The 115,343-nt window shown below is 56.1% G+C and carries 98 protein-coding genes, 1 tRNA gene, 3 pseudogenes and 1 other annotated feature (1 of these 103 running past the window's edge); of the genes and pseudogenes, 55 read left to right on the top strand and 47 right to left on the bottom strand.

Annotated elements, in window-relative coordinates; translation table 11 throughout:
- Positions 1-154 carry the 5' end (the start) of an ArsR/SmtB family transcription factor gene (locus tag IFT53_RS20840; RefSeq protein WP_192067242.1) on the bottom strand. Its footprint begins 200 nt before the window's first position, so only the first 154 of its 354 coding nucleotides appear in the window; its start codon is at positions 152-154; its stop codon lies off the left edge, out of view.
- A gap of 308 nt (positions 155-462) precedes the next feature.
- On the opposite strand from IFT53_RS20840, the gene IFT53_RS20835 reads away from it, so the two are divergent.
- Entirely contained in the window at positions 463-1,617 is a 1,155-nt protein-coding gene (locus IFT53_RS20835) for a PLP-dependent cysteine synthase family protein (protein WP_446737704.1), read from the top strand.
- 3 nt (positions 1,618-1,620) lie between these two features.
- Here the strand turns inward: IFT53_RS20835 and IFT53_RS20830 are convergent, their stop codons facing one another.
- The 6 genes from IFT53_RS20830 to IFT53_RS20805 all read right to left on the bottom strand — a co-directional run bounded on the left by IFT53_RS20830 (position 1,621) and on the right by IFT53_RS20805 (position 7,925).
- A complete protein-coding gene (locus IFT53_RS20830) occupies positions 1,621-2,697 on the bottom strand; it encodes an ABC transporter ATP-binding protein (protein WP_192067244.1) in 1,077 nt (358 codons plus the stop codon).
- A gap of 19 nt (positions 2,698-2,716) precedes the next feature.
- Positions 2,717-3,784 carry a Gfo/Idh/MocA family protein gene (locus IFT53_RS20825; protein ID WP_192067246.1) on the bottom strand — a complete coding sequence of 356 codons (1,068 nt, stop codon included), beginning with the start codon at positions 3,782-3,784 and terminating at the stop codon, positions 2,717-2,719.
- Positions 3,777-4,790 carry a Gfo/Idh/MocA family protein gene (locus tag IFT53_RS20820; RefSeq protein ID WP_192067248.1) on the bottom strand — a complete coding sequence of 338 codons (1,014 nt, stop codon included), beginning with the start codon at positions 4,788-4,790 and terminating at the stop codon, positions 3,777-3,779. The genes IFT53_RS20825 and IFT53_RS20820 overlap by 8 nt, the downstream gene beginning before the upstream one ends.
- Before the next feature lie 18 nt (positions 4,791-4,808).
- Positions 4,809-5,684 (bottom strand): carbohydrate ABC transporter permease, encoded by an 876-nt coding sequence (locus IFT53_RS20815; RefSeq protein ID WP_192067250.1) that lies wholly within the window; start codon positions 5,682-5,684, stop codon positions 4,809-4,811.
- A complete protein-coding gene (locus tag IFT53_RS20810; RefSeq protein ID WP_431768250.1) occupies positions 5,677-6,555 on the bottom strand; it encodes a carbohydrate ABC transporter permease in 879 nt (292 codons plus the stop codon). Before IFT53_RS20810 ends, IFT53_RS20815 begins: the two co-directional genes overlap by 8 nt.
- Before the next feature lie 80 nt (positions 6,556-6,635).
- Positions 6,636-7,925 carry an ABC transporter substrate-binding protein gene (locus IFT53_RS20805; protein ID WP_192067252.1) on the bottom strand — a complete coding sequence of 430 codons (1,290 nt, stop codon included), beginning with the start codon at positions 7,923-7,925 and terminating at the stop codon, positions 6,636-6,638.
- A gap of 121 nt (positions 7,926-8,046) precedes the next feature.
- Between IFT53_RS20805 and IFT53_RS20800 the strand changes: the two genes are divergently transcribed.
- The 5 genes from IFT53_RS20800 (at position 8,047) to IFT53_RS20780 (ending at position 13,571) form a co-directional block, all read left to right on the top strand.
- Positions 8,047-8,751, top strand: a complete 705-nt coding sequence (locus tag IFT53_RS20800; RefSeq protein WP_192067253.1) for a TetR/AcrR family transcriptional regulator — start codon at positions 8,047-8,049, stop codon at positions 8,749-8,751.
- Positions 8,752-8,998: 247 nt separating this feature from the next.
- Positions 8,999-10,141 carry a Gfo/Idh/MocA family protein gene (locus IFT53_RS20795; protein WP_192067255.1) on the top strand — a complete coding sequence of 381 codons (1,143 nt, stop codon included), beginning with the start codon at positions 8,999-9,001 and terminating at the stop codon, positions 10,139-10,141.
- A 10-nt stretch (positions 10,142-10,151) separates the two neighbouring features.
- A complete protein-coding gene (locus IFT53_RS20790; protein ID WP_192067257.1) occupies positions 10,152-11,315 on the top strand; it encodes a dihydrodipicolinate synthase family protein in 1,164 nt (387 codons plus the stop codon).
- Position 11,316: 1 nt separating this feature from the next.
- Positions 11,317-12,747, top strand: a complete 1,431-nt coding sequence (locus IFT53_RS20785; protein WP_244656404.1) for a mandelate racemase — start codon at positions 11,317-11,319, stop codon at positions 12,745-12,747.
- Positions 12,744-13,571, top strand: coding sequence for a sugar phosphate isomerase/epimerase family protein (locus IFT53_RS20780; protein WP_192067259.1), 828 nt, complete (start codon positions 12,744-12,746; stop codon positions 13,569-13,571). Before IFT53_RS20785 ends, IFT53_RS20780 begins: the two co-directional genes overlap by 4 nt.
- A 55-nt stretch (positions 13,572-13,626) precedes the next feature.
- Here the strand turns inward: IFT53_RS20780 and IFT53_RS20775 are convergent, their stop codons facing one another.
- The 3 genes from IFT53_RS20775 to IFT53_RS20765 form a co-directional block, all read right to left on the bottom strand.
- A complete protein-coding gene (locus tag IFT53_RS20775) occupies positions 13,627-15,225 on the bottom strand; it encodes an ABC transporter substrate-binding protein (protein WP_192067261.1) in 1,599 nt (532 codons plus the stop codon).
- A gap of 80 nt (positions 15,226-15,305) precedes the next feature.
- Positions 15,306-15,932: an SGNH/GDSL hydrolase family protein gene (locus tag IFT53_RS20770; RefSeq protein WP_192067263.1), complete on the bottom strand. Its 627-nt coding sequence runs from the start codon at positions 15,930-15,932 to the stop codon at positions 15,306-15,308.
- 8 nt (positions 15,933-15,940) lie between these two features.
- Entirely contained in the window at positions 15,941-17,089 is a 1,149-nt protein-coding gene (locus IFT53_RS20765; protein WP_042618733.1) for a mandelate racemase family protein, read from the bottom strand.
- A 228-nt stretch (positions 17,090-17,317) separates the two neighbouring features.
- Here IFT53_RS20765 and IFT53_RS20760 point away from each other — a divergent pair, with 228 nt between their 5' ends.
- Positions 17,318-18,202, top strand: a complete 885-nt coding sequence (locus IFT53_RS20760) for a DMT family transporter (protein WP_192067264.1) — start codon at positions 17,318-17,320, stop codon at positions 18,200-18,202.
- On the opposite strand, the gene IFT53_RS20755 is transcribed toward IFT53_RS20760, so the two are convergent.
- On the bottom strand, positions 18,197-19,258 hold the full coding sequence (locus tag IFT53_RS20755) for an ornithine cyclodeaminase (RefSeq protein ID WP_192067266.1): 1,062 nt from the start codon (positions 19,256-19,258) through the stop codon (positions 18,197-18,199). The two genes, IFT53_RS20760 and IFT53_RS20755, sit on opposite strands and share 6 nt — an antisense overlap.
- A gap of 13 nt (positions 19,259-19,271) precedes the next feature.
- Positions 19,272-20,192: an arginase gene (gene rocF / locus IFT53_RS20750; protein ID WP_192067268.1), complete on the bottom strand. Its 921-nt coding sequence runs from the start codon at positions 20,190-20,192 to the stop codon at positions 19,272-19,274.
- A gap of 126 nt (positions 20,193-20,318) precedes the next feature.
- Here rocF and IFT53_RS20745 point away from each other — a divergent pair, with 126 nt between their 5' ends.
- The 9 genes from IFT53_RS20745 to IFT53_RS20705 all read left to right on the top strand — a co-directional run bounded on the left by IFT53_RS20745 (position 20,319) and on the right by IFT53_RS20705 (position 29,788).
- The gene (locus tag IFT53_RS20745; protein ID WP_042618755.1) at positions 20,319-20,756 is read left to right on the top strand and encodes an Lrp/AsnC family transcriptional regulator; all 438 of its coding nucleotides are present in this window, start codon (positions 20,319-20,321) and stop codon (positions 20,754-20,756) included.
- Positions 20,757-21,187: 431 nt separating this feature from the next.
- The gene (locus IFT53_RS20740; protein WP_192067270.1) at positions 21,188-22,069 is read left to right on the top strand and encodes an AraC family transcriptional regulator; all 882 of its coding nucleotides are present in this window, start codon (positions 21,188-21,190) and stop codon (positions 22,067-22,069) included.
- 97 nt (positions 22,070-22,166) lie between these two features.
- A complete protein-coding gene (locus IFT53_RS20735) occupies positions 22,167-23,072 on the top strand; it encodes an ABC transporter substrate-binding protein (RefSeq protein ID WP_192067272.1) in 906 nt (301 codons plus the stop codon).
- A 68-nt stretch (positions 23,073-23,140) separates the two neighbouring features.
- Complete coding sequence (locus tag IFT53_RS20730) at positions 23,141-24,643, top strand: sugar ABC transporter ATP-binding protein (protein WP_192067274.1); 1,503 nt, start codon at positions 23,141-23,143, stop codon at positions 24,641-24,643.
- On the top strand, positions 24,633-25,610 hold the full coding sequence (locus IFT53_RS20725; protein ID WP_192067275.1) for an ABC transporter permease: 978 nt from the start codon (positions 24,633-24,635) through the stop codon (positions 25,608-25,610). The genes IFT53_RS20730 and IFT53_RS20725 overlap by 11 nt, the downstream gene beginning before the upstream one ends.
- A 36-nt stretch (positions 25,611-25,646) precedes the next feature.
- Positions 25,647-26,378 (top strand): SDR family oxidoreductase, encoded by a 732-nt coding sequence (locus IFT53_RS20720; protein WP_192067277.1) that lies wholly within the window; start codon positions 25,647-25,649, stop codon positions 26,376-26,378.
- Positions 26,379-26,406: 28 nt separating this feature from the next.
- On the top strand, positions 26,407-28,023 hold the full coding sequence (locus IFT53_RS20715) for an FGGY-family carbohydrate kinase (protein ID WP_192067279.1): 1,617 nt from the start codon (positions 26,407-26,409) through the stop codon (positions 28,021-28,023).
- A gap of 60 nt (positions 28,024-28,083) precedes the next feature.
- On the top strand, positions 28,084-28,809 hold the full coding sequence (locus tag IFT53_RS20710) for an SDR family oxidoreductase (RefSeq protein ID WP_192067281.1): 726 nt from the start codon (positions 28,084-28,086) through the stop codon (positions 28,807-28,809).
- Positions 28,810-28,924: 115 nt separating this feature from the next.
- A complete protein-coding gene (locus IFT53_RS20705; protein WP_192067282.1) occupies positions 28,925-29,788 on the top strand; it encodes an SDR family oxidoreductase in 864 nt (287 codons plus the stop codon).
- Positions 29,789-30,212: 424 nt separating this feature from the next.
- Here the strand turns inward: IFT53_RS20705 and IFT53_RS23840 are convergent, their stop codons facing one another.
- Positions 30,213-30,842 (bottom strand): hypothetical protein, encoded by a 630-nt coding sequence (locus IFT53_RS23840; RefSeq protein ID WP_192067285.1) that lies wholly within the window; start codon positions 30,840-30,842, stop codon positions 30,213-30,215.
- On the opposite strand from IFT53_RS23840, the pseudogene IFT53_RS24210 reads away from it, so the two are divergent.
- Both IFT53_RS24210 and IFT53_RS24205 read left to right on the top strand, forming a co-directional pair.
- Positions 30,751-31,922: pseudogene (locus IFT53_RS24210) on the top strand (Ig-like domain repeat protein); the annotation flags it as partial. The gene IFT53_RS23840 and the pseudogene IFT53_RS24210 overlap by 92 nt on opposite strands.
- A gap of 1 nt (position 31,923) precedes the next feature.
- On the top strand, positions 31,924-34,301 hold a 2,378-nt coding region (locus IFT53_RS24205), incomplete at its 5' end, for an Ig-like domain repeat protein (protein ID WP_446737702.1).
- A 60-nt stretch (positions 34,302-34,361) separates the two neighbouring features.
- Here the strand turns inward: IFT53_RS24205 and IFT53_RS20685 are convergent.
- From IFT53_RS20685 to IFT53_RS20655, 7 genes are all read right to left on the bottom strand, one after another.
- Positions 34,362-35,198: a phage tail protein gene (locus tag IFT53_RS20685; RefSeq protein WP_192067289.1), complete on the bottom strand. Its 837-nt coding sequence runs from the start codon at positions 35,196-35,198 to the stop codon at positions 34,362-34,364.
- A 187-nt stretch (positions 35,199-35,385) separates the two neighbouring features.
- Entirely contained in the window at positions 35,386-37,377 is a 1,992-nt protein-coding gene (locus IFT53_RS20680) for an alpha-glucosidase (protein WP_192067290.1), read from the bottom strand.
- Between the two features lie 43 nt (positions 37,378-37,420).
- The gene (locus IFT53_RS20675) at positions 37,421-38,275 is read right to left on the bottom strand and encodes a carbohydrate ABC transporter permease (RefSeq protein WP_192067292.1); all 855 of its coding nucleotides are present in this window, start codon (positions 38,273-38,275) and stop codon (positions 37,421-37,423) included.
- The gene (locus IFT53_RS20670; protein WP_192067294.1) at positions 38,272-39,216 is read right to left on the bottom strand and encodes a carbohydrate ABC transporter permease; all 945 of its coding nucleotides are present in this window, start codon (positions 39,214-39,216) and stop codon (positions 38,272-38,274) included. The genes IFT53_RS20675 and IFT53_RS20670 overlap by 4 nt, the downstream gene beginning before the upstream one ends.
- Positions 39,217-39,344: 128 nt before the next feature.
- Positions 39,345-40,580: an ABC transporter substrate-binding protein gene (locus IFT53_RS20665; RefSeq protein ID WP_192067295.1), complete on the bottom strand. Its 1,236-nt coding sequence runs from the start codon at positions 40,578-40,580 to the stop codon at positions 39,345-39,347.
- A 56-nt stretch (positions 40,581-40,636) separates the two neighbouring features.
- Entirely contained in the window at positions 40,637-41,710 is a 1,074-nt protein-coding gene (locus IFT53_RS20660) for an ABC transporter ATP-binding protein (RefSeq protein WP_192067297.1), read from the bottom strand.
- A gap of 202 nt (positions 41,711-41,912) precedes the next feature.
- The gene (locus tag IFT53_RS20655) at positions 41,913-42,617 is read right to left on the bottom strand and encodes a GntR family transcriptional regulator (RefSeq protein ID WP_192067299.1); all 705 of its coding nucleotides are present in this window, start codon (positions 42,615-42,617) and stop codon (positions 41,913-41,915) included.
- A 101-nt stretch (positions 42,618-42,718) separates the two neighbouring features.
- Here IFT53_RS20655 and IFT53_RS20650 point away from each other — a divergent pair, with 101 nt between their 5' ends.
- Genes IFT53_RS20650 through IFT53_RS20640 form a run of 3 tightly spaced genes read left to right on the top strand, consistent with a single transcriptional unit; the run spans position 42,719 to position 45,293 of the window.
- The gene (locus IFT53_RS20650) at positions 42,719-43,876 is read left to right on the top strand and encodes an LLM class flavin-dependent oxidoreductase (RefSeq protein ID WP_192067300.1); all 1,158 of its coding nucleotides are present in this window, start codon (positions 42,719-42,721) and stop codon (positions 43,874-43,876) included.
- On the top strand, positions 43,876-44,766 hold the full coding sequence (locus IFT53_RS20645) for an aldo/keto reductase (protein ID WP_192067302.1): 891 nt from the start codon (positions 43,876-43,878) through the stop codon (positions 44,764-44,766). The genes IFT53_RS20650 and IFT53_RS20645 overlap by 1 nt, the downstream gene beginning before the upstream one ends.
- Positions 44,766-45,293, top strand: a complete 528-nt coding sequence (locus IFT53_RS20640) for a flavin reductase family protein (protein WP_192067304.1) — start codon at positions 44,766-44,768, stop codon at positions 45,291-45,293. The genes IFT53_RS20645 and IFT53_RS20640 overlap by 1 nt, the downstream gene beginning before the upstream one ends.
- Positions 45,294-45,335: 42 nt before the next feature.
- Here the strand turns inward: IFT53_RS20640 and IFT53_RS20635 are convergent, their stop codons facing one another.
- Complete coding sequence (locus tag IFT53_RS20635) at positions 45,336-46,313, bottom strand: YeiH family protein (RefSeq protein WP_192067399.1); 978 nt, start codon at positions 46,311-46,313, stop codon at positions 45,336-45,338.
- Between the two features lie 146 nt (positions 46,314-46,459).
- Here IFT53_RS20635 and IFT53_RS20630 point away from each other — a divergent pair, with 146 nt between their 5' ends.
- Positions 46,460-47,344 (top strand): LysR family transcriptional regulator, encoded by an 885-nt coding sequence (locus IFT53_RS20630; RefSeq protein WP_192067305.1) that lies wholly within the window; start codon positions 46,460-46,462, stop codon positions 47,342-47,344.
- A 21-nt stretch (positions 47,345-47,365) separates the two neighbouring features.
- Here the strand turns inward: IFT53_RS20630 and IFT53_RS20625 are convergent, their stop codons facing one another.
- Positions 47,366-48,088, bottom strand: coding sequence for a response regulator transcription factor (locus tag IFT53_RS20625; RefSeq protein WP_042617044.1), 723 nt, complete (start codon positions 48,086-48,088; stop codon positions 47,366-47,368).
- A 1-nt stretch (position 48,089) separates the two neighbouring features.
- Positions 48,090-49,322, bottom strand: a complete 1,233-nt coding sequence (locus IFT53_RS20620; RefSeq protein WP_192067307.1) for a GAF domain-containing sensor histidine kinase — start codon at positions 49,320-49,322, stop codon at positions 48,090-48,092.
- Positions 49,323-49,611: 289 nt separating this feature from the next.
- On the opposite strand from IFT53_RS20620, the gene IFT53_RS20615 reads away from it, so the two are divergent.
- The 5 genes from IFT53_RS20615 to IFT53_RS20595 all read left to right on the top strand — a co-directional run bounded on the left by IFT53_RS20615 (position 49,612) and on the right by IFT53_RS20595 (position 55,029).
- Positions 49,612-50,628 (top strand): ABC transporter substrate-binding protein, encoded by a 1,017-nt coding sequence (locus IFT53_RS20615; protein ID WP_192067309.1) that lies wholly within the window; start codon positions 49,612-49,614, stop codon positions 50,626-50,628.
- A 105-nt stretch (positions 50,629-50,733) separates the two neighbouring features.
- Positions 50,734-52,197, top strand: a complete 1,464-nt coding sequence (locus IFT53_RS20610) for an ATP-binding cassette domain-containing protein (RefSeq protein ID WP_192067311.1) — start codon at positions 50,734-50,736, stop codon at positions 52,195-52,197.
- The gene (locus tag IFT53_RS20605) at positions 52,194-53,135 is read left to right on the top strand and encodes an ABC transporter permease (protein ID WP_192067312.1); all 942 of its coding nucleotides are present in this window, start codon (positions 52,194-52,196) and stop codon (positions 53,133-53,135) included. The genes IFT53_RS20610 and IFT53_RS20605 overlap by 4 nt, the downstream gene beginning before the upstream one ends.
- Complete coding sequence (locus tag IFT53_RS20600) at positions 53,132-54,079, top strand: ABC transporter permease (protein WP_192067314.1); 948 nt, start codon at positions 53,132-53,134, stop codon at positions 54,077-54,079. The genes IFT53_RS20605 and IFT53_RS20600 overlap by 4 nt, the downstream gene beginning before the upstream one ends.
- Positions 54,080-54,108: 29 nt before the next feature.
- Positions 54,109-55,029: an SMP-30/gluconolactonase/LRE family protein gene (locus IFT53_RS20595; protein WP_192067316.1), complete on the top strand. Its 921-nt coding sequence runs from the start codon at positions 54,109-54,111 to the stop codon at positions 55,027-55,029.
- A 24-nt stretch (positions 55,030-55,053) separates the two neighbouring features.
- On the opposite strand, the gene IFT53_RS20590 is transcribed toward IFT53_RS20595, so the two are convergent.
- Genes IFT53_RS20590 through IFT53_RS20570 form a run of 5 tightly spaced genes read right to left on the bottom strand, consistent with a single transcriptional unit; the run spans position 55,054 to position 62,035 of the window.
- On the bottom strand, positions 55,054-56,790 hold the full coding sequence (locus tag IFT53_RS20590) for a M14 family metallopeptidase (protein WP_192067317.1): 1,737 nt from the start codon (positions 56,788-56,790) through the stop codon (positions 55,054-55,056).
- Between the two features lie 6 nt (positions 56,791-56,796).
- Positions 56,797-57,645 (bottom strand): ABC transporter permease, encoded by an 849-nt coding sequence (locus tag IFT53_RS20585; protein ID WP_192067319.1) that lies wholly within the window; start codon positions 57,643-57,645, stop codon positions 56,797-56,799.
- Positions 57,646-57,650: 5 nt separating this feature from the next.
- Positions 57,651-58,574: an ABC transporter permease subunit gene (locus IFT53_RS20580; RefSeq protein ID WP_192067321.1), complete on the bottom strand. Its 924-nt coding sequence runs from the start codon at positions 58,572-58,574 to the stop codon at positions 57,651-57,653.
- 60 nt (positions 58,575-58,634) lie between these two features.
- A complete protein-coding gene (locus tag IFT53_RS20575; RefSeq protein ID WP_192067322.1) occupies positions 58,635-60,167 on the bottom strand; it encodes an ABC transporter substrate-binding protein in 1,533 nt (510 codons plus the stop codon).
- A 41-nt stretch (positions 60,168-60,208) separates the two neighbouring features.
- Positions 60,209-62,035, bottom strand: coding sequence for an ABC transporter ATP-binding protein (locus tag IFT53_RS20570; protein WP_192067324.1), 1,827 nt, complete (start codon positions 62,033-62,035; stop codon positions 60,209-60,211).
- 427 nt (positions 62,036-62,462) lie between these two features.
- Between IFT53_RS20570 and IFT53_RS20565 the strand changes: the two genes are divergently transcribed.
- Positions 62,463-62,972, top strand: coding sequence for a 2'-5' RNA ligase family protein (locus tag IFT53_RS20565; RefSeq protein WP_192067326.1), 510 nt, complete (start codon positions 62,463-62,465; stop codon positions 62,970-62,972).
- Positions 62,973-63,079: 107 nt separating this feature from the next.
- Positions 63,080-63,484, top strand: coding sequence for a host attachment family protein (locus tag IFT53_RS20560; RefSeq protein WP_192067327.1), 405 nt, complete (start codon positions 63,080-63,082; stop codon positions 63,482-63,484).
- Between the two features lie 63 nt (positions 63,485-63,547).
- Here IFT53_RS20560 and IFT53_RS20555 read toward each other — a convergent pair whose 3' ends face one another.
- From IFT53_RS20555 to IFT53_RS20540, 4 genes are all read right to left on the bottom strand, one after another.
- Entirely contained in the window at positions 63,548-64,621 is a 1,074-nt protein-coding gene (locus tag IFT53_RS20555) for an ABC transporter ATP-binding protein (RefSeq protein WP_192067329.1), read from the bottom strand.
- Positions 64,622-64,635: 14 nt separating this feature from the next.
- Positions 64,636-65,484: a carbohydrate ABC transporter permease gene (locus IFT53_RS20550; protein WP_192067331.1), complete on the bottom strand. Its 849-nt coding sequence runs from the start codon at positions 65,482-65,484 to the stop codon at positions 64,636-64,638.
- Positions 65,477-66,415, bottom strand: coding sequence for a carbohydrate ABC transporter permease (locus tag IFT53_RS20545; RefSeq protein ID WP_192067333.1), 939 nt, complete (start codon positions 66,413-66,415; stop codon positions 65,477-65,479). The genes IFT53_RS20550 and IFT53_RS20545 overlap by 8 nt, the downstream gene beginning before the upstream one ends.
- A 79-nt stretch (positions 66,416-66,494) precedes the next feature.
- A complete protein-coding gene (locus IFT53_RS20540; RefSeq protein WP_244656407.1) occupies positions 66,495-67,754 on the bottom strand; it encodes an ABC transporter substrate-binding protein in 1,260 nt (419 codons plus the stop codon).
- Between the two features lie 233 nt (positions 67,755-67,987).
- On the opposite strand from IFT53_RS20540, the gene IFT53_RS20535 reads away from it, so the two are divergent.
- The 5 genes from IFT53_RS20535 to IFT53_RS20515 all read left to right on the top strand — a co-directional run bounded on the left by IFT53_RS20535 (position 67,988) and on the right by IFT53_RS20515 (position 72,496).
- Positions 67,988-69,187 (top strand): ROK family transcriptional regulator, encoded by a 1,200-nt coding sequence (locus IFT53_RS20535; RefSeq protein WP_192067337.1) that lies wholly within the window; start codon positions 67,988-67,990, stop codon positions 69,185-69,187.
- A 37-nt stretch (positions 69,188-69,224) separates the two neighbouring features.
- Positions 69,225-70,325, top strand: a complete 1,101-nt coding sequence (locus IFT53_RS20530; protein ID WP_192067338.1) for a Gfo/Idh/MocA family protein — start codon at positions 69,225-69,227, stop codon at positions 70,323-70,325.
- Positions 70,326-70,342: 17 nt separating this feature from the next.
- On the top strand, positions 70,343-70,984 hold the full coding sequence (locus tag IFT53_RS20525) for a ThuA domain-containing protein (RefSeq protein WP_192067340.1): 642 nt from the start codon (positions 70,343-70,345) through the stop codon (positions 70,982-70,984).
- A gap of 47 nt (positions 70,985-71,031) precedes the next feature.
- Positions 71,032-72,060: a hydroxyacid dehydrogenase gene (locus tag IFT53_RS20520; RefSeq protein WP_192067342.1), complete on the top strand. Its 1,029-nt coding sequence runs from the start codon at positions 71,032-71,034 to the stop codon at positions 72,058-72,060.
- Positions 72,061-72,160: 100 nt separating this feature from the next.
- Complete coding sequence (locus IFT53_RS20515) at positions 72,161-72,496, top strand: hypothetical protein (protein WP_192067344.1); 336 nt, start codon at positions 72,161-72,163, stop codon at positions 72,494-72,496.
- A 127-nt stretch (positions 72,497-72,623) separates the two neighbouring features.
- On the opposite strand, the gene IFT53_RS20510 is transcribed toward IFT53_RS20515, so the two are convergent.
- Entirely contained in the window at positions 72,624-73,337 is a 714-nt protein-coding gene (locus IFT53_RS20510) for an outer membrane protein (RefSeq protein ID WP_192067346.1), read from the bottom strand.
- 225 nt (positions 73,338-73,562) lie between these two features.
- Here IFT53_RS20510 and IFT53_RS20505 point away from each other — a divergent pair, with 225 nt between their 5' ends.
- Entirely contained in the window at positions 73,563-74,027 is a 465-nt protein-coding gene (locus IFT53_RS20505) for a DUF3597 domain-containing protein (protein WP_192067347.1), read from the top strand.
- 57 nt (positions 74,028-74,084) lie between these two features.
- Here IFT53_RS20505 and IFT53_RS20500 read toward each other — a convergent pair whose 3' ends face one another.
- Complete coding sequence (locus tag IFT53_RS20500; RefSeq protein ID WP_192067348.1) at positions 74,085-76,169, bottom strand: carboxy terminal-processing peptidase; 2,085 nt, start codon at positions 76,167-76,169, stop codon at positions 74,085-74,087.
- Positions 76,170-76,257: 88 nt separating this feature from the next.
- Positions 76,258-78,099, bottom strand: coding sequence for a malto-oligosyltrehalose trehalohydrolase (gene treZ / locus IFT53_RS20495; protein ID WP_446737703.1), 1,842 nt, complete (start codon positions 78,097-78,099; stop codon positions 76,258-76,260).
- Between the two features lie 179 nt (positions 78,100-78,278).
- Between treZ and IFT53_RS20490 the strand changes: the two genes are divergently transcribed.
- A complete protein-coding gene (locus tag IFT53_RS20490; RefSeq protein ID WP_192067350.1) occupies positions 78,279-78,656 on the top strand; it encodes a PH domain-containing protein in 378 nt (125 codons plus the stop codon).
- 63 nt (positions 78,657-78,719) lie between these two features.
- Here IFT53_RS20490 and IFT53_RS20485 read toward each other — a convergent pair whose 3' ends face one another.
- The 6 genes from IFT53_RS20485 to paoA form a co-directional block, all read right to left on the bottom strand.
- On the bottom strand, positions 78,720-80,186 hold the full coding sequence (locus IFT53_RS20485) for a SulP family inorganic anion transporter (RefSeq protein ID WP_192067351.1): 1,467 nt from the start codon (positions 80,184-80,186) through the stop codon (positions 78,720-78,722).
- Between the two features lie 67 nt (positions 80,187-80,253).
- Positions 80,254-80,309, bottom strand: a sequence feature (sul1 is cis-regulatory element that is thought to sense ions involved in sulfur or methionine metabolism; They are found in Alphaproteobacteria).
- Positions 80,310-80,423: 114 nt separating this feature from the next.
- Positions 80,424-81,425, bottom strand: a complete 1,002-nt coding sequence (locus IFT53_RS24005) for a sensor domain-containing diguanylate cyclase (RefSeq protein WP_192067352.1) — start codon at positions 81,423-81,425, stop codon at positions 80,424-80,426.
- Positions 81,426-81,476: 51 nt separating this feature from the next.
- Positions 81,477-83,243, bottom strand: a complete 1,767-nt coding sequence (locus IFT53_RS20475) for a sensor domain-containing phosphodiesterase (RefSeq protein ID WP_192067353.1) — start codon at positions 83,241-83,243, stop codon at positions 81,477-81,479.
- Between the two features lie 328 nt (positions 83,244-83,571).
- Complete coding sequence (gene paoC, locus IFT53_RS20470; RefSeq protein WP_192067354.1) at positions 83,572-85,770, bottom strand: aldehyde oxidoreductase molybdenum-binding subunit PaoC; 2,199 nt, start codon at positions 85,768-85,770, stop codon at positions 83,572-83,574.
- A 3-nt stretch (positions 85,771-85,773) separates the two neighbouring features.
- Positions 85,774-86,724 carry an FAD binding domain-containing protein gene (locus IFT53_RS20465; protein WP_192067355.1) on the bottom strand — a complete coding sequence of 317 codons (951 nt, stop codon included), beginning with the start codon at positions 86,722-86,724 and terminating at the stop codon, positions 85,774-85,776.
- Positions 86,721-87,356, bottom strand: coding sequence for an aldehyde dehydrogenase iron-sulfur subunit PaoA (gene paoA / locus IFT53_RS20460; RefSeq protein WP_342365844.1), 636 nt, complete (start codon positions 87,354-87,356; stop codon positions 86,721-86,723). Before paoA ends, IFT53_RS20465 begins: the two co-directional genes overlap by 4 nt.
- 184 nt (positions 87,357-87,540) lie before the next feature.
- Here paoA and IFT53_RS20455 point away from each other — a divergent pair, with 184 nt between their 5' ends.
- Genes IFT53_RS20455 through IFT53_RS20445 form a run of 3 tightly spaced genes read left to right on the top strand, consistent with a single transcriptional unit; the run spans position 87,541 to position 89,211 of the window.
- A complete protein-coding gene (locus tag IFT53_RS20455; RefSeq protein WP_244656405.1) occupies positions 87,541-88,116 on the top strand; it encodes a DUF6030 family protein in 576 nt (191 codons plus the stop codon).
- A gap of 49 nt (positions 88,117-88,165) precedes the next feature.
- Positions 88,166-88,507, top strand: coding sequence for an XdhC family protein (locus tag IFT53_RS20450; protein ID WP_192067358.1), 342 nt, complete (start codon positions 88,166-88,168; stop codon positions 88,505-88,507).
- Positions 88,507-89,211: an XdhC family protein gene (locus IFT53_RS20445; protein ID WP_192067359.1), complete on the top strand. Its 705-nt coding sequence runs from the start codon at positions 88,507-88,509 to the stop codon at positions 89,209-89,211. Before IFT53_RS20450 ends, IFT53_RS20445 begins: the two co-directional genes overlap by 1 nt.
- Here IFT53_RS20445 and IFT53_RS20440 read toward each other — a convergent pair.
- A complete protein-coding gene (locus IFT53_RS20440; RefSeq protein WP_192067360.1) occupies positions 89,194-89,817 on the bottom strand; it encodes a nucleotidyltransferase family protein in 624 nt (207 codons plus the stop codon). The two genes, IFT53_RS20445 and IFT53_RS20440, sit on opposite strands and share 18 nt — an antisense overlap.
- Positions 89,818-90,034: 217 nt before the next feature.
- Here IFT53_RS20440 and scpA point away from each other — a divergent pair, with 217 nt between their 5' ends.
- Together scpA and IFT53_RS20430 are read left to right on the top strand one after the other, a co-directional pair.
- Positions 90,035-92,176 (top strand): methylmalonyl-CoA mutase, encoded by a 2,142-nt coding sequence (gene scpA / locus IFT53_RS20435; RefSeq protein ID WP_192067361.1) that lies wholly within the window; start codon positions 90,035-90,037, stop codon positions 92,174-92,176.
- A gap of 162 nt (positions 92,177-92,338) precedes the next feature.
- Positions 92,339-92,428 (top strand) — tRNA-Ser (locus IFT53_RS20430).
- A 111-nt stretch (positions 92,429-92,539) separates the two neighbouring features.
- Here IFT53_RS20430 and IFT53_RS20425 read toward each other — a convergent pair.
- The 4 genes from IFT53_RS20425 to IFT53_RS20410 all read right to left on the bottom strand — a co-directional run bounded on the left by IFT53_RS20425 (position 92,540) and on the right by IFT53_RS20410 (position 95,623).
- Positions 92,540-92,908, bottom strand: a complete 369-nt coding sequence (locus IFT53_RS20425; RefSeq protein ID WP_192067362.1) for a hypothetical protein — start codon at positions 92,906-92,908, stop codon at positions 92,540-92,542.
- Positions 92,898-93,392, bottom strand: a complete 495-nt coding sequence (locus tag IFT53_RS20420) for an ImmA/IrrE family metallo-endopeptidase (protein ID WP_113219888.1) — start codon at positions 93,390-93,392, stop codon at positions 92,898-92,900. Before IFT53_RS20420 ends, IFT53_RS20425 begins: the two co-directional genes overlap by 11 nt.
- A 266-nt stretch (positions 93,393-93,658) precedes the next feature.
- Positions 93,659-94,351 (bottom strand): DUF6998 domain-containing protein, encoded by a 693-nt coding sequence (locus IFT53_RS20415; protein WP_192067363.1) that lies wholly within the window; start codon positions 94,349-94,351, stop codon positions 93,659-93,661.
- Between the two features lie 48 nt (positions 94,352-94,399).
- The gene (locus tag IFT53_RS20410; protein WP_342365845.1) at positions 94,400-95,623 is read right to left on the bottom strand and encodes a PDDEXK-like family protein; all 1,224 of its coding nucleotides are present in this window, start codon (positions 95,621-95,623) and stop codon (positions 94,400-94,402) included.
- A gap of 171 nt (positions 95,624-95,794) precedes the next feature.
- Between IFT53_RS20410 and IFT53_RS20405 the strand changes: the two genes are divergently transcribed.
- From IFT53_RS20405 to brxC, 9 genes and pseudogenes are all read left to right on the top strand, one after another.
- On the top strand, positions 95,795-96,787 hold the full coding sequence (locus IFT53_RS20405; RefSeq protein ID WP_192067365.1) for a site-specific integrase: 993 nt from the start codon (positions 95,795-95,797) through the stop codon (positions 96,785-96,787).
- Between the two features lie 1,282 nt (positions 96,788-98,069).
- The gene (locus tag IFT53_RS20400) at positions 98,070-98,528 is read left to right on the top strand and encodes a hypothetical protein (RefSeq protein ID WP_192067366.1); all 459 of its coding nucleotides are present in this window, start codon (positions 98,070-98,072) and stop codon (positions 98,526-98,528) included.
- A 139-nt stretch (positions 98,529-98,667) separates the two neighbouring features.
- Positions 98,668-99,831, top strand: a complete 1,164-nt coding sequence (locus IFT53_RS20395) for a tyrosine-type recombinase/integrase (RefSeq protein WP_192067367.1) — start codon at positions 98,668-98,670, stop codon at positions 99,829-99,831.
- A gap of 164 nt (positions 99,832-99,995) precedes the next feature.
- Positions 99,996-100,226, top strand: coding sequence for a hypothetical protein (locus IFT53_RS20390; RefSeq protein WP_446737701.1), 231 nt, complete (start codon positions 99,996-99,998; stop codon positions 100,224-100,226).
- 3 nt (positions 100,227-100,229) lie between these two features.
- Positions 100,230-100,286, top strand: a pseudogene (locus tag IFT53_RS24200) (helix-turn-helix domain-containing protein); the annotation flags it as partial.
- A gap of 738 nt (positions 100,287-101,024) precedes the next feature.
- Complete coding sequence (locus IFT53_RS20385) at positions 101,025-101,534, top strand: BrxE family protein (protein WP_192067369.1); 510 nt, start codon at positions 101,025-101,027, stop codon at positions 101,532-101,534.
- Positions 101,443-102,321, top strand: coding sequence for a BrxA family protein (locus tag IFT53_RS20380; protein ID WP_342366656.1), 879 nt, complete (start codon positions 101,443-101,445; stop codon positions 102,319-102,321). Before IFT53_RS20385 ends, IFT53_RS20380 begins: the two co-directional genes overlap by 92 nt.
- Entirely contained in the window at positions 102,302-102,877 is a 576-nt protein-coding gene (locus tag IFT53_RS20375) for a BREX protein BrxB domain-containing protein (protein ID WP_192067372.1), read from the top strand. Before IFT53_RS20380 ends, IFT53_RS20375 begins: the two co-directional genes overlap by 20 nt.
- A gap of 24 nt (positions 102,878-102,901) precedes the next feature.
- Complete coding sequence (gene brxC, locus IFT53_RS20370) at positions 102,902-106,528, top strand: BREX system P-loop protein BrxC (protein WP_192067374.1); 3,627 nt, start codon at positions 102,902-102,904, stop codon at positions 106,526-106,528.
- A gap of 32 nt (positions 106,529-106,560) precedes the next feature.
- Here the strand turns inward: brxC and IFT53_RS23590 are convergent, their stop codons facing one another.
- Positions 106,561-106,737 (bottom strand): hypothetical protein, encoded by a 177-nt coding sequence (locus IFT53_RS23590; protein WP_197980324.1) that lies wholly within the window; start codon positions 106,735-106,737, stop codon positions 106,561-106,563.
- Between the two features lie 48 nt (positions 106,738-106,785).
- On the opposite strand from IFT53_RS23590, the gene IFT53_RS20365 reads away from it, so the two are divergent.
- The 5 genes and pseudogenes from IFT53_RS20365 to IFT53_RS20345 all read left to right on the top strand — a co-directional run.
- Positions 106,786-108,417, top strand: coding sequence for an Eco57I restriction-modification methylase domain-containing protein (locus tag IFT53_RS20365; RefSeq protein ID WP_197980323.1), 1,632 nt, complete (start codon positions 106,786-106,788; stop codon positions 108,415-108,417).
- Positions 108,417-110,330, top strand: a complete 1,914-nt coding sequence (locus IFT53_RS20360) for a type II restriction endonuclease subunit M (RefSeq protein WP_192067378.1) — start codon at positions 108,417-108,419, stop codon at positions 110,328-110,330. The genes IFT53_RS20365 and IFT53_RS20360 overlap by 1 nt, the downstream gene beginning before the upstream one ends.
- A gap of 87 nt (positions 110,331-110,417) precedes the next feature.
- Positions 110,418-112,946: a PglZ domain-containing protein gene (locus IFT53_RS20355; RefSeq protein ID WP_192067379.1), complete on the top strand. Its 2,529-nt coding sequence runs from the start codon at positions 110,418-110,420 to the stop codon at positions 112,944-112,946.
- Entirely contained in the window at positions 112,943-115,036 is a 2,094-nt protein-coding gene (gene brxL, locus IFT53_RS20350; RefSeq protein ID WP_192067381.1) for a BREX system Lon protease-like protein BrxL, read from the top strand. Before IFT53_RS20355 ends, brxL begins: the two co-directional genes overlap by 4 nt.
- A 62-nt stretch (positions 115,037-115,098) precedes the next feature.
- Positions 115,099-115,260 (top strand): annotated as a pseudogene (locus IFT53_RS20345) (IS3 family transposase); the annotation flags it as partial.
- Positions 115,261-115,343 lie beyond the last annotated feature (83 nt).

The following is a 115,343-nucleotide window of genomic DNA, read 5'->3' as shown; positions in this document are numbered from 1 at the left end:
GGGCAGACATGGTGTTCTGTGGAACGACGAGGGCACGGGCAATATCCCCGGCAGCCATGCCCTCCGGTTCATGGGCAACGAGAAGACGGAACGTCTCAAGCCGGGTGGGCTGAGCGAGTGCTGCAAGGGTGAGTATAGCGCATTCCTGATCCATATATCCAGATTATTGGAATTATGGATAGAGTCAACTGACCTTGGTGAGCGGGTCTCCAAATCACGGAAATGCAATACGAGGACGTTCCTCACGCCGATGCCACATCGTGCACCATCAGCAAGGCCAGCAAGACTCTCCTCTCGTTCTAATATTTTCAGCTTTATGCGCATCACGTTCTAAGCTAGTAGTAATCATTAGAAATCCATTCTGATTTTCAACTATTAAAGAGATGAAACAACGTGACAGGCATTCATCAGATCAGTGATCTTCATACAGCCCAGCACAAAGAGATTTTTCAACCGAACGATGTGCCGACGCCGCAATGCCTATCCGCGCCGCCACTCACGCCATTGCCAGCCTGCGAGAACCGCGACTGGGCACGTCGTGCCATTGGTATTCTTGAGGGAGATGGACGTCGCTCAGCAGATACACACCTCGTCAAGCCTGCCTTCAAGGGCCTGCGCGGCATCTCGATCTATCTGAAGGACGAGTCCACGCATCCGACCGGCAGCCTGAAGCACCGTCTGGCGCGCTCCCTGTTTCTTTACGGCATTTGCAACGGCAAGATTGCGCAGGGAACAACGCTGGTCGAGGCGTCCTCAGGCTCTACCGCTGTCAGCGAGGCGTATTTCGCGCATCTTCTGGATTTGCCATTCATCGCGGTCATGCCGCACTCGACAAGTCCGCAGAAGGTCGAGGCTATCCAGCGTTTTGGCGGAAAGTGCCACTTTGTCGACAAGCCGTCAGAAGTTTATACCGTGGCCGAAAGGCTGGCTGCCGAGACGGGCGGGCATTATCTCGATCAGTTTACCAATGCCGAAAGAGCGACCGACTGGCGCGGCAACAACAATATTGCCGATTCCATTTTCGAGCAGATGAAAAGCGAAGAGCACCCGGAGCCTGAATGGGTGGTGGTTAATGCGGGAACGGGCGGCACGTCTGCCACCATTGGCCGCTTCATTCGCTACCGCAATCTGCGCACGCGCCTGTGCGTTGTCGATGTCGAACATTCTGCCTTTTACGCGTCCTATATGTCCGGGAACCGGGACGTGACCTGCTCAACGCCATCGCGCATCGAAGGTGTTGGACGGCCCCGGGTAGAGCCATCCTTCATTCCCGGCGTCATTGACCACATGATCAAGATACCGGACGCCGCCTCCATCGCTGCCATGCATGTCCTGTCGGACCGGCTGTTTCGCCGCGTCGGAGGCTCGACCGGCACCAATTTCTTTGGCACCTGCTGGATTGCAGCGGCGATGATGAAAGAAGGCCGAGAAGGCTCACTGGTATCGCTGATCTGCGACAGTGGTGACCGCTACGCGGCCACCTATTACAATCCCGAATGGTTGGCGAAAAACGAGATTGACATCACGCCCTATCGCGACATTCTGGAAACCTTCATCGACAGCGGTGAGTTCAAAGGCTTCGAGGCTGGAATCATAGCGAATGCCACGAGGCCTTGAAGCCTAGACCCGGCGACCATCCGCACCGAAAACGTGAGCATTGGCGAGACTGAAGGAGAGCGGAACAGTTTGCCCCATGCGCAACTGTTTCTGCCCTTCAAGCAACACCGTCACCGGCTGGCCGTCTGCCGTGGTTGTGTAAAGAACCGTCGAACCACCCAGATGCTCCACCAGCTGGATGCTCCCCTGCCCGAGGCTCGCGGATTGCTCCTGCGCCTGAATATGTTCGGGGCGGATACCAAACGTCAGCGCTTCGCCATCCGCCGCCTCCAGCGGGCGATCAAGCGTAATCTGTTGTCCAGCGATCTCGACCGTGCGGCGTGAGGTATCCGATGCCACCATTTTCGCTGCCAGAAAATTCATCTTTGGCGAACCGATAAAGCCCGCAACAAACTGGTTTGCGGGATGGTTATAAAGATCAAGCGGCCGCCCGACCTGCATGATGCGGCCTTCCTTCAACACAACGATCTTGTCGGCCATGGTCATGGCCTCTACCTGATCATGGGTCACATAGATCATGGTGCTGCCAAGCGTCTGGTGAAGCTTGGCGATTTCGACGCGCATCTGAACCCGCAGTTCCGCATCGAGGTTGGACAAGGGTTCATCGAAGAGGAAGATCTTCGGCTCGCGCACGATGGCGCGGCCAATGGCAACGCGCTGGCGCTGCCCGCCCGATAGGGCCTTGGGCTTGCGCTGTAGCAACGGGTTGATTTGCAGAATGTCTGCTGCCTTTTTCACCCGGGCCTCGATCTCCGGCTTCTTGTAGCCTGCCGTTTCCAATCCGAAAGCGAGGTTCTTGTAAACGCTCATATGCGGGTAGAGCGCATAGGACTGAAACACCATGGCGATGCCGCGCTTGGAGGCAGCGGTCTCGTTGACCCGCTCTCCATCAATGCTGAGATCGCCTTCCGATATTTCTTCCAGCCCCGCAATCATGCGCAACAATGTCGATTTTCCGCAACCGGACGGGCCGACAAAAACCGTGAACTCGCCAGGCTCTATTTGAAGGTCGATGCCGTGCACGACGGGGAACGCACCAAAGCGTTTGACGATTTTTTCAAGAGTGATGCTGCTTGCCATATCATTTCTCCCGACAGACCTAAGGTCGCCAGCTGATGTATTTCGGGTGGCCCTTTGTGATTGGCAGGGCAACGTCAGAATTGATGTCGTTGGAGTGATAGATCGCTGCGATCAGCTCCAGCGAACCACGCGCATCATCAGTTGTTACCGGCGGCTTTTCGCCCTTTTCAAGACTGCGGTAAAAAGCGGCCATCTGCCCATCGAACCGGCGGCCAACCGGCGGCAGGTCGCGGAGCAGCTCCGCGATCTTGGCCCCGACCTCCTCATTGGCGGGAATAATCCGCCAGGGACCATCACCTGGTGAATAGGCTGAGTGGTTGCTCTCAAACGTCACATGTTCGAATGCCAGACGCAAACGGCTGATTTCTTCCTGGGAGCCGAGCGTCGTAGTCAGAGACACCAACGCACCATTCTTCATCAGCAGGCTGGCCGAGACGCAATCTTCGACCTCAATGGGGTTGACGCGGGTCGCAGCGCGGGCAAACACACGGTCAACCGGGCCCATGAGATAGGTCAACATATCGTGCAGATGTATGGCGTGCGTCATCAGCACACCGCCCAATTCCGTTGCCCAACGCCCGCGCCATGGGTTGTCGTAATAATCCGCGCCCCGGTTCCACAGCGTTTCTGCGGTTCCGACATAGGGCTTGCCCGCCAGACCGCTCTCAATGATGCGTCGCGCCTGTTGAACGCCATCCCCATATCGATACTGGTAGATCGGCATCAACATGCCCTTGGCGCTCTTCTCTGCCTCCACAACCTCGTCCAGTTCTGCGAGTGAGCCGGTCAACGGCTTTTCGCAAACGACGTGTTTGCCGCAGGCAAGCGCCTGAAGAACAAGCTTGGTATGGATCGCGGGCGGCGTGCATATATCGATGATGTCGATATCTGGCATGGCCATCAGTGCATCAGAGGACGTTGTGCGACCGACAACATTGAACTCATCCGCCACCGCATTCAGCCGGGCCTCATCCAGATCGCACAGGACGGCAACCTCATACTTATCCGGGTGCATGGCATAGCCCTCGGAAATATGGGAGCGGCCAATGCCGCAGCCGATGACACCGACTTTGTATCGCTTAGCCATGCTTGTGGCCCTCCGCAATTTGCTGCGCTTTCAGTGCAATTTCCATGGCCGCGAAGCAGCGGGCCTGCGGCATGGCGGTTTCGGTGCGGGCGCGAATATCCGCCAGAAGCTGCGGGCCATAGGGCAGCGGCACATCGGCGCAATCAATGTGCGTCACGCCCGCCTTGTCGGTGAGGAAGAGGTGATCGCCACCTGCCCGCCCGGCAATATCGACATTCTTTCGAATCTCGATTGCGCCTTCCGTGCCCGTGATGAAAAGACGCCCGTCTCCCCAACTCGGCAGACCATCCGGCGTGAACCAGTCCACGCGGATGAAACCGTCGGCATCATCGGTGCAAAGATGAATATCTCCGCTATCCTGCAATCCCGGCCATTGCGGGTTGGCGCGGTTTGAGACCTTTGCCGAGAGAATGTCCGCCGTCATGGAATTGGTGAAAAACAGAAACTGCTCGCACTGGTGCGAGGCAATATCCACCAGAATGCCGCCATAACGCGCCCGCTCGAAAAACCACGCCGGTCGTGTTGGCGCGCGTAGACGGTGCGGCCCGAAACCGGCGGTCGAGACCACCTTTCCGATAGCGCCTGCGGCGATCAACTCGCCCGCCTTCACTGTCGCCCTGTTTTCGAAATGTTCGGAATAGAGGACCGAAAAAATGCGGCCCGTTTCGGCCTGTACTTTTCTGACCTCGTCCAACTGGGCAAATGAGACCATGCCCGGCTTGTCCGTCATCACATCCTTGCCTGCGCGCATAGCTTCAATGGCAAGCGGCGCACGCTCATCGGGAATGGCGGCGGTGATGATGAGATCGATGGAGGGATCATCCAGCAAGCGGCGTTTGTCATCAACGCGCGGTACGCCTGCGAAAGCTTCCGAGTATTCCTTGGCCAGATCGTCTTCGATGGCGTGAAAGCCGACGTGTTCTGCGCCCGCAGCCAGCAGGCATTGCGTCTGGCCGAAAATGTGATTGTGATTGATACCGATAGTCGCAAATCGAACAGGTTTCATTATCCAAGCCTTGATGTTTCAGCGTTTCATGCCTGTTGTGGCGATGCCCTCAATCAGAAGGCGCTGGAAGAAGAGAAAAAATAGAAAAACGGGAACGAGCGAGAGGTTGGACATGGCAAACAGCGCCGTCCAATCCGAACTTCCGGTGCTGTCCACGAAGGAGCGAAGACCGAGCTGCACGGTGTAGGTGTTGATATCGTTGAGGTAGATCAGCGGCCCAAAGAAATCATCCCAGGTCCAGATGAAGGAGAAGATCGCGGCGGTCGCCAGCACAGGTGAAGAGAGGGGCAGCATGATCTTCCAATAGATGCGGAAGGGGCTACACCCATCCATAACCGCTGCCTCATCCAGCTCCCGCGGAATACCCCGGAAGAACTGCACCATCAGGAAAATGAAGAACGCATCTGTCGCCAGATACTTCGGCACGATCAGCGGCAGAGACGTGTTCACCCACCCCATTTCCAAAAACAGGATATATTGCGGAATAAGAACCACATGGTAGGGCAGCATCAAGGTGCCGAGCATCAGCGCGAACCAGAAATTCCGACCGCCGAAGCGAAGGCGCGCAAAGGCAAATGCTGCGAGCGAGCAGCCCGCCACGTTGCCGATGGTGGCGAGCACTGAAATGAAGAACGAGTTCCAGAAGAACTTTCCGAAGGAAACCTGAAGGCCGGTCCAGCCTCTGATATAACCGCCCAGATCCACTGCGGATGGAATGAGCGACGACGAACCGAAAAGCTCATCCTGCGGGCGGAAAGAGCCTGAGATCATCCACAGAATGGGATACATCATGGCAATGGATGCGGCGATCAGCACCATGTGCAGCAGTGCCGATTTCCATAGCGGACGGTTCACCCCTTGGCCGGGACGTAATGATGAGACGGCATCAGTCATCGTAATGCACCCAATATCGTGCGCTCAGAAACGAGAAGGCGGTAAAGAGCGAAATGATGATAACCAGTATCCACGCCAGTGCGGAGGCATAGCCCATGCGGAAGAAACCGAAGGCTTCCTGATAGAGGTAGAGCGTGTAAAACAGCGTCGAGTTGATGGGACCGCCGGAGCCATCGGATATGATGAAGGCTGGCGTGAAAGCCTTGAAGGCATCGATGGTCTGAATCACCGCATTGAAGAAGATGACCGGCGTCAACAACGGCAGGGTTATGCGGAAAAACTGACGCGCCTTACCAGCGCCGTCCATATCCGCTGCCTCATACATATCCTGCGGTATCTGACGAAGACCGGCAAGGAAGATGATCATCGGCGAGCCGAACTGCCAGACAGACAGAATGACCAGCGTGTAAATGGAGTAGTTCGGGTTTGAAATCCAGCTTGGCCCTTCAAAGCCGAAGAGTTGCCACAGCACCATGTTAACAAGACCATCGGACGCGAAAAGCTGGCGCCACAGAACGGCTATGGCCACGCTCGATCCCAGCAGCGATGGCAGATAGAACACCGCGCGATACATCGTCAGGCCTTTGATGCCGCGATTGAAGGCCATCGCAACCATCAGCGCGAAAATGAGCTTCAGCGGCACCGAAAGAATGACGTAAGTAAAGGTCACCGTCATTGCGGCGGCAAATTTCGGGTCCGCTGTGGCAATCCGCACATAGTTGGCCGCACCGACCCAGTCGGGCGATTGCAGCAGATCGTAATTCGTAAAAGACAGGTAGAGCGAAGCCAGCGCCGGACCGAGTGTCAGCCCGAAAAAGCCGATCAACCAGGGCAGCAGAAAGACATAGGCGTGAACATTCCGGTCGAACATCTTGCGCACACGGCCTTGCCTTGGGAGAGCCGCGGCGCGGCCCTCCCTCTGGATCGTATCAGATTGGAACGTCATGAGTGTTACTTCCGCTTGATAACGGTTTCCGCTTCCTTGACGAGCTTTTCGCCGCCCTGCTCCGGAGTGATCTTGCCGAATGCGACTTCTTCCGAGGTGCGCTTGAGAACAAAGGCAAACTCACCGGCGCCCGGAGGCGGTGCGGGCGGCAACGGCCCGACATTCGGGGTGACTTCGGCGATATATTCCACCATCGCCTTGCTGACATCGTTGAGCTTCGGGCTCAATTGGTCGCGCATGGAAGCGGAAGCTGGCACGCCACGCTCGACGCCCAGAATATCAACCCCTTCAGGCACGGCCACGAGAAAGTTGATGAAATCAACCGCCGCCGCGATGCCAGCGCTGCCATTGGCCACACTCATCAACATAGAAGGCTTGAGGTAGTGGCCTGACGGCGTATCCTTGGAAACCTTCGGGTATGATGTGATCGACAGTTTCGCTTTATTGACCGTTTGATATCCAACGAACTGGTTGGAATGCGCAAACGCGGTTGCCGCCTTGCCAGTCGTCAGCGGATTGCTTTCAATGTTCAACTGGTCGAGCGCCTGAATATCGGCAGGAACGCAGGCACCGGCCTCACGCATATCGGCCCACATCGCAAACCATTGCGTCGCATCCTTTGCATTATAGCCAATGCCGCCCTCTTCGCTGAAAAGAGATTTCTTGTTCTGTCTCAGCCAGTTTTCAAAACTTGGCTCAACGCCACTCGCATCAGCCGTGGCATAGTAGCCGGGCTTGGGCTTGTTTTTGCCGAACTCAACCGCATTCTTTGCAAACTCCTCCCAGGTTTGCCCCGCTGATGGCGGCTTGGCACCAGTTTTCTCCCAGCCTGCGGCATCGAAGAACACCGCGCTTGAATTCACACCGAGATTGATGCCGTAAAGCTTGCCATCGACTCGGCCAGAATCGATGTTCGGCGCACCGAAATCATCGATCTTCAAGCCTTTGCCGAGATACTCATCGAGTGGCGCCAAAGCACCGCGCCGCGCATATTCGAAAATATAGCGGTAATCCATCTGAATGAGGTCAGGCGCATTGCGACCGGCGACCTGCGTGGCAAGGCGGGGCCAGTAGTCCGACCAGCCCGCGAACTCACCGGCGATATCGAGATCTGGTTTGACCTGTTTGAAGGCGGCTATCGCCTTGTTCGTGCGGTCGGCACGCTCTTGTGATCCCCACCAGAGCAGGCGAATACGCGCCGCCTGCGCAAATGCAGATCCCCCACCCACTGTCGCGAGCGACAGTGCGGCCAGACCCGCGGTCAAAACCGCACGTCTTTGAATCATCATGGACATTGGCAACTCCTCCCTAATTGAATGCCAAATTAAATGATGCTGATAAACAGCGCTTGCCGTTTTATAACTATCTGGTTACATGGGATCACTGTTCAACAGCGTTGTCAAGCGGTCACTAAAAATGGATGAAGCCAAAAAAATTAGTTCAGAAAACGTGATCGACGAGGCGGAAAAGAAGAAGCGTGTGACCACACGAAAACCGGCCGTCCAATCACGAAATCCGGAACGCACCCGTGCGGCCATTCTCGAAGCCGCCCGCCGTGAGGTTGCAGCCAAGGGCTTGGCCGGGGCGCGGATTGACGTGGTGGCCAGACGTGCTGGCACCAACAAACGCATGATCTACCACTATTTCGGTGACAAGGACGCGCTCTATCTGGCGGTGCTGGAAGACGCCTATCAACACATTCGCAATGCCGAGCACCGGCTGGACCTTGCGCGCAAACAGCCGGTTGATGGCCTGCGCGAGCTTGCCCTCTTTACCTGGCATTATTTTCTCGACCACCCGGAATTTCTGAGCATTCTGGCAACGGAAAATCTCAATCAGGCCAGATACTTGCGCCAATCCACCAGCATTCCTGAAATGCATTCCAATTTCATTTCGGAGCTGAAGGACGTGCTGCTGCGTGGCGAAAAGACCGGCGATTTTCGCGCTGGTCTGGACCCGGTCGATGTCTATCTGACAATTGCCTCACTCGGCTTTTTCTACCTGTCCAACCGTTTCACGCTGTCCACGATCTTCCAGCGCGATCTGGCAGCGCCTGCGGAGCTGGAGCGCTGGGGACAGCATATCGTCAACACCGTCATTGCTGCACTGCGGCCATTTTGAACGGCCAGCCAAATTTTCCAAGCAAGAACAAACGCTCCGTACTTCGCAAGTGCGAAATAGGGATGAGGTAGAAGGTGCTGGCAGCCATCAGGCCAGCCGCTCGGATGATTTAAGCCGTGATTTTTCGCACGAAAATCTTCTTGACAGAAATACTGTTTCCCAATCACAAATAACCAACTGGTTACAAATTTTCGAAAACGGAAGATTGCGCCTTAACGGGAGTGAGGCGCCTTGGGAGGAAAATTTCATGCAGCGTATCGGCGTCATCATGCACGGCATTACCGGCCGTATGGGATATAATCAGCACCTCGTTCGCTCCGTTCTTGCTATTCGCGACCAGGGTGGCGTGACATTGAAGAGCGGCGAAAAGGTCATGCTGGACCCCATCCTTGTGGGTCGCAATGGCTCGAAAATCGAAGAGATTGCCCGCAAACACAATGTGGCGCGATGGACGACGGACATCGATGCCGCTCTCGCAAACCCCGATGACACACTGTTTTTCGACGCAGGCACGACGCAGATGCGCGGCAGCCTGCTGACCAAGGCCATCAAGGCTGGCAAGAATGTCTATTGCGAAAAGCCCATTTCCGACAATGTCGAGGAGGCCATGGCTGTTGCGAGACTAGCGGAAAGCGCTGGCATCAAGCACGGTGTGGTTCAGGATAAGCTGTTCCTGCCCGGGCTTCGCAAGCTTGCCATGCTGCGCGACAGTGGCTTCTTCGGTAAAATTCTGTCGGTGCGCGGCGAGTTTGGCTATTGGGTTTTTGAAGGTGACTGGCAGCCAGCACAGCGCCCATCCTGGAACTACCGCCAGAAAGATGGCGGCGGCATTATTCTCGATATGCTCTGCCACTGGCGTTATGTGCTCGACAATCTTTTTGGCGAGGTCAAAGCCGTCAACTGCCTTGGTGCTACCCACATTCCCCAACGCTTTGACGAGCAGGGCAACGCCTATGTGGCCGATGCGGATGACGCCGCTTACGCCACGTTCGAGCTGGAAGGCGGCGTGATTGCCCACATCAACTCGTCCTGGGCGGTGCGGGTTCGCCGAGATGATCTGGTCACATTCCAGGTGGATGGTACCCATGGCTCGGCAGTTGCTGGCCTTACAAAATGCTGGACGCAACATCGCACAAACACGCCAAAGCCGGTCTGGAACCCGGACCAGCCGCAAACCATCGATTTCTACAAGACCTGGCAGGAAGTGCCAGACAATGTGGTTTACGATAACGGCTTCAAGGCGCAGTGGGAAATGTTCGTGCGACATCTGGCCGAGGATGCGCCTTGGCCTTACGGGTTGATGGAGGGTGTCAAGGGCGTGCAGCTAGCCGAGCTTGGCCTGAAATCCTGGAAGGAGCGCCGCTGGCTCGACGTTCCCGCAATCGTTTGAGGAGGCTGACATGACCGAGCTCAAACTGCCGAAAGACGACCGCTCAATTGAAACCTACAGGCTCAGCGGCACACCGATTGCACTCGAAAAGCGCCAGCCATCCGACTTCAACCGCGTGGCCTATGCCGCCGCCCACGTCGTGGCCGACCCTTTCGCAGACAACGACCCGTGGCTCACACCGGTCATCGATTGGGAGGGAACCTTACGCTTTCGCCATCGTCTCTGGGATCTGGGCCTTGGCGTCGCGGAAGCCATGGATACCGCGCAGCGCGGCATGGGGCTTGGCTGGCCGCAGGCGCAGGAACTCATTTCCCGATCGCTGAAAGAAGCCGCGACCCGCAAGGATGCGCTGATTGCCTGCGGCGTTGGAACGGATCATCTGACTGGCACGCACTATAGTCTGAGCCAGATCGTTGATGCCTATCTGGAGCAACTGAATTTTGTTCAGGGTGAAGGCGGGCGTGTCATCTTGATGGCAAGCCGTGCACTTGCCGCCAACGCAACATCGCCGGATGATTATCTGGAAACATACTCGCGTGTTCTGGCCCATGCCAGTGACAAGGTCATCATTCATTGGCTCGGTGAAATGTTTGACCCGGCCCTTGAGGGCTACTGGGGCGCAAGCGACCATATGGCGGCCATGGATACCTGCCTTGATATGTTGGCCGCAAACGCCGACAAGATCGATGGCATCAAGATTTCGCTTCTGTCGAAAGAAAAAGAAATCGCCATGCGTCGCCGCTTGCCACCAGGTGTGCGCATGTACACAGGTGATGACTTCAACTACGCCGAACTGATAGCGGGTGATGAGCAGGGCCATTCCGATGCGCTGCTCGGCATTTTCGATGCGATTGCGCCTGCCGCATCCAAGGCTCTGGCGAGTTTAAAGCGGGGCGACACTGCCGATTTCTTCACGGTTCTCGAACCCACAGTCGCGCTGTCGCGCCACATTTTCAAAACCCCGACCCGCTTTTATAAAACAGGCGTCGTGTTTCTGGCCTATCTGAACGGCCTGCAGGACCATTTCACCATGATCGGCGGGCAGGAAAGCACGCGCTCCACGCAGCATCTCGCCGAGCTTTTCCGCCTGGCAGACAAGGCCAATGTTTTGGCAGACCCGGATGATGCGACGAGACGCATGAAAAATCTGCTGGCCGTCAGGGGCGTGCATTGAGATGGCCAGCGCACCCGTTTTGAAGGTAAAAGACGTCGCAATCTTCGAGCGGCGTCTCAGCATGCGCATGCCATTTCGCTTTGGCGCAGCAACGGTCACGGAGGCGGCGCAGATATTCCTTTCCGTCATCATAGAGGATGACAGCGGGAGGACGGCCGCAGGATATGCCGCCGAGCTGATGGTGCCGAAATGGTTCGACAAGAACGTCGACCTCAGCAACGCCGACAATGAGCAGCAATTGCGCCGCTCCGTGCATATGGCGGCACAGCTTGCGAAAGAGGCAGCACCCGCCACCGCCTTCAGCCTTCATGCCGCGCTTGAGCCACAGCAGCATGAGCAGGCATCAGCGGAAGGTCTGAACGGTTTGATTGCTTCCTTCGGCCTGGCGCTGGTAGACCGCGCTATACTGGATGGCCTCTGCCATCTGCACGATCTGACGATTGCGGATGCCATCTGCATCAATCTGCCCGGTATCAACACATCGACGACGCCTGATCTCGCGGGCTTCGATGTGTCGGGCTTCCTCAGCCGGTTGCAGCCGAAAAAGACGATCCATCTTCGCCACACGGTGGGCTATGTCGATGCGTTGACGCCGGCAGACATGAACTCCGCCCGCCGCAATGATGGTTTGCCGGAATGCCTGAGCGAAGAAATCGAGACCTATGGCGTCCGCTATTTCAAACTGAAACTATCTGGCAGGCCGCTGGAAGACACACAACGTCTGATCCAGATCGCAGCCGTTCTCGACTGCCTGCCGACCTACAAGGTCACATTGGACGGGAACGAGCAGTTTGCGGATGAGGCAGCCGTCATCGAACTGATGGACCGCATCGAAGCAGAACCGGGGCTTCAGCGATTGCGTCAATCGCTTCTGTTCATCGAGCAGCCGATCATTCGAACCGTTGCACTGTCAAAACCGGTCAAGACATTGGCCAAACGCGTTGCGCTTGAGATCGACGAGTCCGATGGCACCAAGGATGCGTTTCTTGAGGCCAAGGCACAAGGTTATCTCGGCGTATCCTCCAAATCCTGCAAGGGCTTCTACCGGTCCCTTCTCAACAGAATGCGTGTGGAACAATGGAATGCGGCAACGGCGGGTGGCTATTTCATATCGGCGGAAGACCTGACGACACAAGCGGGCATCGCGGTGCAGCAGGATCTGGCGCTGGCGGCATTGACCGGCCTTGGCCATATCGAGCGCAATGGACACCATTATGTCGATGGCATGCAGGGGGCCTCGGACACTGAAAATGCCGCATGGCTTTCCGCGCATGGTGATCTCTACGCAGATCATGCAGGGCGCGCGCGTCTGCACATCGCAAAGGGTGAGCTTCGCCTGGAAACAGTGCTAGCCGCCAAGGGCCTTGGCGTTGCGCAATCCGCAGCACAGGCAACATTTCGAACGCTTCAATCGGGGGAGAAGACCATATGAGCCTTGAAGGTCTTTCAATCAATTTCGCGACCATCAAACAGGGAGGTGCGTTCGGCACCTTGGTAGACGCCTGCCTTGCCCATGGCATTACCACCATTTCGCCATGGAGAGATCAGGTCCACGGCGTGGGCCTTGCGGAAGCGGCCCGCATCGTTGAACAGAACGGAATTCGCCTGAGTGGCCTCTGCCGGGGTGGCTTTTTCCCGGCAGCGGATGCGAAAGGCCGCCGAGACGCTATTGACGACAACAAACGCGCCGTCGATGAAGCGGCAGCTCTCAAGGCCGATTGCCTTGTTCTTGTTGTCGGTGGATTGCCTGCGGGCTCCAAGGACATCGCCGGCGCCCGACAGATGGTGGAAGATGGCATGGCAGAGCTTTTGCCCTATGCGAGGCAAGCTGGCATTCCGCTCGCCATAGAACCGCTTCACCCATTCTATGCCGCCGACCGCGCATGCTTCAACACGCTGAAACAATCGCTCGATCTCTGCGACAGATTAGGAGCTGGCACAGGCGTTGCGATTGATGTCTATCACGTGTGGTGGGACCCGGAGCTTGCAGAGCAGGTGGCACGCGCGGGCCGCAACGACCAGATCCTCGCGCACCACATTTGCGACTGGCTAGTGCCAACGACTGATCCCCTCAATGATCGTGGCATGATGGGGGACGGCGTCATCGATATCAAGGGCTTTCGCCGCATGATCGAACAGGCCGGTTTCTTCGGCCCGCAAGAGGTGGAGATTTTCTCCTACAATTGGAACGCCCGGCCCGTTGACGAGGTGCTCTCGACGGTGGTCGAGCGATACGGGTCAGTGTGTCAGGCTTGAAGCATCGCATTGCAACGTCATCCCCCGCAACAGCAGGGGATGACGCATATGCCGATCAGCGTTCCTTGCTGACGCCTTCAAAACGGGAATACCAAGGGCTGACGATCATGCCTTTGACATCACTGCGATAGGCGGCTGTATCCACCACTTCGGAGAATGGCTGGATCGAGAGAACCGCGTCATTCATATAGGCTTGGATATCTTCATAGGCTTTGGCCTGCTTGGCGGGGTCACGCTCCACCAGCGCCGCTTCGATCATCGCGTTCAGCTTCTCATCGAAGAAACTCGTGCGCCAGCTCTGGTAGTTGGTGAGCTTGGCCTCATCGGCATTGTTGGGATTATAGGCAAGGGAGCGCAGATTGTTGTCCGGGTGCGGTTGCTGACCACCGCCGCCACGACCGACCAGAAGCTCGAATTTACGTTCGCGCATCGCGCCGTAAATCTGGTCGCCGGAACCGCTGATCAGCTCGGCCTGAATGCCCGCCTGCGCCAATGTGTTCTGGATTGCCGTCGCGGCCTTCATGAACGGATCTTCGGAGAGAACGCGCAGGGTGGTTTTGAAACCTTGCGGGTAACCAGCCTCCGCCAGCAACGCCTTTGCCTTGGGTATATCGAGCTTGAAGCCCTGATCCGGCAGCGAGCCGAGAACGCCGGTGCTGATGGGGCGCTGGTGCAACTTGCCGTAGAATGGCATGACCGCCTTATCGAGCCCCTCGTAATCGATCAGATAACGCAGCGCTTCCCGTACCTTCTTGTTGGCATATCGCTCGTCTTTCATCGAAACGCCGAGATAGTAAAAGCCTGAACCGGGCGTGGATTCGATGGCAATTTCCTTGTCTGCCTGAAGCGACGTCAGGTCCGGTGCCTGCAAAGAATAGGCAACATCGATGTCGCCTTTTTCAAGCATCAGGCGCTGCGATTGTGATTCCGGCAGATGGCGCATCAGAACCCGCTTCATCGCGGGCTTTTCGCCCCAGAAATCATCGTTGCGGGTCAGGATGATGAATTCATTGGACTTCCACTGACCGAGCTTGAACGGGCCGGAACCCGCCGAGTTCAGAGTCAGCCATGCGGCACCCATATCACCGTCTTTTTCATGCTCCATCGCTGTCTTGCTATCGATGATGGTGCCGGGACCATTCTGCCCAAGGATCATCAGAAGCAGATTTGGATCATCCGGTTTTGGCAGATTGAGAACGAAGGTCTGCTCATCCTTTGCCACAAAAAGCGTGTCCGCCTGCTCGACCTTATAGCCGCGGGTCTTCAAGAAGGACGACTGGGCCAGATTGCGGACCAGGAGACGCTTCAGGCTCCACACCACATCCTGCGCGGTTACCGGATTGCCGGATGCGAAGCTAGCATCTTTTCGCAGATGGAAGGTGATGGATTTGCGGTCTTCAGCAACCTCCCAACGCTCTGCTAGGCGGGGCTGAATGCTTCTATCCTTATCCGAAAGTGTCACCAGCGTGTCGTAAACATTGTTCAAGACCTGCACGGTCTCACGGCCGGTAATAGCTGCGGGGTCGAGCGTCAGAATGTTGCTCATCGTGGTCGCGACCACCAGCTGGTCTTTCGGAGTTTCGGCGAAAGCATCAAGCGGCATGGCGCCGATTAACAAAGCACCCACCGCTACTGTTGCAAAGAAATGTCTCATCTTTCCTCCCATTGGCCGCTCATCCATCACGGCATTAACTCAAGACCAGATCGGCACTCCTCTGCGACGACGCTGATCAATTAAAGAATGGCTAAAACGGGCGCCACCAGCGCACGTCCAATATTGGCAGTCGCCTCACCCTCCAGATGTACGCCATCAATGGATGACGCGCTGGCAACGGTACCGGCATCGAAGAATGCACAATTCACCTCTCCCGCCAGCTTTTCATAAAGGGGCGACAAGCGCTGAGACTCCGAGATGCGCCGACCTGCGGCGGGCGCACCCGTCGGCCCCGCCACGCAGGCAGGCGGCGCGACAATCAACAGGCTCGGTCGGAATGACCGAGGCTTGTAGGGAAATGTGTCGACGATCTGCGCCAGACGTCGCACCCCTGAAACAGCCGTTTCGGCCACGCCTCCATGCACGGGCTTGAGATCATTCGTCCCCAGCATGATGATGACGAGGTCAAGCGGCATGTGGGAAGCAAGCGCTACCTCCAGCGCCTTGGCACCATTTCTGCATGCAGGTCCGGCATGATCATCGTAACAGGTTGTGCGCCCGCCAAGCCCCTCGGCTATGACATGCGCCTTGCCTTCAAGACCCGCCTCCAGCACCTCCGGCCAGCGGAACTCACGCGGATGGCGCAATCCGGTCGCCGGGTCTGCACCCCAGGTCAGGCTATCGCCGAAGGCAAGGATCGTCTTCATCTCTGGCCTTACCGGACGCGATTGTTTTCGATGAAGTTGAAATCGATGTCCTCTCCCAGACCCGGACGATCAGGCACATGCACGTAGCCATCTGCGTCCATCGGGTCGGACAGGGATTTCAGATAATCAAAGCCATCATCATATTCGAGGAAAGGATGCAGCAGCCCACGCTCATACCAGCGGCAATTCTTGGTCGCGGCCACCACGTGCAAATTCATGGCCGTGTTGCCATGCACTTCACATTCCACGCCAAAGGCTTCCGCAAGGTGCATGGTTTTCAGCGCAGGCGTAATGCCGCCAACATCATTGACGCCGGTCCTCAAAATATCGCAGGCACCCGCCTTTAACCATTCCGCCCGGTGCCAGTGCTTTCCAGCCGCACTTTCAGGTCCAACGACCGGAATATCGAGATTATCCGCCAGCCATTTGTAGGATGACATGGACTGCTCATCCATCGGCTCTTCGATCCAGTCGAAATCCAGCTTCTCCAGACCGCGCCCCAAAGCCAGCGCATCGGTCCGGGAATACCAATGGAAGGCATCGATCATCAAATGGATATCGGGACCCACCGCTTCGCGAACGGCAGAACAGGCCTTGAGATCCATCTTGACATCCGGCGCCCAACTGACAGGTGGCATCCACGTGTGCAGCTTGATGCCTTTATAACCGCGCTTCACCAGCGTTTCAGCAAAGCGACCGTAGTCCTCAGGGGTCGCAAGACCGCCTTCAAGCTCATCCCCGCACATGATCGAGCCATAGGCGAGCACCTTGTCACGATAGCCACCAATCAACTTGTATACAGGTTGGTTGAGCGAACGACCGGCCAGATCCCACAAGGCGCAGTCGACCACGGCTAGCGTGCGGTCCGTCAACTGCGCTGCAGACCCCCTCTGCCAATGCGCAAGGTCTTGCCACAGCCTTTCGCGATCGCGGTGATCGGCACCGATAAGAACCTTTTTGACAAATTTCTCGATGAGATGGGGGCGAACAATTTCCGGTGCGGTAAAGGAATGCCCTTCCTGACCGTCCTCCGTGCGGATTGTCAGCATGGCCTGCTCAACCTGATGCGCCGGACCCGGATGCGCGTGGCCGGCACTATCGGAATGGCGACGCGTAGTGGTTTTGAACACCCGCACGTCCACGTCGGTAATAATCATCTGTCCTCCCTCTGCAGCCCGGCGGCCACCGACATCATCTTCGCATCCTATTAGACAGATATGCGACTATTTGTCAAACATGTATGACATGTTGTCTTTTCCGTCGAATCTCAAAGCCTATGATCTGCGAAAGGATCGATCCTTCGCCTTGCACGTTTGTGTCGGGAGAGAAACTTTAGTAACGCTTGCGTCTTTCCCGCACTCACCTGCACAATCACAGAGCCCTCCATGCCCTCCCAATCTGCCGGTTATTTATATGCGCTTGCGGCCTTCACCATTTTTGCCGCACAGGATGGCATTTCGAAGCATCTCGGCTCGGCCTATCCGCCCGTCCTCGTCGCCATGCTGCGCTATTGGGCTTTCGCAATTTTCGTCATCATCCTCGCGCTAAGATCACAGGCAGGACTTCGCAGAACCGCCACCACTCAGCGTTTCTGGCTTCAATCCAGTCGCGGTGTGTTGCTAGCGGTGCAGATTGTTCTCGCGATTTTCTCGTTTTCCATCGTCGGTCTGGCGCATACCCACTCCATTTTCGCTGCAGCGCCGCTTTTTGTCGCAGCGATGTCTGTTCCGATCCTGGGTGAACAGGTCGGCTGGCGGCGATGGTCGGCAATTCTGGTTGGTTTTTTGGGTGTGCTCATCATCCTCAAACCGGATGAGAACGGTTTTGACCCGGCTTTGCTGATAACCTTTGCTGGCGCATTGCTGTCCGCGCTTTACAGCGTGCTAACACGCCTTGCCAGCCGCACTGACACGGCCATGACAAGCTTCTTCTACACCGGCGTGCCAGGAGCATTGGCGCTGACACTTATTGGGCCGTTTTATTGGGTTACAATGGCGCCAGCCGATTGGGTCTGGATGCTGGCCCTGTGTATCACGGGCATGAGCGGGCACTATCTTCTCATCAAAGCCTTCGAGCTGGCCGATGCCGCGACAGTACAGCCTTTCTCCTATTACCAGTTGGTGCTCGTCTCCATCATGGGCGTAGGCCTCTATGGAGAGGTCTTGAACGCCCACATGATTGTGGGCGCAATCATCGTCATCGCTGCCGGTCTTTTCACCATCTGGCGGGAGCAAATGGTTGCCCGCCGCAATAGAAGACTGTCGCTATAGCACTTGGGCGGCCTTCGCCTCACAGCGCAGCAGCATACCGAACAGATCCTTCGGCTCATCCGGGTCCGCCAGCAGATCCAACTCGTCGAACAACCCTGTGGAAGCGAGCTTCGACCTGACATAGCGCAGGGCCGAAAAGTCTTCGATTGCAAAGCCCACGCTGTCGAAGAGGGTGATCTGTCCGTCGCCCTCGCGCCCCGGTTTGCTGCCCGCAATCACTTCCCAAAGTTCTGTGACGGGGTAATCTCCAGGCAACTGCTGAATTTCGCCCTCGATGCGGGTTTGCGGCGGGTACTCCACGAAAATTCCTGAACGAAGCAGAATATCTCTATGCAATTCCGTCTTGCCGGGACAGTCACCGCCCACCGCATTGATGTGAACGCCGGGGCCAACCATATTGTCGGTCAGGATGGTTGCATATTGCTTGTCGGCGGTAACGGTCGTGATGATATCGGCGCCTTCAACCGCATCCTCCGCGCTCTCGCAAATCGTAATAGTGAAGCCGGAGCCCTGAAGATTGCGCTGGCATTTGAGGCTCGCCTGCATGTCAACGTCATAAAGCCTGAGATGGTCGACGCCCATGATGGCCTTGAAGGCGCGCGCCTGAAACTCGCTTTGCGCACCATTGCCGATGATGGCCATTGAGCGGGCGTTTTTGCGCGCAAGGTATTTCGCAGCAAGTGCCGATGTCGCGGCAGTCCGCAGGGCTGTTAAAATCGTCATTTCGGAGATCAGCATCGGATAGCCGTTGCCCACATCCGACAAGACACCGAATGCCGTCACGGTCTGGCGTCCCTGTCGGGTGTTCTTGGGGTGTCCATTGACGTATTTGAAACCGTAGAGCTGTCCGTCGCTGGTTGGCATCAACTCGATGACACCTTCCATGGAATGGGAGGCGATACGCGGCGTCTTGTCGAACTGCTCCCAGCGTCTGAAATCCTCTTCCAGCGTATCGGCGAGTTCGGACATAAATGTATCGATGCCGACGTTCAGGACCAGCTTCATCATGTTATCGACACTGATGAAGGGGACGATATTGAGGTTCGGTAATACCATGATCCAGCCCTCCTCAGCCAGCTCTCGTCGGTCGGTCCAGAACACGCTTGCCCATCAGGCTTGCGGTCAGATCCACCATCAGACGCGCAGTGCGGCCCCGCTCATCCAGAAACGGGTTGAGCTCGACAAGATCGAGGCTCGAAACCAGGCCGCTATCGCACAGCATTTCCATCACCAGATGCGCTTCACGGAACGTTGCGCCTCCCGGCACAGTCGTGCCCACCGCAGGCGCAATCGATGGATCAAGGAAATCGACATCAAGGCTGACATGCAGCAGACCATTCGCCGCCTGAACCCGCTCAAGAAACGATCGCAACAACACGCCAACGCCGTGTTCATCGATCATGCGCATGTCGTAAATGGTCACACCGGTTTCACCGAGTGCGGCGCTTTCGGCCGGGTCGACACTGCGAATGCCGATCATGCAGATGTTGTCTGGACTAACGGGATGCGTAACTTTGGGGAAGTAACCTTCAAAGCCATCGCGTCCGCTGTAATATGCCACCGGGGTTCCGTGCAGGTTTCCACTGCGAGTGGTTTGCAAGGTGTGATAATCCGTATGGGCATCCAGCCACAGCACGAAGAGTGGTCTGCCCATCTCCGCCGCACGCCGCGCCACACCTGTCACGCTCCCCGCTGAAATGGCATGATCGCCGCCCAGAAAAATTGGCATCGCGTTTTCGCTTTCGCGGTAGGCGATTTTCGTAAGCGCCTCGGTCCATGCAACCGTTTCCGACAAATGGTGAACGGCGCTGTTGGGATGGGCGAAGTCACGAAGTGGTGCGGGCGTGATGTTGCCCAGGTCAACCACGCCATGGCCAAGATCTTCCAATGCAGTTTTCAGGCCCGCTATGCGCAGCGCGCTTGGTCCCATCTCGCACCCCAGATGTCCGGCACCGATCTGCAAGGGCACCCCGATCAACCTGCATTCCATGAGCGTCTCCCTCGCTTTGAACTCATGAAATTGAACCATTTGACGATGGCAATATGAACAATGCATATTGGCAAAACCGATTTCACTTCCTACCAATTCGGTCAATCGAGTTTGCAAAGTGGCACAATGGATCAACTGGACACGAAACTGATAACGCTTCTGCGTCACAACGGGCGACGCAGCATCTCCGACCTCGCGCTGGAGACAGAGACATCCCGCGCCACGGTACGGGCACGCATAGAGCGGCTCGAGGCGAACGGCACGATTGTCGGCTACACCGTCGTTCTGCGGGCCGATGCGGCAGCGGCAACCGTGCGCGGAATCATGATGATCGAGATCGAGGGGCATGTGACCGACAGAGTGATCCGTGCACTTGGCGGCTTCCCTGAGATATCCGAGATCCATTCGACCAATGGCAGGTGGGATCTGATTGTGGAATTGAGCGCGCCGACGCTTAGCGATTTCGATTCCATTCTGCGCCGCATCCGTCTGGTTCCGGGCATTACCGGCAGCGAAACCAGCCTTCTTCTGTCCACCTCACGCTCGACAAAGGCGCGGCTTTAGGAGAGCCACAAGCGTTCCCCTCGGTCCTCTCTTACGGTCTTTGGCTCTATCAACTTATAGTACTGGATTCACTCATTTAACCGATACCATAGAGACGTCAGGATGCCTGAAAAGTATAAGGGTTGAAAGCGCTACCAGCGGGCGCGATCATCGCATAAAACCTCAACCTTTGGCTTAATTGTTCGGATCAGCGCCAATTTGCTGCGCTGCGGCGCAAAAATATGCCAAACTTGTGAAGTCTCCTTCCTGTACAAGTATAGCCTCATACAACACCCCATGGCGCGACGACAAAAAAGTATCAGCAATTTCTCCGCAATGATGTGGAATGATCCGGCTGAACACTGGATGCTCCGGCCAACGTTCGAGGTCAGTTGGAGAGGAGCCAATGGCCAGCCCTTAAGGGGATGTAGCGTTTGAGGGAGAGAGTATCCATGCAACCCGATCTTGAACTGGTCCATATCCGCAAGGGCGAATCTTTCGCAGCCTGGACGCATGGCTACCCGTTCCGCACGGTGCGCTGGCATTACCATCCCGAATATGAAATCCACCTCGTGGTGGCGACAACAGGCACGTTTTATCTGGGCGATTTCGTCGGCACATTCAGCCCGGGTCAGCTCATCATGACAGGCCCCAACCTTCCACAAAACTGGATCAGCGATATTGAAGAGGGCGAGATCGTCCCGGCCCGTTCGCTCGTCATCCAGTTCCCTGAAGCCTTCATCGAAGGCGCCTGCGCATCCATGCCGGAGATGGAAGCGGTGCGCCCGCTTCTGGATCGCAGCCGCCGCGGATTGCTTTTTGACGATGCAACCAGCGCGGCCGTGCGCCCTATCATCGAAAAACTGCTGGAAGCACAGGGCCTGAAACGCCTTGCCTTGTTCTGGGAAATTCTCGACCGTCTCGCGGAGGGGGATCACGAGGTGCTTGCAAGCCTCAGCTTCCAACTTGATCTGACAAGCACGGAAGACAGCGGGATCAACCGCGCCTTGTCTCACTTGCGCGAGAACCTGACCGATCAGGTTGAGGAAAGCGAGCTTGCGGAAATGTTCGGCCAAAGCCCCAGCACATTTTCCCGGGCCTTCAAGCGCCACACCGGCACGACGCTGGTGCGCTACCGCAACCAGATGCGCATCGACCTTGCCTGCAAGATGCTTTTGGCGGACCTCGACGTCAATGTCGCAGAAGTTTGCTACGAAGTAGGGTTTTCAAACCTGTCCAATTTCAACAGGCATTTCCTGAAGTTGAAGGGAATGTCTCCATCCCAGTTCCGTACGACATTCACGGCGCAGAAGGCGTTCATGATGGCGGACTGATCGAGCCTGACAATCTGACTTTAAACCATTCGGGCAGCGGTCTGCTGTCTGGAAACGCGCAGCTATGCCTGCATTCATCCATAAGGGAGGAACCTAGATGAAAAAGATGCTTCTTTCGGCCACCGCCGCACTGGCTTTGTGCATCACACCTGCACTCGCCCAGGAAAAACTCAAGATTGGAATGACATTCCAGGAATTGAACAATCCCTACTTCGTCTCGATGCAAGAAGCCTTGAAAGAGGCCGCAGCCAGCATCGGTGCAGACGTGATCGTCACAGACGCGGCTCATGATGTTGCAAAGCAGGTTTCCGATGTTGAAGACATGCTCCAGCAGAAAATCGATATCCTGCTGTTGAACCCAACGGATTCCGCCGGCATCGAAGCCGCCGTTCACGCTGCCAAGGCCGCAGGCGTGATCGTCGTTGCCATCGATGCCAACGCCAATGGCCCGGTCGATACCTTCGTCGGCTCCAAGAACCGCGATGCCGGATATCTCTCCTGCAAGCATCTGGGCGAAGCCCTCGGCGGCAAGGGTGAAGTTGCCATTCTGGACGGCATTCCCGTTGTGCCTATCCTGCAGCGCGTCGAGGGTTGCAAGGCAGCTCTTGGTGAATTCAAGGAGATCAAGCTGGTGGACACCCAGAATGGTCGACAGGATCGCTCGGTCGCGCTCGGCGTCGTTGAAAACATGATCCAGTCGCATCCGAAACTCGCCGGTATCTTCTCGGTGAATGATGGCGGGGCCATGGGTGCACTTGCCGCCATTCAGGGTTCCGGTCGGGATATCAAGCTGACCTCGGTCGATGGTGCGCCTGAAGCAGTGAAGGCCATTGCCGATGGCACCAACTTCATCGAGACAACAGCCCAATTCCCGCGTGACCAGGTTCGCGTTGGCCTTGCCATGGCGCTTGCCCAGAAGTGGGGTGCCGTTGTCGTGCCGAAGGAAGTTCCGATCGACGTGCGCGTTGTAGACAGCAAGAATGCAGCTGACTTCAGCTGGTAATTAGCACAGCCAAGCCTGCACCCACGGCCATGTGGGTGCAGGATTTTTCAACGACCGAGGAGAGCAGAATGCTTGAACTCAAAGGGATCAGAAAAAGCTTTGGCCAGATCGAAGTCCTGCGTGGCGTCGATCTGACAGCGCGCGCAGGAGAAGTTCACGCACTTCTTGGCGAAAACGGCGCTGGCAAATCCACGCTGATGAAAATTCTCTGCGGCATCATCAAGCCGACGGACGGCGCGATCCTGATTGAAGGAAAAGAGCATCAATTCGCCAATTACGACGAGGCCATCGCGGCTGGAATAGGCATCGTCTTTCAGGAATTCAGCCTGATACCCTATCTCAATGCTGTCGAAAACATGTTCCTCGCCAGAGAGTTGCGCGGGCCAATCGGCCTTCTGGATAGAAAAGCCATGCGCATTCGCGCAGCCGAAATCATGCGCCAACTGGCAGTCGATGTGCCTCTTGATGTGCCGGTCCACCGCCTGTCTGTCGCCGAGCAGCAGTTTGTCGAGATTGCCAAGGCACTCTCCCTCAATGCCCGGATTCTGGTTCTGGATGAGCCGACGGCAACCCTGACACCGTCTGAGACCGAACACCTGTTTAATGTCATGCGCACCTTGCGCAGTCAGGGCGTGGCGATCATTTTCATTTCGCATCATCTGGAAGAAATCTTTGAAATCTGCGACCGCATCACCGTGCTGCGCGATGGAGAATTCATTGCATCCTGCCTCGTGTCCGATGTGGACAACGACCGCCTTGTCGAGATGATGGTGGGGCGACGGATAGAGAATAATTTTCCGCCCAAGACTGGCACGACGAGTAGTGCGCCCATCGTGATCGAAGTGGAAGAACTGCAACTCAAGAAGGGAGGCCCGATATCGCGGTTCTCCTTGAGAAAAGGCGAGATATTGGGCTTCGCCGGTCTCGTCGGCTCGGGGCGGACGGAGACTGTGCTCGCCATGCTCGGGGCGCATTCCTTCGCGCGCCGCAAGCTCAAGATGGATGGCATCGAAAAGCGATTTTCTGGCCCCGATGACGGCTTGGCCAGTGGCGTCGGCCTACTACCCGAAAGCCGCAAGGATGAGGGTCTAATCACCAGCTTTTCCATCCTGCAGAACATCTCGCTCAATAACTACAAGAAGTATCGCAAGAACCACTGGTTCATCGATCTGAAAAAAGAACGTCGCGATACGCAGGACGCCATGGATCAGGTCCGCGTCAAGGCGCAAGGCCCAGACGCCCGCGTCGATACCCTGTCCGGAGGCAACCAGCAAAAGGTCGTGATTGCCAGGTGGCTCAACCACGATATGCGGGTGCTGATCTTCGATGAACCAACGCGCGGCATTGATGTGGGTGCCAAAGCTGAAATCTACGCCCTGATGCGCCAGTTCACCGAACAGGGCTACTCGATCATCATGATCTCATCCGAACTGCCAGAAATCATCGGCATGTCCGACCGGGTCTGCGTCTTCCGCTCAGGCGGCATCGTGGCGACAGTCGAGGGTGACCTTGTGAATTCCGAAACAATCATGACCCATGCGACCACCGGGAGAGTTGAACATGTTGCCTGATGCAAACACCGACACAGCAACGAGATCCAACGGCCTGACCCTTGGACGCCTGCTGCAAACGCCTCTCGCTCTGCCCCTTGTCGGGCTCATTGTTGTCTCCATCATCATGGGGCTGGCGAGCGACAACTTCTTCACCCTGAACAATATCATGAACGTCCTGCGCCAGGTGTCCATCGTCGGCATCCTCGCGGTCGGCATGACCTTTGTTATCCTCACCGGCGGTATCGATCTTTCGGTCGGAGCGGTCATGGCCCTTGTCGGCACGCTCTGCGCTGGCATGATGGTAAAAATGGGCATTCCAGCCATCGCGGCGCTGGGTATTGGCCTCTCCATCGGCATCGCAATCGGTCTGCTGAATGGCGCGCTCGTCGCGTGGGGCAAGATGCCCGCCATCATCGTTACACTGGCAACCATGGGCATGGCGCGCGGGCTGGGGCTGATCTATTCGGGCGGCTATCCGATCAGCGGTATTCCGAGCTGGATTTCATGGTTCGGCGTGGGTCGCGCAGGTTTTGTGCCGGTGCCGGTCATCATCATGGTGGTGACCTATGCCCTTGCCTGGGTGCTTCTCCAGCGCACCGCCTTCGGTCGCCATGTCTACGCGCTGGGTGGCAACGAAAACGCAGCACGCCTTTCCGGCGTGAAGACCCAGCATGTGAAACTCGCCGTCTACGGCATTGCCGGTTTCACATCGGCGCTAGCAGCCATCATTCTCATCGGTCGTTTGATGAGCGGCCAGCCAAATGCCGGTGTGGGTTTCGAGCTGGATGCCATTGCAGCCGTTGTCCTTGGCGGCACCGCGATTGCAGGCGGACGTGGCCTCATCCTTGGCACTCTGATCGGCGCGATCCTGCTCGGCATCCTTAATAACGGGCTCAATCTCATGGGCATCAACCCGTATCTGCAAGATGTGATCAAGGGGGGCATCATCCTGCTGGCCATCTATATCGGGCGCGAATGGCGCTGAAATCATTGAACTTTTTCAATAAAACAGGAGAATACCATGTCTCAATCACTGCAAGGCAAGATCGCCGTCATCACCGGAGCGGCATCGGGAATTGGCCTCGCAACCACCGAAGCATTGCTGGAACAGGGCGCCACCGTTGTGATGGTGGACTGGAATGAAAATGCTCTGACTGAACTGACGGCAAAACTGGGCGAAAAAGCCATTCCGCAGGTCACCAACCTGTTGGATGCGGATAGCTGCAATGCGATGATCCCTGAAATTCTACAGAAGGTCGATCATATCGACATCCTGTATTGCAATGCCGGGACCTATATCGGTGGCGATCTCACCGAAACCAACCCCGAGGCCATCGACAAGATGCTCAACCTCAATGTCAACGCGGTGATGAAGAACGTGCACGCCGTTGTTCCGCACATGAGCGAGCGCAAAACCGGCGATATCATCGTGACATGCTCCATTGCGGGCCACTATCCAACCTATTGGGAGCCGGTTTATGCAGCGTCCAAATGGGCCATCACCTGCTTTGTCCAGACAATGCGCCGCCAGATGATTCCGCACGGCGTGCGTGTTGGCCAGGTATCGCCCGGCCCTGTCGTTTCAGCGCTTCTGGCAGATTGGCCAGAAGAAAACCTGCGCAAGGCAAAAGAGGCCGGTGCCTTGATCGATCCGAGCGAAGTTGCCGACGCCATCGTCTACATGCTGACACGCAAACGCACCGTCACCATCCGTGACATGCTGGTCTTGCCGACAAGCTTCGACCGCGTTTAAGACTAAGGGCAGGCAGGAGAAAAAAAAGATGGCTCAGTATCTGATCGGCGTTGATGTTGGAACCGGCTCTGCACGAGCGGGTGTCTTTGATACCTCAGGTCAGCTACTGGCCGTCGCTAAGCGGCCCATCTCCATGCATCGCGAAGATGGCGGAATTGTCGAGCAATGCAGCGAGCAGGTTTGGCATGCCGTCTGCGAAGCCGTACGCGAAAGCGTATTGGAAGCGGGTATTGACCCTGCCCATGTGGCAGGCATCGGTTTTGACGCAACCTGCTCGCTGGTCGTGCGTGGCACTGACGAAGAGACCTTACCCGTGGGTGATCCCGCCCATCCTGAACGGGATATCATCGTGTGGATGGATCACCGCGCGGTAGAACAGGCTGACCGCATCAACAAACAGGGACATGACGTCCTGAAATATGTTGGCGGTCGCATCTCACCGGAAATGCAGACGCCCAAGCTGCTTTGGCTGAAGGAAAACAGACCGGAGATCTATGCGCGCGCAGAGCATTTCTTCGATCTGGCAGATTTTCTGACCTGGAAAGCCACCGGCGCATTGGATCGGTCCAGCTGCACCGTAACCTGCAAGTGGACCTATCTCGCCCATGAGGCGCGGTGGGACGCCGATTATTTCCGCCAGATCGGGCTGGGCGATCTGGCCGATCGGGATTTTTCGAGGATCGGCCAAAGCGTTGTCGAGCCGGGAACTGCTCTCGGAACCGGCCTGACTGCGTTGGCAGCGCAAGCGATGGGCTTGCCCGCTGGCACCGCCGTTGCTGCCGGTTTGATAGACGCCCATGCCGGTGGTGTCGGCACGGTTGCGGCAGGAGGAGACGCACGAAATTGCCTCGGCTATGTTTTCGGCACGTCATCCTGCACCATGACAACAACGGAAAAGCCGGTCTTCGTGCCGGGCGTATGGGGTCCATACTATTCTGCCATGGTGCCGGGCGCATGGCTGAACGAAGGCGGCCAGTCGGCTGCCGGAGCGGCTATTGACCAACTCGTGCAACTGCACCCATCGACCGAGCAAGCCGCGCAGCTTGCCACCGCCGCCGGAAAATCACTGCCGCAGTGGCTGGCAGACCAGGCTCTGGAACACGCTTCGACATCAGCAAAAGCAGTTCGCCTCGCCGATCATCTCCATGTTGTCCCTGAATTTCTGGGCAATCGTGCGCCCTTTGCAGATCCCCATGCCCGCGCCGTCATCATGGGGCAGGGAATGGAAACCGGCCCGGAATCGCTTGTTGCGCTTTATATCGCCGGAATATGCAGCCTGGGATACGGCCTGCGGCAGATCATCGAGACACAGGCGACGCATGGCGCGCCGATATCAACCATCAGCGTCAGTGGCGGTGCAGGCTCTCACCCGCTCACACGTCAGTTGCTGGCAGATACAACCGGCTACCCGGTCGAAATCACCGAATGCGAAGAGCCGGTTCTGCTGGGTTCTGCCATCCTCGCATCTGTCGCGGCAGGGCTTTATGACGATCTTCAAACCGCGATGCCCGCAATGTCGCGTGTGGCAATGCGCTGCGATCCGGATCAGGCAGTCCAAGCTCTGCACGAGACACGCTACGCGGCCTTCATGTCGCTCCAGACACTGGCACGCCAGATCCGCCATTCCATGGACGAAATGGCCTGACCTCAACGGCGGCATTTCGCATCACCATCACCGGCTCCACGCCAGATATACGAGGCTATCATGCAATTCTCAGGAAAATCCGTCATCATTACCGGCGCTGGCAAAGGCATCGGGCGCGCCTGCGCGCTTTTGATGGCTCAGCGTGGCGCAGAGGTCGTGGCTCTCAGCCGCACCCAATCCGATCTCGACGCGTTGCGAGCAGAGATCGGCGGGCGCTCCATCCGCGTGGATCTTGCAGATGCCGCCAGCGCACGTTCCGCAATGCAGGAAGCAGGAACCTGTGATTACCTGATCAACAGTGCCGGAACGAATGTTCTCGAAAGCGTGCTGGATATGACAGAAGAGGGCTATGAGGCGGTTCTCGGGATCAATCTGCGCGCAGCACTCATTACATCGCAGGAATTCGCACGCGCACGCATCGCCGCCGGTGGTGGCGGCGCCATCGTCAACATCACCTCCATTGCAGGGCATCGCGGTTTTCAGGATCATCTCTGCTATGCAGCCTCAAAGGCCGGACTGGAAGGCGCTACCCGTGTTCTTGCCAAGGAACTCGGCCCTCACGGCATCCGGGTCAACGCCGTCGCACCGACGATCACTCTGACGGAACTGGCCGCCGCGGCATGGAGCGATGCTGAAAAAAGCGCACCCATGATGGTTCGCCACCCTCTCAACCGCTTTGCTGAGGCCGAGGAAGTGGCCCAAAGCATCGCTCTGCTTTTGTCGGATGACAGTAAAATGATCTCAGGCGCTGTGCTGCCTGTGGATGGCGGCTTTCTGGCGGTCTAACCACCTCGATGTGGTGTAGTGGGACAGCGGAAGGGATGGTTTTCGGGGAACAGATCAGGCCACCAGTTGTTAGCGAAGGGAATCCATTTCCCGCAAGCAACAGATTGGACATATCATGGCCGACACAAATTACCCAACGCCGCCCTACGCTGACCAGAAGCAGGAGCCACCCGGCACAACCGCGCAAATGAGCCCGAAGCCCGATCACGGTGAAGAGTCGTATCGTGGTAACGGGCTCCTCGCAGGCAAGGTCGCGTTGATTACAGGCGCAGACTCAGGCATCGGCAAAGCGGTAGCGATTGCATTTGCCCGCGAAGGCGCAAACGTTTTGGTTTCCTATCTAAATGAGCATGAGGATGCTGAAGATACAGCCAAGTGGATTGAAGAAGCTGGCCGCAAGGTAATCCTCGTTCCTGGCGACATCAAGTCTGAAGCACACTGCAAATCGCTCGTTGCCGAAGCCGTCGAAAAGCTGGGTGCCATCGACATTCTTGTCAACAATGCAGCCTTCCAGCGCACCTATGCCTCTATCGAGGATATCACTGCCGAGGAATGGGATGAGACATACCGCACCAACATCTATGCTCCCTTTTTCCTCGCCAAGGCCGCAGTGCCCTTAATGAGAGCAGGCAGCGCGATCATCAACACAACGTCGATCCAGTCGCGTCAGCCCTCCCCTAATCTACTCGCCTATGCCTCCACGAAAGGTGCAATCTCTAATTTTACCGCTGGTCTCGCGGCTATGGTTGCAGACAAGGGTATTCGCGTGAACGCAGTGGCTCCGGGACCGATCTGGACGCCGCTCATCCCATCCACCATGCCGGCGGAAAAAACGGCAAAATTTGGCGCAAATACGCTGATGGAGCGCGCCGGACAACCGGCTGAGCTTGCTGGCGCCTACGTTCTGCTGGCCTCCAATCTGGGTAGCTACATGACCGGCGCTGTTATTCCCGTCACGGGCGGCGAGATTATGATCTGACGAAAGAACAAAAAGCTTTCCGTTTTTCCTATAGGAAAGCCTGTATCAACCAGAAGCCACTGCTTTCATTATAGATTCAGGAAGTGTTCAACGCTCATTTCCTTCATCGACCTCGTATGGAAAACGCGAAGTGAAGCGGATAGAAGCAAGCCCGCCCCATTGATGGGGCGGGCCAATACCATTTAAGCCACCCACCGATGCCCAAAATTGGTGGCCAATCAGGCGATGCGATAGCGCTGCTTCGCAAGCGAAGCGGCATCATCAAAGCCTCATTTCGGATACCGAATTCCCATTAATTTTGATGATATTTGACGCGGACTGTTGCAAATCCGAGACACGGCGCGGCGAAATTGCTGATGCTACCCTGCGTTGATTCATGGGTGTGCTGGATGCAAATTAATTTGCATCCTAAGGTAATATAAAATCACCTAACATTTCGCCTCATCATTGCAAAAACCAATGATGCAGACCCTTCAATATTGCGGCGAATGCCCATGTTCGCCACCGCTAAATAGGCCAAACGCATGTCTTTTGCATCTCGTTGTCTTGCCTTGTTGTCAGCATTTTTTATGTGCGTAAAAATCCCGGCACGTCGTGGGTTGTATCTTTTGTCGTTGGCGATTCTGGCGATAGCAGCAAACACGCAAGTGGCCTTTGCGCTTTCAACTGCCTGTTTAAGTCTCAATGTGCAGGAAACGTCGCAGGCCGGCCAAAAAGAAATTGCAACTCCGCAAAGCGGAAGCAACTTTGCCGCAGACGAGGAATTCGTCTTCACAATTAAAACAGAGAATTCCCACTCCAGTGAAATGGTTGCAAACACTCCGGAAAACCGCGCCTCTGCCAGTGCGTTATGGTTTGATAATTCGGGCGGATTATTTGAATACAGACCTAGTTCAGGTGCAGAAGTTGTTGAAACGGTTATCGTCCCAATCAATGTCACGGTCGAATACAGCTTCAACGTCATGGGATCGACGCGGTCGGGCAATGCCGTGACATCGCAGGGATCGGCCTCAATGACGCTGACATGCCGTGCCTCGGGTAGCTCGGCCTCCACCGATGCAACTCTTTCAAGCCTGATAACAAATTCTGGAACACTTTCGCCGACCTTCGCTTCCGGAACGACCACCTACACAGCATCAGTGGCCAATAGCGTCAATCCGCTCACCGTCACACCCACTGCCAGCAACGGCGGGTCGATCAAGATCAACGGCGCTACGGCTACATCCGCGCAGGGATACCCAGTCGCTCTCAATCCGGGGCCCAACAACATTGAGATAGAGGTCACCGCTGCCGATAATGTGACTAAACAAACCTATTCCCTTACCGTAACGCGAGCAGCAGCCCCCCCGACAGTCACAAACATTTCCCCATCAACGGGAAAAACGGCGGGTGAAACATCTGTCACTATTACCGGTACGGACTTCACGGGCGCAACCAGCGTCACGATCGGCGGGGAGCTGGCGACAAATGTTGACGTGGAATCCGCTACTGAGATTACGGCCACGACACCAGCAAATGGTGTAGGAGCCGTTGACGTTGTCGTTACCACACCGGCAGGTAACGGAACGCTGAGCAATGGCTTCACTTACACCAAAAGCACTCCAAACCTCACCGTTTCCGCCCCCAACCCTTCCCCTGTGCTGGGTGAATCCGTCGCCTTCACCGCGACACTCTCGAACGTATTCTCGCCGTCCGGCACCGTCACCTTCAAGGATGGGACGAACACAATCGGCACTGGCACCATCTCCGGCACCACAGCCACCTATACCACCGCAGGACTCACCGTCGGTTCACACTCCATCACTGCCGAATATGGCGGCGATACCAACAATGCGCCAGCAACATCGGCAGCCATTGCAGTCACCGTTGCCGTTGGCCAAGCTGCTCCAACCGTCGTCGTGTCTGCCTCTGACAATAATCCGGACGTGGGTGAATCCGTCACATTTACTGCGACACTATCAAATGGCTCATCGCCTTCCGGCACCGTCACCTTCAAGAATGGCACGAACACAATCGGCACCGGCACCATCTCCATCTCCATCTCCGGCACAACAGCCACCTATACCACCACATCCCTTACCGCCGGCTCACACTCCATTACTGCCGAATATGGCGGCGATACCAACAATGCTGCNCATTTACTGCGACACTATCAAATGGCTCATCGCCTTCCGGCACGGTCACCTTCAAGAATGGCACGAACACACTCGACACAGGCAACATATCAAGCAACATAGCCACCTATACCACCGCAACCCTCACCGCCGGATCGCACTCCATCACTGCCGAATATGGCGGCGATACCAACAATGCGCCAGCAACATCGGCGGCCATTGCAGTCACCGTTGCCGTTGGCCAAGCTGCTCCAACCGTCGTCGTGTCTGCCTCTGACAATAATCCGGACGTGGGTGAATCCGTCACCTTTACCGCGACACTCTCGAATGGTTCCGCGCCGTCCGGCAACGTGACGTTCAAGGATGGCACGAACACAATCGGCACCGGCACCATCTCCATCTCCGGCACAACAGCCACCTATACCACCACATCCCTTACCGCCGGCTCGCACTCCATTACTGCCGAATATGGCGGCGATACCAACAATGCTGCGGCAACATCGGCAGCCATTGCAGTCACCGTTGCGGCACCGACTTTTACTTTCAGTACCGCTGGGGGTGCGCTTTCGTCAGCAAGGGTAGGCTCCCGTTATGACCAGACGGTGACTGCGAATGCATCCGGCATCACAGCGCCGATAAGCTACAGCGTCAAAACGGGTGCGCTGCCTTCCGGCTTGACGCTGAACACCGCAAGCGGCGAAATCTCCGGAACGCCGACCACGGCAGGAACCTATAGCTTCACGATAGAAGCAAGCGACAATGCTGCTCCGCCAAACAGCGGTTCCGCGACCTACGGAATCACGGTTAGCCCTGCGACCAACTTCGTATTTTCCCCCGCTGGCGGACCTCTGCCAGAAGCCATGGCGGGCGAAGAATACAGCCAGCCGATTTCGGCAACGGGTGGAGTAGGAGCAACGACGTACGGAATCCCGACAGGCAGCCCGCCCCTGCCCGCAGGCTTGGTCCTCAATGTTTCAACTGGCGAATTGGCTGGTTCGCTAGATGCCAATACCGAGGGTGATTACAGCTTCACGATCGAGGCCCGCGACAACACCGGCGCCACCGCAACGGCTAGCTATACACTGCATGTCGCCGCGCGCGCCGTCACCGTTGATGACAAGACAGTCACCGTGTCGGCTGGCTCTGCGCCAAACAACGTGAACCTTGCATCTGGCGCAACCGGTGGTCCGTTCGATTCTGCTGAAATCATTTCCAACACTCAAAGCAATGCGGGAACCTTCGCCATTGTGAACGGAGAGTTCGCGCAGGCAAGTGGCCCAACTCCAACGGGTTGGTATATGAAATTCACCCCGAATCCGGCCTTTTCCGGCAGGGTCAGTGTCGGTTTTCGCCTTACCAGCACGCTGGGCGTGTCCAATACAGGTACGATAACCTACAATATCGCTTATGATCCAGCCGAGGTTGCGTACGAGATCGACACGCTTGTGTATGGCTTCGTCCAGACACGTCAAAACCTCATATCATCCACGATCAAAGTTCCGGGTCTCCTCGAACGCCGCCAGATGGCACGGGCCACGGCTCCCGTCACGACACGCATGACGCCATCGGCGCAGGGCATCACGCTTGGTTTCTCCACAAGCCTTGCCCAGATGGAAGCTGCCCGTGACAACAGCGATGGCATAGTGTCCGATGAACAATTGCCATTCAACGTGTGGATCGACGGCACTTTCCTCGCTCATAACCGGAAGGACAATGGCGACAAGTGGGGCAACTTCGCCATGGTGTCTGCAGGTGCCGATTACTTGCTCTCCCCTGGGGCTCTCATTGGCCTGTCCTTCCATTTTGACCACATGACCGATCCGACCAAAGAGGATGCCACATTGACCGGCAATGGCTGGTTCGTCGGCCCCAACGCCTCACTGGAGATTGGCAAGGGCATATTCTGGGATACCAGTTTGCTCTATGGCGGATCTGCGAACAATATTGACACTCAGTTCTGGGATGGAAGTTTCGATACCACGCGCTGGATGTTCGACACGTCAATAAGCGGTCAATGGGCTCTCGACGACGTCACAACATTAACCCCCAGGTTGCGCGCTCTGTACTTCTCCGAAACCGCTGAGGATTATTCAGTGACAAACAGTGATGGTGATGTGCTGACGATCGAAGGCTTCACCCAGGATCAGCTGCGTGTTAGCCTCGGCGCAGAACTAGCCCGTCATTTCACCCTGGAGAAAGACAGAATTCTGACACCCAAAATCGGCTTTACGGGCGGCGTTACTGATCGGGATAGCAACAGAGCCTTCGGCCAGCTTTCGGCGGGCCTGTCGCTCGATACCGCAGACAACTGGAGTCTTGACGCCGGACTGCTCTTCAATTTTTCGGCTGATGATGAAAAATCACTCGGTGTGAAAGCCGGGATCAGCGGAAAGTTCTGAGCGGAACTGAAAGGGACAGTAGCCTACTATTGTCCCTTTCTCATTTCGTTGTTCTGGCGGTCAGGGTCTCGGGGGGTATATACCTTCGAGGGCGATGCAAACTGTCATGCCCAAGCCTGGCGACTGGGTTGATACGCCAACGGTCGCAGCAGACCCAGCAGGAGCAACGCTAACCGTTCCGCCAGTTATCCCTGTCTTAACGTCAAATTCAAAATCGCCGTGGCCTGCGGTGCCGGTCAATTTCACTTCAAGCCCACCTAGCTCAACAGCTGTCGTTGTGGTAGTGGACGTCGCATAAATCGGTGCTTGCTGAGTGCCACTTCCACCCATTCCGAGAAATTTGCCCGCCTGGGGTTGAGCGGTGCCGGTGACCTGCAGGGCCTCTAACTTTGACGTTACACCAAGAGAACCAGCACTGGCTGGAATGCTTATGCGCTTTGAACTTTCTCCACTCCCTTTAAACGTTGCCAGATGCGAATGTGGAACCAACGGAACTTGACTTGTCGTCAACTGGACCTCTTGTTGCCCCACCTTTTCTGCAAGTAAAATCTTGTCTAAGCCGAGACCCTTGCCTTTTCCAATGGCGGTACGGCCTTGGAAATCAGGGAGGGCAAAATCGTTGACGCCATTCCCGCCGTAGCGGTTACCTAACGTAGCGAATAGAGCCGTATATTCCCGAATGGACAGTGTTTGACCATTCGCTGGCAGGTAGCCCCGGGGGCACCAATCAGCTGCAAACGTACATACGGACCCGATATAGGGTTCAGAGTTGCAAGCGGCTGCTGGCGTTGCGGTCGCAATTGCGGCAACTCCAAGGGCGGAGCCCCAACCGCTCATCATGCCCATGCTCGCCAATCCGCTGACGGCGCTGTGAATCGACGTTTTCAACAATGTCATTTGTTCCCCTTCTGCATGCAAGACATGTAACGTTGCAAGTTGCTTACTTTCAGACGCGCTCCCGGCGCATATCCTGAGTAAACCACTACAACCTAAAGGATGTATAAATGTAATGATAATATTTTATGGTGTATTCCGGAATTGACGTATCATCCGGGTGATGTTGAGTAAGCGTGCGCCATCAGCTTCAGATGCTACGAAGTCCCTTAAAGAGCTGCTCGCCCTTGCAACCTTCCCGGTAAAATACAGGCGGGCTTCCTAGCGGTGCTGAGATCTGCACCTCTGCGCCACCCTCAAAGCATTCACCGGTCCAGACATGCACCCACCGGTCACCCTGCGGCAAATAAACGGAACGAGCGTCTTTAGAGGCCTCCCAGACCGGGGCGACCAGCATGTCGGCGCCATAGAGATATGCGTCCTGAATCGTATAGGTCCGCCGATCGTTCTGATAGTGCAGGAAGAGGGGTCGCTGGACGGGCAAACCACGATCAACAGCCTGCGCGGAGAGCGACTTCAAATAGGGTGCAAGATGACGATAGACCCGGGTCATACGGGCAAAATGCGATAGGACTTCAGCGTCCTGATCAATTTGAATATTCTCACGCGGGCGGTTTCCCTCGTGTGTACGCATGACGGACGTGAACACCGCCATTTCGGCCCATCGCATCATAAGCTCCGGTGTCCGCACATTACCGAACAGGCTGGTGTAACCGCCAATATCCGAGTGATGATAGGCATTGCCAAGAAGCCCGGAAGAGAGCGCTCCGCACATCACCGTAACAAGGCCATCGTGGCGCGAGAAATCCACGGACTGATCCCCGCCCCATAAAAGCGGGCAATGTTGCTGCACGCCCGTGAACCCTGCCCGCATGAAAAACAGGGCATCGCCCGTCTTGCCGCGCGAAGCAACCGCCCTGGCGTTCACCTCCGCCCACAATGTCGGCCAGGCGTTGTGCATCAGCTTGGCGTCGATACCATTCGATAGGGTAATATCGATTGGTAGATACTCGCCAAAATCCGCCATCCAGCCAGATAGGCCATAGTCCAGCATGTTCTTGCCAATGATCTCTTCAGCAAACCACTCAGCTGCCGCCTCATTGGTAAAATCAACCACGCCGCAATCAAACTCGCCGAAATCGACAAGCGCAGTCTGTCCGGCATTGTCAGTGGCGAAGTAACCGGCCTCATCAGCGATCTTGAAGAGCGGACCATCGACGCAAAGATATGGATTGACGTAGCCCAAGAAGCGGATGCCGCCTTCGCTTAATTCAGCGATCTTTTCTTTCAGGCCCGGATATCTGGCCTCATTCGCCTGCCAGTCCCAGAACAATCTGGCGCCAAAGGTGGTCTGCCGCAGGCCGACCCAGTCTTCACACCAAAGGGCGGACACCTCTACCCCTGCGCTGCGAATTGTTTCAAGCCGGGTGAAGGAATTTTCGCCGTCTTTGAGGCCGATGATGGCACCATTGTAGACCCAGTCCGGCAGCGGAGGCTGCCGCCCGAAGCGCGATGAGAGAACTTCGACCAATTCCACGAATGTTGGGGCAGTAAAAAGCTCAAGCCTTTCGGGAATGGCCCACACCTCGATCTCGTGGAAAGCTTTCTGTCGAAAATCGAACACGGAATAGGCTGTTGTCTCAACATGTAGCGCGTACAGCGCCGAAGAGACATAGGTCGGCTGCGGATAATTGGTGTTGTAGTAATCGCCGCCGGCCTTGTCTTTGACATTGGCCTTGAATGTGATTTCGCTTGTCGGGTCGCGCCCCACGCCGGGTTCCGAGGTCCATAGCGGAAAACGGCGGCCGCGCATGTCGAAATAGGACATCTGCTCGCCACCACCCCAGACATTCTCGTCGTCATCGGCCTTGATGCGGACCCAGAGGCGGTTGAGTTTAGGATCAGTCGGGTCGAACTTAATAGCATCTTCGGCAAGGGTCAGGATGAGGCGCGGCGGCTGTCCTGGCGCGTCGGAGAGCGAAATCCTGTCACCATCGATCTGAGCGTGAGATAGCGGGCGGCGCTCGATCACATAGTCTTCGATTTCGAAATTGCCGCGATACATGTCCATGCGCTCTTGGCCGTAGCCGACAAAGATGGCTGGCGAAGCATCACTGTGCTCCAGAATGACCCGCCCGTTCAGCGAGAGCGTGAAGCCAGTTTGTGTCTGTTCGAGTTTCATCGTGCTACCTTGAAAATCTTACGATCCCGCGTTTCTGCCGCGCTCAACCCTTGATGCCACCTGCCGTCAGGCCAGAAACGACACGTTCCTGAAAGATGACGATGAGGATGGCGACCGGCACGATGCCGACAACGAGGGCAGCGGAAATGACGGGCCAGGGGAAAGCAAATTCGCCCTGATAAAGCTGGATGCCCACCGGCAATGTGCGCAGGGATGGGTTGGAGTTGAACGACAGGGCCAGCAAAAACTCATCCCAGGCGTTGACGAAGGCAAGGATGCCAGCGGTGAAAACGCCGGGCGCACAAAGCGGGACCACCACTTTGAACAAAGCCCCCATCCGCGTGCATCCATCAATCATGGCGGCATTTTCAAGATCACGCGGAATGCCTTCAAAGAACGAGACCAGCATTAATGTGCAGACCGGGAGGCTCAGCACCGTGTATGGCAAAACCAGAGCGGTCCAGCTGTTGAGAAGGTTGAGCGCACGCATGATTTCAAAAAGCGGAACCAAAAGCGTGACGAGCGGAAAGGTGGAGACGGCAATGATCAGCGACAGGATCAATCCGCGATAGGCAAGGTTCAGCCGCGCGAGTGCATAGGCTGCGAGAACGGAAACGAGCAAGGTCAGCGCTGTGGATAACAGCGCCACCATGAAGCTGTTGAACAGGAAGATATGCAGCGGCTGGTCGGCAAAGGCCTGCATGTAATTCTGAAGCGTGGGGGCGTGCGGAATCCAGGTAATCGGCTTTGCCGTCAGCTCCGCTTCCGTCTTCAAGGATGTGAAGAGAATCCATAGTGCCGGAAACAGGCCGTTGATCAACAATATGCCAGCGGCGATGAAGCGCAGCGGTTTTCCAGACAGAAACGACATTGGACCTGATGGAGTTGTGGCACTCATGAGGATGACTCCTTGGTCCGGATCATGCGCAGATAAACGGCTGTCACGCACATGGACAGCGCGAACATGACAACGGCGAGCGCCGAGCCGTAACCCAGATCAAGAAACGATACGGTGTTCTGGTGGATATACATGGCAAGCGTTGCGGTCGATGTGCCCGGTCCGCCGCCCGTCATCATGTAGGGAATGTCGAAGGTCTGCAGTGCGGTGATGGTGCGGAAGATGAGTGCCACGACAATTGAAGGCTTGAGCAGCGGCAGGGTAATCTCGAAGAACTGTCGCAACCGGCCCGCGCCATCCACATCGGCAGCTTCGTAAAGCGAACGCGGAATGGTTTGCAAACCCGCCAGAATAATTAGCGCCATGAAGGATGATGTCTTCCAGATGATGGTCAGGCAGATGGCCGCGAAAGCCCAATTGGGCGAGTTGAACCAGATGATGCCCTCAAAGCCGAACCTGTTGATCACATCGTTGACGACACCATATTCGGAATGGAAGAACCAGGCGAAGATCAGGCCCGCAAAGGAAAGCGGCAGCGCCCAGGGTATCAGCAGGGACAGGCGCACCGGCCACTGCATCGCAAAAGGAAGGTTGGCCATAAGCGCCAGACCAAGCCCAACCAGAAGAGCGCCCGGCACGGTGATGAGCGTGATGAGAACGGTGTTCCAGGTTGTTTCCCAAAACACCGGATCTTCAATCATCAATTCGTAGTTCTCAAAGCCCACGAAGACGGCTGGCAGGCCTGACGTCAGGGACAGGCTGAAAAAGCTCGTATAGATCAGACGACACACCGGATAGACAATGATCAGCGCCAACAGCAGTGCAGCCGGTGCCAGAAGCAAGACGGCAAGAGAGCGATCGCTGAGGTCGAGCAACCGCGTCCAGCCGGGCGGTGGAGCGGTGCCATGATCTGCCGTTTTGGTTGATGATGTCGTTGCCATGGCTTTGTTCCGAGACATTGTGTGGCATGGTGGCGAGATAAAGCTCGCCAGCGGCGGTCGCACCATTCTTTTAAAAAACGTCCCCCTGCCGAAACTGGAAAGGGGGACGTCAGACATTGCGCGGTCTCTTATCGCAAAATGCGCTTCAGGCGTGCTTCAATCTGGTCCGCACCCTGCTCTGGTGTCGATACGCCAGCCAGAACCGAGTTGACGGTCGTGCGAATGACTTCGCTGACCTCGTTATAACGTGGGGTCACAGGGCGTGGCTTGGCGGTTTCGACCACCTGAAGGGCATCTCCAAACCATGGTGCGCTTTTCAGAACATCCGCGTCCTTGTAGAGACCGGCATAGGTTGGCAGCAGCGAGCCATTGATGGCCATGAACTTGGAAACATCCTGAGATGAAAGATATTCCACTAGCTTCTTGGCTTCATCCTGGTTCTTGGAATAGGCGGAAACGCCCCATTCCCAGCCACCAAGGCATGTTGCCTGCTCGCCACCGGTAACCGCTGGCAGACGCGCAACGCCGACCTTGCCGACGACAGCGGATTCCTTGTCTTGAGCCTGCGCCCAGGCATAGGACCAGTTGACCGCGAAGATAGCATTTCCGGCCTGGAATTCCTTGCGGGTATCATCCGTGCCAACTTCGGCAATATTCTTCTTTGACACGCCTTCATCGACAAAACTCTTCCAGAGGCTCAGCGACTTGATCGCAGCGTCCCGGTCAAAGGTCAGGCGACCATTCTCGGTGAGGTTCTTGCCCTGGCTCCAGTAGGGCAGAAGGAAGGTGCAGACCGCGCCTTCGATGGCTTTGCCCTGGAAGGAAAGTCCCTGAAGATTGGCATTGCCCTCACCTTCGGAAATTTTCTTGGTCGCAGCCTTCAACTCGTCCCAGGTCTTGGGCGGCTGAATGCCGTATTTATCCAGCAGATCCTTGCGATAATAAAGAAACTGCGAGTCAGCGAAGGCTGGCAGCGCAATGACTTTTCCATCCACCGTGTTGGCACCCGCATAGGCGGGCAGATATGAGGACATGTCCTTCTTGGCAAAATCGCTTGTCCAGCCAGCCGCGGCAAATTGGGCCGGACGGACGACATCAAGAATCAACACGTCCAGCGACGTATCCTTTGCCGACATGACCGTATTCAGATATTGCGCCTGCGCTTCCGATGTATTGCCGCCGGTTTCAATCTTGACCTTCACATCAGGATTGGAGGCTTCATATTTGTCGAGCGCCTGACGCCACACCTGTGGCTGGTGCTGGCTCGATATATAGACGCTCAATGTCGTCTCGGCTGCAGCTGGCATCGCGAAAGCCAGCATCGTGCCGCAGAACAAGGCGCCGGTCAGTTTTGTCAAAGTCATTTTACCCTCCCGTTTGATGTTTTGATCATGCGGTCCTCCCCGCATGGTATTCAAGCTTAGACTGCGCGTTCCGTTTCCGCGTCGAAAAGATGAATTTTTGCGGGATCGACCCCGATTTTCAGCGTGTCGCCAGCGCGGATTTCCGTTTCCGGCGGCATACGCGCCGTCAAGGTTTCCTCGCCTACGGCAAAATGGATTAAGGTATCGGAACCGAGCGGTTCAACGACCTGAACCTGACAGGTCAGCGATATATCCGATGCGTCCACCCTGAAATGTTCAGGGCGAATGCCGACGATGACGTTTCGTCCTTCGACCGCGCCCGCGTGACCTGGGGTCCGAAGCGCCGTAACCGGAATGCGGTCACCATTCACAAACACTAGATTGCCACCATCCACCCGCGCCTTGGCAAAATTCATGGCAGGCGAACCCACAAAGCCGCCGACGAATACGCTGGCTGGATGATTATAGACCTCATCCGGTGTGCCGACCTGCTCGATCTCCCCGCCCTTCAGGATCACGATACGATCCGCCAGCGTCATCGCCTCAACCTGATCATGTGTCACATAGATGATCGTCGTTCCCAGCTGCTGATGCAGCTTCTTGATTTCGGTGCGCACTTGACCACGCAACTTGGCATCGAGGTTCGATAGCGGCTCATCGAACAAAAACACCTGCGGACGACGCACGATCGCTCGGCCCATGGCCACACGTTGACGCTGGCCGCCAGACAACTGGCCGGGACGCCGATCCAGCAAATGGGAAATACCGAGCATTTCGGCGGCTTCATTGACCCGCGCCGCGGCCTCACCGGCTGCAATGCCACGGACCTTCAGGCTGAAACCCATATTTTCGCGCACAGTCTTGTGCGGATAAAGCGCATAATCCTGGAAAACCATCGCAATGTCGCGTTCACGCGGAGCCAAACGGTTCACAACTCGATCACCGATCTTCACCTCGCCGCCGGTGATTGTTTCCAGACCTGCAACCATGCGCAAGGTCGTGGATTTACCACAGCCGGAAGGCCCAACAAAAACAACGAACTCCCCGTCATTGATATTGAGATCAATACCTTTGACGATGCGCAATGCGCCATAACTCTTCTCGAGCTTGGTAAGCGTAACTGATGCCATTCCTAATCACCCAACCCTCGCCGGGGCTCCTCTTGCGAAGAAGCATACGTCAGGATTGACGGAAATCAATAGTGTATCAATTTAATTTATTTCATTTGAAATTAAAATTTAAGCTTTGATTTTCCACGATAATTTTCGACTAATTTAAATCCCCGAATGAGGCAAATTGATTTCCGTTTTCTTTCATAAGAAATTTCGAAACCTATCTCAGCCGATTGACATAGCGCGCGACAGAGGGGTCATACCATGTGTGCGAGACCTCCGCCGTCACCCCCTCATGAGATGAACTGACCCTGAGAACATGCGGAACCGGCGCGCCGGATTTCGGGCCGAAGGGATCGGGCGACCAGTCGGGCACAAAGCCAAGATCGATGTGATCTTCGGCTTTCGCAATCCACAATCCCAAGCGCGTGCGGTAGTAGAGATAAAGAGACTCAGACAGGTCGTCGGCAGCGACGGTGTCGATAAAGGAGCCATCGAGCCATATCTCCTCGATGGCAGCCGCCTGACCTGCGATGCGTCTGAGCCGGCGAATCCGGTGCGCCTCGCTGGAAGTTCCGAAAGGCGGCAATTCTTTCGGCTTGAGTTCGCGACTGACGCTCAGGATTTCGGCCGTTGGAAAGCCACCGCCAGTGATCAGCTCCAGCCGGAACATGGCATAGACGCTCTTGGGATCGGTGACTGCCCTGATATAATTGCCCGAGCCCTGAATACGCTCAAGCAGGCCGCGATTATGAAGTTCAGCAAGCGTCTTTCGCAGCGTTCCGACCGCAATTCCCAGCGTGCGCGCCATATCTCGCTCCGGCGGAAGCTTCTCTCCGTCGATCAGTCGGCCCGCCGTTATGTCTCGCACGAGCGTCTCGGCGATCTGGAGATACACAGGCAGACTTCCCTTAGAACTCCGCATTTTCAAGCACTCCCGGCATCCGGCAGAAATAATTGATACATTATTGATTTACTAAATACCTGATGTTAGTTAATTGAGCAACGTCCTGTGAGGAGGATTTCATGACGATTGTGCCTGTAACGTCTGCAGATCTTGATGCAGCCGAAGTGTCCTGGTTTTCAGCGCTCTGCTCCGATGACTACGCCTATCTGGGCGTTCCCGACGGTTCTTTGCGCTCCAGTTGGGATCATTGCTCCTTCATCGTCAGGAAAGCGGAAGATCTCGGATTTCGCAATGTTTTGTGCCCATCATCCTATCAGGTCGGGCAGGATACTTTGAGCTTCGTTGCGGGCTGCGCGCCCATCACCGACAAGATCAATTTTCTGGCGGCTATCCGCTGTGGCGAAATGCAGCCTATCATGTTGGCCCGCACCGTTGCCACGCTTGATCACATGCTCAAGGGTCGCCTGACGCTGAACGTCATCAGCTCCGATTTTCCTGGCGAAGTGGCAGACAGCGCCTACCGATACAGGCGCAGCCACGAGGTGGTGGAAATCCTGCGTCAGGCCTGGACGCGGGACACAATCGACCATGATGGTGAAATCTACCAGTTCAAGGGTGTATCGACCGAGCCGGCCCGCCCCTATCAGCAAAACGGTGGTCCGCTCCTCTATTTCGGCGGCTACTCGCCCGATGCGCTGGAACTCTGCGGCGCGCAATGCGACGTCTATCTGATGTGGCCCGAAACGAAGGACCAACTGGCTGAGCGCATGCGGGCCGTTCACGCCCGCGCTGAAGCGCATGGCAGAACGCTCGATTACGGTCTGCGCGTTCACATGATCGTTCGCGACACGGAAACAGAAGCGAAGGAATATGCCGAACATCTCGTTTCGAAGCTCGATGATGAATACGGTCAGCTCATTCGCAACCGCGCCCATGACAGCATCTCTCTCGGCGTTGCCCATCAGGCAAAGGCTCGCGAACTGGCGGACAAGTTCGGCTATATCGAGCCAAACCTTTGGACGGGTATAGGACGCGCGCGTTCTGGCTGCGGGGCAGCACTGGTCGGATCAACAGATCAGGTCATGAGCGCACTTGAAGATTATCAGAAGATGGGTATTCGTGCTTTCATCTTCTCGGGCTACCCACATCTGGAAGAAGCCGATCATTTCGGTCGCAAGGTCCTGCCGCAGCTCAAAACCTGCTCATTGCCCCACGTCCACGGGCGCGTACCGGCAGAAACACCAGCAACACCCCTTGGAACTGGAGAACGCCACTAATGGACCGCATCGAACTCGCACCCGACCTGTCTCTGAGCCGCATCGTTTACGGCATGTGGCGTGTCGGCGATGACACGGATACCTCTACGAGCCACGTTCAGGCCAAGATCGAGGCGTGCCTTTCGCAGGGCATTACCACCATCGATCAGGCCGATATCTATGGCGGCTATACGGCTGAGGCGATCCTCGGCGAAGCATTCAAGGCTTCACCCTCGCTGCGCGACAAGGTCGAGATCGTAACCAAATGCGGCATCGTCGCTCCGGCAGGCCGTCATTCGGCTGCCCGCGTCAAACATTATGACACGAGCGCAGAGCATATCAACGCATCCGTCGACGCCTCCCTGCGCGACATGGCAACCGACCATATCGATCTGCTGCTGATCCACCGGCCCGATCCAATGATGGATCCTGACGAAACAGGCGCCGCTCTCGATGCGTTGGTGGCGTCTGGAAAAGTCCGCAGTGTCGGCGTTTCAAACTTCCGCCCCTGGGATTTCTCCCTGTTGCAGACCCATATGGAAAACGAACTGGTGACCAACCAGATCGAGCTCAGCCTTGGCGAAACATCCGCCTTCACCAATGGTGATCTTGCCTATCTTCAGGAACGCAACCTTGCCGTAATGGCTTGGTCACCGCTGGGCGGTGGCGCGTTGATGACTGCGGGTGGCGCACTGGCCGATGCGATGGCCAAAATTGCCGGTGATCAGGGAGTCGACAGCGCGGCTGTGGCAATTGCCTGGCTGCTGCGGCATCCGGCCAAAATCCTTCCAGTGCTCGGTACCAACAACCTGCAACGCATCGCCTCGATTTCACAGGCTGGCAAAGTGGCGATGGACCGTCAGATGTGGTTTGAACTTTACACGCTGGCAAAAGGCCATGAGGTGCCGTGATGACATCACTCGACAGCACTCTCTCCGCTGATGAACACAGGTTCGTGCCTGACGCTGACAACACACGCAGCTTCCGCACCGCGCTTGGTAACTTTCCGACAGGCATCACCGTCGTCACGGCGCAGACGCCCGACGGGCCGATCGGGATGACGGTGAACAGCTTTTCGTCTGTTTCGCTCGATCCGCCTCTGGTCCTGTGGTCTCCAGCCAAGACGTCGTCGCGGCATGACCTCTTCGCTGGCGCGATGCATTTCGCAATCCACGTACTTGCTGCGGACCAGGGCGAATTATGCACCCGCTTCACCCGTGGTGGTCTTGCCTTTGAAGAGTTGGCCTGGGAAACGAACGCCGAGGGCGTTCCCATCATCCCCGGCACGCTCAGCCGTTTCGAATGCGAGCAGGCATCGGTCTATGATGGTGGCGATCATTCCATCCTGTTAGGCCGCGTTCTGCGCGCGGCCCACCGCGACGGTGAGCCACTTTGCTTTGCCCGTGGAGCGATGGGCCGGTTTTCCGCCGTTTCCTGAGACAGGGCTGCACGCCGTGAAGGCGGCGGCCTCTTCTTTGAACTATGGGTGCAGCGCTTCAATCACGACGAAATAACTGACCGCTATCAGCAACAGCAGTGAAATCGTCGAGGCAAGGATGACGCGCCCGCCAGCACTGGCCACCGTGCGGATATCGACAGACAGGCCAAGGCCAGCCATGGCAACCACCGTCAGTCCGCTCGATATGGCAAGCAGCATATCCACAAGGTTTGGCGGGATGAGACCGAGGGACCTGATAACTACGACAACCATGAAACCGACAATGAACCAGGGAACCAGATGACTGCGGGAGGTCGTGCGCCCCTCACGCCGCGCCGCCCTGCCATTCAAAATGCCAAGGGTGAAAATGACCGGCCCGAGCATGAGAACCCGCAAAAGCTTGATGACGGTTCCGGTCTGAACCGCAACCAGACCGGCGGGGGCAGCAGCAGCCAGCACCTGCGGAACAGCATAGACAGTCAGGCCAGCAATGGCACCATATTGGGCAGCACCAAGGCCTGCATAGACATAGAGAAGCGGCAGAAGGAGAACGGAGGCAACGCCAAGAACTGCTGTGAAAGCCAAAGCGGAGGCAACCTCATCGGAATTTGCTTCGATAACCGGAGCCACGGCCACAATCGCCGAATTGCCGCAGATGGAATTGCCGCAGGCAATCAGCATTGCAAGCCGGGGCGAGAGGCCGAGCAGGCGTGCGACGGCAAAGCTGACATAGATCGACAAGGTGACGATGGCCGCGACAGAAATGATCAGAGTAAGACCGGCGTTTTTGATGGTCGCAAAGCTGATGGACGCACCAAGGAGAACAATGGCTATCTCAAGCAATGTCTTGGAGCTGAAACTAATGCCGGGCCGCCATGACGCTTTTTCCGACAGCATTGTGCGGATGATGATGCCGATGATGATGGCAAAGACCAGAGGCTCCAGAAAGCCTGCGCCAAACATAGCGTGCTGGATGCGCCCCAAAAGGTAGGCTGCACCCGCCACCATGACACATATCATGAGGCCGGGGATGATCTTACGGAGCTGGAAAAAATTCACGATGGCCTGTCTCGACTGCTACACTGAGACAGTTCATTTCATCTAATTTAGTTTACTTCCATCGAATAAATTTCTACGTTTCATTCGGTAAAACAGAACGATTTCCCATGACATTCGAACAACTCGCAATTTTCGTTGCCGTCGCAGAGCGTGAGCACCTGACGAAGGCTGCTGCGGCCATCAATCTGACGCCGTCGGCGGTCAGCGCCTCAATCCGCAGCCTTGAGCAGCATTACGGTGTCGAGCTTTTCCATCGCATAGGGCGGCGGATCGAACTGACCGATGCAGGACGCATTTTCCTCGAGGAGGCGCGCAAGCTTCTGGCCCGGTCGCAATCTGTGGAGCTTATTCTGAGCGAGCTCGGCAGTCTGCAACGGGGCTCGTTGAATGTTTTCGCCAGCCAAACCATCGCAAGCTACTGGTTGCCACCGCGCCTGATGGAGTTTCACAACAGGTTTCCCGGAATAGAGTTACAACTGACAATCGGCAATACACGCACCGTCGCAGACGCGGTTATCAGTGGCGAAGCGGATATTGGCTTTGTGGAAGGCGATCTCGACGAGCCAGCACTCGCGGCCTCCATTGTGGCGCATGATGAATTGGTCGTCGTCGTTGGCCCATCGCATCCTTGGGCGGGAAAAAAGGCCCTCGATGTCGATGATATCAGATCCGGGCGTTGGGTCATGCGCGAAGTCGGCTCCGGCACACGGTCAGCTTTTGAAGAAGCCTTGAATGATCTGGGTATCAAGGCAGGGACGCTCGACATCGTCCTGGTGCTACCGTCGAATGAATCCATCCTCTGCGCATTGCTGACCGGCAGCGGTGCCGCCACCGTATCGCGCCTTGCGGCAGAGCAATATATCGAGAGCGGGCGCCTATGCGAGGTGGACTTTCCAGCACCTGCCCGCGAGTTCCGTCTGCTCAGGCACAAGGAGCGTCATGCCAGCAAAGCCGCACTCACGCTTCTCGATATCTGCCATCAGAATGCGTGATGCAGTTGGCAGCAGCCGAGATCACCGCCCGCCCAACCATGTGGCAAGCTCCTGTTCTGCGCGTTCCAGCGCGCTGTAATTCAGAAGCTTCCGAAGAAATGCGACGGTAACGGCCCGGCTGCGCAGATTATATTGACCATCCGGCTCGCCCTCGCCTGCTGTCTGGTAGACATTCAGTTTCTCATACAGGCTTTGAAGACGGTTCTGAACGCTTCTGAGCGACAGGTTGCGCCGACGTGCAATTGTCTTGTCGGTGAGGCCCAGCGCGACATCGACAAGGATCTCATATTCGGAATCGCTGACGCCGCGAACCCGCCCAAGGCTCTTTTCCTGCATTCCTCGCACTTCGCGGTCGATCACGCATTGGGACTCGATGAAAATGCTGCGCAGCGCAAGCCGAAGACGGTCGTCCGAAGCCGACTTCAGCACATAGCCATAGGCCGCACCTTCCGGCACGATGCGCGAGACGCCACGCACATAGGCTTCGTCGGAATAGTTCGACCAGAACAGAATGCGCGTATCCGGGCGCTCCTTCCAGATGGTGCGGGCAGCCTCGATGCCGTTCCGCTCCGCCATTTGCAGATCCATGACGATATGCTCTGACCGGTTCTCACGCGCCAGCTTTTCGCCCGCCCTGCCATTCTCCGCTTCGATGACATGATTGCATTCTGGAAGTGCTGCACGCACCGCCTCGTTGAGGTAGGAGCGATGAAGAACGTCGTCTTCCACGATCAGAACTTCCATCTCACAGGTCTCCCATATTCTGACCCGTATCAGCGAGCGTAATGCTGACATAAGTTCCCGGACCATGCCGGTTGTGACCCATTTCAAAGCGGGCCGAAATCAGTCGTGCGCGCGTTTTCATGTTGCCGATGCCGAGGCCGTGGGTGGACGTGTGCTTGCCGAACCCGCTTCCGTCATCGCTGATTGTTACACGAAGCCGCCCATCGACGTGACCCATATGGACATGGATTTTTTGCGGTTGCCCGTGGCGGATCGCATTGTTGACGGCCTCCTGCACAATGCGAAACAGCGATATGGCCACCGTTTGCTCCAATGCCTCGACCCGGCCCTCGGTATCATCCGTCACCGTGGTGGTGATATCCAGACCGCTATCGCGCACCGATCGTTCCAGATCGTTCTCAATAGCCTGGACAACGCCAAACAGGTGCAGGATCGAGGGTTTCGCCTCTTCGATGATCTGCCGCAAATCCTGCATGGAGTGCTGAAGACTTCGCACCAGCGGCTCCAGCATTTCGCCTGACAGCTCGGCCAAATGCGTCATCTGCTCAATGCGGCGCGCAAGCCGGGTCAGATCGGCCAGCGTCTGGTCATGCAGGTCCATGCCGATACGCTGGCGCTCCGCTTCCAGCGCCTGGGTCAGTTTCAGCGCGCCCAACCGCAAGCCTTCTTCGCGGGCATGGGCTTCGGCTTCCACGATTGCAGATCGCTTGGCCTGATCGGCTGCGCGAATGGCGAAGAAATAGGGCGCGAGAAGATCGGCCACCGCGCGGGCATTGGCGACATCCTCCATCGTATAGGCATTGGCTTCCAGAGAGGAACAACTCAAGGCCCCGATGATATCGCCATGAACCTTCATGGGAACATGCAGGCGGCTGTGAAGCCCAAGCTCTATGATCGGACTGGAAAACGCGCCTTCGAAGTGAAATCTTGGATCGGAGCAGGCATCGCCACTCAGCAGAAAGTCGACCTCTCCAGACAACAGCGACCGGATGGGACTTCCCGTCAAAAGCGCTGGCGGCTGCTGGCTCCATGCGCTGTCCATGCCGCTCTCATAGGCAATGTGGAACTTGCCATCGATGAGCTTGATGCAGACATCGAGATGGTCATGGGGAATGATATGGGTGATTTCAGTCGCGACGGCCTGAATGATCGAATTGAATTCGAGCTGGCCGGCGAGCAGTCTGGAAATTCCCATATAGTGATGAAACAGCGAAGATCTTGGTGTATCGAGCATTGGCCGACGCCCTCCCAAGCGTCTGCAACAGGGTTCCGTGGCGTTTGCACGAACCGGATGCCATTCTGCACCGTGGCAACGCCTGCGTCCTGCATAAACCCGCAGATATTCTGCGGGAACCCGCAACCAGATTGCCGGGATCAGCCTATACAACAAGGGCTTTCCCGTTCATGTTCTCCATGTACTGGGGAATGGAGCCTCAGCGCAACGGGAATCTCAGATGATGTCGAGGAGGCATCACCGAGGTTTCTTTTCCCGGGAACGGGTGGGCCACTAGGGAGGAAAATCAATGGCTATCAAGAAGATGCTTCTGGCATCGGTCGCAGTCGCGTTTGCGGCGCTGCCGATCACCGCACATGCAGATACATCCGCCAAGAAAATCGCGCTTTCAAACAATTACGCTGGCAATTCCTGGCGCCAGGCCATGCTGACAAGCTGGGACAAGATTACTAAAGACGCCGTGAAAGCAGGCACCGTTGCTGCTGCCGATCCGTTCACGACGGCGGAAAATCAGGCCACCGAGCAGGCGGCACAAATCCAAAACCTCATCCTGCAGGGCTATGATGCCATCGTCATCAACGCCGCTTCACCAACAGCCCTCAACGGCGCAGTGAAAGAAGCCTGTGACGCAGGCATCATTGTCGTCTCGTTCGACGGCATCGTGACCGAACCCTGCGCATGGCGCATCGCGGTTGATTTCAAGGCGATGGGCGAAAGCCAGATCGATTATCTCGCCAAGAAGATGCCAAAGGGTGGCAATCTGCTGGAAATCCGTGGCCTCGCCGGCGTGTCCGTCGATGATGAAATCCATGCGGGCATTGCCGCAGGCGTTGCCAAGAACACCCAGTTCAAGATCGTCGGTTCCGTCAATGGTGACTGGGCGCAGGATGTGGCCCAGCGCGCTGTCGCCGGTATCCTGCCAAGTCTTCCCGAAGTTGCCGCTGTGGTGACACAGGGTGGCGACGGTTATGGTGCAGCTCAGGCTTTTGCCGCTGCCAAGCGTCCAACACCGACCATCGTCATGGGCAACCGCGAGGATGAATTGCAGTGGTGGAAGCAGCAAAAGGATGCCGGCGGCTATGAAACCATGTCGGTTTCCATTGCACCCGGCGTCTCCACGCTGGCCTTCTGGGTTGCGCAGCAGATCCTTGATGGCAAGGACGTGAAGAAGGACCTGACCGTACCATTCCTGCGGATCGATCAGGCCAACCTTGAGACCAATCTCAAGGGCACCCAGAAGGGTGGCGTCGCCAACGTCGAATACAGCCTTGAAGACGCACAGAAGGTTATCTCTGCCGCAAAGTAAGCGGCCGGTTCTTACCTTCGAGCACAAACACACCGCAGCGCTGAAATTGGCGCTGCGGTGGATGCGAGGCTGTGGCAGCGGCTGCAAAACATGGCGTAACGGCTGATGAATGAACTCAACTCAACTGAAGAAGTGGTCGCGGCACGCGGCGTGAAAGTGGTGTTCGGTGCCGTCAAGGCGCTGGATGGTGCCGATCTTGTCATTCGCTCAGGCGAATGCCTCGGCCTTGTCGGGCACAATGGTGCCGGAAAATCCACCATCGTCAATGTTATCAATGGTGGACTGACCCCGCATGAGGGCTCGGTTTCCTACGGTGGCAAGCCCAGCAGCTATGGAATTGCGGCTGCGCGTGCAAACGGCGTGCGCTGCGTGTTTCAGGAGCTGTCGCTCTGCCCGAACCTCGCGATCAATGAAAACGTGCGCATCATGCACACGGACATGAAGGGCAGGAACTGGCGCAGCCGTGCGCTGACCCTGATCCGCACCAAGCTGGACGACATATTTCCCAACCATGGCATCGATTGCGACCTGACCATTTCGGACCTTTCCATTGCCGAGCGGCAGATGGTGGAAATTGCAATCAACTTTGCCGGTGTGAACGAAGAGCCGAAGCTTGTCATTCTGGATGAGCCGACATCCTCGCTGGATGCCGGTCTGGCCGAGCAACTGATGGATTACGTCCGCCGTTTCGTTCACGCGGGCGGCGCGGTGCTGCTCATATCACATATTCTCGGCGAAATCCTGTCGACTGCCACACGCGTGGTGGTGATGAAGGATGGCAAGGTGGTTGCCAACCGGCCCGCTGCGGAATTCACCAACAAGACGCTCGTCGAAGCCATGGGCAGCGTGGTGAAGGAACAGGATGGGCATCGCCAATCCACCCGCACATTCGGGCCAAAGGTTCTGTCCATGCCGCCCAGAAAAGGCCAGGGCTATCCGTTTGAAGCCTACAAGGGCGAGATTATCGGGCTGGCCGGTCTTGGTGGTCATGGCCAGACAGAAGCGCTGCTGGACCTTTACACCTCGCGCAACAGCAACTGGTTTCCCACGCGCCATCAGGATATTGCTTTCGTGGCCGGCGACAGAAGCCTGAACGGCACCTTTCCCCTGTGGAGCATTCTGAAAAACCTCAGCATCGCCTCGCTGCGCGACTTTTCGCCAGCAGGTCTGGTGAACCGTACAAAAGAAGATGCGCTCGGCGAAAGCTGGAAAAAGCGGATCGAAATCCGAACGCCAGATGTCGATAACAAGATCCTTTCGCTCTCCGGCGGCAACCAGCAAAAGGTGCTGTTTGCCCGCGCTCTTGCCACAACCGCGGCAACTGTTCTGATGGATGATCCCATGCGCGGCGTCGATATCGGCACGAAGCAGGAGGTCTATGACATCCTGCGCGCCGAAGCTGCTGGCGGACGGACCTTCATCTGGTACTCGACGGAAATGGATGAAATCCGTCTTTGCGACCGGGTCTATGTGTTCCGCGAGGGCAGTATTCAGGCTGAACTCAAGGGCGATGAGATGAACGAACAGGCAGTGCTTGCTGCATCTTTTTCCGGAGACGCACACGCATGAAACTCTCGACCAACGCCTTGCGCCTCATCATTCCCGCAGCCTCGCTGGCTGTACTTCTGGTGGCCGTGTTCTACATGCAGCCACGCACCATGAGCTATACCGGCCTCAACCTGCTGTTCAATCTCGCGGTTCCCATTGCGCTGGCTACCATTGCCCAGATGCTGATCATGTCGGTCAATGATCTTGATCTTTCCATGGGAACATTTGTGAGTTTCTGCGCCTGCGTCACCGCCACCTATCTGCAAAGCTCACCCCTAATAGGCATTCTAATTTTTGCAGCAGCGATTGCGGTCTACGCGGCGATGGGTGCCCTGATCCATATCAGAACGCTGCCGTCCATTGTCGTCACGCTGGGCATGAGCTTCGTGTGGGGCGGGCTTGCGGTGCTGCTGCTGCCATCTCCCGGCGGTGCCGCTCCCGGCTGGGTCCGCGCCATCATGACGGCAAAGCCCGCATTTTTGCCTATGGCTATCGTTGCCAGCATCATCATCGCCGCCATTGCGCATTATATCGTCATGCGCTCCTCCTTCGGAGTTTTGATGCGCGGTGTCGGCGGTAATTTTAGGTCGGTGGAGCGCTCCGGCTGGTCTGTCATAGGCATTCGTGCTGCGACCTTTGCGCTTGCCGGTTTCTTTGCGGTGCTGGCAGGCATTGCCCTAGTCGGCCTGACAACATCTGCAGATGCCAATATCGCCCTGCGTTACACGCTGCTCTCCATTGCTGGGGTCATCCTCGGTGGCGGCGAATTTGTGGGCGGCCGTGTCTCGCCCATCGGTGCCGTCATCGGTGCGCTGACACTGACCTTGGCTGGCTCGTTCCTGTCTTTCATGCGCATCTCTCCCGATTGGCAGATTGGCGCGCAGGGGGCCATTCTCATCGTCGTTCTCGGCCTGAGGCTATTGCTGAACCGCCTCGAAAAGCGGGAGAAAAACCAATGAGTGCCTTGCAGAAGTTCTCCAGAAAACCCTGGATATGGTCCTTCGTCGCCACCATTGCGGTGTGGATCATCACGGTGTTGTTTACCGGCGGTGCCAGCTCCTTTGGCCTGTCGCATGCGGCACTGACATTTGCAGCCTTTTCCGTTATCGTCGGTATCGGCCAGATGTTCGTCATCACACTCGGCCCCGGCAATATCGATCTGTGCGTTCCCGCAACGATGACGCTTTCGGGCACCATTGCGCTGAAGTTCATGGATGTGTCGGACACTATGATCCTGCCCGGCCTGCTGGTGGCGATCGCTATCGGCATTGCCATTGGTATCGGCAATTACGCGCTCATCAAACTCCTGCGCATCCCACCCATCATCGCCACCTTGTCGATGAGCTTCATCGTGCAATCCATCGCCATCTGGAGCAATCGCGGCCTTCGCATCAAACCACCGCAAATGCTGGCCGATTTCGCTATATCCAGCACACTCGGCATTCCCAATGTCGCTCTCGTTGCGCTCCTTCTTTCAGGGCTGGCATGGATACTTCTCGACCGTAGCTTCTACGGGCGTTGGATATCGGCCATTGGGCAAAGCACGTTCGCAGCCAGAATGACGGGCATTCCCGTAGATGGCACCCGTTTCATCACCTATGTGCTGTGTGCCGTTCTCGCCGCCATTGCCGGGTACCTGCTGGCAAGTTTCTCCGGCGGGGCCGCGCTCAATATGGGTGCAGAATATCTGTTGATGTCGATAGCGGTGGTGGTCATTGGCGGCACGGCGGTGGCGGGTGGTGACTCCAACGTACCAGGCATCTGGGGCGCCTCGCTCTTCATGTTTCTGGTGGTGTCCATGCTCAACACCTACGGTTTCGGCGCAGGCATTCGCCTCATCCTGACCGGGCTCATCATCATTTCCGTCATTCTTCTAGCAAGCGGGCCGAAAAAGCTCCGTTGAACGCGAACCTCAAGTTTCGGATTATTCCCATGACGAAAGCCACGCCTTCCCATTATGAAATTTACGACGAGCGTTTCCGCCATCTGATTGCCGGCAACGCCGAGCTTGAAGAGCTTTATACCGGCTGCCGCTGGGCAGAAGGTCCGGTCTGGTTTTCAGATCTGAATTGCCTGTTATGGAGCGATATTCCCAACCAGCGGATCATGCGCTGGGTGCCGGAAAACGGCGTTTCCGTGTTCAGGCACCCATCTAATTTCGCGAATGGCAACACGCGGGATCGCCAAGGCAGGCTCGTGACCTGCGAACACGGCACCAGACGGGTGACCCGCACGGAGATCGACGGCTCGATCACGGTGCTAGCCGATCGCTATCGCGGCAAACGGCTGAACTCCCCCAATGATGTCGTGGTCCGCTCGGATGGCAGCATCTGGTTCACCGACCCGACATACGGCATTCTCTCAGATTACGAAGGTTACAAATCCGAGCCCGAACAGGAAACCCGAAACGTCTACCGCATCGATCCTTCAAGCGGCGAGGTCGAGATCATGGTGGACGACTTCGGACAGCCCAACGGACTTGCATTTTCGCCCGATGAGACAAAGCTCTATATCGCCGATTCCTCGTCCAGCCACGATATTACCAGACCTCGTAACATCAGGGTTTTCGATGTGGTCTATGACAAACGCCTGACAGGCGGGCGCGATTTCTGCAGCGTTGACGCTGGCCTGCCGGATGGTCTGCGCCTGGATATTGCCGGTAATATCTGGACCAGCGCCGGAGACGGCGTTCACTGCTTTTCGCCCGACGGCACGTTGCTCGGAAAGATCAAAGTCCCGCAAACGGTCGCAAACCTCACCTTCGGCGGCGCGCGCAAGAACCGACTGTTCATCACTGCCTCGAAGTCGCTCTATTCGATCTACATATCGACAGCGGGCGCGCAATATCCTTGAAATCGTTTGGCGGCCAAGCGTGGTCTACACGCTTGGCCGTAGTGCGACGATCTCCTGCCACGCCTCATAAGCGGCTATGACGGTTTGCATCTGCGCCGTGTGACCGGCAATAAAATCATCCCCGTAGATGGTTTCATCGGGATATTCGGTAATGAGCGTCATCGGAACCGTGTGGCGATCATCAACGGAAGACAGGCACGGAAAACCGTTGATGAGGCGGAAACCGGTTTCGCCTGCGTGGGTTTCGTAGAGCGCGATCTGGCGGTGATTATAATCCAGCAGGCCGGGTATCGTCCCAAGATGGCGCGTCACCTTATCGAGCAAAATCTCGGCTTGTTCGGCCCATTCGGGATGGTGCCGCATAACGAGGAAAAAGCCTTTTGGCAGTGTCCACATGGCAAAATTACGAGGTACATAACCTGAGAGCGGGCGCGTCCATTCATGCGATGGGTAGCCATGCAGGTTCACATGTAGGGTGGCGCCACTCAATTCCTGCGCCGCAAAGCGTATGGCCTTCTCATTGAGATGCGCGCCTGAATTTTCTGATGTCCGGTATTCGAGATCGTCACCCAGGGCAGTGTAGCGCGCCGCGTGGTGCATGTGCCTTGGATTGTCCACACGAAGCCGCTGGTGGATGGCATAACCGTCAGGATTTTCAAGCGGCGAGATGGTGAAATGCGCGCCTGCCCGCTTTTGCAATTCACGCGCTGCACGCAGTGCACCGACAATGCCCGTCGTCTCGTTCGGGTGTTGGCCGCCACTGATCATCACGGCAGCATCACTTCCCCTGATATAGCGAGCCGAAACCTGCCGCCCTGAACGCGCGTGTGCGGTAAACTCTTCTCCGCCGACTTCGGTCAGTAGGCGCGATATCTGTTCTGCCGAAAGAGGTGCTGCGGCCGCATCGATCATCTGATCAGCTGCTCCGATGAAGCCGGTGCAGAGCCGCCTTTCTTCGATCAGAACGGAAATTTCGCCCGCACTGCCAATGATCTCAGGAACAATCTGGCCCGGCTTCAGCCCACGATCACCTAGTGGGCGGCCAGATTTCTTCTGGAAGAATTCAAGCAGGGAGAAGTAGAAATCCTCATGCAGCGCCTCGCGCAGGCTGATGACTTCATCGCCAATGGCAAGCGGCTGATCTTCGCAGGGAAAGAGAACGCGAATATTCAGCTCTTCAAAATAGGGCTCGTCCTGACCCCAATCATGCTCGGCAACGGCTTGAATGGCCGTTGCGAACAGGCGCTCGTAATCCGTTTCCAGCCGCTCGCCAGACTCTTCGCCGTCACGCCGCAGCCAACCGGTTGGCGACACATTGGTTTCGCCAACGACATCCACATGCAAGCGGTTGGGCGCGAAGACTTTTAGTGTCTCGGTTTCTCCCGCGCGGGTCAGAACCACGTCATAGAAGAAACCATCGTCCTCACGCGGCACAAATTCGATTTCGGCCTTCCCGACAAGCGCCGCAAGCGGATAGGCCTCAAGCCGGAAACGATTGGCAGGTGCAGAGGCGTGGACTGGGTAGTTGATACTTATATGATCAATGCCCGCTAAATCGATCTCTTCGAGAAAGGCGTGAAGCAAGGGCTTGTAAGCGCTTCGGATGCGAGCCGTCACGCCTTTTTCCGCTAATCGACGCTCGGCATCTCGGCGGCTTTTCGCATCATCGAAGGTCCATGCTTCGAAAGTCTGACCTTCAACTGCATGAAGTACAAGCTCATCCAGCGTGCGGACAAACGTCTGGCTGAAAATCTGCGTCATGATGGTCTACCTTGCTGTTCTGCCGGTCGGATCAAGGCTGTCACGAAGCCAATCACCCAGAAGATTGAGGCCGAGCACGGTGAGCAGAATTGCAAGGCCCGGAAATACGCTGACCCACCACGCGATCTGCAAATAGGTGCGGCCATCCGCCAGCATGCCGCCCCAGCTTGGTATCGTCGGATCAACGCCCATGCCGAGGAATGTCAGGCTGCTTTCCAGCAGAATGTTGTTGGCAACATTCAACGTCATCAGCACGATGACCGGGCCTATGAGGTTCGGCAAAAGGTGCTGGAAAATGATACGCCAATCCCTCACGCCGATAGCCCGCGCCGACAGGATGAATTCGCGCTCACGCAGTGTCAGAACAGAACCGCGCACCAGACGCGCATATTGCACCCACTGCGAAACGATCAGCAGGATGATGGTGTTGGTGAGGCTGCCGCCAACAATGGCGATGAAGGTGATGGCGAGAAGGATAAAAGGCATGGCGAGCTGGATATCGGCAAACCGCATGACGACCATATCCCAGAAGCCGCGGTAATAGCCTGCGATCAGGCCCATCAGCACGCCAAACACAACGGCACCGATGACCGATGTGAAGCCGACCAGCAGTGAGATTTTGCCGCCTGCAACGACGCGGGCCAGAACATCGCGCCCCAGCGGATCTGTGCCGAAAGGATGCGCGGCAGTGGCAAAGGGTTTGGCAAGCCGCGCCATCAGATCGATCTTTTCCGCGCCACCGGGAAAAAGCACATCGGACAGCAGCACGGCGGCGCAGATAATAACCGTCAGCGAGGCACCGAGAATGAACTCGAGGCTGTAAAAGCGCGACTGGCGAAAGGTGTTGGCAGCCATGTGGGTTACTCCGTGCGGATACGGGGATCGACCAGCCCGTAAGCAATATCGACCAGAAGATTGATGCCGACGATCATCAGTGACAGCACAGTGATGACCGCCTGCAACACCGGATAATCGCGCGCGCCGACGGCATCGAACGCGAGCGAGCCCATGCCGGGCCAGTTGAACACCCGTTCAATCACCACGATACCGCCCAGCAATCCGCCGAACTGAAGGCCGAAATAGGTGATGAGCGGAATGGCGCAGTTGCGCAGCGCGTGCTTGTAGAGAACCTTGCTTTCGCTAAGGCCCTTGGCGCGTGCAACCATGATATATTGAGACTGCAAAGTGTCGAGCATGGCCGTGCGAACGAGACGCACATTCGTGGCCGTCAGAATAACGCCCATGGTCAGCGCAGGCATGATGTAGCTCACGACACCGCCCATGCCGCTTGGCGGCAACCAGCCCAGCGTGATCGAAAACAAGAGAACCAGCATCAGTGCGAGCCAGAAATTGGGGAATGACAGGCCAAGCAGCGAGAAGATGCGGATTGCCTGATCGACACCCTTACCCTTGGATGTCGCAGCCTTGATGCCGAGCGGGATCGACAGCGCGATGGATACAACCATGGAAATGAAGGCGAGCATCAATGTGGCGGGCAGTGCATCGCCAATCAACCGCGAGACGGGCGTACCGCCAACGAAGCTTTTTCCGAGATCGAAGGTCACAAGGCCTTTGAGGAAGTTCCAATATTGGACAAAAAACGGCTGGTCAGTACCAAGCGCCACGCGGATGCGCGCCAGATCCTCTTCCGTCATGCTGCCGCCGCCCTGAAACATGGTCACGGCGGGGTCGCCGGTCAGGCGAATGGCAAAGGAGACGAGCAGCGTGATGGCGATGACGACGAAAAACGCCTGCAACAATCGCTTGATGAGGAAACCGGCCACGTTCTTTTCCTTGAATTGAGAATGGTGACGCCGCTCCGGTGGAGCGGCGTCAGATGCTGATTACTCGACGGTGACGTCGGTGAGCTTCAGGCGGTTATCCGGTGCGGCAACGAAGTTCTTGACCTTCTTGCTGACGCCATAGATCGCGTTCGTGTTGTAAAGCGGCAGTTCCAGCGCCTTTTCAGCTGTGTATTTGCCAACTTCCTTCAGGATACGCTCACGCTCGGCGCGGTCTGTCAGCGGACGCTGGGATTCCAGCAGCTTATCCAGCGCCTCATCCTTCTCGTAAGGGTTCCACTTCTCGCCGGAGTGGTACATGGAGTAGGCCGTGTTGTCGTAATCGAACGTCCATCCACCCCATTTCTGCTGGAACATCGCGCCGGTCTTTCCCTGCGGGATGATGTCGTTCAGCAGAACGTTGGTTTCGTATGGCTTGATGGTCGCGGTGATGCCGACCATCTGCAAATAGCTGGCGATAACCTGCGTCACTTCGTTCATCGTCGCGTCATTGCCGCGAATATCGATCTGAACGGTAGAGCCCGGCTTGACGCCTGCTTCAGCGAGAAGCTTCTTCGCACCTTCAGGATCGTAAGGAAGGGGCTTCAGGTCCGCGTCGTAGCCGAAGGAAAGCTCGCCTTGGAAGCTTGCGATTTCAGAACCCTGACCTGCGAGGATCGACTTCACGATAGTGGCGCGATCCACCGCCATGATGATCGCCTTGCGAACCTTGGGGTCCTTGGTGATACCATCGCGGGTGTTGAAGCGCAGCGCATCCACAGTTGGGCCGGGAACACTGACGATTTCCAGATTGGAATCGCCCTGAATCACCGGCAACATGCCAATTGGAATGGTTGGCGGAATGACGAGATCGACGCGGCCAGCCTGAAGCTCGGCAACGGCTGTCGCAGGTTCCGAGATGAAGCGGTAGTCGAGTTCCGACAGCTTTGGCGCGCCGCCCCAGTAATCGGCATTGGCTTCAAGCTTGATATTCACCTTCGGCGCATAGGACACGAATTTGAACGCGCCAGTGCCAACCGGATTGGTGTTGAAGTTGTCCTCACCCTTTTCCTGGATGTATTTCGGCGGAACGATCATCGCGCCATATCCGGCAAGCTTGGTCAGCAGAACAGGATCCGGGGCCTTCAGCTTCATATCGACGGTGTTGTCGTCAATGATTTCAACGCTCTCGATGGCCGTATAGTTGGACCGCTGCGGACCCTTGGCACCCTGTTCGCCAAGCAGGCGATCAAAGGTAAACTTGACGGCCTCAGCATTGAAGGGCTCGCCATTGTGGAACTTCACATTCTGGCGAAGCTTGAAGCGAATGCGCTTGCCTTCGTCCAGCTCTTCCCAGGATTCAGCAAGACCGGGCACCAGCTTCAAATCCGGGCCGCGATAGGTCAGGCCGTCGAAAATATTGGTCGCAACGGCGGCCCACTGAACCAGAAACGTATCGATCGGGTCCCAGCTGCCGGGATCCTGCGGCGAGGAAATCGTCATTTTACCGGCAGCGAATGCCGGCGTTGCGGCAAATGCCACGCCGGATAGTGCCAGCGCCACGAAGGCCGTCAGTCCGCTCTTTATTCTCTTCATTGATCTGTTCCTCTCAGATGGATGCGATTTTTCGCTGTTTTTCAGGCCGTTTTTGCAACGAAGTGACCCGGATTGATTTCCTCATGAATAAGTATTTTGGGCTCATCGCCCACGCGCCGGACGGGGTTGGGAATTTCACCCTCGATCAGTGCCGTATGTCGCACAGCCGTCGGGTCCGCGACGGGAACGGATGACAGCAATTTGCGTGTGTAGTCATGTCCCGGCGTTTCAAACACCTGCCGACGGCTGCCAAGCTCCACGACCTGCCCGAGGTAGAGGACAGCCACGCGGTGGCTGATCTTTTCCACGACGGCCATATCGTGGCTGATGAAAAGGTAAGAAAGCCCGCGCTCTGCCTGCAAATCCATGAACAGGTTGATGATCTGCGCCTGGATGGAAACATCGAGCGCCGAGAGCGCCTCATCCGCAATGATCAGTTTGGGATCAGACGCCAAGGCCCGTGCGATGCAGACGCGCTGGCGCTGGCCGCCGGAAAATTCATGCGGGTAGCGTTCTGCTAGCGTGGAGTTCAAACCAACACGCTCCAGCAACTCATCCACCCGGCGGCGAACCGCTTTCCGGTCCGATATGAGGCTATGGGTGTTGATGGGCTCGGCAATGGAAAAACCAACCGTTTTGCGCGGATCGAGCGAGGCGAACGGATCCTGAAAGATATATTGCACCTGCTGGCGCATACGGAACCGTTCCGCCGCAGACATGGACGAAAAAGACCGCCCCTCAAAGGCGATTTCTCCACCCATGGATGACTGAAGCTGCTGGATGGTGCGGCCAATGGTGGATTTGCCAGAGCCGGACTCGCCCACCAGCGCCAAAGTCTCGCCGGGGTGAATATCGAAGCTGACCTTCTGGACCGCGCTCAGGCGATGCGTGGCCTTGCCGAACAGGTTCTTGCGCACATCGAACCGGACCATGAGATCTTTGACGGAAAGCAGAGGTGTGTTGCCATAGGTCGCAGTGTCCTGCACCCGCTCCTCACCGATCACCTTGGGTTTTCCATCCTCCAGAACCGTCAATGGCGTGCGCTTTGGAAAATCCTCTCCCTGCATGCTGCCAAGGCGTGGAACGGCGGAGAGAAGCATGCGGGTGTAGGGATGCTTCGGGTTGGCGAAGATTTGCCCGACCGGGCCCTCCTCCACCTTCTTGCCCTTCCACATGACAACGACGTCATCTGCCATTTCCGCAACTACGCCCATATCATGGGTAATAAAAATCATGCCCATGCCGAGTTCTTTTTGCAGATCTCGCATGATGTTGAGAATTTGCGCCTGAATGGTCACATCGAGAGCGGTTGTCGGCTCATCCGCAATCAGAAGCTTGGGGCGGCAGGCGAGCGCCATGGCGATCATCACACGCTGGCGCATTCCACCTGAAAGCTGGTGCGGGTAACGACCGAGAAGCGCTGCGGCATCCGGCAAACGCACCATATCAAGCAGCCTGCGCGCCTCTTCCATCGCGGCGGCCTTCGTCATTTTCTCATGCAGGATGAGCACTTCGCAAATCTGGTCACCAATGGTGAAAACCGGGTTAAGCGAGGTCATCGGCTCCTGAAAAATCATGGCGATATCCTTGCCACGAATGGAGCGCATGTCCTTTTGCGAGACTTTGAGCAGATCTCGACCGCCAAACATGATGCGACCGGCAGGAAACTTCGCGCCCATCATATCTGCAAGACGCATGGTCGACAGGGATGTCACGGATTTTCCGGAGCCGGACTCTCCCACCACGGCTACAGTTTTTCCGGGGGCGACAGAAAAGGAGAGATCATCGACAACCCGGCTGGATCCAAACTCGACGCTTAATCCTTCGACGGAGAGAAGAGCGGTTGGGGCGTCCGATGCGTTCGTCATGTCTGCGTCTCCGGCGGCATGTGCTGTCTCATCCAGAGCCGTTGGCATCGCGAGAAAAACACAAGGCGGCGAGCAAAGCTCACACGTCCCTCCTCCCCGCCATCAAACAGATCTGATTGCTAATACAGGCTACCAAAGTAGGACAATCGTGTCTAGACTGTTGAACAATATTCTATCATTGCCTAACAAATATGCATTTGAACAACGAGCAAGCAACGCACCGCGTGAGGGAGGTTGATCTGCGCGATGAAAAGTCGATTGGGCAAGTGAGGTGGACGTGTGTTGCCAGATGCGGTCAGACTTCTTACCAACAAGCGGTATAGGGCTTTTAAGCTCCTCAGCCGCGTCCGATTTCCGCTCCCCTTCCAATCTTCCGCGCATGGCGTAGTCTGGTCGCATTGCTTTGGGAGCACCGAGGAACAGACGTATGAAGACACTTGATCCCCTCATTTTGACGGCCAAAATTGCAGATGTGGACCTTCAACCTTTCGATGATTTGCGCCAAAAGCATTTTCCGCCGGATCGGAATTTCCTGCGTGCCCACCTGACGATGTTTCACCGATTGCCCGGCGAATACGCCGATAAAATCATCGAGGGCCTCAAGGACGTTGCAGCACGCGGTTCAATAACAGCTGATGTCAGCGCTATCCGTCATCTTGGCGCAGGCGTCGCGTTTGCAATCACCAGCCCCGAATTGCTGGATATCCATGCACGTCTGAAGCAGGTTTTGAGGCCGTGGCTGGGTGGGCAGGATATGCAGAAATGGCAGCCGCACATCACAGTCCAGAACAAGGTCTCACGAGCGGAAGCTGATGCAACATATAAAGGCCTCGTCGCCGAGTTTCGTCCTCACGCTATCGAGATTGTTGGGCTTGATCTCTGGCGGTACATGGGCGGCCCATGGGACCATTTTGCCTCACAGCCTTTCATGCCGTAATACGAGCGCCAGCTCGATCATAAGGAACGGATTGCCTCCCAACCAGTTAATCAAACGAGACAAGGTCTGACATGACCTTACTTTGAATGCCAATTTGGGAGAAGATCATGGATATTCCACAGCATACTGTCGTCGCCGTTGCAGATGGCGCAAAGCTGAGCCTTTTCAAGAACGAAGGCGACGCGCAGAATGTGAAGCTGAAGGCGATGCCGAGTGCAGAGGTTGACGATTCCAAAATCCCGTCCGGTGCACGCCACTCCAGCAGCTCTGCCAACCCTGATGACAGCCAGCAGGACGAAGACGGCTTCAGCGCCGGCGTTACTGAGCTGCTCAACAAGCAGGTTCTGGGTGGCAACATCAAGGGCCTGATCGTGATCGCAGCACCCCGCACGCTGGGTGAGATGCGCAAGGGCTATCACAAGTCTCTGTCTGACGTGCTGTTGGGCGAACTCGACAAGGACCTGACAGGTCACTCCATTCAGGATATCGAAAAAGCGCTCGCTGCTGCTTAAGCAGTTGAGAATAAAAAGGGGAGCGGCATTGGGCGCTCCCTTTTTTTATGCGAATGCCTGATGTCAGAGTGCGAGGCCGGAAGCTCTGTCAAACACATGCACCCTTTCGCGGCTGATGCGGGCTGAAAACGGCGTGTTGGTTTTCACAGGCTGCTCACCATCCACCACGGCAGTCACGTGGTTTCCGGCAAGATCGAAAATGACGTGGGTTTGTGCACCCGTCGGCTCAACCAGAAGCGTTCTGCCCTCCACCGCCACATCGCCACTTCCATCAACAGCGAAATGTTCAGGACGAAGCCCGATCGTGACCGATTGACCGCGCTTGACCTTGCGGTCTTGCGAGATGCTGATGGCGGTGCCGTCATCAAGACGTGCGGCGGGAACTCCGTCTTCGCCATCCACAATGCACTCAATGAGGTTCATGGCTGGCGAGCCGATGAAAGCTGCGACGAAGAGGTTTGCCGGTGTCTTGTAAAGCTCAAGCGGCGTGCCCTGCTGTTCTATGCGGCCCTGGTTCAGCACGACGACACGATCTGCCAGCGTCATGGCCTCGATCTGATCATGGGTCACATAGATGGACGTCGTGCCGACCTTCTGGTGCAAGGTCTTGATTTCGCTGCGCATCTGAACACGCAGTTTGGCATCGAGGTTGGACAGCGGTTCATCGAACAGAAACACTGCCGGGTTGCGCACAACGGCGCGCCCCATGGCCACGCGCTGGCGCTGACCGCCTGAGAGCTGCGATGGTTTGCGGTCCATGAGGCTGGCGAGGTCAAGCATGCGGGCGGCTTCTGCCACCCGTTCATCGATCACGGTTTTGGGCTGCCCTGCAATCTTCAGGTTGAAGCCCATATTTTCCGCGACTGTCATATGTGGATAGAGAGCGTAAGACTGGAACACCATCGCAATGTTGCGCTCGCGCGGCGTCATCTCGTTGACGATATTGCCGCCGATCATGATGTCGCCATCGGTAATCTCTTCGAGCCCAGCAATCATGCGCAAGAGGGTGGACTTGCCGCAACCCGACGGGCCGACGAGCGCGATGAATTCGCCATCTGCTATTTCGAGCGAAATGCCGTGGATGACACCCAGCGAGCCATAGGACTTGCGGATATCGTTAAGTTCGACAGATGCCATGTTCTGCTCCCGTGTCAGGACTTGACGGCGCCAGCCGTCAGACCCGCAATGATATGTTTTTGTGCAAGGAAAAAGACGATGATCGTGGGCAGGATCGTCATGGTGATGAAGGCCAGAACCAGCTGCCATTCCGTGCCGAACTCACCCCGGTAGACCATGATGCCCAGCGGCCAGGGATATTTGGATTCCGAGTTGAGCATGATGAGCGGCAGGATGTAGCTGTTCCAGCTTCCGACAAAAGACACGATGCCCACGGTTGCGATGATGGGCCGCGAAAGCGGCATGGAAATGTACCAAAAGAATTTGAGATAGCCGCAGCCATCCACAAACGCGGCCTGAAACAGCTCTTCTGGCAGGTTCTTGAAATAGTTGCGGAACAGCAGAATGCTCATGCCGAGCCCGAAGGCCACCTGTGGCAGGACCACGCCCCAATAGGTATCGAGAAGGCCGAGATCCCGGATACGGATAAACAGAGGCAGAATGGCGGTGGCGGCAGGAAACATCAGGCCCAACAGGAAGTAGTTGAGCAGGAAATTCGAGCCAAAGAACTTCACATGCGCGAAGGTGAAGGCTGCCATGGCCGAGACGACCAACGTCAGGAACACGGTCAGCACCGCAATAACAAGCGAATTGAAGATCTGCAGCCAGTAGCGTTTACCGAAAAGAATATCGCCATAGTTCGACCATTGCCATTCATCGGGCATGCCAAACGGATTGACGCGCAGATCCCCCAGCGTCTTGAAGCCGCCAAGTGCCGTCGTCAAAAGCGGGATCAGCACGATCGCGGCGATGAGGCCGAGCGAGACATAAAGGTAAAGCCTCGTCTTCATGCTGACGCGGATGGAAGAGGATGTATCAGTCATGGCGCATGAATATCCTTTTGTAACCAAAGGCGAGCGTGATGCAGATGATGAACAGCACGACGCCCACGGCACTGCCAAGCCCCACCTGCATGCGCATGACGCCGTAGGTGTAGAGGAACGTCACCATGGTTTGCGTGGAGTTGGAGGGGCCACCACCCGTCAGCGGCATGATCATGTCGAACAGTTGCAAAGAGCCGATAACCGCAAAGAACACGGACAGGCGTACCGTTGAGCCCAGCATCGGCAACGTCACATAGCGGAATTTCTGCCAGCCAGTGGCACCATCGATTTCTGCTGCTTCAAGCACGTTCTTGTCGACCGACTGCAGCCCGGCGATGAACAGCATCATGTGGAAGCCGAAATATTTCCACACGATGACGGCAAGGACCGCATAGATGGCGACATCCTTGTCTGCCAGAACATAAGGGTTGGCAAAGCCGAAGAAGTTGGAAATGGCGGCAAACAGGCCGTAGTCACCATCATAGACGAAGCGCCAGATCAGACCAGCGGCCACATCGGCCAGCACATAGGGCAGGAAGAACACCAGCCGGAAGGCGACGACGCCGGGAATTTTGTGCGCCAGCATGGTGGCAAGCCAGATGGCGAGCGGGATCTGAATGCAGATGGAGATGACGATGATCAGCGCATTGTTGATCAGCGCCTGCGAAAAGGCAGCGTTGCCAAACAGAACCTGAAAGTTCTTCAAACCGACGAACTCGGTCGGCGTGCCATAGCCATTCCAGCGATAAAGGCTGTACCAGGCGGCTTCGCTCATCGGCAGGATGACGAAGAGCGTAAACAGAAGAAGCGCCGGGGGCAGAAAGAACAGCAGCGTCAGCGCACGGTCGTGGGCAACTGAACTTTGCTTGCGCTTTCGCTTGGGCATGGGCTTCACCAGCGAGGATGCTGATGGAATTGAAACATTCGTCATGATGTCCGCTTTCATTGTCGCGCGGGTCGAAGGACGCCTCGACGAAACGAGGCCGGGGCGTCCTTGCGTTTGTGCGGGATCAGCGAAGCTCGAAGGCATCCTGAATTTGCTGCGCGCCTTCTTCCGATGTCATCTGGCCGGATACGATCTCGACAGACACATCATTCACGACGCGACCAACGGCAGCGCCCAGTGTCTGGTCGAAGAAGTTCTGGTGCCAGGTGGACTCGGAAAGCTGCTTGGCTGAACCAGCCATCAGCGGGTTGGTTACGGCCTCATTGGCGCCAACGGCGACGGGCAGGATCATACCGGCCTTGGCCATCTTCTTTTCGTTGTCAGCATTGGTCAGGAAGGTGGCGAATTCGATGGCTTCCTTGGAGGCATTCTTGGTTACGGCCCAGCCATTCAGACCACCGAGCGTATCGGTGGCTTTTCCGGCACCGCCTTCGACAGCCGGAAAGGCGAAACGACCGAGATTGTCAGATGCTAAGCCCTTGCCATCACCGGCATTCTTGCGCTGGTTGGCTTCGGTGTTGTCGAAACCAAGAATCATCGCAGCCTTGCCATCACCGAAAACACCAAGCGCCTGCGGCCATGTTGAGCCGAGATAGCCGGGCTGGAACGGCTCAAGCTTGCCGAATTCCGCCAGTTGCTCGCCAGCTTTGATCATGGCCGGGGCCATAAAGCCTTCGCCCTCACCCTTGCTGGCTGCTTCGAACACAGCCTGCCCGCCATTGCGCATGACGAGGTAGCTCCAGTAAAAATGGATCGGCCACTTTTCACCGCCACCGCCGGCAATCGGCACGATGCCCGCGGCCTTGATGGTTTGAACGGCTTTGCCCAGATCATCCCAGGTCTTGATGTCTTCCGCCTTCACGCCCGCTTTGGCAAACAGCGCCTTATTATAGAAAAAGCTGACGAGGCTGACGCGATAGGGCACGGCCCAGACCTTGCCATCGAAGGACAGGCCCTCAATGGAAGCCGGGTTATAGGCCTTGCGAACCTTTCCGCCATCTGCATCGAATATCTCTGAAAGATCCTTCAACGCGCCGGTCTTGGACTGCTCCTCCAGCACGCCGCCGCCCCAGCTATAGAAGAAATCCGGCACGTCGTTGGATTGCAGCAAGGTTGGCAACTTTGCCTTGAAAGCCTCGTTTTCCAGGAATTGCAGTTGAACATCAACATCGGGATGCTTGCTTTCGAAGTCCTTGGCAATTTCCTCCCAGACAGCCACGGATTTCGGATCAAGTTCCACATGCATCCATTTGACCACCGTCGCGGCGGACGCGCTGGCGGTACCGAGCAGGAAAGTGATGGCTGTGGTCGCGGCAAACGACATCCACTTGCCGCTCAGGCTTGCGCCTGCGTGCTTATGCGTCATGATGGTATTCCTCCCGGGGACGTTCCCAATTATTCCCCAATGCGGATTAATTCATATAAGGAACCGCTCAATGTCAAGGCAATTTGCTGTTATTTTCAGCTTTTGCTTGACACACCCCCATGTCGCTCGGCTATTAAATCCGTAATCCGATGTAATTGCCATTAGCCTTGCCTTGATCGCGACTGGAAATCATGAAGACCGCAGACCCGGAACTGATGCGCGCGATCAATCGCCTGAATGTGCTCGATACAGTCCGTCGCCATGGGCCGATTTCACGGGTCGAAATCAGCGAGCGAACCCAGCTTTCCACGACAACCGTCTCGGCCATCACCGCATCCCTTCTGGATGACGGGCTGATTCTATCGCGCCATCTGGGCGATATCAGAACCGAAGGTGCTCGCGGTCGTCCGCGCGTCATGCTGGAACTGAACCCGGATGCGGCCCGGGTCGTCGGCGCGAAAATCGCTGCCAACCGGATGATGTTCGTGGTGACGGATTTCTGCGGCAACGTTCTTTCGACGCTGGCGCTGCCCATTCGCATAGACCGCCAGCCGATTGGCGTCATTGCTGACCTGATCGAGGATGGCGTGCGGCGCTGCGTGGTGGATGCAGGTCTGTCGCTGGAAGATGTTGATATGGTCTGCCTTGGCCTGCCCGGCGTGATCGAGCACCGCACGGGCAACATCCGCTCCAGCCCTGTCCTGCGGGAAACCAACATAAACTTCGCAGAAGAAATGACATCGCGCTTTGGCAAGCCGACCATTATCGAGAGCGACGCCCATGCCGTGACCCTTGGCCACCATTGGTTTGGCAAGGCACGGGATCTGGAAGACATGGTTCTGATCTCACTGGAGCAGACGCTGGGACTTGGCGTCTTGCACCGAAACGATCTGTTTCGCGGCGCAGGTGGCCTTAGCCACAATTTGGGTGATCTGGTTCTGGTCGCTGGCCCGGACAAAACCGTGCGGCTGGCCAGCCAGGCCGGAGAGAATGCCATTCTTGGCTCACGTCCCGCCGATGGGCGTTTTGCGGAGGCCATACGTCTGGGTCGCGGCATGATGCATGCGCAGACATTGGTGCTGGCGCAAGACAATGAATTGATCGCTGCTGCCGAGCGCGCCGGTGCCGCCATTGGCCTGACGCTTGCCAATATCGTCACCCTGTTTGCGCCACCCCGTGTCATCATCGTTGGCTCAAGCCTGGAGCTTGGCGCACCTTTCATCGACAGCATTCGCTCCGCCTTCGAAGCGTCCGTGCCGCCGTCCTTGCAAGGTGTGGCGGAACTGGTTTTCGATAAATCGAGCGATGAATTGTGGGCGCAAGGCGCTGCCGCCGTTGCCCTTTACGAACTATACGAATCGCCTTGGAACACCACAGGCCCGGCCTTCTGAGGAGGAAGCCGGTTCATATCATGACGGGAGAGAGACCATGAAGAAAGTCGGCATTGGCATCATCGGATGCGGCAATATTTCCGGTGCATATTTAAAAGCCATGGCGTCATTTCCCATTCTCGACATTCGCGGCGTGGCCGACATGAATGCCGAGATGGCGAAAGCGAAAGCCGAGGAATTCAATGTTCCGGCGCGATCCGTGGATGAGCTGTTTGCAGATCCTGACATTGAGATCATCGTCAATTTGACGATTCCCAAGGCCCATGTCGAGGTGGCCTTGCGGGCGATTGACGCTGGCAAGCACACCTATTCCGAAAAGCCGCTCGGCATCAATTTTGCAGAAGGCAAGCGCCTCGCAAAAGCAGCGAAAGCAGCCAACCTGCGCATCGGCGCAGCGCCTGACACGTTTCTGGGCGGTGGCCACCAGACGGCGCGCACATTGATGGACCAGGGCGTTATCGGCACACCCGTTGGCGGAACCGCAACATTCATGTGCCCCGGCCATGAGCGCTGGCACCCCAACCCCGCCTTCTATTACGAGGTTGGCGGCGGGCCGATGCTGGATATGGGGCCTTATTACATTACCGATCTGGTCAATCTCTTCGGACCCGTTGCCAAGGTGGCCGGCTTTGCCTTTTCGCCGAGAACCGAACGTCTCATCACCAGCGAACCACGCAATGGCGAGAAAATTCCGGTACACATTGCCACGCATGTGGCAGGTGCCTTGGCATTTGCGAACGGCGCTGTCGTGCAGGTGGGTATGAGCTTCGATGTTGCGGGCCACAAGCATGTGCCGCTGGAACTCTACGGCACAGAAGGCACATTGATTGTGCCTGACCCCAACTATTTTGGTGGCGAGGTCCAGCTTTTGAAGAAGGGTGGCGAGTTCGAAGTTCAGGAGCTTTCCTCACCCTATGCGGATGGCAATTATCGCTCCATCGGCGTTGCAGACATGGCGCATGCCATTCGCTCCAACCGGCAACATCGCGCCAATGGCGATCTTGCGCTCCATGTGCTGGAGGTGATGGAAGCGTTCCAGACGGCATCCGACACCGGCACGACCATTTCCATCACGACGGCGGTTGATCGTCCAGCGCCGCTGGATGAATCGCTTGTTGACGGCCAGATCGGCAAATAATCCTGAGGAGGAAGACTATGCGTGAAGCACTGATTGTTTGGGGCGGATGGAGCGGGCACGAGCCGCAGGAATGCTCTGTCATCATCAAGGACATGCTTGAGGAAGAAGGGTTCAAGGTTTACGTCGAAAACAGCACGGAGGCCTTCGCGGACCCTTCGGTGCATGACTTGAGCCTCGTCGTGCCGATTGTCACCATGTCGAAGATCGAAAAGGAAGAGATCAAGAACCTCGCAGCCGCTGTTGAAAACGGTGTCGGCATTGCCGGCTATCACGGTGGCGCGGGCGACAGTTTCCGCGAATGCGTGGAGTACCAGTTCATAATTGGCGGGCAATGGGTCGCGCATCCGGGCAACATCATCGACTATACGGTCAACATCACGCGGCCCGATGATCCGATCATGGAAGGCATCACCGACTTCCCTTATACATCCGAGCAGTATTATATGCACACCGACCCATCCAACGAGGTGTTGGCGACGACGACATTTACCGGCGATCATGCCTGGTGGATTGACGGCGTGGTGATGCCGGTGGCGTGGAAACGAAACTACGGCAAGGGCCGCGTCTTCTATTCGGCGCTTGGCCATGTGGCGAAGGAATTTGCCGTGCCGCAAATGCGGGAAATTTTCCGTCGCGGTGCCAACTGGGCCGCACGGTAACGAGGACAAGAGACGGATAGGGATGCCGTCTCGTTAAGGGAGGTATCATGACAGGTCGCAACATCGTGCTGGTCGATCCGCTGCCAAGAACGCTCGATCTGATTATGGAGCCCGATGTTCGTGCCCGTCTCGAAAAACTGGGAGATCTGGTTATTTCCGAGGATCGGCAGATGCCTGCAGAACAGGTGGATGCCCTTCTTCCAGATACGGTTCTTATTTTCGGCCAGACCGATATGCCCAGAGAACGCCTTGAGCGCGCGCCAAAGCTCAAGGCGATCATCAATGTGGAATCCAACTTCCTGCCCAATATCAATTATCAGGCCTGTGTCGAGCGCGGCATCTGGGTGATCACACCGGCGTCGGCCTTTTCATCGCCGGTCGCTGAGGCATCGCTTGGAATGGCAATCGATCTGGCCAGAGGCATTACCATCGCCGACCGGCAGTTCCGTGACGGTGTTGAGGACTATGGCCTTGCCGGAAACGAAGGCACATTTCGATATGCTGGTGCACCCATCGGCATCATCGGCTTTGGCGATCTCGGTCGTGAGCTGCGCGAACTGACCCGTCCCTTCAAGAACCCCGTTCACGTCTATGATCCTTGGCTTCCGAACGAGATCATCGAGCGGCTCGACTGTATTCCGGCCAGTCTCGATGAGGTGTTTTCCCGATCGCGCGTCGTCTATGTCTTCGCAAGCGTCACCAGTGAAAATCAGGGCTTTATCGGCAAGAATCGTTTCGCCGCCATGCAGCCGGGTTCGGCATTTCTATTGATGAGCCGTGCCGCCGTCGTGGACTTCCCAGCCATGCTCAATGCGGTCATTTCAGGCCATATCCGCGCCGCAACAGATGTTTTTCCAGACGAGCCGGTCGCAATCGATGACCACGTCAGGTCCATTCCGGGCCTTTTGCTGTCTGCACATCGCACGGGCGGAACCCGCGATGCGTTCTACAAGCTTGGCTCCATGGCTGTTTCGGATGCCGAACTGATCATGAAAGGCCTGCCGCCCCAGCTGTGCCGACGCGCCGACCCTGCAACCGCCAGCAGGCTGCGCTCAAAACCCGTCAGCGTTTCTTGAGGCCGAGATAATCGGCCATTAACACTCCAAGTTTCTGGGAACTCTGCCTGACTGAGAGGGTTAGGGTCTTGCAGACAAACAGAACAGTGGAGGAATACCCATGAAAAAGTATCTTATCGCAACCGTTTTTGCCCTCAGCTTCACATCGCTCGCCGTAGCGCAGGGCGCAGGTTCTGGATCTGGCGGCTCGGGCTCCGGCGCTGGTTCGAACGGCGGATCGAGCGCATCTGACGGCTCAAACAGCGGCGGCACCAACAATGGCGCAGACGCAGGTGGAAGCGGCTCCGCATCCGGCACAAACGGTTCGGGTACAAATGGCGACACCAACAACACCAATTGCGTCGGCGGTGGCAAGACGGCAGAGGGCACGACCAATGGCGGCCCTGCAACGACTGGCACAGCCACAGCGCCGGGCACGAACTGCCCCGCAAACTAATTTATATCCATAGCCAAGAAAAAGCCGGGTCATAGCCCGGCTTTTTGTCGATATATGTCTTGCGCAATCAAAATCGCGCCCTGCCTCAGACTGAATGCCCAAGACAGGAAGCGCTGATCTTCAGCTCTTAGAACTGGCGTCTAAAGCCCATGGTAACAGCATGGCTGCTGAAATCCGTGCTGGAGGTTACGCCGTCTGTGCCGGTGAAGTCGAAATCGTCAGCAGCTGTGTAGCGGTAACCGATATCGAACGTCGTGTTGGCAAACAGCGAGCTGTCGCGGAAAAACGAGATCGTGTCGAGCTTGATGCCAACGCCTGCGTCCAGGTGGTAGGCAAACTTCGTATCGTCATCATCCATCGCGATGCCGTTAACACCCTGACGGTGCAGTTCCAGATTCATCGCACCAACGCCACCGCCGAAATATGGCGTGAAGGCTGTGGATGTTTCGATATCGAGGTAACCGTTGACGTAGCCCTGAATTGCACGGGCTTCACCGAAGGAAGCATTGCCGAAGTTTACGCCACCAACCGTGTGTTCATTCACATCAGCTGTGCCGTAACCAACTTCCAGTTCCAGACGTGGCGAAACAAAACCGTAAGTGCCAAAGCTGTAGCCAGCACGCAGGGCGCTGTAGAAGCCGAGATCATAATCCGTGCTGACGCTGGCGCCAGCCGTTGCAAAGCCGGTATCGTCAAGGAATGTCATGCTGCTCAGTGTTCCCAGATAAAAGCCGCCCGGATTGGCAACAACAGCAGGCTCGCTCTGAACGGCCATGTCTGCGGAATGAGCGGATGTCGCAAGAAGCCCCAGAAGGCCAGCAATTTTGATAGCGCGGTACATATAAAAGACCTTTCAAGATCAGCCCCCGCCGATGAGTCGCATATCGCCTCAGACACGCGAAACTGTCGAGACAATTTTTGATATTTGTCAGGTGCTAATAAAGGCTTTTATGAAAGCGTTGCCGTCGTGCAACGCATCAAATATAGGTTTTCTCTTTTTTCGCCGGAACGCAAAGGACTCCGCAGCCGTTTGTCGGGGGAGATCAAACGCAGCGAGGAGAGAAAAATGAGTATTTTCAGCAAGATCAAAGACGCGATTTTCGGTGGTCCGGCCACAGCGGCACCGGCATCACCCAGTGCAGCAGAACCAACGCCTGCCCCATCTTCCATTCCGGAGCCTGCAACAACGGCACCACCAATCGGCGGCACCGGCGGCGAGGTTCCGAAGACCTCTGGCACCGCGCCAGCTAGCCCTTCGCGACCAACCGCTGAGACCGTGGACGTAGCGGCGCAGCTCGATGCAGCCGTTAAGAACAGCGGGCAGAAGTTGGAATGGAAGCGCTCCATCGTTGATCTGATGAAGGCGCTGGGCATGGATGCAAGTCTTGCCGAGCGCAAGGAACTGGCGCAGGAACTCGGTTATACCGGAGACCTGAATGGCTCGGCCGAGATGAACACATGGCTGCACAAGGCGCTGATGAAGAAGCTGTCCGAAAACGGCGGCAAGGTTCCAGCCGACCTTCTCGATTGATATCGATATTTGAAACGAAGCCCCGAGCCTCATATGAGCCTCGGGGTTTTTTAGCGTTTATCGCGTTTTGGCGGGTGCCGCTTCAGCCAGATCGACAACGATGGCTGCTGCTTCGTTTTGCAACACGTCCTTTGCATTCTTTCGCGCATTTTCGATTGCGATGTTTGCCGTGATGCTACGCTCATTGGCCTGAAGTCCGTCATCGTTTTCACGAACGAGGCCCGTCCCGCTTTCGGCACGCGCTTTCATCTTGGCTTCGGTTTCAGCCATTTCGGCTCTGCGCTCGATTTCATTGAGCGAAATGGTCTTCTTTTCCCGCACAGCCTTCAGATCAGCAATATCTTCAACGAACCGCTGGAAATCCTGGTCGGTCTTGATCCGCGCATCATGCTTTGCCTGCAAGGTCGGCAGTAACTTGTCGGGGTCACCCTGCAGGGTATATTTGGCTGGCTTTATCTTCGTCCATGGCAAAGCATTGTCATAGCTGGATTCACCAATTGCCTTGGGGTCGAGAAAACCCGGCAGAGTGATATCTGGCACCACGCCCTGCAACTGTGTCGTTCCACCATCAACACGGAAGAACTGCGCGATGGTCAATTTCAGCTGACCAAGTTCCGGCTTGCTGTTGCGGGCAACACGGTCGAGATCGACAACGGTCTGGACCGTGCCCTTTCCGAAGGACGGTTCGCCGATGATGATCCCCCGGCCGTAATCCTGAATGGCTGCGGCAAAGATTTCAGACGCCGAGGCGGAACCGCGATTGATCAACACGCCAAGCGGACCGCTCCAGGCGGGTGCCGTCATGTCATCGCTTTCAACCTTCACATTGCCTTCAGCGTCCTTCTGCTGAACAACCGGACCCTTGCCGATGAACAGACCCGTCAAGTCAATGGCTTCGGCAAGCGAACCACCGCCATTGTCACGGAGATCGAACAGCACACCGGAGACATCGTCCTTCTTCAGCTCAGCCAGCAGCTTGGCCACGTCACGGCTGGCGCTGCGGTAATCTTTGTCACCCTTACGGCGGCCTTCGAAGTCTTCGTAAAATGTTGGAAGGGTGATGACGCCGATCTTTGAGGTGGCATCGCCATTCTTGACAGACAGGATCGTCTTCTTGGCCGCCTGCTTTTCAAGGCTGACCTTGTCTCTGACAAGGCTGATGACGCGGTGGCCACCACTGCTGCCAGATTCCGCGGGCAAGATATCGAGACGGACGACCGAGCCGACTGCACCGCGTATCATCTGCACCACCTCATCAAGGCGCGTGCCGACGACTTCCTTGATCGGGCCATCCTCGCCCTGCCCTACACCGACAATGCGATCTCCCACCGCAAGCTTGGCAGAAAGCTGGGCCGGGCCACCGGCCACAAGCTCGCGAATGGTGGTGTAGCCATCCCGCTCCTGCAACACTGCGCCAATGCCGACAAGCGACAGCTTCATCGAAATGTCGAACTCTGCCGAGGCGGATGCGCTGAAGTAATCCGTGTGTGGATCAACAGACGTCGTATAAGCCGCCATGAACGACTGGAACACATCGTCGCTCTTGTACGGATAAACCCGGTCCAGAATGTTCTTGTAGCGCTTGTCCAGCGTCTCACGAATTGCGGCATCGGCCTGGCCTGCCAGTTTCAGGCGAAGCCAATCGCTCTTGACGCGCTTGCGCCAGAGATCGTCACTCTGCTGCTGCGTCGTGGCCCATGGCGCGTCTTCGCGTGATATCGGATATTCTTCACGCACCGTGAAATCGAAATTCTGCTTCAGCTCGGCGCGCGCAAACGTCATGCGGTCCACGACACGGCGCGTGTAGCTGTTGAAGATCGAGAACGGTATTTCGAGATCTTCGTTGAGGATCGCATCATCGATCTTCGTGCTGTCTGCGTTGAACTTGTCAATATCGCTCTGCATGAACAGCATCCGGTCGGGATCAAGCGACTTGATGAATTTTGACATGATGTGTCCGGACAGCACATCGTCGAGCGGTACGGTCTTATAGGCGTAGCGGCCAAGAAACTGCGCACTCAGATTGGCCGCCTGGGCCTGAACTTGAGTGGGTTCCAGCACTGGCGGTGAAGCCGGCTGTTGTGCCTGCGCAGAAGACGCAATGGAAAATGCCAACCAAAAGAGACCGTACCTTATGCGCATGCGACATCATTCCTCATCGTTGTCATCATCCGTCATACTGCACCGCAGCGGCAATTACGATAAGAACCTCGCGCCCAAAATAATGATTTTAGGCAATTGCTCGTGATCGGCGTCTGTCAGACGTTTTCGAGTGGGAAGATGAAGCGCATATGTAGGTTAAGCGGCGACGATGCCACAGAACGGACCATGGGCCGAGTCGATCCGCCTCAACATCCCCGAATGCATAGAGCAGTTCTCCAGCGCTCGATCCGTTTTCGATTCCCAAGGGGTCTTTGGAAAGGTTCGCCAACACCTCCAGCTCAGTCTCACCAATCTTCCATGTCACCTTCACCGCACGGCCATTAGCCTCAAAGGTGCCGCCCTTCAATCCGCCATGGCCGAGCAAAGGCACGATATGCTCGTGGCGCAACGCAAGAAGCGATCGGTAAAAGGCGAGCATCTCGGTGCCGTCTGCCGCCTCGGACTTCGACCAATCCAGTTTGGCTGACAGGAAGGTTGAACGCGCCGTCGGGTCGGGAACATTGTCACCGTCGAAACCCGGCAGCCGTGACATTTCTTTGCGCCTGCCCTCACGGACCTTTTCATTCAGATCCTCATCGAACTGACAGAAATAGGGGAAAGGTTCCTTGGCTCCCCATTCCTCCCCCATGAACAGCATCGGAACCTGCGGCGCCAGGAGGTAGACCGCAGCGATGGCCTTCAAAGGTTCCGAAGCAATGTAGGAGGCCATCCTGTCGCCGTTGGCACGGTTGCCGATCTGATCATGGTTTTGAATGAAGGATATAAAGGCCAGCGGTGAAAGGTGTTCGCTCGGCTTGCCACGTGCCTCGCCGCGATAGGGCATATGCTCGCCCTGAAAGACGAAACCCTGCGCCAGCGCCCGGCCAATATTGTCGTCATTGCCGACATATTCCTGATAATAGCCGAAGGTCTCGTCAGTGGCCGCAACGTGCAGAACATGATGCACATCATCGTTCCACTGTGCCGTGAAGTGCTTCGGCTGGCCGTCTTCGCCGCGCACCAGCAGATCGCTGTCATTATCTTCGTTTTCGACGATCAGATGGACATGTAGTCTGCCTGCAACATCGCGAACACGCCGTGCGAGTTCGACAATCAGATGTTCACCGCTATCGTCCTTGATCTGATGAACGGCATCCAATCGCAGTCCATCAATGCGAAATTGCGTTATCCAGTAGATCGCGTTCTGAATGACGAATTCGCGGATCTGGTCAGAGCCTTCATCGTCATAATTGATGCCCATGCCCCAGGGAGATGAGTGGTGCTCGGTAAATAGCGGTGCGACGGCGGGCATGTAATTGCCGTCTGGGCCGAAATGATTGTAGACCACATCCATAAACACGCAGATGCCGCGTGCATGTGCTTCATCAACGAATTTCAGCAGGTCTTCCGGGCGGCCATAGCTGCTTTCGGGCGCATAGGGCATAACGCCATCATAGCCCCAGCCATAGCTGCCGGGAAAATCGGCTGTCGGCATCAGCTGAATGGCCGTGATGCCCAGTTGGCGCAGATGGTCGAGCTTCTCGATGGCCGCGAGAAAGCTGCCCTCCTGCGTGAAAGTGCCCGGATGCAGCTCATAAATCACCATCTCTTCCCAGGGGCGGCCGCTCCAGCTTTCCGTTTTCCAGACGTAATTTGTCACATCAACCACTTCGCTGGGGCCGTGCACATCTTCAGGCTGAAACCGCGATGCCGGATCCGGTATTACCTGCCCGTCAGCCAGTTGGAAGCGGTAGAGCGTGCCCGCACCCACGCCCGGCAATGTGTGGTGAAACCAGCCATCGCCCTTAGGCTCCATGTCATATTGCTTGCCGGTCTCCAGCTTCAGCACAACGGATTGCTGCAGCGGTGCCCAAAGGCGAAACAGAATGGCGTCTTCCAGAACCAAGGGGCCGAAATCGAAATCGTACAACAATGAATGACTCTCTGATGAAATGAAGCGGGAGCGACAACTTGGCCTAACGCCAACGGCGACCAATGGTTTCATGCAAAGCGTACGGGCAGTGTTTTCACGCCCTCCCAGTCCCGCATATTGAACAAAGTGCTCATAAACTCCATTTCCATGGCTTGAGCATAAAGGGATGATTGCAGATGGGTCTATTCAACGGGTTACTGGGTCACGGATCAACCGTGGATCCTGCGGATTTAAACAAGCGCCTCGATGGCGTGCTGGTGGATGGAGAAGAGCCGCAACTCGCGTTCAAAGTGATCCGCGACTTCTTCGTGTTTACCCAGTACCGGGTTATCCTTGTCGATATTCAGGGCATAACCGGAAGCAAGGTGGATTATACCTCCATTCCCTACCGGGCCATTACCCGGTTTTCCGTTGAGACCGCCGGAACCTTCGATCTTGATTCAGAGCTGAAAATCTGGGTTTCCGGTTCAGCTACCCCCATCAGCAAGACGTTGAAAAAGGGAACTGATGTGCGCGGCATTCAGCGAGCATTGGCGACAGGCGTTCTGCGATAAGGCACTGATGTCAGAGACCACCGCGCTCATGATTTGAGCGCGGTGGATTGAGCGATAAGGAAATCAGATTTCCTTGAGGCTGGCCCCACTGCCAAGGCTCTCGATCAAGGTCGCACTGGCCTCGTTGACGCCGACAACCGTGACCGGAATGTCATGCTGCTTGTAGCGATCCACCACCTTTTCCAGCGCGGCAACAGCGGTAATATCCCAGAAATGGGCCTGTGAAATATCGATCAGCACCGACATCTCGTTTGCCTCCTCGATGTCGAAAGCATCCACGAACACATCTGCCGAGGCAAAGAAGACCTGACCGGACACGCGATATGTCAGCCGCCGCGCCGTTTCGTCCTTGACGGTTTCAACACGCAGCAGTCTCGCCACCTTGAAGGTGAAGAACACGCCGCTCAGAAGAACGCCAACGGCGACACCCAGCGCGAGGTTGGAGCTCAGAACCGTCACGATCACAGTCACGACCATAACCACGCTCGACATCTTCGGATGGACGATCAGCGTTTTGACGGATGACCAATCGAACGTATCGATGGACACCATCACCATGATGGCAACCAGTGCCGCCACCGGAACCTGAGACACCCAAGGCTTGAGAACGACCATCAGGATCAGAAGAAAGGCACCTGCAAACAGCGTGGAAAGCCTGCCGCGACCGCCATATTTTACGTTGCTGACCGTTTGCCCGATCATGCCGCAACCGGCAATGCCGCCAAAAAGGCTGGCTGCGGTATTGGCAATGCCCAGACCCGTGCATTCGCGGTTCTTGGAGCTTGGCGTGCCGGTGAGATCATCCACCACACTCGCCGTCATCATGGATTCCAGCAGGCCCACCATAGCGATGGCAAGGGCAGGACCTGCAATGATCTTCAACGTCTCAAGTGTTAGCGGCACCTGAGGCCAGGCGAACATGGGAAGGCTGTCTGGCAATTTCCCAAGATCGGCGACGGTCATGACCGGCAATTGCAGGAAAATGGATACCCCTGTCAGAACCAGAATACAGATCAGCGGCGAAGGCACGGCCGTTGTCAGCCGGGGAACGAGATAGATCAGCACAAGCCCGGCTGCCAACATGCCATAGGCCAGAACATCCCCCCCAATAATGTGCGGAAGCTGAGCGGCAAAGATGAGGATTGCCAAGGCGTTGACGAAGCCTGTTCGAACGGATTTCGAAACGAACCGCATCAACACGCCAAGTCGCAGCAATCCGAATATAATCTGAAACGCACCGGCAAGCAGACCCGCAGCGAAAAGATAGGGCAAGCCGTGCAGATGGACCAGTGGTGCTGCGACCAGCGCAACTGAACCGGCAGCAGCCGAAATCATGGCAGGACGACCACCGGAAAATGCGATGACGATGCCGATAACAAAGGACGCAAAGAGGCCGACCTGTGGATCGACACCAGCAACGAAGGAAAACGCGATGACTTCCGGAATGAGCGCGAATGTCGCGACAGCCCCGGCTAGCATTTCACGCAAGGGATTGGCGGACCAATCCCGACGGATAGATGTAAGTTGCATATGTGATATCTCGCAAAGCATGCCGACACGCATCGTTAGCGGTCATAAAATGGGCATGCGGTATTTGCGTTATCTGGCGGATCGGCGGCCAGAAGAGCCACCCGGAGTTTCACCGGGTCCGTGGTGAGTATGTTCTAAATACCGAATAAATCTTTCGATGCAAGCCCGAATTGGAAACAGGCCGGCGGACAGATCGTCAAGGCGCGGGCGCATGGCAGGACGGCCACGCGACCCTCCTCAAGTGTTTCTGGCTTCCATGACAGCGGGTGCAAAAGACAATTGCTCGTTCGCCGGTTTGAAGGATTGGTCGAACCACGCCCAGTTGTGCCTGCCCTCGCGCTTCATGCGGTAAAGCGCCTGATCTGCCGCACTCAGGAGCGTTTCGATATCGTTGCCATGGCGCAGATAAAGGCTCGCTCCCACCGTTGCGCCAACCTTAACCTTTTTACCGTTCACCAGAAACGGCTCATCAAAGGCGTCCGTTACTCTTTGGCAAATCTTGTCTGCATCGACCTGACAGTCCAGATCGGTCAGCAGAATAGCAAATTCGTCTCCCCCCATTCTGACGACCGTATCATCAGAGCGCACAGAGTGACGAAGGCGGTATGCTGCGCTTTTCAAGACCTCATCACCGGCCGCATGGCCAAAATAATCGTTGATCGGCTTGAATTTATCGAGGTCGATCATCAGAACCGCGATCAGCTTTTGCGACGTGAATGTTGCCCGCTGGGCAATCTCGGTGTTCCAGCGCTCCTCAAGCATTCGCCTGTTGCCCAAGCCTGTCAGCGCATCCTCAAACGCAATGCGCCTGAGTACGTGTTCTGCAAGCTTATGGTTGGTGAGATCTTCGAAAATTGTTATGACGAGGCCGAATTCGTGCATGACGATGCCCCGGTGCAGAACCGGAACAATATTCCCATTTGCGTGCCTGACCTGCACTTCGTAGGGCTCGACCTCTGTTATGCCCAATGCGCCCGGTGTCAGTGTGGCTGCCCAGATCCTGCAAGCGCCCCCGCTCTCGATATCGTTGACATAGACTTCGCTGAACCATTGCTGGATGGTTTCGAAATGGCCATTGGGGTAGCCGAAAGTCCTGATGAAAGCTTTATTGATGAAGCGTATCCGGCCCTCGGGATAGGATGCCCAGGACAGGGGAATTGGCAGGGCATCGAGAAGAAGCAGAAATTCATCATCCGGCTGATGAGTGCCACTGACCATTCGTTGCAGGATATGCTTCATTTCACCACCGTCTTTTGGGCTCCGGGACACAGTACAATCAAGAATGCAATGCTATCCTGCAGCACACACTTTCGGGCGCTGACGTTCCATCAACCAGGCAAACAGTTGCTCGCTTCCAACAGGCCGCGAGAGCCAGTAACCCTGGATTTCGTCGCAACCCATCACGCCCAGCAAATCGGCTGCCTCCAGCGTTTCAACGCCTTCTGCGACGACGCGATAACCCAGGCTGTGCGAAAGATCGATCATGGAGCGCACGAGAACCCGTTCACGGTTGCCGTTCTCCATGTCAGAGACGAATGAACGGTCGATCTTTACAATATCTGCCGGCAATTTCTGAAGATAGGCAAGGCTGCTGTAGCCAGTTCCGAAGTCGTCGATGGCAAGGCGGATGCCCGCTGCCTTCAACTGGTTCAGCAGCTCAAAGGCGCCATCGGTCTCTTTCATCATCACGGTTTCGGTCAGTTCCAGCTCAATCTGCGCCGGACTGATGTCGAACGAAGCAAGCTTGGACATCAACCGCTCGTAAAAGTCTGGTTCTTCGAGGTTGAGGGCCGAGAGATTCAGAGACACACTGAAACGAAGACCTCTGCGCTCCCAAGCCGCAAGCGTGACCAGCGTTTCGTTTATGACCCAGTCTGTCAGTTCACGCGCAGATGCGGAGGCCTCGACCACAGGAATGAATTCGACAGGCGACACCGGGCCAAGAACGGGATGGTTCCACCGCAGGAGAACCTCCGCACTGTGAACCTCGCCGCTTGCAACATCCAGCCGCGGTTGAAAGACCAGAGAAAGCTGGTCGGGCGCAGTCAATGCCGTTTGAAAATCGTTGAGGATTCGGAAGTTGCGCCTGTGGCGCAAGTCGATGGCTGGCGAAAACATGCCGATTTTCGTCGGGCTCTGGTGAGCGTCCTGAATGGCGCTTTGCAACGATCTCAAAATGTCATCCGGCGGCATGGTCTGCGGGTCGTAGGCAACCATGCCAATGGAGGGCGACATCGAGATTTGTGTGTCGCTATAGTCCTGAATTTCGCCAAGCATCGTCTTGAGGAATTCAACATAGCGATCAGCGCTCATGTTGTGAGGCGCGAAAAACGCAAACTGCGTGGGGCCGACATGATAAGCGGCGGCCTCTTCCCCGACATGCTTGCGCAGAAGCAGCGAAACGGCCTGAATGACGTCATCCAGATAGGAAGGGCCAAGCACACGCGAGATCCGTTCGAACTGCTCCGTCTGCGCCAGATCGAGCAGAACGATGATGCGCTCACCGCTATCGCCACGCAGGACCGCATCCGACAGATCATTCGAAAGCTGAAACCGGTTGGGCAGACCGCTCGATGCTTCGATGCGCCCCATGGCATGGGTCAGCTCAACCTGATCCATCACCATAGCCGCGAGATCTTTCAGAGTCGCCATTTCTGCATCGGTGACCTCGCGTGGCTCGGTTCCCAGCACGCAGAGTGCACCCAGGCCAAATCCATCGTGCGTGACCAATGGCGCGCCCGCGTAAAAGCGAATGCCCGCATTTCCGAGAACGCTGTCCACATAGTATTCGTCCTGCTTGAAATCTTCGATCACGAAAGGCTTGCAGGTTTCAGCAACGGTGGCGCAGGGCGCCTTATGGCGCGGTATTTCGAAGTGATCGACACCGACCTTCGATTTGAACCATTGGCGTTGCATGTCTGTGAGGGATACGGCGGCAATCGGGAGCCCGAAAATGCTGGCGGCCAGCCGGGTGATGCGGTCAAAACTCTCGCTGGGAAGCGTATCGAGCAACCTCAGATTTTTAAGGGTCGATAGGCGTGCGATCTCATTCTGCATGATAAAAATCCATGGCAACACTGGTGCGCGACCTTTGTGCGCATCCACAATGTGGGGGGCGGTTCATTTTTTGGTGCAGCCATGTCGGCGCTTATATCCACGGTTGACGTGGATAGACGGGATCGGACAAACTGGGGCATCATGCCCAAAGAATTCAATTCTACCGGTAATCATTCTGCCTAATCATTGAACGAAAAGTGAATCCCGGCTCGGCAGTTGCGGCAATGGTTAGTAAATTATATTTTATGATATTCGAAAGTTTAATTATCTCGAAACGCAGCATGCCTCCCCGGTGGCGAACCGGGAAGGCATGCGTTCAGGCGTATCTTCAGGCCACTTCAGGCAAGCCGGAAAGCAGCTTGTCCAACGTCATCGGGTAATGTCGCAAACGAACGCCCGTCGCATTATAGATCGCGTTGGCGATTGCGGCCGAGACGCCGCAAAGACCCAACTCACCTACACCCTTCGCCTTCATGGGCGACGACATCGGATCGGTCTCATCAAGGAAGACGACCTCCTGATGCGGAATGTCCGCATGGACGGGCACCTCGTAGCCTGCAAGATCGTGGTTCACGAAGAAACCACGGCGCGTATCCACGGCCAGTTCTTCCATCAGTGCACCGCCAGCACCCATGGTCATCGCACCAATGACCTGACTACGCGCGGTGATCGGATTGAGAATCCGGCCCGCAGCACACACCGCCAGCATGCGGCGGATGCGGATTTCGCCCGTGGCGCTATCAACACCGACTTCAACGAAATGGGCGCCGAATGTCGATTGCTGATGGGTTTTCGTGAGATCACCCCACTCCATCGTGTCTTCACCCACAAGCCCGTCTGTGCACGCAGCCTCTGCAAGCGGAACAGCCCGATTGCCGGACTTGACCATGCCATCTTCAAACAGGGCATCGTCCGAATTGAAGCCGAGCTTTTGGGCAATCGCTTCCCGCAACTTCACACAGGCAGCGTAAACACCAGATGTCGAGGAGTTCGCACCGAACTGACCGCCCGAACCGGCGGAGATCGGAAAGCGTGAATCGCCCAGTTGCACGGCAACCTTGTCGACTGTCACGCCCATCATCTCGGCAGCGGTTTGGGCGATGATGGTGTAACTGCCTGTGCCGATATCCGTCATGTCGGTTTCGACCGTCACGATACCGTCAGAGCCGAGTTTTACCCGTGCGGCAGACGGCAGGACAAGATTGTCGCGGAAGGCCGCAGCAACGCCCATGCCGATCAGCCACTTCCCATCCCGGCGCGACGCGACCTTGGGACGTTCGGACCAGCCGAACTTCTCGGCACCTGTGTTCATGCAACCGATGAGGTCCCGGTGCGAAAAGGGACGTTCAGGGTTTTCGGGATCGACCTGCGTGTCATTGACGATGCGGAACTGGACCGGATCCATTCCAACCTTTTCGGCAATTTCGTCGATGGCGATTTCCAGCGCCATCAGGCCCGGCGCTTCACCCGGCGCACGCATGGCGTTACCCTCAGGCAAATCCAGCTGCGCAAGACGCATCGCCGTCATTCGGTTTGCGCCGGCGTAAAGCAGCCGCGTCTGGTTCACAGCTGTTTCCGGTGCACCGTCAGGCAGGTTGCCAGACCAGCTTTCGTGGCCGATTGCCGTGATCTTGCCATCGCTACCAGCACCGATGCGGATGCGCTGGATGGTTGCCGGTCTGTGCGTTGTGTTGTTCGCGATCATCGGACGCGGCAATGTCACCTTCACCGGCTGCCCTACAGCCTTGGACGCAAAAGCAGCTAGCACTGCATCTGCGCGCAAGAACAGCTTGCCGCCAAAGCCGCCGCCGATGAATGGCGACATAAGGTGGATCTTGTCCTTGTCGACGCCAAGCGTTGTCGCGAGGTCCGAACGCCACCAGTCGATCATCTGGCTTGACGTCCACACCGTCAACTCGTCACCATTCCACGCGGCGATGGACGCGTGCGGCTCCATCATCGCGTGAGACTGATCCGGCGTGGTATATGTCTCGTCGATTGTGATGGCAGCTGATTGAAAGGCAGCCGAGAAGTCACCCACTGATGTATCCGGCTTTTGGGATTCATCAGGTTTTTCGGCATTGCCCTTTTCGGCTTCAAGATCGAAATCACCCTTTTCCTCGGCGTAATCAACCTTGACCAATGCGGCCGCAGCACGTGCCTGTTCGAATGTTTTCGCCACAACCACGGCAATTGCCTGATGGTAGTGTTCGATGACATCACCGCCAAAGAGATTGGCGGTATTGTATTCGCCTTTTTCCCGCTTGCCGACATCGAGGCTTGTCACGACATTTACAACACCCTCGGAAGCTTTTGCCGCCGACAGGTTGAAGGACTTGATGCGCCCTTTCGAAATTGCCGAGTGTACCGGGTATCCATAGAGATAGGGCACGTTTCCGTCATGCCACTCATAGGCGTATTTCGCCCCGCCGGTTGTTTTCAACTCGCCATCGATACGGCGTATCGGCTGGCCAACGACCTTGAGACGATCAATGGGATTGGTGGTTGCTGGTGTATCAAATTTCATCGCTCAACCCCTTGCTTCGGACAGGACGGCGCCAAGCGTGCGCTCGACAAGATCGATCTTGAACCGGTTCTCTTCTGTGGGACGTGCATCTGCCAGAATGGCTTGTGTGGCGGCGCGCGCGCCTTCCGCCAACTGGCTTTCAGCCGCCTCGACACGCCAAGGCTTATGGGCCACGCCGCCCACCGCAACCCGTCCTGTTCCATCCGACTGAATTATCGCACCGACAGAAATCAGCGCGAATGCGTAGGATGCGCGGTCACGTACCTTCCGGTAAATCTGCTTACCGCCAACGGGTGGTGGCAATAGAACCGAGGTGATGAATTCACCCGCTTCAAGCGTGCTCTCGATGTGCGGCGTGTCGCCCGGCAGACGGTAGAAATCTGCAATCGGAATGGAGCGACGAGAACCATCGGCTTTGACCGTTTCAATCGTCGCATCAAGCGCGCGCATGGCAACGGCCATGTCGCTGGGGTGCGTTGCTATGCAGGCATCGCTGACGCCAACAACGGCAAGCTGGCGGGTGTAACCGCCAATGGCGGAACAGCCGCTTCCAGGCGTGCGCTTGTTGCAAGGCTGGTTGGTATCGTAAAAGTAAGGACAGCGCGTGCGCTGCAAGAGATTGCCAGCCGTCGTTGCCTTGTTGCGCAACTGCCCGGATGCCCCGGAAACCAACGCGCGCGAAAGCAGGCCATAGTCGCGGCGGACCGTTTCATCGGCTGCAAGATCTGTGTTCCTGACCAGTGCGCCGATGCGAAGGCCACCCTCCGCAGTTGCCTCGATCTTGTCGAGTTCGAGCCCGTTCACATCAATCAGATAGGTCGGCGTCTCGATCTCAAGCTTCATCAGGTCGAGAAGGTTTGTGCCACCCGCAATGAATTTGGCACCGGGATTGGATGCAACAGCTTTGGCTGCAGCTTCGACAGAGGAGGCGCGCTCATAGGTAAAAGCTCTCATGCGTTTATTCCTCCCACTTCTGAAATGGCATCCAGAATGTTCGAGTAGGCCCCGCATCGACAGATATTGCCGCTCATGCGCTCGCGAACCTCATCTGCTGTCAATTGCGTCTTGGCTGTCAAATCGCCGGTTACATGGCTTGGGATGTTGGCCTTGATTTCTTCCAGCACGGCGATGGAGGAACAAATCTGGCCCGGCGTACAGTAACCGCACTGGAAACCATCATGCTTGATGAAAGCCGCCTGCATGGGGTGCAAATCACCCGGCTGGCCAATGCCCTCGATTGTGGTCACCTCATCGCCATCATGCATGACGGCGAGCGAAAGACAGGAATTGATGCGCTTTCCATCCACCAGAACTGTGCACGCGCCACACTGGCCGTGATCGCAACCTTTTTTGGTGCCGGTCAAATGAAGATGCTCGCGCAGCGCATCCAGCAAGGTGGTTCGGTTATCCATATCAAGAACATGGTTCTGACCATTCACGGTCAGTGAGACTTCGGATGATTGTGTCATGGGGCTCCCCGCAGTTTGCGCCGCCGCGCTCTTGACGACGCCGGTGGCCGCTATCGTCGCGGCAGAGGAGATAAGTAAGTTTCGTCGGGAAAGTTCCAGTCGGACGCTGTCGAGCACGGCCCGCTCCTTTTCGATGGCTTGAGGTGCAAGGCTAACTGCGTCCAAGCGCAAAGGTGCCATCGACAAACGAAAAGTTGAACCCTAAGACCGTTGGCGACTGCCACTCCGCGGTCATCGTTTCACTTGTGCATATGCTACGGCGGGGTACAGTTGTTGTTCACACGGATGGCCTTCAGATCAAATGCTTCTAGCCTCGATCATATCTCTGTTTGTGCTTGGCGTTGAAACGCGGCCCACAACGGTTTTACACGTCTCGCAATCGCCGAAGACGCAACGGCACCCTGTCCAGGGGAGCCCGTCTGTCAGGACATTTTTTGGCTTCGACGAAAAACGGTGCCTGGGCATTGCGGACCTCTCGTCGTCAGAAAAGCCCGTGTTCACCGCGTATGACACCGGTGAATGGCAATGCACATATGTTATCGACTATGCGGAAACCGGTCACAAACCATCGCTTTTCCTGCAGATCAGAGGCGTTGAGCCGGGCGTGTGGAACAACTTCCGCATCAAACTCAATTTCGGTTCGGTTCTGTCACGTCAGGTGCTAGCCGCGCGCGCTGCCAACATCGTCTATTCACTGTTCGGAACGAATATGGCGCTCAAGGATTTAGAGACGGTTCTGGCATCTGGGCTGGATATGGAGATCGCTTTCGGAGAGGCAACGCTGAAATACAGACAGGAACGGGGTGATCCCAACCGTTACAATCTGTTCGGCACCCGAACGACGCCACAGCCGCAACCAGACAAGGCAGAGCAATGAAGCGTTCGAGATAAATGGCAAAGCCCACTTTGGGGGGGCAGGAAAACTGATGACGGCTGACAGCAAAGACACCCATTCTCTCAATGACCCGTTGGTCCATGCACAGGAATGGCAAGCCCAAGGGCGATCAGTCGCCATCGCAACTGTTATCGAAACCTGGGGCTCTGCCCCAAGACCCGTCGGCAGCCATCTGGTGATCGACGCTGACGGCCATTTCGAAGGGTCCGTTTCAGGCGGATGCGTCGAGGGTGCAGTTATCTCCGCCGCACTTGACGTTATTGAGGAAGGCCAGCCCAAAATGCTCGACTTCGGCGTGGCGGACCAGACGGCCTGGTCGGTTGGATTATCCTGCGGTGGACGCATCCGAGTCTATGTGGAGAAACTTCACTAATGGATGCCGCAACACTTGAGACCCTCAACGCCCTGCGCAGCAACCGCGTGGCCGCTGCGACCATTACCAATCTTCAAAGCGGTGCCGTCGAAGTTATTGCCTCGAACGCAATACCATCGAGTGCTCTGGGCGAGGCTGTTGCCACAGCCCTTCAGTCCCGGAAATCCTCTGGCATCACGATTGAGGGCATCGATCATTTCATCAACGTTTATGTCCCCTCGCCCCGAATCGTCATCATCGGTGCAGTCCATATCAGCCAGACGCTGGTGCACATGGCAAAGCTGACAGGCCTTGATGTTGTGGTGATCGATCCGCGAACGGCATTTGCGACACCTGAACGCTTTGCCAGCACCGACCTCATTGCCGATTGGCCTGAAGATGTGCTGCAGACACGACCGCTTGACCAGCACACAGCCTTGGTCGCCTTGACCCATGATCCCAAGATCGATGACTTCGCCTTGATGGATGCCCTTCGGAAAGGTTGCTTTTACGTGGGCGCGCTTGGCGGCCGCAAAACGCACGAGGCGCGGCTGAAAAGGTTAGCCGGTCAGGGCTTTGGCGAGCCTGACCTTCAGCGCATCCACGGGCCGGTTGGCTTGAACATCGGTGCAGTCAGCCCGGCTGAAATCGCAGTTTCAATCCTGGCTGAAATCATTTCGACCATGCGCTTCGGTGACAAGAGCCTGTCAAAGCGCAACACTTGAGGGCTTGGCCAGAATGCCGCCAGCGCTTGCAATCGCCTCCGGCGTATCCACATCCATCAGGGCAGCCGAGCCCAGTTCCACATCGATGATCTGAAGCCCGGATGCCTTGATGAGATCGCGTGCGCCGACGTCTCCTTCAAGTCGGCTGAGGTCTTCAAACATGGCGCGCGGCAGGATGACCGGGTTGCCGGGCTTGCCGTCCGCAACGGCCCGCACGATTGCAAGCCTTTCCGTGTGCTCGAAGGTCGCGATCATTTGTTTCAAGTGTTCGCCGGTGATTTTCGGCATGTCGGCCAACATCACCATGACACCATCAGCGCCTTTAGCTTGCGGCACCGACAGCCCAGACGCAATCGAACTTGCCATCCCTAACGCATGGTTTGCGTTGACCACCAGGGCGACCTCAAGACCATCAAGCACAGCACCAATCTCTTCATGCCGGTGCCCGAGGACAACCGTTACAGAGGCTGCATTGCTTTGCCCTGCAATCATCGCCATCTTGCGCAGCAAGGGAATGCCATCAAACTCTGCCAGAAGTTTGTGAGCGCCACTTTGCGCTGTGCGGCTGGACATTCCGGCAGCGAGCAAAACGATTGCAACACCCATTCAGTAATCCTCTTTTCGTTTTCCGTAGCACGGCTCCACCAGCCTCACCAAACCGGTGAGTTCAACCCATTGTAAATTCGGACTTCGCCAATGGTTGCGATTGTGTAACCTGTTCAGGCTAGTATTGTCCTACGTGGCCGCTGACGGGTCGCGTCCATTCGTGAGGGTAAATGTCGCCGTTCGCTAAGCGGTGATACTGGTTGCAGAGGAGAGATGTATGTCAGGCGACAAGACGCTACAGGACTGGCAGGGACTTGCTGAGAAGGAACTCAAACGCTCCCCCGACAGCCTTGTCTGGCATACCCCTGAAGGAATTGACGTCAAGCCGCTCTATACGGCAGACGACACGAAGAACATTCCCCATCTCGATAGCCTGCCTGGCTTCAAGCCCTTCGTGCGTGGACCTCGTGCCACCATGTATGCCGGGCGCCCCTGGACAATCCGCCAATATGCCGGGTTTTCGACCGCAGAGGAATCCAACGCCTTCTACAAGCGCAATCTGGCCGCTGGCCAGAAGGGCCTTTCCGTCGCCTTCGATCTGGCCACCCATCGCGGTTATGACAGTGACCATGAGCGCGTTGAAGGCGATGTCGGCAAGGCTGGTGTCGCCATCGATAGCGTCGAGGACATGAAAATCCTCTTTGACGGCATTCCCCTCAAGGACATGTCCGTTTCCATGACCATGAATGGCGCGGTCATCCCCATTCTTGCAAGCTTCATCGTTGCCGGTGAAGAGCAGGGTTGCGCCATTTCGGATCTCTCCGGCACGATCCAGAACGACATTCTCAAAGAATTCATGGTGCGCAACACCTATATCTATCCGCCAGAACCCTCCATGCGCATCATCGCCGACATCATCGAATACACCGCGCGCGAAATGCCGCGCTTCAACTCGATCTCGATTTCCGGCTATCACATGCAGGAGGCGGGCGCGACGCTGGTGCAGGAACTCGCCTTCACCCTCGCGGATGGCCGGGAATATGTGCGCGCCGCAATCGCCAAGGGCCTGAATGTCGATGATTTCGCCGGGCGTCTCTCGTTCTTCTTCGCCATCGGCATGAACTTTTTCATGGAAGCGGCAAAATTGCGGGCAGCCCGTCTGCTCTGGTCGCGCATCATGGAGGAATTCAAGCCGCAAAAACCTGCATCGCTGATGCTGCGCACCCATTGCCAGACGTCAGGCGTATCCCTGCAGGAGCAGGATCCTTACAACAACGTCATCCGAACGGCTTATGAAGCCCTGTCGGCTGTTCTGGGCGGAACACAATCGCTGCATACCAATGCGTTGGATGAAGCAATGGCATTGCCAACCGAATTTTCAGCACGCATCGCCCGCAACACGCAGTTGATCCTCCAGCATGAAACCGGTGTGACGAAGGTGGTCGACCCGCTCGCTGGCTCCTATTATGTCGAAAGCCTGACCAGCGAACTTGCCGAAAAGGCCTGGGCGCTGATGGAGGAAGTCGAGGCGCTCGGTGGCATGACCAAGGCCGTGGACGACGGTCTTCCCAAACGGCTCATCGAAGAAGCGGCGACAAGGCGACAGGCCGCCGTGGACCGCGGCGAGGAAATCATCGTTGGCGTGAACAAATACCGGTTGGAGAACGAAGACCCGATCGACATTCTCGATATCGACAACAGCGCTGTGCGCGCAGCACAGATCAGACGCCTAGAAACGGTTCGCCGGCAACGCAACGCGCAAACGGTAGAGGCCACACTCTCGGCAATCACGCAGATTGCGCAAACCGGCAAAGGCAACCTGCTGGAAGCCGCAATCGACGCCGCCCGCGCCCGCGCAACTGTCGGAGAAATTTCAGACGCGATGCGCAGCGTCTTTGGCGACCATGCCGCTGTTCCCGAAGTCGTCCATGATGTCTATGGCGCAGCCTATGAGAACGATCCGGAATATATGACCCTCTGCACCCGGCTGGGAGAACTGGCCACGGTCGTGGGCGGGAAGCCCAAAATGCTCGTCGCCAAGCTCGGACAGGACGGGCATGACCGCGGCGCAAAAATCATCGCCTCAGCCTTCGGCGATATCGGCTTTGATGTCATTGCCGGTCCTTTGTTCCAGACACCGGCCGAAGCGGCCGATCTGGCCGTCAAGAACAAGGTGCATGTCGTCGGGATGTCATCGCTGGCCGCCGGCCACAAAACGCTCGCCCCGCAACTGGTGGAGGCTCTCAAGGCAAAAGGTGCGGAAAATGTCATCGTCATCGTCGGCGGCGTCGTTCCGAGACAAGACTATCAATATCTTCTCGACCACGGCGTAGCCGCTGTTTTCGGCCCCGGCACCAACGTGCTGGAAGCCGCCCGTGCCGTCATCGACCTCATGCAAGGTCGGCTTCGCAACAGCTGAACCCAACCCACCCGGCGGCCCTCAACGCAAGGCCACCGGACCACCTTTCACAAAACCGACAAAAACTTGACCACCAACAGACCGAACAGACATTTACCCCTTGCAAGCACCCCGATTGCTGGTTATGAGAACGCCCGCACGAACCTCACAGTTCGTGCCCGCGGAGAGGTGGCAGAGTGGTCGAATGCACCGCACTCGAAATGCGGCATACCTGCAAGGGTATCGTGGGTTCAAATCCCACCCTCTCCGCCAGATTGAACCTTGGGTGACAAGGGGGCTACCTTTAACCGAGTTGAGTTTGCCTATCGGTGACTGCGGCACTGCGTCTTCATTTGAATGACAGGGCCACACTTGAGGCACTGCCTACTTCAAACTGCGCCCGAAAATGAAACCGACAGCTGTGCCTGCAAGAGCGAAGCCACGCTCAGCTTGCTTGGCCCAGAACTCAGCTTCGCCGCCTTGTCCGACTGCCTGATTAAGGCACCAGACCGCGATCAAGAGTCCGGCGCTTGCAACAATAAACGCGATAATTGTCGGCGCACTAGATGGCCCGCCAACGAGCCATCCTAACCAACCACGTTCACCATGAGCCATTTGCTCTCGATGGCGGTTGGTTTCTCTAATCAGATCAATATTAAACTGATTTGCCGCTCCTAGCGTTTCGCCTAGATCCGGATCGCTGGGCTCAGGGTCACTCGCGGACTGCTTAGCTTGTTCGCGTTCAGAGGCCATACTCAAATGCCAGTCTGTTTTTGATTGCTGGCACTGAAACAGCGAACAGCTTAGATAAATCCGACTCGCTTAGCCTCTGATAATATTGGTCAAGCAGTGACCGTGGAACGAGGAGGTTTGCTGCAAACGCGTTCGCTTCCTTCTCATGTGGGTCATCGTTATTTCTATCGGGATCTCGCCAGAAGACCTTGTAATCGTCTGTGCCTGCCCAATCCTTATGAAGAAGAGCGTGGCCAAGCTCGTGGGCGATCGTGAAGGTTTGACGAAGAGGGGATTCGTTCTTGTTGACGTATATTGCCTCTTCATCCGGGTCATAGAAGCCTGCCACTTGAGCGAACTCTCCCGAAAAGGACACGAATTTTACATCTAGTCCTTGTTCACGAGCCAACGAAACTGGATTAATTGGCGGGTGGCTAACCCCCGTTTCCTCAAGCAGCTCGCGCGCTTTACGCTTTACGAGACGGTAGTCAGGAATTTTTCTCATGGCTCCTCCTCTGCGTTCACCAATATACGAATCAAAAAAGCGCATTTCCTTAATCGGGTGCGCTGTCGCTGATATAGTGGATCATCATTTTATTTTCCACAAGCGCAGTTTAATAAGGTTCTCGCTTCAGCGTTCTTAAGTGCCGGGCTCCTTGGCACCCTCCCCGGGCATCCTACGCATGATCGACAAAACCGTTGAAGATCACATGGCCACTATCAGAAAAGGCAGAGGACGCTGGCAAGCACAGGTGCGCTGACTCGGTATTCTCACGACAAACCAGCTGATGCGTTCAGCGAACGAATGACATCCGCCCCAAGCTGCTGGGTGTTTTTCAGTCCACCTTTGGAATTGAACAAGTCGACCCCGACATCTGTTGCGATGGATCGCAATGTTTCTTTGACGACACCGTCTTGGACGGCTCCACCTTGAAGTATCCGAATGGCACCGCTTTCGTATTTGACGACCTCAAGACCGGCATAGGTCGCCCTGGCCGTTATCTCGAGGGATTCAGCAGGACGCTCTTCGCGAGTGCCACGCTTGATCGGATAGACCAGCTTGCCCGCCTTTTCACGTGTTAGCTGAAGCACTTCCGCTGCTAACGCATCCAAAAGCTCTTCGACGGAGACACCTTTCTCATCATCTATGTTGATCCGGAGGATCATCACCCGATCGACGTGACGAAATGTATTCTGATTGAAGCTGACGTGCATGGAGGTGGTGATGGTTTTGACAGAAATCCGCTCATTCAAAGCCGACACAACATCATAGCCACGCTGGTTGGTATCAAGTGCCATTTGTCCACGAGTAATCATCGCGGCATAGAGTTCACCGATACGTCCGGTCAGGTGATTTAGCTCGCCAGGACTAACGCCCCAACCGATTTCTTTCTCAAACCAAGAGAGGGCCTCAGCGAGCGACTGGATGATCTGGACCTGACTCAGGGTGGGACGATCTGACATGATGTTTAGCAATTCCCAAAGGCAACCGGGGTCGAGCGCACTAACGATTTATTTGTCCGCCCCGCTAGCAAGTGAGAGGCCAGCCAGAATTGGATCGAAGTGATGGAAGACTTTGGCAGCGAAAAGCTGCAAGTTCTTTGAGACAATGTCTATCGACATGTCCAAATCGGTATCGTCATCGATCTGATCAGGAAGCATCTCTCCCTTAGCCAGACACATCCAATCCCGTCCGGGGCGAGCATTGGGCCTATGCAGTCTTGCTGCGCCTAGCAACGCGACATATTCTTTCCGATAGTCTTCTTCGCTTGGACCAAGATACAGATACGCGTTAATTTTAGTCCGCTCCCGTTTCAACTCTAACAGGATGAGACGTCGGCTTTCTGTCCAGTTAGAGCTTTTGAAGCCTGGAAGCGCATCCCACCGTTCAAATGCAAACCGAATTATTGTCTTATAATCAGCATCTAAAACGACACCGAGCCCGTCCTGTCTCAAGGCCTTCGCAATGTCTGCTTTCCGATCTTTCAGCGCATCAAAAAGATTACCTGTTGCGTCAGGTTGTCGCTCCACGAGGAATTCTAGTGCTTCGCGATGACGTGACCAGAGCTTGCGTGCAAGTTCCTCTAAACGAGCGTCGTCCAAGTGGTGTCTCCTCAACATCCTGAGATATGCGTTAAGACTTTCGCTGGCGGGAGCAGTGTTATTTTTTTGTGCAACCAGTTCAATTTCCTTCACGAGGTCTTCAATAGCCAGGGGCTGCCAATGGTGTGCATCAACCGGCTCTTCCTCATATTTAGTCAAGAAAACATTCAGGTGTTTCCACCCCCCACCCACTGGCCACTCGCTCTCGGCGATCCTCCTGTAACGGCCAAGTTGATCTGTCCCTTGCGTGGACTCGATCTTCAACTCTACTGGAATGACAATCTTCTGTGACTGGATCACGATCAAAAGATCGATGTTGCGCCATTCACGCCGAACTTCAGCTTGTTGGATATCAAGTAAGTGGACGTCAAGAGGCTTCAGCTGGAAATCCCCACGGGCAGGCGCTTCACCTCTGGCCACTGCTAGCAAAAAAGCCCTCAGAACGGTGCTGCCGAAACCATGCGGTCGATTTGGGTTTAGTATATAGGCAAGAAAATTCCCGTGCCGGACTTCTGAACGGACCATTCCCAATGCCTCGAAAGGACAAAATTGGTCGAATTCACGCTCTAGACGAAGGAAATCGCCGTCATTGACGAGAAGTTCTTCGATTTGCGTTTCGATAGGAAAGAACACACGGCTCAAGCGATACCTCTGAGGTCAATTGGAAACAGCTACACCACTTGCACGACTCTTGGTGATTCGCTGCACATCAGCAACCTGTGATAAACGTTTTGCGCCGGGATAATCCTTGGCACCCCTCCAGGGGCATCCTACGCGTGACCTTCAACATAGTTTGGAGGTCACATGGCAACGATCCGGAAGCTCAGGGGACGCTGGCAAGCACAGGTGCGCAGGCGCGGGATGAAGCCACGTTGCAAATCATTCGACACGAAGATCGAAGCCGAGAAGTGGGCGCGCGATCTCGAAGCGCAGGTAGACAAGTTCGGCGCTGCACCCGATACGAAAATCCTCGAGAGCACGACGCTCGGCGCGCTTCTCGAACGCTACCAGCGGGAAGTCTCTCCTTTAAAACGCGGCTCCGTCCAGGAGATTCAGCGGATCGATGTGCTACGCCGCCATGATCTCGCTTACCGGACAATGATTGGCCTCAGCCAGCAGGACATTGCCTCTTTCCGCGACGAACGCCTTCAGGCCGTAGCTCCATCTACCACTGTCCGGGAGCTTGCTATTCTCAGCCATGTCCTTGAAGTCGCAATCCGCGATTGGGGTCTGCCACTGTCAAAGAATGTGGTAAAGCTGGTGCGGCGTCCGGTCATTCGTAACGAACGCAGCCGCCGACTGATCGGCGATGAGGAACAGCGTCTTCTCGATGGCTGTGCTGGTGGAAAGATTCCCTACCTCCGGACGCTGCTAATCCTAGCGATCGAGACAGGAATGCGTCGTGGCGAACTTCTCGGCCTTCGATGGGCGGATGTCTCGCATAATCGCCGGGTGATCAGTCTGGCGATGACTAAGAACGGATCCAGCCGTGAGGTGCCGCTGTCTCAGCGTGCCTTCGATGCGCTGATGGACTGGAAGTCACTCGCAGACGTAGATCAAGCTATCGTTTTTCCGATGAAAGCCGGTTCCCTGGAGCAAGTGTGGTATCGTCTGTTGGCTCGGGTTGGCATCACCGGCCTAAGATTTCACGATTTGCGTCACGAGGGCGTTAGCCGTCTATTTGAGCGTGGACTGAACGTGATCGAGGTCAGCAGCATAAGCGGGCATAGGGAGATGCGTATGTTGAAACGCTACACGCATCTCGCTGCTGATGATCTGGTCACTCGCCTCGGGTAGATCCATCTACGCCAATGCCGTTGCCTTGCGCTATGTTTACAGAATTTTGCCTCAGCGCCAGATCCGTCAAGGTCCCGGGACGAAATCAATCATAAATGTGTATCTTAGGTTGCGCTCTACCTCGCTTCCAACGTCAAAAACACTGCCGATTTAGACCCAACCTTGTCATGATGTTTACATCATCTTGCAGATTTTTCCCATTTCAAGCTTTTTTGGTGCTGATGTAAAGGTTATGCAACGCGCTTGAGTTGCATCTCGTTCCTTCCTCTTCGTTTCCTATCAGCCAAGCAGCCTTTAATAACAAACTTCGCAACCGCGGCACTGGTGAGCTGGCTAGTAGACACTGCCGATCCCTTGGGTGCCAGTGGAGAAAACATATCCGCTAGCGCGATAGGACACATGCGTAGATCAATCTATATCCGTGTGCCAGTGCATCGGGATTAACGTGACTGACGAAGACAAGCTGATAGCAGCCAAGAGTGACCAATCGCCTCAACTCTCCCTGGACGATCCGGAGCAGAGCGTCCGCCTATCGTTCACGCCCGCCCGGTGCCGCGCAACCTCCTCAGCCATGGATGCTGCGATCATCAATAAAGACCCCTTCGAGCGGTGAACATCGAAGTCTTAGGGTATCGTGGGTTCAAATCCCACCCTCTCCGCCATTTTCTTAGTTATCTTATTGATTTTTCTGGAAAATTTTTGACTAGCTGGAATTGGCCCGCCAGTTAGCCCGCCACGTGATTTCGGTTACATTTTTTCCCACAATCTCCCAGAAAAAATCAGATCGACCAGTTGCTAATCGTTATGACATTCGATTACATGAGATTCATTAAGCAACAATTCTGCGCAAGACGTGCGGGATCCTCACAAAAGGGATCTCTATGTCTTCAATCAAGCAGTTGGGCCTTTTCTCTGGCCTTGGTACTTCTGAAGCTACTCCATCAAGTGACGTAGCGACTAAGCCCGCAAATTCTGACGAACACGCTACCGCAATTCCTGCTGCAGTCTGTGAGATCGACCCAATCTCAAAGTCTCTCGGATCTGAAGGCTCTGATCCTCCTCGCAAGCGTAAGGCCCCAGCCTTCACCAGCGCGCACGCAGAGGAATGCTATCTTTCTGTCCAAGCTGTCGCGCGCCGCTATTCGATCAGCATCCAGACAGTCTGGCGCCATACCAAACAAAACCCCGCTTTCCCAAAGCCGATCAAAATCCTGAATGGTACTACGCGTTGGAGGATGAGTGACATCCTCTCGTTCGAGGTTGCGCGCCAGGAGGCTGGCCAATGACCGGGTCCGCCTCTCCTCGCAAGAAGCGTCGTAATCTCCAGAGTGAGAGGAAAGCTAGGGTTCATCAGCTTTACGCTAGCGATGATGTCATCAAGCTATATGAAATTTCACGCAATACGCTCACGAACTGGATCGCCGAGGGACTGCGTTTTATCGACGGCGACTTACGTTTGTTTCGTGGCAAAGACCTGAACGCCTTTCACGCTCGTCGCAGAGAACGGGCTTCCGGGGCGCCACTTGCCCCTTTTATGGTCAACTGCTTTGGCTGCAAAGGCTCTCATTCACTGATCAATGACGAGATCTCGATCTATCCCGGTCGGACGCTCGGGGTCTTCCGCGCATCCATCACGTGCCCAGACACTGGAGTGACAGCAAACAGATACGTTTGTAGTGAAGAGGTCGATACGATCCGAAAGCTTCGTGAAGCCAATCCCGGACGCCAGACTCGCGACTAATATGTTTCGCTAGTTCACTCCGCGATTGTGCAAATCAGGCGGCCTCGAATCCGGGGCCGCCTCAGGACCCAGTCCATTTTCTAACCATGGAGCTCGCTCCGCCAAAGACTTCATTCTCAAGCCAAGGATCACCTTGGCAATGCAATCCCATGCGGTCTCGATAGATCGCATTCAATCGAAAGATAGAAATATGAATGCATCAACGACTAACGCCTCAATCGTCTATCTCTATCAAGGCGAGCTGAGGCATGGTAAGGGTTTTCACCCCAAGACCGTCAACGATATCCTCCGCCACATCTGGCAGTTCGAGGAGCACACGGGTTCAGTGGACTTTCGAGCCGTTACCCTCAGGATGATTGAAGAGTTTAAAGAAGAGCTGATTGGCCCGGTGGACAAGATCGGCAAAGAGGGGCTGTCCGCCTCGACTATCGTACACACCTTTGGAAATCTGAAGGCGTTCTTCTCGTGGCTTTCCAATCAGGAGGGCTATAGGCGCTCGATCACCCGCCAGCTTTGCAATCATTTCAACCCCTCTCGTCATCTCGTCGAGTTGGCAGGCGCAGCGGCCCAGAAGTATGTCCCCAGCGCGGATCAACTCCGTTCCATCTTGGAGACAATGCCGGTGGATGCGCCGGCACAACGGCGGAACCGTGCGATGCTGGCCGCGCTCTTTCTATTTGGTGTCCGCGACGGTGCGCTGATCTCACTTCGCCTGAAACATGTCGATATCGACCGCAAGCAGGTTTTCCAAGACGCACGCGAGGTGAAAACCAAGTTCAGCAAGACGAGTTTCGTCGACTGGTTTCCAGTGGGTGACGACGTTGAAAGCATCGTCATTGAGTGGATTGCAGAACTGAGGAATATGGGTGCCGGGGACGATGCCCCTCTCTTTCCGACGGCACCGTTCAAGCCATGGGTTGGCCGACAGAGCATTGAGCTGGAATTTCTTACGACTGCCGCTCCCGTTCGGCAGGTCTTGCGTCGGGCAGCCGCTGCCGCGGGTGTCCCTTACTTCAAGCCCCACGCGGTTCGCTCGACCGTTGCAAAACTCTGCGATGAGTGGGCCGTGTCATTGCGCGACATGAAGGCGCTCAGCCAGAACCTTGGTCATGAGCAAATAAGCACCACCTCAAAGTATTATGGCGATGTCGATCCTGACGTGAAGCAGGAGTTGTTCCGCAAGATGCGAGAGAAACAGCGCAATCCGACGGCTCGCGACATTGGTGAGCTTGCCGAGAGGGCAAGCCTTAAAACACAGAATGTCGTGCGCACGATCCTGCTGATGGAGCTAGATGGGAACTGACGGTCAAATTGGTATGGCGGCAACACCCTTGCCGCCATACGTTCACAAGTTGCGATTGACTTGTGACATGCCAGGCCCAGCTTGCCATTACAATCTCACCAAATTGCCCATTTCAGCGCTGCTGCGGCCAATTTCGGACGCGGCTTCCGCATTGTCGCGTCTCGATGAGCGGATCGCCCGCGATTGCCCGCGGTTTGCTGGTGTCCGCAGAGCTTAAACTGAAAGAACATGACCGACTGGCGCTGGCGCGAACCATAATGAAACGCAAATTGATCGGAAAGCGCACGTCGTCAAAACTGCCGGAGCTGATCGAACTGGTCGTGACGAAGCCATTGGTATCGGATGATCACCAAGGAGATCGGCGTCATGCCGCTGGCGGCGCTGCGGATCATTGAGGAGTTGGGTCGCGGGAGGTGACGGGGAGAGGAAGGTTTCGGGCGTGGGGTGCGCTGTGACAATTTCAAACGCCAGCTAACAGTAGACCAATCAATGTCAGAAGATCCACATCGAGCTGAGAAGCACAGGCTCGAAAGTCTATCATCGGCACAGCGACTTTTTCTCGCAGTCGAGCGATCAACTCGAAGAGAAATGCTGTAGCCGGTTTGCGCTTCAGTGTAAGCGTGTTTATCCTTAAACATCGCGCGCGAAAGCTCCATGCGCTTCCACGCCGTCCAGATCGAGTCGATCGCCTTCGCCGTCTGCTAGAGCTCTGGTAAGAGCGTGGCCGCGTGAGCAGTCGCTCTCAAGCCTATATGCCCGGCGATGTGTTGCCGCGGCTTGGCAGAGCATGCGCCGCTAGCATGTAAAATCGGCAAGCTTGTTCGATGCAGGCATTGCACGGTCGCTACTGTGTCGCAGGCGTAAGCATCACGAATCACGCTGCTCTTTTGAGCAGTCGCTATCCACGCATTGGGCTTACCTACTAACATTGCGATTTATCAGTATATGGATGCGATTGATGGTTGCGGCCTATCCTCGATCGATCTAATTGATGAGGAGACGACGTCTGCTGTCCGAAATCTCGCGGGATTCACTAGTTGGATCGGCGACAGTGCGCGAAGAAGCATTAGTGACGAGATAAATTGATTGCAAAGAGTATTTTGGTGGGGGAGCAGCGCAATGAGAGCGAAAAGTGTGTGTGCTAGATTTAGCAGTTCCGCTTTTCTCGTAACATTGCAATTCTTGGTTTTGATATGCTAGCACAAAAAAAACCACTAAATGATCTGCTTAAAGTTCGGCTGCTCGTTGGCTATCTCGGTGAGATTGATCAATTTGGTTGGTGGAAAACCTTGTTCTACCAGTCAGCAAGTCACGCGTTTCTCGTTCCAATTTTTCCGCGTACAGGCCATGTCGCAAAATATCACGGTGTGGCCGAGGCGGCTCGGCTTGTTCATGATGAAAGCTTAAGTGCCGGATCGTATCACCTGTTTCGACTGCCAGAAGAACTGGAGCATGATCTGCATGCAACTCTTGTTGAAGCTGAGGACCAAACTATCCAAGAATTGTTGCTGCACACAAAAGATGCTGCCCTCGAGAAGCTCCGCGGGATGGGCGAGGCGCCGGTCTCCCCGCTAGATGGCCCCATCTCGCTAGGACAAATCGACTCGTTGCGTGCATCAAACTCCATCGCGCAACTGGCAGGCATTTACGCGGCTGCATTTCAGCGGGGAAACAAGGCTTTCCCCTATTTCAGTCGAGCCTGATGTGACCAGCGCAATTTATACAACTCAGCTTCAGGCAGGGTTGGGTTTGGTCGCAGAGACCAAGGCCCTACTGGACCTTTGGATTCCCGGCATGAATACTGGCGAACTCCAAGAAGTCGCACGGCAGTCCGGAAGTTTCCCAATGATCACCGCACGGAGGCTTCGCAATATCGTCACTGAGTGTTTTGCACCCCGCTACCTCGTTTCAGGAGCATCTCCCGCGTCTCACCTTAAGATGCTAATGGCATCCGTACCGATAGCTGACCTCATGCAACTAATGTTGCTATTCACAAGCAGGGCAAACCCTATCCTGGGAGATTTCGTACGAGAGATCTACTGGCCTCGTTATGCTGGTGGCTACCAACAGGTAAGTAACGAGGAGGCGCGCGCATTTGTCGAGCGATCGATCGATGATGGCCTTACTTCAAAGCGCTGGTCAGACACGACGGTCCGGAGGGTAGCGGGATACCTCACTGGTTGTTGTGCAGATTACGGCCTCCTGGAAAAGGGGCTTAGGTCGAATAGACGTATTCTTCCATACCGAGCGACGCCAACGGCTTCGGCCTATTTAGCGCACGACCTTCACTTCAAAGGCTTGGGCGACAATGCCTTGCTCACTCACCAGGATTGGCAACTCTTCGGGATGGCGCGCGAGGATGTCATCAATGAACTCAAGCGTCTGGCGTTGAAGGGCCACCTGATTGTGCAGGCAGCCGGGGACGTCGTACGTATCGGCTGGAAGCACCAAAGCATGGAGGCGCTCTGCGATGTCATCTCTAAAGGCTGATTTTGATGAGCTGCGTGAACGAATAAAGCAGGGCCGAGAACTCGGCCACGCCAGTTTCGAGCCTATCTTCTACCTTGTTTTCTCTCCAGAGCAGATTGTGAATGTCAAGCGACAGACGCCCGCTTGGATGTCTAAGCTCCGACGAGATCAGTGGGAGGTGGAGGTCTTTTCTATCGCAGAGCATCTTTGGGCGCTTCTCAGAGACGATCCGTTTTGGGAGCTCTGCGTAGCCGAAGACAGGTCCGCACCAATCGACTGGCAGCGCTCCAACAGAGCCCTTGCGGATATGATTACTACAGGCGGCGGCTTACTGTCGCGGCTGGAGGCCGTTCTGACGAAACAAGAAGGCAAACCGAATTCTCTTGTCTTGGTCACGGACATAGAAGCGCTGCATCCTTTCATGCGCATCGGTGCAATCGAGAGCCAGTTGCAGGGCAAATTCCATGTGCCCACCGTGTTCCTTTACCCCGGAGTGAGGACTGGCAAAACCCGACTGAAATTTCTGGGCTATTATCCTGAAGATGGCAATTACCGCTCCGTCCATGTGGGCGGGTGAACAAATTGATGCAGTGAGATGAACATGGCGATCCGCGCGCTCTTTGACCCGAACAAAGACATCCAAAGAACCATCGAGAAGGTCATCAGCTACGGCGCTTCAGAGGAAAGCCGTCTGAAGGCCGAAATCTCTGAGTATGTTGTTACCGACAGCATCGAAGAACAATTCCGTAAGCTTCTCGATCGCATGCAACTGGCCATGGAGGCCGGGGGGGAGAACGAGATAGGCGTCTGGGTCTCGGGATTTTATGGATCAGGCAAGAGCTCCTTTACTAAGTATCTTGGCATGGCGTTTGATGACAAACGCACCATTGATGGAACGCCTTTCATCAATCACCTTCAGGACCGGCTGAACAAGGCCCAAACGAAAGCTCTGCTTACTACGGTTGCGAGACGTTTCCCGGCTGCGGTCGTCATGCTGGATCTTGCGAGCGAGATGCTCGCCGGCGCGACTATGGAGGACGTCTCGACCGTCCTGTATTTTAAAGTCCTGCAGTGGGCCGGCTACTCTCGCAACCTGAAGGTTGCGGCGTTCGAGCGTATGGTCGAAAAAGATGGCCGTATGCAAGAATTGGAGGAGCGCGTAGGCCGCGCTCTGAAAGGCGCAGATTGGTCACGAGTTCAGAACAACCCGCTCGCCATCGATGGTCTGATCCCAAAGATTGCGCACGAGATGTATCCGGCGCTGTTCCCAGAACCCAAGTCCTTCTCCTCCAGCACGGAGGGATTTTACGAATTTGAAGATCAGCGCGTCCAAGCGATGATCGACATCGTTCGCGAGAAAAGCGGCAAAGAGAACATCATTTTCGTGGTCGATGAGGTCGGCCAGTATGTGGCGTCCCGAGACAACCTGATTCTCAATCTCGACGGGCTTGCAAAAAACCTAAAGCGGCTGGGAGATGGCAAAGTCTGGATCATCTCGACAGCGCAGCAAACGCTGACGGAGGATGATCCTCGCGCGACCCTCAATTCCGACAAGCTGTTCAAACTGAAGGATCGCTTTCCGATCCAGATTGACCTTGAGTCGAATGATATCAAGGAAATTTGCTATAGGCGTCTTCTCGGAAAGTCTGCGGCCGGCGGGGCAGAACTGGGCAAGATCTTTGACGCACACGGCCAAGCGTTGCGTCACAACACGAAGCTTCACGACGCAAGATACTACGACGCTGATTTCAGCCGTGAAAGCTTCATCAACCTCTATCCCTTCCTGCCGGCTCATTTTGATATCCTCCTCCATCTGCTCGGCGCGCTTGCGAAATCAACCGGCGGCATTGGCCTGCGCTCGGCGATCAAGGTCATTCAGGACGTTCTCAAGGGCGAAGGTGGGTCGAAGCCAATGGCCGACCAGCCAGTCGGCTGGCTCGCCACAACTGTTACACTGTATGACGACCTGGAGAAGGATATCAGGCGTGCCTTCCCTTCGATCTTCCAATCAGTTGGCAAAGTGCAGATCGAATATTTTGGCGGCGAGCTCCACCAGGAGGTAGCAAAAACCATCGCCATTCTTCAGATCCTCGGCAACCTACCAGTGACCGCCCAAAATGTTGCTGCTCTGATGCAGCCTGGCGTTACGGCGCCCTCGCGGCTCGACGAGGTCAAAAAAGCTGTCGAAGAGATGCTCGTCAATGTGCGTGTGCCGCTAGGCGAGAAGGACGGCAATCTCGTCTTCTTGAGTGAACGCTTGCGCGACATTGAGGAAGAGCGGGGTGGAATTGCCCTTCGGTCTGTTGATCTCAAAAGCATCTTCGCATCGAACCTGCGCGAAGTGTTCGACCCGCTCCCGCGCTATACCCTGCACGGTTCGATGGCTGTTGCCACAGGCGTGAAACTGCAATCAGGCAGTATCGCGACTAGCGTCGCGGGCGATCAGAATGCCATCCAGACCGTTGTTGAGTTCGTCAAGGCCGACGACTACGAAACCGCCCGAACGAGGATGCTCGACGACTCGCGCGGACGCCAGAACCGCAATGTCATTGGCCTTGTTGCGCGAACCAGCACAGACCTCGATGATCTCAATGGCGAGATCTATCGTTGTCAGCGCATTGCCGAACTTCACCGCAATGATCCGGAGCAGGAGATCAGAGATTATTGCACCGGTCAGTTGGAACGCGCTGCCAAGTTGTCGCTACAACTTCAGAGCAAAATTAAGCAGGCGCTCCAGGCCGGTTCCTTTGTCTTCCGGGGTGAAGCAACCGCCGTTGCTACGTTGGACGCTGACCTTCTGGAGGCAGCGAAGAAGCTGCTTGGCAAGGTCGCGGCAGAGGTTTTCGACCGTTACGTGGAAGCCCCGGTTCGTGTGCCAACAGACAATGCGGAGAAGTTCCTCAAAGTCGCCAATCCCGCCGCTCTTGCAAGCACGCTCGACCCCTTGAGCTTGGTTCAAACGGTTGCCGGCAAAGCCAGCTTCCGGACGGATCACCGCGCTATGATCAGCATCCGCGATTACATTGATCGTCATGGCAGTGCCAACGGCAAGCGCCTATCGGATGACTTCTCCAACGATCCGTTCGGCTGGTCTCCAGACACCACCCGATACATCCTGGCTGCCATGCTGATGGCGGGGGAAATCAAGTTGACAGTATCAGGCCGGGAAGTCACTGCGGCCGGCGCCCAGGCGATCGAGGCGCTCAAGACAAATAATAGCTTCCGCCAGGTCGGTGTTTCTCTTCGTCATGAACGGCCCTCGAACGAGACACTCAGCCGAGCAGCGCAGCGATTGACGGATCTCCTTGGCGACGTCGTCATCCCGCTGGAGCAAGAAATCAGCAAAGCGACAGCCAAACACTTCACACAGTTGCAGTTGGAATACGGAACGCTGTCCGAAAGGCTAAGTCGCCTGGGGCTTGGCGGCAGCGAACGAGTCAAAGGGATGAACCAGGAGATTGCCGATATCCTGTTCACCGACGCCTCCGATGCCCCGCAACGGCTCGGCGCTGAAGAGTCGTCGATTTACACCAATTTGAAGTGGGCGCACAAGGTCAAGCGCGCGCTCGACAATGGTCTGGAAAAAACGCTTAGCGAACTCCAGGATCACTGCCGCGAAATCAGCCAATTGCCAAATACCGGGGTTCCGGGCGACCTTCGTCGGGATTCGGAAGATGCCCTGAAAACTGTGATGGACTGGATCGCCACGGATGAGTTTTATCGTCATGCGGCCAATTTCAGCACGCAGCTAACCGAGACAAAGGCTCGAGTGAGAGATGCCGTCGCCACATTGGTAGACCAGCAAAAGCAGCGGCTGAAGGATGGCCTAGAAGATTTGCAGCGTGTTCCCGAATGGAGCGAGCTCACGCAGGAAGAGCGGAGCAACGTCGCTGCTCGGCTTGATGCCTTGGAGATCAGCGTTGACCATAATCTCGCAGGCCTGAAGCGGCTTCTGACCCGGGACTACGACATCAACAGCACGGTTGACGACTTGCGCCGCTTCATTCAGCGCCAGGGACAAGAGCGCATCCTGCAACGCGTTGAAGCGAAACCGAAGGGTATGGAGGACGTCGGCCCCAAGAAGCGGACCGAGGCGGTCCAGCTGCCAGCAAAGCTGACGACCCTCGCCGATCTGGAAATGCTGATTAAGCGCTTGAACGAGCTTCGCGGTCAGTTTTCAACCTATCAGAATGTCGAGCTCTCGCTCATTATTGAGGGAGAGAAATAGACATGGCTTTCGATCAGGCAACACGGGGCCGTTTACAGCGCTTTGTGAATGAGGCTCGCAAGGCGCTTGAAGAAGAATTTACGCGCCAACTGCAGCTTGACTACGGGCTTGATCCCGCCTCTGGTACGGTAACGCCAATCGAAAACCTGCGTCATCTCAACGACACGCAGAGAGAAACGGCGCGTATACTGCGGGACACGCTGGCGCATTATTGCGCAAGTCCAGGGACAAGTCCCGCCTCGGGTCTTGACCGCATCGTGCGGGAGCAGGCCTTTACCGTTCTCAACCGACTGGCAGCATTGCGCATGGCGGAAGCGCGCGGGCTGTTGATCGAATCTGTCGGCAACGGATACCAGGCGAAAGGCTTTCAGCTTTATGCCCGGCTGGCGGGAGCTGGCCTTGGCGAAACCGGTGATGCCTATCGCACCTATCTTCTGAGTGTTTTCGATGAGCTATCGCAGGATCTGCCGGCTCTCTTCGATCGCTACTCGCCGCAAGGGCGTCTGTTTCCGCGCGAAGCGGCGCTTGTACAGGTCCTGTCTCTGATCAATCACGGTGAAATCGATCCCCTCTGGGCCGAGGATGAGACGATCGGCTGGATCTACCAGTATTTCAACTCCAAGGAAGAGCGCAAAGCCATGCGCGACGCGTCCCAGGCGCCGCGCAACAGCCGCGAACTGGCGGTACGCAATCAGTTTTTCACGCCCCGCTATGTGGTGGAATTCCTGGTCGACAACACGTTGGGGCGGCTCTGGTTCAACTGGACAGGGGGGCAGACGGGGCTTCGTGACCGCTGCCAGTATCTGCTGGTGAAACCGGACGAACAGCCTGAAGCGGCAAAGAAGCTGCGCGACCCGCGCACGATCAAGCTGCTCGACCCCGCTTGCGGTTCCATGCATTTCGGTCTCTATGCCTTCGACCTGTTTGAGGAGATTTATCGCGAGGCCTGGGACTGGGAGCAGACCCATGGCCCCACAGCACTCGATCGAGAAACCGGCGGCAGCCCCGATCTGAAACCTTTTGCTCAAACCTATGCCGATCAGGATGCGCTGCTTCGGGACGTGCCGCGGCTGATCATCGAGCACAATATTTATGGCGTCGATATTGACCCACGGGCGGCACAGATTGCATCTCTGGCCTTGTGGCTACGGGCGCAGCGGGCCTGGCATGAAACGGATGTGAAGGCCAAGGACCGACCGCAGGTGGGCCAGGGTCAGGTGGTGGCCGCAGTGGCACCGCCGGCCGAGGTGGACCTACGTAAACGGTTTATGGAGGACCTCGACCCGCTGGACGCCCAGCTTTTCGAGCAAACGCTGTTTATGCTCAAGGGCCTGCCGGAGCTTGGTGTGCTGCTGCAGGTCGAAAAGGAGCTGCCTGCACTCATCCGCATGGTCTTCGGCGAGCATGGAGATCTGTTTCGTGCCGAAGATATGGCGCAATGGCAGAAGGCCGAGGCGCGGCTGCGCGAGGCACTGATGGACTATGCGCGCGCAGCACGCTCGACCTATCAGGGTCGGCTGTTTGCCGAGGATGCGTTGCAGGGGCTACGGATGATCGATCACTGCAGGGAGGTGTTCGATGTGGTCGTGATGAACCCGCCGTTTGGCGCGCTGACTTCAGGAACAAAAGATCAGTTAATAAAATCCTACCCAAGAAGTAAGAACGACCTACTCGCAATTTTTGTCGAACGCGGCTTGGACTTAATGCGAGATCGCGGTCGCCTTGGCGCGATCACTTCAAGGACTTGCTTTTTTCTCTCCAGCTTTGAGACATGGCGCGAAGAGATCATTCTCGGAGTTGCTCAACCTGAAACGATGGCAGATTTGGGAATGGGTGTCATGGATGATGCGATGGTAGAGGCTGCAGCATATACTTTGGAAAAAATTTGATGAGCATATTTTTGCGATTGCTTAGTCACGCCGACAAAGGTTTAGCGTTGCAACAAGCTTGCCTGCGCAGCCGCAGGAGCGTGTGTGACGATGACATCATTCACCTAGATCCCACAGAATTTTCGAAGATTCCTGGCTCTCCTTTCTCATATTGGGTGAGTACCGATATTAGAGAGTCATTTGAACGCTTTCCGCCTTTCGAAAGTGACGGAAGAACGGCAAAAGTTGGTCTCGCTACTGCCAATGATTTCCGCTTCTTGAAGTGCTGGTGGGAAGTATCCCTGTCCGACGAGGACTATAAAGATCGGTGGCCAAGCTTCGCAAAAGGTGGAGTATTCTCTCAGTTTTATGGCGATCTCCCCCTGGTTCTTAAATGGAATGATGCTGGTTCGGAGTTGAAGGAGAGCGTCATCCTACAACACGGAAACGCCGGAAAACGAGTTTACAACGAGGAATACTACTTTCTGCCCGCTATAACGTGGCCGTTACGGACCAGTCGTTTCTCGCCACAGCTTCTACCGTCGGGGTCCATTTTCTCAGTTCGAGGCTATACGGCGCATACGCCGGGCCAAGAGATGGCAACGCTTTCATTATTTGCCAGTCGTGCATTTGACTACGTATTCAAGACAGCATTGGGAAGATATGGTCACCCCGAGTTTATTGTTGGTGTGCTGCAAAAACTTCCCTGGCCGCAATTTGATGAAGCAACGGCCGAAAGACTTGCCAGCTTGGCTCGAAGAGGATGGTCAATTAAAAGGATGGATAAGCTGGCGGACGAAACGTCTCGCGTTTTCATTCTTCCTGCAGCACTAAAAGATCGACTGTCCGCAGCGGACTCGTGGATCGCCTCTTCTCATCTACAAGATGTATTATCCGAGATCGATGAGATTGCCTTTGATCTCTACAAATTCGATGAAGCGGATCGGGCTTTAGCGCGAGTGTCAGGTGGCTCGATCACTGAGGTGGTAAGCGACGAGGCGAAGTGCCTTGATTCTGAGGAAAGTGAAGACGACGATCGTGACGAAGTGATCGATCAAACAGACAGCCTTCTCAGTTGGGCTCTCGGCACCGCCTTCGGCCGCTTCGACTGGCGTTTGGCAACCGGTGAGCGTGAAGCCCCGCCAGAGCCTGACCCGTTTGACCCGCTGCCGGCCAAGAGCCCCGGCATGCTGCCCGACGGTGCCGCACCGTTCCACGATCACAGCGGAATCCTCGTTGACGACCAGGGCCACCCGCATGATCTGCCGCGGCTGATCGAAGAAGTCCTAACCCGCGTCCAGACGGATGTGCCGGCAGACGTGCGCCGTAGGCTGCAGCGTGATTTCTTCCCCCTGCACTTAAAGCAATACAGCAAGAGCCGCCGTAAGGCCCCGATCTATTGGCCGCTCTCGACCACTTCGGGCAGCTATACGCTGTGGCTCTATTCCCCCAGCCTGACCAGCCAGACGCTCTACACTGCCGTCAACGATTTCGTAGAGCCGAAACTAAAGCAGGTCAGCCGCGACGTCGCCATCCTGCGCGAGAAGGGCGCTGCCCGCACCCGCGATGACGAAAAGGCGTTCGAAGCGCTTCAGGCGCTTGAGCTGGAACTGATCGAGCTGCGCGATACCCTACTGGACATAGCCCCGACCTATCGTCCCAACCATGACGACGGTGTGCAGATCACGGCCGCACCCCTGTGGCCGCTGTTCCGCCACAAGCTCTGGCAGAAGGTCTTGAAAGACACCTGGGCCAAGCTTGAAAAGGGCGATTATGACTGGGCGCATCTGGCCATGGCTTATTGGCCCGACCGCGTACGCGAAAAGTGCAAGACCGATAAGTCGTTCGCCATCGCCCACGACCTGGAGGATCTCTACGAGCCGGTGCCCTCGACGGAGGGCGGCAAGAAAAAGAAGAAGGGCAGCGGGGCATGAGGCGATATTCGAATAGTGCCACGCCGATCAGCTCCTTTTGCGTCTTGAACGATATGAACGACGGATGTTTAGAAGAGATTTGAACCGATGAGCATTGCACATTTCATCAAGGAGCAAATCCTCCTGAAACGCCTTGTAAAGGCGGGATGCATGGTCGTTTACGATCCCAACCATCGATACCGCGATCTATGCCTGAGCCTGGCAAGTGACCGCATCGTCGTCGTCGATGTATCGGAGGGGGGCATCGAGGCGCGCGAAGCAGCCCTTTCCGCGCTGCTTGAACTTGGCAAGCCGGAACCAGCCATCGATGGGCTGCAGATCTATGTGCCAGCGCGCAAGCCGGACACGGACGAGGCCATGCAATTGGACCCGTTTTCCATCTACTCGACCTGCGGGGCAGTTTTCCCGCAGGATGACGGCGATGAATATCTGAGCCTATGCCTTCGCGCACGCCCGGACCACACCACCGAGATCCGCAAGGCCTTTGCAGCCGCACCCGCGGGCCCCGCATTCTCCGTTATCGACGCCATCGGCGGCGGCGCCAGTTGGCCCCATCTACGCGCCGCGTTGGGCGTGGAATCGTGCCGGGAGATCCTGACCGCGCTTCTGGTGCCCAACGAAAAGCAGTCTGCCGAGTTGAGCCGGCAGGAGGGCTGGTCCGACGAGGCGCGGGAATTCCTGCGGGCGACGCTGTCGATGAGCGTCAAAACGCGCGGCAAGACCTGGAGCGCTTTGGCCGACGAACTCTGGCGCTTTGTTCTGTTTAGCGAATTTGCATTCGATCTGCCGGGTGCTTTGCCAGGTGCCATCAAGGATGTTCCCCATGCACCGGTCGAGGCGCGTCCCGTCATCGATGACGTATGTGAGCGACTGCGCAACGATCCACGCTGGAAATCGACCTATATCGAACGTGCAGAGACCATTGAGGCCGAGCTCAATCTACCGAAGCAATGCGCCTCGATCGAGGATCTTGGCGAGCGCGACACCTTCCCATTCGAAGAGCGCACCTATTTGAGCGTCGCCATCAAAGGCATCACCATTGGAGATCTGGATGCCGCGCGGACGGTTCTGGCACGCCATAAACACTCGGTTTGGCTGGGCAAAGCCGAGAGCCAGGCGCAATGGGAATTGGTACGTTCAAGTCTCAATCTCCTCGAAGCCTGCGAGGACTATGAGCGTCAGCTCCTTGATCGCGCCCGCACGCAATCAGACCTAATCGATTTTTATGTCACGACGCTGCGTGAAGTCGATCGCCTCCAGCGCGAATTTGAGCAGGCCGTCGGAGAGTTTATTGACCCTCAGGACATGATGCATGCGGTCATTCATCAATCTCGCCAGAGCTATCGGCGGCTGGCTGAGAAGGTGCAGACCATCTTCATGAAGCATCTCGCCACGTCTGGCTGGCCGCCTGCTGAGCGGTTGGCAAACGCAGAAACGTTCGATCGTTTTGTCGGTTCGCGTCTCAAGGATTCTGGTCGCCGAGTGGCCTACATCCTGGTTGACGCGCTCCGTTATGAACTCGGCGTCGCCCTGGAAAAGATGCTGTCTGAAGACGGACCGGTCGAGCTTTTTTCTGCGTTCGCGCAATTGCCGACAATTACGCCCGTCGGCATGGCCAGTTTGCTGCCAGATGCTAGGTCACAGCTGACTTTGACCACGGAAACCGGGACGCTTGTCCCAAAGCTTGGCGGTATAGCGCTCGCCAATGTGAACGCACGAATGGATATACTTCGACTCAAATTCGGTGATCGCTTCAGCGAAATGACTCTCGCCGATTTCGTTCGTGGAAAATCAAAAATTCTAACCACCGTGGATCTGCTCGTGCTCCGATCCACGGAAATTGACAGCCAGCTTGAGAACAATCCGGAGACAACGCTCGGCCTCATCCCGTCAACGCTCAAATTTGTCCGCAATGCGCTCCACAAACTGAAAGGCATGGGCTTCAACGATGCCGTGATTGTCACAGATCACGGGTTCTTCTTGAACGCCCAGGCGGATCATGGCGATGTGTGCGCCAAGCCCGCAGGCAATTGGGTCGTGAATGCTCATGACCGCATGCTTCTTGGCACCGGTAACGAGGATGGCAACAATCTCGTCGTATCGGCTGAGCGGATTGGCGTCCGTTCCGATGTTCCGCAAGTGGCGCTGCCGAGGAGCATGGCCCCTTATAGCAGTGGTCATCTTTACTTCCATGGTGGCGCATCGTTGGCCGAGGCCGTCGTTCCCGTTCTTGTAGCGCGCCTCGATTCTGGCGCGAAAGCAGCCGTTTCGCACTCTTCCGTTGAGCTGCGGTATCGCAACGGCGCTACGCGGATCACGACTCGTGTGCCAGTGATCGAGGTTGCCTTGCACTCAGATGACATGTTCTCGCGTGACGTCAGCGTTGAGATCCTGCTAGAGGCACAGGACGCCAAGGGGCAGGTTGTAGGTGAGCCCAAACCGAGCGCCGACGTTAACCCCGCCACGCGCACGATCAGTCTTTATCCGGGTGATCGTAAGCAGATAGCTTTGGGCATGAGCCCTGAGTTTGAGGGCAAATTTACGGTCAAGGCCTTAAACCCCACAACCTTGGCCAGCTTCTTCACTCTCACCCTTGAGACGGACTACACCGTATGAGCGATCACGACCAACTCGATACGAAGCTCCTCTCGGCATTTGATGGAAAGGTGGTCCGAAAAGACCTCCTGCATCGGATCAAAAAAGGAACAAATGTACCGACGTTTGTTCTTGAATTCTTGCTCGCTCGTTTCTGCGCCAGCGACAGCCAGGCGGAAATTGATGCGGGCATGGAGGCGGTGCTTGCAACGTTGCAGGATAACTATGTGCGTCCTGATGAGGCGAATGCAGCGCAGTCTAAGGTCGCGACGAAGGGAACACACCGCTTCATCGACAAGGTACACGTGCGCTATGTCGAGAAGGAAAAACGGCATTGGGCGTCCCTAGAGAACTTCAATTCCCAACGCATTGCGATCGGCGAGAAGTTCTATCGCGACAATGACCGCCTGCTCGAAGGTGGAATTTGGGCGGAGGTTACACTCGCCCATAACGATATCGAGGAAGACAAGTACGCCTTCTACATCGAAGATCTGCGGCCCATACAATTGTCGCGGTTCGATTTTGCGCGCTATGCCGAAGGGCGGAATGAATTCACGCGTAACGAGTGGATCGATGCCATTATGCGCTCGGTCGGTTTGGAACCGTCAAAACTCGACCAGCGTGTGAAGATGCATTTCATCGCCCGGCTTGCTGCGCTGGTGGAGCCGAACTTCAACTATATTGAGCTCGGTCCGCGAGGCACGGGCAAATCCTACTTCTTCAGCGAGTTCTCGCCATACGCCACCCTTATTTCAGGGGGGCAGGCCACCAAGGCAACACTCTTTTACAACAATGCCAGGCGCAAAGTTGGTCTGGTCGGTTATTGGGACACGGTCGCTTTCGACGAGGTTGGCGGCATCAAAGTGCGTGATCCGGACACCATCCAGATCATGAAAGACTTCATGGCGAATGGCAGGTTCTCGCGGGGCGCGGAAATCATCGCGGATGCGAGCTTGAGCTTCGTTGGAAACATCGATCTTTCGGTGCAGCAGGTTGTCAATTCAACGGAATATGACCTATTCCAGCCCTTGCCGCCTGAGCTGGATCTGGCGGTGATGGATCGGTTTGCGGCTTATATTCCCGGCTGGGAAATGCCCAAGAACAGCAGCTCATTCCTCACGAACCGATATGGCTTCATTACCGACTATTTGGCGGAGGCCTTCCACTATCAGTTCAAACATACAAACCGGTATGAGGAGGTCAGCCGCCGCGTCCGCCTGGGGAAGGCAGTTGAAGGCCGTGACGAGAAGGGCATAAAAAAAACCATCTGCGCATTTTTAAAAATCCTCCATCCAGACGGGCCTCCTACGGATGAAGAGTTCGATGAATACGTTGCCTACGCTGTCGAATGCCGGCGTCGCGTGAAAGAGCAGATGAACAAACGCAAGCCCGATGACGAGTTTGCCAAGATTGGTCTCTCTTTTTTTGATGCGACGGGCACAGAGGTGGTCGTCTACTGCCCAGAGTCGAAGAATGCAGAGGCGACTCAGCAGCCTCCGCGGCGCCGATTGAGACAAAGCGCGGAAGGCTCTATGACTGAAGGCGCAATGGCCGTGTCGCCAGTAGCCAATCAGCCGTTGGACAAATCGAAAGATAAAGCGTCACCCACCCAAGAAATTACCGAGCCGGAATTGAAGGAACAGCATTTTAGCGTCCTGTACGGCGACACGGGACACAGCTACGAGTCTATCATAGGCCCATATTTGCGTGGCGCGAAATCGGTGGTCATCGAGGACCCCTATATCCGTATGCAGCACCAGATCCAAAATTTCGTTAGGTTCTGTGAAACTGTTCTTCGTCACAGCGTTGCCAAAAAGATCACGCTTGTTACTGGCTACGACGACAAGACGCAGTTCGCCGAAATCTCGGAAAAGCTCGAAGAGCTCAAGCAAAGCCTACTGGAACTCGATGTCTCCCTCGAGATAATACTCAATCCCAACCTGCACGATCGGGAAATCAGGATAGACAACGGGTGGGTCATTAAGATTGGTCGTGGTCTAGACTTTTACCAGAAGCCAGGTGGGTGGTTCGAGGTAGGGTCGCACGATCTGAGTCTGCGAAAGTGCTTGGAAACAAAGGTTGATATATTCCGCGACCGACCAATGCTGTGAGCACAACGGTCGTGAACCGTCCCGGCTTTGCGGGAGGCCCCAACTCATGAGAAGTAGGGTCTATGACGAGTATAACGACGAACAAATTTTCCCCTGAAGTCCGCGCCCGCGCCGTTCGAATGGTGGCGGAGCACGAGGCCGAGCATCCGTCCCGCTGGGCTGCGGTATCTTCCATAGCCTCCAAGATCGGCTGCTCGGCGCATACGCTCCACGAATGGGTGAAGAGTAACCGGTGTTCCGCTCCCACGTTGCCCTTCGGCGTTTGATCTGTGATCGAGTTTTCATGGATAAAGAGCGGGAGTTTCTC

The organism is Rhizobium sp. CFBP 13644, assembly GCF_014842165.1.
GTDB lineage: Bacteria > Pseudomonadota > Alphaproteobacteria > Rhizobiales > Rhizobiaceae > Agrobacterium > Agrobacterium tumefaciens_C.
Note: the sequence above shows the minus strand (reverse complement) of the source record. Positions and strands in the feature narration are given on the sequence as shown.

What these genes read in the sequence shown, in the direction of transcription:
- scpA (WP_192067361.1), top strand. Translation starts at nt 90,035, where the DNA reads ATGTCAGGCGACAAGACGCTACAGGACTGGCAGGGACTTGCTGAGAAG.
- IFT53_RS20395 (WP_192067367.1), top strand. Translation starts at nt 98,668, where the DNA reads ATGCAATCCCATGCGGTCTCGATAGATCGCATTCAATCGAAAGATAGA.
- IFT53_RS20650 (WP_192067300.1), top strand. Translation starts at nt 42,719, where the DNA reads ATGACGATTGTGCCTGTAACGTCTGCAGATCTTGATGCAGCCGAAGTG.
- IFT53_RS20590 (WP_192067317.1), bottom strand. Translation starts at nt 56,790, where the DNA reads ATGACGCAGATTTTCAGCCAGACGTTTGTCCGCACGCTGGATGAGCTT.
- IFT53_RS20390 (WP_446737701.1), top strand. Translation starts at nt 99,996, where the DNA reads ATGAGCGGATCGCCCGCGATTGCCCGCGGTTTGCTGGTGTCCGCAGAG.
- IFT53_RS20660 (WP_192067297.1), bottom strand. Translation starts at nt 41,710, where the DNA reads ATGGCATCAGTTACGCTTACCAAGCTCGAGAAGAGTTATGGCGCATTG.
- IFT53_RS20685 (WP_192067289.1), bottom strand. Translation starts at nt 35,198, where the DNA reads ATGACATTGTTGAAAACGTCGATTCACAGCGCCGTCAGCGGATTGGCG.
- IFT53_RS20815 (WP_192067250.1), bottom strand. Translation starts at nt 5,684, where the DNA reads ATGACTGATGCCGTCTCATCATTACGTCCCGGCCAAGGGGTGAACCGT.
- IFT53_RS20825 (WP_192067246.1), bottom strand. Translation starts at nt 3,784, where the DNA reads ATGGCTAAGCGATACAAAGTCGGTGTCATCGGCTGCGGCATTGGCCGC.
- IFT53_RS20525 (WP_192067340.1), top strand. Translation starts at nt 70,343, where the DNA reads ATGCGTGAAGCACTGATTGTTTGGGGCGGATGGAGCGGGCACGAGCCG.
- IFT53_RS20415 (WP_192067363.1), bottom strand. Translation starts at nt 94,351, where the DNA reads ATGTCAGATCGTCCCACCCTGAGTCAGGTCCAGATCATCCAGTCGCTC.
- IFT53_RS20565 (WP_192067326.1), top strand. Translation starts at nt 62,463, where the DNA reads ATGAAGACACTTGATCCCCTCATTTTGACGGCCAAAATTGCAGATGTG.
- IFT53_RS20385 (WP_192067369.1), top strand. Translation starts at nt 101,025, where the DNA reads ATGCTAGCACAAAAAAAACCACTAAATGATCTGCTTAAAGTTCGGCTG.
- IFT53_RS20780 (WP_192067259.1), top strand. Translation starts at nt 12,744, where the DNA reads ATGAGCCTTGAAGGTCTTTCAATCAATTTCGCGACCATCAAACAGGGA.
- IFT53_RS20440 (WP_192067360.1), bottom strand. Translation starts at nt 89,817, where the DNA reads ATGGGTGTTGCAATCGTTTTGCTCGCTGCCGGAATGTCCAGCCGCACA.
- IFT53_RS20465 (WP_192067355.1), bottom strand. Translation starts at nt 86,724, where the DNA reads ATGAGAGCTTTTACCTATGAGCGCGCCTCCTCTGTCGAAGCTGCAGCC.
- IFT53_RS20520 (WP_192067342.1), top strand. Translation starts at nt 71,032, where the DNA reads ATGACAGGTCGCAACATCGTGCTGGTCGATCCGCTGCCAAGAACGCTC.
- IFT53_RS20450 (WP_192067358.1), top strand. Translation starts at nt 88,166, where the DNA reads ATGACGGCTGACAGCAAAGACACCCATTCTCTCAATGACCCGTTGGTC.
- IFT53_RS20550 (WP_192067331.1), bottom strand. Translation starts at nt 65,484, where the DNA reads ATGACTGATACATCCTCTTCCATCCGCGTCAGCATGAAGACGAGGCTT.
- IFT53_RS20615 (WP_192067309.1), top strand. Translation starts at nt 49,612, where the DNA reads ATGGCTATCAAGAAGATGCTTCTGGCATCGGTCGCAGTCGCGTTTGCG.
- IFT53_RS20530 (WP_192067338.1), top strand. Translation starts at nt 69,225, where the DNA reads ATGAAGAAAGTCGGCATTGGCATCATCGGATGCGGCAATATTTCCGGT.
- IFT53_RS20595 (WP_192067316.1), top strand. Translation starts at nt 54,109, where the DNA reads ATGACGAAAGCCACGCCTTCCCATTATGAAATTTACGACGAGCGTTTC.
- IFT53_RS20620 (WP_192067307.1), bottom strand. Translation starts at nt 49,322, where the DNA reads ATGCTCGATACACCAAGATCTTCGCTGTTTCATCACTATATGGGAATT.
- IFT53_RS20775 (WP_192067261.1), bottom strand. Translation starts at nt 15,225, where the DNA reads ATGAGACATTTCTTTGCAACAGTAGCGGTGGGTGCTTTGTTAATCGGC.
- IFT53_RS20710 (WP_192067281.1), top strand. Translation starts at nt 28,084, where the DNA reads ATGCAATTCTCAGGAAAATCCGTCATCATTACCGGCGCTGGCAAAGGC.
- IFT53_RS20605 (WP_192067312.1), top strand. Translation starts at nt 52,194, where the DNA reads ATGAAACTCTCGACCAACGCCTTGCGCCTCATCATTCCCGCAGCCTCG.
- IFT53_RS20575 (WP_192067322.1), bottom strand. Translation starts at nt 60,167, where the DNA reads ATGAAGAGAATAAAGAGCGGACTGACGGCCTTCGTGGCGCTGGCACTA.
- IFT53_RS20455 (WP_244656405.1), top strand. Translation starts at nt 87,541, where the DNA reads ATGCTTCTAGCCTCGATCATATCTCTGTTTGTGCTTGGCGTTGAAACG.
- IFT53_RS20795 (WP_192067255.1), top strand. Translation starts at nt 8,999, where the DNA reads ATGCAGCGTATCGGCGTCATCATGCACGGCATTACCGGCCGTATGGGA.
- IFT53_RS20715 (WP_192067279.1), top strand. Translation starts at nt 26,407, where the DNA reads ATGGCTCAGTATCTGATCGGCGTTGATGTTGGAACCGGCTCTGCACGA.
- IFT53_RS20475 (WP_192067353.1), bottom strand. Translation starts at nt 83,243, where the DNA reads ATGCAGAATGAGATCGCACGCCTATCGACCCTTAAAAATCTGAGGTTG.
- IFT53_RS20770 (WP_192067263.1), bottom strand. Translation starts at nt 15,932, where the DNA reads ATGAAGACGATCCTTGCCTTCGGCGATAGCCTGACCTGGGGTGCAGAC.
- IFT53_RS20640 (WP_192067304.1), top strand. Translation starts at nt 44,766, where the DNA reads ATGACATCACTCGACAGCACTCTCTCCGCTGATGAACACAGGTTCGTG.
- IFT53_RS20680 (WP_192067290.1), bottom strand. Translation starts at nt 37,377, where the DNA reads ATGAAACTCGAACAGACACAAACTGGCTTCACGCTCTCGCTGAACGGG.
- IFT53_RS20805 (WP_192067252.1), bottom strand. Translation starts at nt 7,925, where the DNA reads ATGTCCATGATGATTCAAAGACGTGCGGTTTTGACCGCGGGTCTGGCC.
- IFT53_RS20515 (WP_192067344.1), top strand. Translation starts at nt 72,161, where the DNA reads ATGAAAAAGTATCTTATCGCAACCGTTTTTGCCCTCAGCTTCACATCG.
- IFT53_RS20720 (WP_192067277.1), top strand. Translation starts at nt 25,647, where the DNA reads ATGTCTCAATCACTGCAAGGCAAGATCGCCGTCATCACCGGAGCGGCA.
- IFT53_RS20360 (WP_192067378.1), top strand. Translation starts at nt 108,417, where the DNA reads ATGAGCATATTTTTGCGATTGCTTAGTCACGCCGACAAAGGTTTAGCG.
- IFT53_RS20635 (WP_192067399.1), bottom strand. Translation starts at nt 46,313, where the DNA reads ATGATATGTGTCATGGTGGCGGGTGCAGCCTACCTTTTGGGGCGCATC.
- brxL (WP_192067381.1), top strand. Translation starts at nt 112,943, where the DNA reads ATGAGCGATCACGACCAACTCGATACGAAGCTCCTCTCGGCATTTGAT.
- IFT53_RS20570 (WP_192067324.1), bottom strand. Translation starts at nt 62,035, where the DNA reads ATGACGAACGCATCGGACGCCCCAACCGCTCTTCTCTCCGTCGAAGGA.
- IFT53_RS20730 (WP_192067274.1), top strand. Translation starts at nt 23,141, where the DNA reads ATGCTTGAACTCAAAGGGATCAGAAAAAGCTTTGGCCAGATCGAAGTC.
- IFT53_RS20630 (WP_192067305.1), top strand. Translation starts at nt 46,460, where the DNA reads ATGACATTCGAACAACTCGCAATTTTCGTTGCCGTCGCAGAGCGTGAG.
- IFT53_RS20535 (WP_192067337.1), top strand. Translation starts at nt 67,988, where the DNA reads ATGAAGACCGCAGACCCGGAACTGATGCGCGCGATCAATCGCCTGAAT.
- IFT53_RS20510 (WP_192067346.1), bottom strand. Translation starts at nt 73,337, where the DNA reads ATGTACCGCGCTATCAAAATTGCTGGCCTTCTGGGGCTTCTTGCGACA.
- IFT53_RS20500 (WP_192067348.1), bottom strand. Translation starts at nt 76,169, where the DNA reads ATGCGCATAAGGTACGGTCTCTTTTGGTTGGCATTTTCCATTGCGTCT.
- IFT53_RS20790 (WP_192067257.1), top strand. Translation starts at nt 10,152, where the DNA reads ATGACCGAGCTCAAACTGCCGAAAGACGACCGCTCAATTGAAACCTAC.
- IFT53_RS20645 (WP_192067302.1), top strand. Translation starts at nt 43,876, where the DNA reads ATGGACCGCATCGAACTCGCACCCGACCTGTCTCTGAGCCGCATCGTT.
- IFT53_RS20735 (WP_192067272.1), top strand. Translation starts at nt 22,167, where the DNA reads ATGAAAAAGATGCTTCTTTCGGCCACCGCCGCACTGGCTTTGTGCATC.
- IFT53_RS20830 (WP_192067244.1), bottom strand. Translation starts at nt 2,697, where the DNA reads ATGGCAAGCAGCATCACTCTTGAAAAAATCGTCAAACGCTTTGGTGCG.
- IFT53_RS20560 (WP_192067327.1), top strand. Translation starts at nt 63,080, where the DNA reads ATGGATATTCCACAGCATACTGTCGTCGCCGTTGCAGATGGCGCAAAG.
- IFT53_RS20540 (WP_244656407.1), bottom strand. Translation starts at nt 67,754, where the DNA reads ATGTCGTTTGCCGCGACCACAGCCATCACTTTCCTGCTCGGTACCGCC.
- IFT53_RS20675 (WP_192067292.1), bottom strand. Translation starts at nt 38,275, where the DNA reads ATGAGTGCCACAACTCCATCAGGTCCAATGTCGTTTCTGTCTGGAAAA.
- IFT53_RS20655 (WP_192067299.1), bottom strand. Translation starts at nt 42,617, where the DNA reads ATGCGGAGTTCTAAGGGAAGTCTGCCTGTGTATCTCCAGATCGCCGAG.
- IFT53_RS23590 (WP_197980324.1), bottom strand. Translation starts at nt 106,737, where the DNA reads ATGCGCCAGCGTGTCCCGCAGTATACGCGCCGTTTCTCTCTGCGTGTC.
- IFT53_RS20585 (WP_192067319.1), bottom strand. Translation starts at nt 57,645, where the DNA reads ATGGCTGCCAACACCTTTCGCCAGTCGCGCTTTTACAGCCTCGAGTTC.
- IFT53_RS20670 (WP_192067294.1), bottom strand. Translation starts at nt 39,216, where the DNA reads ATGGCAACGACATCATCAACCAAAACGGCAGATCATGGCACCGCTCCA.
- IFT53_RS20375 (WP_192067372.1), top strand. Translation starts at nt 102,302, where the DNA reads ATGTCATCTCTAAAGGCTGATTTTGATGAGCTGCGTGAACGAATAAAG.
- IFT53_RS20755 (WP_192067266.1), bottom strand. Translation starts at nt 19,258, where the DNA reads ATGGTATTACCGAACCTCAATATCGTCCCCTTCATCAGTGTCGATAAC.
- IFT53_RS20400 (WP_192067366.1), top strand. Translation starts at nt 98,070, where the DNA reads ATGACCGGGTCCGCCTCTCCTCGCAAGAAGCGTCGTAATCTCCAGAGT.
- IFT53_RS20625 (WP_042617044.1), bottom strand. Translation starts at nt 48,088, where the DNA reads ATGGAAGTTCTGATCGTGGAAGACGACGTTCTTCATCGCTCCTACCTC.
- IFT53_RS20800 (WP_192067253.1), top strand. Translation starts at nt 8,047, where the DNA reads ATGGATGAAGCCAAAAAAATTAGTTCAGAAAACGTGATCGACGAGGCG.
- IFT53_RS20445 (WP_192067359.1), top strand. Translation starts at nt 88,507, where the DNA reads ATGGATGCCGCAACACTTGAGACCCTCAACGCCCTGCGCAGCAACCGC.
- IFT53_RS20420 (WP_113219888.1), bottom strand. Translation starts at nt 93,392, where the DNA reads ATGAGAAAAATTCCTGACTACCGTCTCGTAAAGCGTAAAGCGCGCGAG.
- IFT53_RS20665 (WP_192067295.1), bottom strand. Translation starts at nt 40,580, where the DNA reads ATGACTTTGACAAAACTGACCGGCGCCTTGTTCTGCGGCACGATGCTG.
- IFT53_RS20485 (WP_192067351.1), bottom strand. Translation starts at nt 80,186, where the DNA reads ATGCAACTTACATCTATCCGTCGGGATTGGTCCGCCAATCCCTTGCGT.
- IFT53_RS20745 (WP_042618755.1), top strand. Translation starts at nt 20,319, where the DNA reads ATGGATCAACTGGACACGAAACTGATAACGCTTCTGCGTCACAACGGG.
- IFT53_RS20555 (WP_192067329.1), bottom strand. Translation starts at nt 64,621, where the DNA reads ATGGCATCTGTCGAACTTAACGATATCCGCAAGTCCTATGGCTCGCTG.
- paoC (WP_192067354.1), bottom strand. Translation starts at nt 85,770, where the DNA reads ATGAAATTTGATACACCAGCAACCACCAATCCCATTGATCGTCTCAAG.
- IFT53_RS20545 (WP_192067333.1), bottom strand. Translation starts at nt 66,415, where the DNA reads ATGACGAATGTTTCAATTCCATCAGCATCCTCGCTGGTGAAGCCCATG.
- IFT53_RS20610 (WP_192067311.1), top strand. Translation starts at nt 50,734, where the DNA reads ATGAATGAACTCAACTCAACTGAAGAAGTGGTCGCGGCACGCGGCGTG.
- rocF (WP_192067268.1), bottom strand. Translation starts at nt 20,192, where the DNA reads ATGGAATGCAGGTTGATCGGGGTGCCCTTGCAGATCGGTGCCGGACAT.
- IFT53_RS20705 (WP_192067282.1), top strand. Translation starts at nt 28,925, where the DNA reads ATGGCCGACACAAATTACCCAACGCCGCCCTACGCTGACCAGAAGCAG.
- IFT53_RS20820 (WP_192067248.1), bottom strand. Translation starts at nt 4,790, where the DNA reads ATGAAACCTGTTCGATTTGCGACTATCGGTATCAATCACAATCACATT.
- IFT53_RS20355 (WP_192067379.1), top strand. Translation starts at nt 110,418, where the DNA reads ATGAGCATTGCACATTTCATCAAGGAGCAAATCCTCCTGAAACGCCTT.
- IFT53_RS20760 (WP_192067264.1), top strand. Translation starts at nt 17,318, where the DNA reads ATGCCCTCCCAATCTGCCGGTTATTTATATGCGCTTGCGGCCTTCACC.
- IFT53_RS20425 (WP_192067362.1), bottom strand. Translation starts at nt 92,908, where the DNA reads ATGGCCTCTGAACGCGAACAAGCTAAGCAGTCCGCGAGTGACCCTGAG.
- IFT53_RS20740 (WP_192067270.1), top strand. Translation starts at nt 21,188, where the DNA reads ATGCAACCCGATCTTGAACTGGTCCATATCCGCAAGGGCGAATCTTTC.
- IFT53_RS24005 (WP_192067352.1), bottom strand. Translation starts at nt 81,425, where the DNA reads ATGAAGCATATCCTGCAACGAATGGTCAGTGGCACTCATCAGCCGGAT.
- IFT53_RS20765 (WP_042618733.1), bottom strand. Translation starts at nt 17,089, where the DNA reads ATGATTATTACCGACGTGGACGTGCGGGTGTTCAAAACCACTACGCGT.
- IFT53_RS20405 (WP_192067365.1), top strand. Translation starts at nt 95,795, where the DNA reads ATGGCAACGATCCGGAAGCTCAGGGGACGCTGGCAAGCACAGGTGCGC.
- IFT53_RS20600 (WP_192067314.1), top strand. Translation starts at nt 53,132, where the DNA reads ATGAGTGCCTTGCAGAAGTTCTCCAGAAAACCCTGGATATGGTCCTTC.
- IFT53_RS20810 (WP_431768250.1), bottom strand. Translation starts at nt 6,555, where the DNA reads ATGTTCGACCGGAATGTTCACGCCTATGTCTTTCTGCTGCCCTGGTTG.
- IFT53_RS20785 (WP_244656404.1), top strand. Translation starts at nt 11,317, where the DNA reads ATGGCCAGCGCACCCGTTTTGAAGGTAAAAGACGTCGCAATCTTCGAG.
- IFT53_RS20505 (WP_192067347.1), top strand. Translation starts at nt 73,563, where the DNA reads ATGAGTATTTTCAGCAAGATCAAAGACGCGATTTTCGGTGGTCCGGCC.
- IFT53_RS20725 (WP_192067275.1), top strand. Translation starts at nt 24,633, where the DNA reads ATGTTGCCTGATGCAAACACCGACACAGCAACGAGATCCAACGGCCTG.
- brxC (WP_192067374.1), top strand. Translation starts at nt 102,902, where the DNA reads ATGGCGATCCGCGCGCTCTTTGACCCGAACAAAGACATCCAAAGAACC.
- IFT53_RS20490 (WP_192067350.1), top strand. Translation starts at nt 78,279, where the DNA reads ATGGGTCTATTCAACGGGTTACTGGGTCACGGATCAACCGTGGATCCT.